General features: G+C 39.4%; 79 protein-coding genes and 2 tRNA genes (1 of these 81 running past the window's edge). 39 read left to right on the top strand and 42 right to left on the bottom strand.

What is annotated here, in order from left to right:
- The 17 genes from DZC72_RS09275 to DZC72_RS09355 form a co-directional block, all read left to right on the top strand.
- On the top strand, positions 1–3,007 hold a 3,007-nt coding region (locus DZC72_RS09275), incomplete at its 5' end, for a T9SS type A sorting domain-containing protein (RefSeq protein WP_125222664.1).
- Positions 3,008–3,349: 342 nt separating this feature from the next.
- The gene (locus DZC72_RS09280) at positions 3,350–3,841 is read left to right on the top strand and encodes a peptidase associated/transthyretin-like domain-containing protein (RefSeq protein WP_125222665.1); all 492 of its coding nucleotides are present in this window, start codon (positions 3,350–3,352) and stop codon (positions 3,839–3,841) included.
- A gap of 11 nt (positions 3,842–3,852) precedes the next feature.
- On the top strand, positions 3,853–4,365 hold the full coding sequence (locus tag DZC72_RS09285; protein WP_125222666.1) for a phage tail protein: 513 nt from the start codon (positions 3,853–3,855) through the stop codon (positions 4,363–4,365).
- Between the two features lie 36 nt (positions 4,366–4,401).
- Positions 4,402–9,378 (top strand): HYR domain-containing protein, encoded by a 4,977-nt coding sequence (locus DZC72_RS09290; RefSeq protein ID WP_125222667.1) that lies wholly within the window; start codon positions 4,402–4,404, stop codon positions 9,376–9,378.
- Positions 9,379–9,870: 492 nt separating this feature from the next.
- Positions 9,871–11,223 (top strand): MraY family glycosyltransferase, encoded by a 1,353-nt coding sequence (locus DZC72_RS09295; RefSeq protein WP_165869303.1) that lies wholly within the window; start codon positions 9,871–9,873, stop codon positions 11,221–11,223.
- A gap of 81 nt (positions 11,224–11,304) precedes the next feature.
- Positions 11,305–12,816, top strand: coding sequence for an O-antigen translocase (locus tag DZC72_RS09300; RefSeq protein WP_207891740.1), 1,512 nt, complete (start codon positions 11,305–11,307; stop codon positions 12,814–12,816).
- Positions 12,817–12,843: 27 nt separating this feature from the next.
- The gene (locus DZC72_RS09305) at positions 12,844–14,085 is read left to right on the top strand and encodes an O-antigen ligase family protein (protein ID WP_125222669.1); all 1,242 of its coding nucleotides are present in this window, start codon (positions 12,844–12,846) and stop codon (positions 14,083–14,085) included.
- A 26-nt stretch (positions 14,086–14,111) separates the two neighbouring features.
- Positions 14,112–15,182, top strand: a complete 1,071-nt coding sequence (locus tag DZC72_RS09310; protein WP_125222670.1) for a glycosyltransferase family 4 protein — start codon at positions 14,112–14,114, stop codon at positions 15,180–15,182.
- Between the two features lie 15 nt (positions 15,183–15,197).
- Positions 15,198–16,379, top strand: coding sequence for a hypothetical protein (locus DZC72_RS09315; RefSeq protein WP_125222671.1), 1,182 nt, complete (start codon positions 15,198–15,200; stop codon positions 16,377–16,379).
- Positions 16,380–16,584: 205 nt separating this feature from the next.
- Positions 16,585–18,429: an asparagine synthase (glutamine-hydrolyzing) gene (gene asnB / locus DZC72_RS09320; RefSeq protein WP_125222672.1), complete on the top strand. Its 1,845-nt coding sequence runs from the start codon at positions 16,585–16,587 to the stop codon at positions 18,427–18,429.
- The gene (locus DZC72_RS09325; protein ID WP_243641708.1) at positions 18,416–19,138 is read left to right on the top strand and encodes a WecB/TagA/CpsF family glycosyltransferase; all 723 of its coding nucleotides are present in this window, start codon (positions 18,416–18,418) and stop codon (positions 19,136–19,138) included. Before asnB ends, DZC72_RS09325 begins: the two co-directional genes overlap by 14 nt.
- Complete coding sequence (locus tag DZC72_RS09330; protein ID WP_125222673.1) at positions 19,135–20,112, top strand: GNAT family N-acetyltransferase; 978 nt, start codon at positions 19,135–19,137, stop codon at positions 20,110–20,112. Before DZC72_RS09325 ends, DZC72_RS09330 begins: the two co-directional genes overlap by 4 nt.
- A gap of 26 nt (positions 20,113–20,138) precedes the next feature.
- Entirely contained in the window at positions 20,139–21,146 is a 1,008-nt protein-coding gene (locus DZC72_RS09335; protein WP_125222674.1) for a GNAT family N-acetyltransferase, read from the top strand.
- Positions 21,147–22,049 carry a polysaccharide deacetylase family protein gene (locus DZC72_RS09340; RefSeq protein WP_243641709.1) on the top strand — a complete coding sequence of 301 codons (903 nt, stop codon included), beginning with the start codon at positions 21,147–21,149 and terminating at the stop codon, positions 22,047–22,049. It begins immediately after the preceding gene.
- A 32-nt stretch (positions 22,050–22,081) separates the two neighbouring features.
- Positions 22,082–23,179 (top strand): non-hydrolyzing UDP-N-acetylglucosamine 2-epimerase, encoded by a 1,098-nt coding sequence (gene wecB, locus DZC72_RS09345; RefSeq protein ID WP_125222675.1) that lies wholly within the window; start codon positions 22,082–22,084, stop codon positions 23,177–23,179.
- A 173-nt stretch (positions 23,180–23,352) separates the two neighbouring features.
- On the top strand, positions 23,353–25,668 hold the full coding sequence (locus tag DZC72_RS09350) for a GumC family protein (protein WP_125222676.1): 2,316 nt from the start codon (positions 23,353–23,355) through the stop codon (positions 25,666–25,668).
- Between the two features lie 79 nt (positions 25,669–25,747).
- Positions 25,748–27,370 carry a glucosamine inositolphosphorylceramide transferase family protein gene (locus DZC72_RS09355; protein WP_125222677.1) on the top strand — a complete coding sequence of 541 codons (1,623 nt, stop codon included), beginning with the start codon at positions 25,748–25,750 and terminating at the stop codon, positions 27,368–27,370.
- A 7-nt stretch (positions 27,371–27,377) separates the two neighbouring features.
- Here DZC72_RS09355 and DZC72_RS09360 read toward each other — a convergent pair whose 3' ends face one another.
- From DZC72_RS09360 to gcvT, 7 genes are all read right to left on the bottom strand, one after another.
- Positions 27,378–28,235, bottom strand: a complete 858-nt coding sequence (locus DZC72_RS09360) for a hypothetical protein (RefSeq protein ID WP_125222678.1) — start codon at positions 28,233–28,235, stop codon at positions 27,378–27,380.
- Positions 28,236–28,388: 153 nt separating this feature from the next.
- Complete coding sequence (locus DZC72_RS09365; protein ID WP_125222679.1) at positions 28,389–29,291, bottom strand: hypothetical protein; 903 nt, start codon at positions 29,289–29,291, stop codon at positions 28,389–28,391.
- A gap of 44 nt (positions 29,292–29,335) precedes the next feature.
- The gene (locus tag DZC72_RS09370; protein WP_125222680.1) at positions 29,336–30,046 is read right to left on the bottom strand and encodes a YebC/PmpR family DNA-binding transcriptional regulator; all 711 of its coding nucleotides are present in this window, start codon (positions 30,044–30,046) and stop codon (positions 29,336–29,338) included.
- Between the two features lie 80 nt (positions 30,047–30,126).
- The gene (locus DZC72_RS09375) at positions 30,127–30,414 is read right to left on the bottom strand and encodes a 4a-hydroxytetrahydrobiopterin dehydratase (protein WP_125222681.1); all 288 of its coding nucleotides are present in this window, start codon (positions 30,412–30,414) and stop codon (positions 30,127–30,129) included.
- Positions 30,415–30,420: 6 nt separating this feature from the next.
- A complete protein-coding gene (locus tag DZC72_RS09380; protein WP_125222682.1) occupies positions 30,421–31,242 on the bottom strand; it encodes a sugar nucleotide-binding protein in 822 nt (273 codons plus the stop codon).
- A gap of 1 nt (position 31,243) precedes the next feature.
- Complete coding sequence (locus DZC72_RS09385; protein WP_125222683.1) at positions 31,244–32,158, bottom strand: glutaminase; 915 nt, start codon at positions 32,156–32,158, stop codon at positions 31,244–31,246.
- Positions 32,159–33,244 carry a glycine cleavage system aminomethyltransferase GcvT gene (gene gcvT, locus DZC72_RS09390; RefSeq protein WP_125222684.1) on the bottom strand — a complete coding sequence of 362 codons (1,086 nt, stop codon included), beginning with the start codon at positions 33,242–33,244 and terminating at the stop codon, positions 32,159–32,161. It lies immediately after the preceding gene.
- 118 nt (positions 33,245–33,362) lie between these two features.
- On the opposite strand from gcvT, the gene DZC72_RS09395 reads away from it, so the two are divergent.
- Positions 33,363–34,979, top strand: coding sequence for an aminopeptidase P family protein (locus tag DZC72_RS09395; protein WP_394340637.1), 1,617 nt, complete (start codon positions 33,363–33,365; stop codon positions 34,977–34,979).
- Here the strand turns inward: DZC72_RS09395 and thrC are convergent.
- Genes thrC through thrA form a run of 3 tightly spaced genes read right to left on the bottom strand, consistent with a single transcriptional unit; the run spans position 34,976 to position 39,667 of the window.
- The gene (gene thrC / locus DZC72_RS09400) at positions 34,976–36,271 is read right to left on the bottom strand and encodes a threonine synthase (RefSeq protein WP_125222686.1); all 1,296 of its coding nucleotides are present in this window, start codon (positions 36,269–36,271) and stop codon (positions 34,976–34,978) included. The two genes, DZC72_RS09395 and thrC, sit on opposite strands and share 4 nt — an antisense overlap.
- 31 nt (positions 36,272–36,302) lie before the next feature.
- Complete coding sequence (locus DZC72_RS09405; protein WP_125222687.1) at positions 36,303–37,223, bottom strand: homoserine kinase; 921 nt, start codon at positions 37,221–37,223, stop codon at positions 36,303–36,305.
- A 2-nt stretch (positions 37,224–37,225) separates the two neighbouring features.
- Positions 37,226–39,667, bottom strand: a complete 2,442-nt coding sequence (gene thrA / locus DZC72_RS09410) for a bifunctional aspartate kinase/homoserine dehydrogenase I (RefSeq protein WP_125222688.1) — start codon at positions 39,665–39,667, stop codon at positions 37,226–37,228.
- A 265-nt stretch (positions 39,668–39,932) separates the two neighbouring features.
- On the opposite strand from thrA, the gene DZC72_RS09415 reads away from it, so the two are divergent.
- Positions 39,933–41,477, top strand: coding sequence for an NAD(P)H-hydrate dehydratase (locus DZC72_RS09415; RefSeq protein ID WP_125222689.1), 1,545 nt, complete (start codon positions 39,933–39,935; stop codon positions 41,475–41,477).
- Between the two features lie 4 nt (positions 41,478–41,481).
- Here DZC72_RS09415 and DZC72_RS09420 read toward each other — a convergent pair whose 3' ends face one another.
- Both DZC72_RS09420 and DZC72_RS09425 read right to left on the bottom strand, forming a co-directional pair.
- The gene (locus tag DZC72_RS09420; protein ID WP_125222690.1) at positions 41,482–41,883 is read right to left on the bottom strand and encodes an STAS/SEC14 domain-containing protein; all 402 of its coding nucleotides are present in this window, start codon (positions 41,881–41,883) and stop codon (positions 41,482–41,484) included.
- 208 nt (positions 41,884–42,091) lie between these two features.
- Positions 42,092–44,644 carry an ATP-dependent Clp protease ATP-binding subunit gene (locus DZC72_RS09425; protein WP_125222691.1) on the bottom strand — a complete coding sequence of 851 codons (2,553 nt, stop codon included), beginning with the start codon at positions 44,642–44,644 and terminating at the stop codon, positions 42,092–42,094.
- Positions 44,645–44,902: 258 nt separating this feature from the next.
- Between DZC72_RS09425 and gyrA the strand changes: the two genes are divergently transcribed.
- Entirely contained in the window at positions 44,903–47,392 is a 2,490-nt protein-coding gene (gyrA, locus tag DZC72_RS09430) for a DNA gyrase subunit A (RefSeq protein ID WP_125222692.1), read from the top strand.
- 73 nt (positions 47,393–47,465) lie between these two features.
- Complete coding sequence (locus DZC72_RS09435) at positions 47,466–48,728, top strand: tetratricopeptide repeat protein (protein ID WP_125222693.1); 1,263 nt, start codon at positions 47,466–47,468, stop codon at positions 48,726–48,728.
- A 47-nt stretch (positions 48,729–48,775) separates the two neighbouring features.
- Here DZC72_RS09435 and DZC72_RS09440 read toward each other — a convergent pair whose 3' ends face one another.
- Together DZC72_RS09440 and DZC72_RS09445 are read right to left on the bottom strand one after the other, a co-directional pair.
- Positions 48,776–49,525 carry a C40 family peptidase gene (locus DZC72_RS09440; RefSeq protein WP_125222694.1) on the bottom strand — a complete coding sequence of 250 codons (750 nt, stop codon included), beginning with the start codon at positions 49,523–49,525 and terminating at the stop codon, positions 48,776–48,778.
- A gap of 18 nt (positions 49,526–49,543) precedes the next feature.
- Entirely contained in the window at positions 49,544–50,719 is a 1,176-nt protein-coding gene (locus DZC72_RS09445; RefSeq protein ID WP_125222695.1) for an acetyl-CoA C-acyltransferase, read from the bottom strand.
- 126 nt (positions 50,720–50,845) lie between these two features.
- Between DZC72_RS09445 and DZC72_RS09450 the strand changes: the two genes are divergently transcribed.
- The 3 genes from DZC72_RS09450 to DZC72_RS09460 all read left to right on the top strand — a co-directional run bounded on the left by DZC72_RS09450 (position 50,846) and on the right by DZC72_RS09460 (position 53,179).
- On the top strand, positions 50,846–52,882 hold the full coding sequence (locus tag DZC72_RS09450) for an HD family phosphohydrolase (RefSeq protein ID WP_125222696.1): 2,037 nt from the start codon (positions 50,846–50,848) through the stop codon (positions 52,880–52,882).
- A gap of 112 nt (positions 52,883–52,994) precedes the next feature.
- Positions 52,995–53,078 (top strand) — tRNA-Ser (locus DZC72_RS09455).
- Between the two features lie 26 nt (positions 53,079–53,104).
- Positions 53,105–53,179: transfer RNA gene (locus DZC72_RS09460), tRNA-Pro, on the top strand.
- A 444-nt stretch (positions 53,180–53,623) separates the two neighbouring features.
- Here the strand turns inward: DZC72_RS09460 and DZC72_RS09465 are convergent.
- Positions 53,624–55,675: a helix-turn-helix domain-containing protein gene (locus tag DZC72_RS09465; RefSeq protein WP_125222697.1), complete on the bottom strand. Its 2,052-nt coding sequence runs from the start codon at positions 55,673–55,675 to the stop codon at positions 53,624–53,626.
- A 911-nt stretch (positions 55,676–56,586) separates the two neighbouring features.
- Between DZC72_RS09465 and DZC72_RS09470 the strand changes: the two genes are divergently transcribed.
- The 8 genes from DZC72_RS09470 (at position 56,587) to DZC72_RS09505 (ending at position 62,767) form a co-directional block, all read left to right on the top strand.
- Complete coding sequence (locus DZC72_RS09470; protein ID WP_243641710.1) at positions 56,587–57,231, top strand: hypothetical protein; 645 nt, start codon at positions 56,587–56,589, stop codon at positions 57,229–57,231.
- A gap of 136 nt (positions 57,232–57,367) precedes the next feature.
- Positions 57,368–57,922: an ankyrin repeat domain-containing protein gene (locus DZC72_RS09475; RefSeq protein ID WP_125222698.1), complete on the top strand. Its 555-nt coding sequence runs from the start codon at positions 57,368–57,370 to the stop codon at positions 57,920–57,922.
- Between the two features lie 22 nt (positions 57,923–57,944).
- Positions 57,945–59,006 carry an acyltransferase family protein gene (locus tag DZC72_RS09480; RefSeq protein WP_125222699.1) on the top strand — a complete coding sequence of 354 codons (1,062 nt, stop codon included), beginning with the start codon at positions 57,945–57,947 and terminating at the stop codon, positions 59,004–59,006.
- A gap of 156 nt (positions 59,007–59,162) precedes the next feature.
- Positions 59,163–59,756, top strand: coding sequence for a hypothetical protein (locus tag DZC72_RS09485; RefSeq protein WP_125222700.1), 594 nt, complete (start codon positions 59,163–59,165; stop codon positions 59,754–59,756).
- 87 nt (positions 59,757–59,843) lie between these two features.
- Entirely contained in the window at positions 59,844–60,608 is a 765-nt protein-coding gene (locus DZC72_RS09490) for a DUF6090 family protein (protein WP_125222701.1), read from the top strand.
- Between the two features lie 39 nt (positions 60,609–60,647).
- On the top strand, positions 60,648–61,685 hold the full coding sequence (locus tag DZC72_RS09495; protein WP_125222702.1) for a serine hydrolase domain-containing protein: 1,038 nt from the start codon (positions 60,648–60,650) through the stop codon (positions 61,683–61,685).
- A 181-nt stretch (positions 61,686–61,866) separates the two neighbouring features.
- The gene (locus DZC72_RS09500) at positions 61,867–62,559 is read left to right on the top strand and encodes a DUF4386 domain-containing protein (protein WP_125222703.1); all 693 of its coding nucleotides are present in this window, start codon (positions 61,867–61,869) and stop codon (positions 62,557–62,559) included.
- Complete coding sequence (locus tag DZC72_RS09505) at positions 62,546–62,767, top strand: hypothetical protein (RefSeq protein ID WP_125222704.1); 222 nt, start codon at positions 62,546–62,548, stop codon at positions 62,765–62,767. The genes DZC72_RS09500 and DZC72_RS09505 overlap by 14 nt, the downstream gene beginning before the upstream one ends.
- Before the next feature lie 99 nt (positions 62,768–62,866).
- Here DZC72_RS09505 and DZC72_RS09510 read toward each other — a convergent pair whose 3' ends face one another.
- Positions 62,867–63,304, bottom strand: coding sequence for a hypothetical protein (locus DZC72_RS09510; protein ID WP_125222705.1), 438 nt, complete (start codon positions 63,302–63,304; stop codon positions 62,867–62,869).
- A 1,105-nt stretch (positions 63,305–64,409) separates the two neighbouring features.
- On the opposite strand from DZC72_RS09510, the gene DZC72_RS09515 reads away from it, so the two are divergent.
- From DZC72_RS09515 to DZC72_RS09525, 3 genes are all read left to right on the top strand, one after another.
- Positions 64,410–65,873 carry a vanadium-dependent haloperoxidase gene (locus tag DZC72_RS09515; RefSeq protein ID WP_125222706.1) on the top strand — a complete coding sequence of 488 codons (1,464 nt, stop codon included), beginning with the start codon at positions 64,410–64,412 and terminating at the stop codon, positions 65,871–65,873.
- Between the two features lie 90 nt (positions 65,874–65,963).
- Positions 65,964–68,129 carry a thioredoxin domain-containing protein gene (locus DZC72_RS09520; RefSeq protein WP_125222707.1) on the top strand — a complete coding sequence of 722 codons (2,166 nt, stop codon included), beginning with the start codon at positions 65,964–65,966 and terminating at the stop codon, positions 68,127–68,129.
- Between the two features lie 205 nt (positions 68,130–68,334).
- Positions 68,335–71,502, top strand: coding sequence for a glycoside hydrolase family 2 TIM barrel-domain containing protein (locus tag DZC72_RS09525; RefSeq protein WP_125222708.1), 3,168 nt, complete (start codon positions 68,335–68,337; stop codon positions 71,500–71,502).
- A 309-nt stretch (positions 71,503–71,811) separates the two neighbouring features.
- Here DZC72_RS09525 and DZC72_RS09530 read toward each other — a convergent pair whose 3' ends face one another.
- From DZC72_RS09530 to DZC72_RS09555, 6 genes are read right to left on the bottom strand one after another with little or no spacing between them, the layout of a single operon-like run.
- Positions 71,812–72,885 (bottom strand): SMP-30/gluconolactonase/LRE family protein, encoded by a 1,074-nt coding sequence (locus DZC72_RS09530; RefSeq protein WP_125222709.1) that lies wholly within the window; start codon positions 72,883–72,885, stop codon positions 71,812–71,814.
- Positions 72,886–72,888: 3 nt separating this feature from the next.
- Positions 72,889–74,211 (bottom strand): GntP family permease, encoded by a 1,323-nt coding sequence (locus DZC72_RS09535; RefSeq protein WP_125222710.1) that lies wholly within the window; start codon positions 74,209–74,211, stop codon positions 72,889–72,891.
- Between the two features lie 43 nt (positions 74,212–74,254).
- Positions 74,255–75,412, bottom strand: coding sequence for a galactonate dehydratase (dgoD, locus tag DZC72_RS09540; RefSeq protein ID WP_125222711.1), 1,158 nt, complete (start codon positions 75,410–75,412; stop codon positions 74,255–74,257).
- Positions 75,413–75,414: 2 nt separating this feature from the next.
- The gene (locus tag DZC72_RS09545; protein ID WP_125222712.1) at positions 75,415–76,050 is read right to left on the bottom strand and encodes a bifunctional 4-hydroxy-2-oxoglutarate aldolase/2-dehydro-3-deoxy-phosphogluconate aldolase; all 636 of its coding nucleotides are present in this window, start codon (positions 76,048–76,050) and stop codon (positions 75,415–75,417) included.
- Positions 76,047–77,054: a sugar kinase gene (locus tag DZC72_RS09550; protein WP_125222713.1), complete on the bottom strand. Its 1,008-nt coding sequence runs from the start codon at positions 77,052–77,054 to the stop codon at positions 76,047–76,049. The genes DZC72_RS09545 and DZC72_RS09550 overlap by 4 nt, the downstream gene beginning before the upstream one ends.
- Positions 77,051–77,779 (bottom strand): FadR/GntR family transcriptional regulator, encoded by a 729-nt coding sequence (locus DZC72_RS09555; protein WP_125222714.1) that lies wholly within the window; start codon positions 77,777–77,779, stop codon positions 77,051–77,053. The genes DZC72_RS09550 and DZC72_RS09555 overlap by 4 nt, the downstream gene beginning before the upstream one ends.
- A 353-nt stretch (positions 77,780–78,132) precedes the next feature.
- Here DZC72_RS09555 and DZC72_RS09560 point away from each other — a divergent pair, with 353 nt between their 5' ends.
- Genes DZC72_RS09560 through DZC72_RS09575 form a run of 4 tightly spaced genes read left to right on the top strand, consistent with a single transcriptional unit; the run spans position 78,133 to position 85,402 of the window.
- Positions 78,133–81,363, top strand: a complete 3,231-nt coding sequence (locus tag DZC72_RS09560; protein WP_125222715.1) for a DUF1553 domain-containing protein — start codon at positions 78,133–78,135, stop codon at positions 81,361–81,363.
- Between the two features lie 4 nt (positions 81,364–81,367).
- The gene (locus DZC72_RS09565; protein WP_125222716.1) at positions 81,368–82,879 is read left to right on the top strand and encodes a DUF1501 domain-containing protein; all 1,512 of its coding nucleotides are present in this window, start codon (positions 81,368–81,370) and stop codon (positions 82,877–82,879) included.
- Positions 82,880–82,889: 10 nt separating this feature from the next.
- Positions 82,890–83,996, top strand: a complete 1,107-nt coding sequence (locus DZC72_RS09570) for a twin-arginine translocation signal domain-containing protein (RefSeq protein ID WP_125222717.1) — start codon at positions 82,890–82,892, stop codon at positions 83,994–83,996.
- Positions 83,997–84,007: 11 nt separating this feature from the next.
- On the top strand, positions 84,008–85,402 hold the full coding sequence (locus DZC72_RS09575; protein ID WP_125222718.1) for a c-type cytochrome domain-containing protein: 1,395 nt from the start codon (positions 84,008–84,010) through the stop codon (positions 85,400–85,402).
- A 120-nt stretch (positions 85,403–85,522) separates the two neighbouring features.
- Here the strand turns inward: DZC72_RS09575 and DZC72_RS09580 are convergent, their stop codons facing one another.
- The 20 genes from DZC72_RS09580 to DZC72_RS09675 form a co-directional block, all read right to left on the bottom strand.
- Positions 85,523–86,341, bottom strand: a complete 819-nt coding sequence (locus DZC72_RS09580) for a phosphoenolpyruvate hydrolase family protein (RefSeq protein ID WP_125222719.1) — start codon at positions 86,339–86,341, stop codon at positions 85,523–85,525.
- 39 nt (positions 86,342–86,380) lie between these two features.
- On the bottom strand, positions 86,381–86,794 hold the full coding sequence (locus tag DZC72_RS09585; protein WP_125222720.1) for a cupin domain-containing protein: 414 nt from the start codon (positions 86,792–86,794) through the stop codon (positions 86,381–86,383).
- Between the two features lie 12 nt (positions 86,795–86,806).
- Positions 86,807–88,006, bottom strand: coding sequence for a Tm-1-like ATP-binding domain-containing protein (locus tag DZC72_RS09590; RefSeq protein WP_125222721.1), 1,200 nt, complete (start codon positions 88,004–88,006; stop codon positions 86,807–86,809).
- Between the two features lie 74 nt (positions 88,007–88,080).
- Complete coding sequence (locus DZC72_RS09595) at positions 88,081–89,229, bottom strand: alpha-hydroxy acid oxidase (RefSeq protein WP_125222722.1); 1,149 nt, start codon at positions 89,227–89,229, stop codon at positions 88,081–88,083.
- 3 nt (positions 89,230–89,232) lie between these two features.
- Positions 89,233–89,568: an L-rhamnose mutarotase gene (locus DZC72_RS09600; RefSeq protein WP_125222723.1), complete on the bottom strand. Its 336-nt coding sequence runs from the start codon at positions 89,566–89,568 to the stop codon at positions 89,233–89,235.
- Positions 89,565–90,881, bottom strand: coding sequence for an L-fucose:H+ symporter permease (gene fucP / locus DZC72_RS09605; protein WP_125222724.1), 1,317 nt, complete (start codon positions 90,879–90,881; stop codon positions 89,565–89,567). Before fucP ends, DZC72_RS09600 begins: the two co-directional genes overlap by 4 nt.
- Positions 90,882–90,896: 15 nt before the next feature.
- Entirely contained in the window at positions 90,897–91,676 is a 780-nt protein-coding gene (locus tag DZC72_RS09610; protein ID WP_125222725.1) for an L-fucose dehydrogenase, read from the bottom strand.
- Positions 91,677–91,745: 69 nt separating this feature from the next.
- Complete coding sequence (locus tag DZC72_RS09615; RefSeq protein ID WP_125222726.1) at positions 91,746–92,573, bottom strand: amidohydrolase family protein; 828 nt, start codon at positions 92,571–92,573, stop codon at positions 91,746–91,748.
- Positions 92,573–93,424, bottom strand: coding sequence for a fumarylacetoacetate hydrolase family protein (locus tag DZC72_RS09620; RefSeq protein ID WP_125222727.1), 852 nt, complete (start codon positions 93,422–93,424; stop codon positions 92,573–92,575). Before DZC72_RS09620 ends, DZC72_RS09615 begins: the two co-directional genes overlap by 1 nt.
- Positions 93,425–93,440: 16 nt before the next feature.
- Entirely contained in the window at positions 93,441–94,217 is a 777-nt protein-coding gene (locus DZC72_RS09625; protein WP_125222728.1) for an SDR family NAD(P)-dependent oxidoreductase, read from the bottom strand.
- A 1-nt stretch (position 94,218) separates the two neighbouring features.
- A complete protein-coding gene (locus DZC72_RS09630) occupies positions 94,219–95,565 on the bottom strand; it encodes an alpha-L-fucosidase (RefSeq protein WP_125222729.1) in 1,347 nt (448 codons plus the stop codon).
- The gene (locus DZC72_RS09635; RefSeq protein ID WP_125222730.1) at positions 95,562–96,881 is read right to left on the bottom strand and encodes an L-fuconate dehydratase; all 1,320 of its coding nucleotides are present in this window, start codon (positions 96,879–96,881) and stop codon (positions 95,562–95,564) included. The genes DZC72_RS09630 and DZC72_RS09635 overlap by 4 nt, the downstream gene beginning before the upstream one ends.
- An 88-nt stretch (positions 96,882–96,969) precedes the next feature.
- The gene (locus DZC72_RS09640; RefSeq protein WP_125222731.1) at positions 96,970–97,848 is read right to left on the bottom strand and encodes an AraC family transcriptional regulator; all 879 of its coding nucleotides are present in this window, start codon (positions 97,846–97,848) and stop codon (positions 96,970–96,972) included.
- 73 nt (positions 97,849–97,921) lie between these two features.
- A complete protein-coding gene (locus DZC72_RS09645) occupies positions 97,922–101,248 on the bottom strand; it encodes a VCBS repeat-containing protein (RefSeq protein ID WP_125222732.1) in 3,327 nt (1,108 codons plus the stop codon).
- A 1-nt stretch (position 101,249) separates the two neighbouring features.
- On the bottom strand, positions 101,250–104,675 hold the full coding sequence (locus DZC72_RS09650; protein ID WP_165869304.1) for a VCBS repeat-containing protein: 3,426 nt from the start codon (positions 104,673–104,675) through the stop codon (positions 101,250–101,252).
- A gap of 163 nt (positions 104,676–104,838) precedes the next feature.
- The gene (locus tag DZC72_RS09655; protein ID WP_125222734.1) at positions 104,839–106,332 is read right to left on the bottom strand and encodes a RagB/SusD family nutrient uptake outer membrane protein; all 1,494 of its coding nucleotides are present in this window, start codon (positions 106,330–106,332) and stop codon (positions 104,839–104,841) included.
- 23 nt (positions 106,333–106,355) lie between these two features.
- Positions 106,356–109,505: a SusC/RagA family TonB-linked outer membrane protein gene (locus DZC72_RS09660; RefSeq protein ID WP_125222735.1), complete on the bottom strand. Its 3,150-nt coding sequence runs from the start codon at positions 109,503–109,505 to the stop codon at positions 106,356–106,358.
- A 539-nt stretch (positions 109,506–110,044) separates the two neighbouring features.
- Positions 110,045–112,435 (bottom strand): glycoside hydrolase family 95 protein, encoded by a 2,391-nt coding sequence (locus tag DZC72_RS09665; RefSeq protein ID WP_125222736.1) that lies wholly within the window; start codon positions 112,433–112,435, stop codon positions 110,045–110,047.
- 86 nt (positions 112,436–112,521) lie between these two features.
- Positions 112,522–112,836, bottom strand: coding sequence for a cupin domain-containing protein (locus DZC72_RS09670; protein WP_125222737.1), 315 nt, complete (start codon positions 112,834–112,836; stop codon positions 112,522–112,524).
- 639 nt (positions 112,837–113,475) lie between these two features.
- A protein-coding gene (locus tag DZC72_RS09675) for a tetratricopeptide repeat-containing sensor histidine kinase (RefSeq protein ID WP_125222738.1) crosses the window boundary here: on the bottom strand, positions 113,476–115,343 show its 3' portion. The gene runs 64 nt beyond the window's last position; 1,868 of the gene's 1,932 nt are visible here — the last part of the coding sequence; its start codon lies beyond the right edge, outside the window; the stop codon is at positions 113,476–113,478.

Here is a 115,343-nt window from a genome sequence, read left to right on the forward strand (position 1 = left end):
TACCGTTCGCGACACGGACGACACGACCTGTTCCAGCGAGACGGGCACCATAACGATAGACCCCGTACCGAACGCGCCTGAAAACCCTGTGGTATATATCGAAAACTCAACATGTGAAATGATGGGTTCTGCGAGCATAACGAACTACGACGACACGCTGACCTATACGTTCTCCCCTGCGGGGCCTACGGTAGGAGCCGGCGGTGTGATCTCCGGCTTCCTATTAGATACTGCCTATTCGGTCACTGTAAAGGATTTAAAAAGTGGATGTGAGTCGGGTGAGTCAATATTCAGTGTAGGTTCATGGCAGGAAATGAGCTGTAGTATCGTACAAGATCAGCTTACCACGGATCATCTAACAATGGATGGGGTGGCAACGGCAACACCTTTTGGGGGTATGGCACCGTTCACCTATTTATGGGACAACGGGGAGACCACTCAAACGGCCACCAAATTGACCTATGGGATGCATTCCGTTACCATTACAGATGCCAACGGTTGCGAAACGATGTGTCAAATAGATATTGCCAAGGAACTCTATTGTTGGATAAACCTGATACAGCATGTAACAGAGTATGGCGGTAAAGACGGTGCCGCACGTGTAAGCGGTAACGGAGGATACAGGCCCTTTACCTTCCGGTGGGATGACGGGTCTACGGAAGCGACCAACCGCTCGTTAACGGCAGGTATACATACTGTGACCATTACCGATGCCACGGGGGCGACTTCCGAATGTACTATTACTATAATGGAGCCTACCGGAAGTGCATGTGATAAATTTACAAGTGAGGTGGAACAAGATAAGCTTACTACTGACCATTTGACAAAGGACGGGGGGGCAACGGTAACGCCTTATGGCGGTACTGCGCCCTATACCTACTATTGGGACAATGGTGAGACCACCCAAACGGCCACCACTTTGACCTATGGCATGCATTGGGTGAAGGTTACGGACGCCAATGGTTGTGAATCCGTGTCGTATATAGATATAGCCAAGGAACTTTATTGTTGGGTGAACCTGATACAAAATGTTACAGAGTATGGCGGTAAAGACGGTGCCGCACGTGTAAGCGGTAACGGAGGATACAGGCCCTTTACATTTAAATGGGATGACGGATCTACGGAAGCGACCAACCGCTCGTTAACGGCCGGGATACATTATGTGACAATCACGGATGCCACGGGGGCGACCTCGCAATGCAGTATTACCATAACCCAACCGGGACCAGAGGTTTGTGATGGTGTAGATAATGATGGAGATGGAAAAGTGGACGAAGGGTTCGATTCCGATATGGACGGAATCGCCGATTGTTTCGATGAGTGCGATAATAGATTGGACTCTGACCAAGACGGTGTACCCGATTGTTTAGATATATGTCCAAATGGAGATGATTCCAAGGATTCCGATGGTGATGGAGTGCCCGATACCTGTGATGTGGAAGAGTGCGATGGTCTCGATAATGATGGCGATGGTAAAGTAGATGAAGGATTCGATGCCGATATGGACGGGATTGCCGACTGTTTTGATGAGTGCGATAATAATTTAGATACTGATCAGGATGGTGTGCCGGATTGTTTGGACAAATGTCCAGGATTGGATGATAACTTGGATACAGATGGAGACGGTACCCCCGATTGTATGGACGATTGTGACGATACCGTTGACACAGACGGTGACGGTATTGTCGATTGTCAGGATGACGAAATCAATTCGCCCTGTCCAGATAGCGTAGATGCCAACGGCGTCTCTTTGGATACGGATGGAGATGGCGTAGTGGATTGTTTGGATGTATGTCTAGGTTTTGATGATAGCTTGGATACCGATGGAGACGGAACTCCGGATGGATGCGATGTTGAAGAATGCGACGGTGTCGACAATGACGGTGATGGTGACATCGATGAAGACGTATTATTGCCAACGGTTGAGTTTGTTTCCTTTGACGAAGTAAGTATAGATGAAGGAATTCAGTATAACCTTTCTGGAGGCAGCCCTGAAGGGGGTGTATATAGTGGACCTGGAGTAACGGATAACGAAGACGGCACTTACAATTTTGACCCATCGTTAGCCGGCATAGGGGAACATACGCTAACCTATACCTATGTTAGCGAGAATGGTTGTTCCAATTCCGCAACGGATGTAGTTAAGGTATTAGAAGCTGTTTCTTTCACCGTACTTATCAATGAATTCCAGCCAAATCCACCTGGTACGGATCCATCTGAACAGTCTATTGAACTCAAAGGTCCTGCTGGTCAATCCTTTACTGGATGGATAGTAATTTTGGATTCTGATTCGGCCAATTCTGGCCAGGTTAATGATGTGGAGCAAGTTACAGGCACTTTTGACGCAAATGGACTTTTAACAGTTTCAATTCCGGATATAGAGAACCCGAGCTTTACCATAATGATTACGGATAACTATCAAGATGGTATCAACGATTTTGATAGTAATGATGATGGTGTTTTGGATACCGGCATTTCCAATCTCGGCAATATCATGGATGCCATTGGTATTCCTGATGAATCAAGTGATGAGAACTTCTTGTTTGGTACTCAATTGGGAGGTGCTGACTTTAAATTTACAGGGGATGAACCGGTTCTGGTATTTAGGGATAGCAATACGGATGCCTGGTATGCAATAAATGATCATACAATAGAAATCGCTTATGATATAGATGCAAATCCTTATGCGTTTAGTTCATTTAGTGGAAATTTGCAAGCACCTACTTTTGGAATGGCAAATCCATACCTTGTTACAACGGCACGTACCTTTCAAATGGAAGTATGGCCAAATCCTACGGTTGAAATTTTAAACTTGGAAGTTCCTAAGAACTCTGGAATAGTAAGATTTGATCTTTATGATATTTCTGGAAAATTGGTGAAGAGTGTTCCCGGGACTTCTTGGAACCTTATGCAAATAGATGTAAGAAATTTAGAAACGGGTGTTTATATCATTAGAGCAAATGGTGGCAACTCCGGCGCTATGATTAAAAAATTCATTAAAAGATAGATACTTACATTAATCAAGTAAAAGGCCCTAAAGCAATCATCTTTAGGGCTTTTTTGCTATTGTATTTTTTCCATATCCGTAACAGTTCCATGCTTTCAATGTTACAATTTTAACATTTTATTACCATTCATCCGATAAATCATACAGTTCATAAGCTGGAAACGTGTAAATACCTTATTAACCAGTACCTTACATAGGTATAGAATTCAGTTGGAACATTAACTGGTTTTTGTAACCCCACAATACAAAGAACCAAACTACTTCCTATGGTCATTGTAACCAATCACCAAAGGAAAAATGAAAAACCACCAAAAAAGAAGGAACTTTCTTAAAGGTTCCATCATGGCATCAACTGGTGCCGTGCTTTTGCATACGACCGATTTATTCGCAAAGGAACCATTTTCTTCCCCTTCAATTTCTAAGACAGATATACGTACCAAGCTCTTTGGTAAGCAAGTGGAAATTTCCGGGCGGGTTTTCGATGGTTCGGGAAAGAATCCCCTTCAAAATGTGAAGATTGAATTCTGGCACCTTTCCCCCAATTCGGAAAAAATAGGGCACAAGGGCTCATTGTTAACGGATACTCAGGGAAGGTATATTTTAAAGTCCGATTATCCATCCAAAGAAATGGGTAAGCATACTACCATCCACTTTAGGGTCTCAAGGGAAAATAAGGAATTGGTCACGGAACTAAAATTTTCAGATTTTGGGGCGTACATCACCGATAAACATTGGGAGTCCCATCAAAATTTGGAAGACAATCTACTTTTTCCACAACTGGAAAAATCACTGTATAAAACAAAAATCAATTTCAATATTTCAATCAACCAATAAATTAAATAATTATGGAAGGATATTTAGCACAAATAATTTTATTCGCCGGTAATTTTGCACCTAGAAACTGGGCTTTTTGTAACGGACAATTGTTGCCCATTTCAAGCAATCAAGCACTTTTTTCTCTTATAGGGACTTTCTATGGAGGTGACGGTAGAACCACTTTTGCATTACCTGATTTAAGAGGGCGGGTGCCTGTTTCTTCAGGAACGGGACCAGGTCTCTCCAATTATAATTTAGGTGACAAACAAGGTTCAGAGACTAATACATTAAATATTAACCAGTTACCGTCGCATAATCACGGAGTAAAATTACCGGCTAAATCTGAGGCGGACACTGATAATCCTGTAGGTAATTTTATTGCAGGGGCTGGATTTAATGGATTTGGTACCTCTTCGGATGTCGAGATGGCTGCGCTTCCCCAAAATAATGTAGGGGGTAATCAATCGGTAAACAATATTCAACCGACTTTGGCTTTGAATTATATAATTTGCTTGCAAGGTATATTTCCTTCTAGGTCTTAAGACAGTTCAAAACCAACCAATCACAAACCTGTTATTATGAAAAAAATTCTACTCTATTACCTTTTTAGTCTTACGTTTTTCTGGTCTTTTGGACAAACCGCTCTAGGACCAGGTGACATAGCATTTGTTGGTGTAAACACGGATGGTGCTAATAATACGGAGGATAGTTTTGCCTTTATATTATTAAAGGATATCGATGCCGCCACCCAAATTATTTTTACGGACCGTGGCTGGAATGATGGTGCAGGTTTCTTCGATGCGATTGGTGACGGTGAATTTACGTGGACTTCTGGGTCTGCCCGAAGTGCAGGAGAGGTCATCACCTTGAATTTTTCGAATCTTACTCCTATTGCCGCGGCGTTTACCTATTTAGGAGATCAGTTATTCGCCATACAAGGAAGTATTTCAACGCCCACTTTTATTGCGGGAATGCAACTGAACGATACCCCAACAAGCAATGATGCAAATTGGGACGGTGCGGCAACGGATAACCAGACCTCGGCCTTACCAGATGCCCTGACTACGGGTGATACTGCCGTGAGGTTCACTCCTGAAGCTGATAATTGGCAGTTTAGTTGTAGCATAGCGGGTTGCCCCTTGTCCGGTACCCCTGAACAGATTAGGGCCATAGTGCATAACCTGGCCAATTGGATAAGTAATGATAATACAGTGTATCCCGGTACGGTGGATGCTAGTTTGGGTACGCCAACAATAGGAACAATTGATAATATGCCACCGGTGATAACGTGCCCTGCCGACCAAACATTGATGGTGGATGCCAATTGCAATACTCTCGTGCCAGATTACACAAGCATGGTCACGGCAACCGATGATGTTACGGCATCACCTACCATTACGCAAAGCCCTCCTGCGGGATCTACATTCAACGGAACGGGCAACACCGTAATTACCTTTACCGCAACCGATGAAGCAGGTAATTCGTCTACTTGTAACATGCGTCTTTCCCTTGAGGACAATAAAGCTCCCTCTCCTATATGTATCAATGGTCTAAAGGTGGAATTGGATGCTACAACAGGACTTGGGACAATTTTCGCTTCGGATTTTATTGCGTCACCAACAGTTGATGCTTGTGGTCCCGTAACCTATTCAATATCTCGTGGCGGTTCAGACATAAAGTCACCAAGCCTGACCCTAAATTGTGATGATGAAGAATCGATTCTAGTAAGGGTATGGGCAGAAGATGTAAATGGTAATAGCGATTATTGTGAGACATATATTCAAGTTGACAAAAGCCAGTTTAATTGTCCGGATGTAAGCCCCCCAGTCATTACATGTCCGCCAGATGTTACTGTTGAATATGGTGCTTCCACTAGTTTTGTCGACACCGGAAGTGCAACCGCCAACGATGATACGGACGCTAATCCTATTGTCACGTTTTCAGATTCTTTTATTGCAGCTTGTGGTTCAACAGGTACCATTACTAGAACTTGGACTGCAACAGATGAATCTGGAAAAAGTAGTAACTGTAAACAGACCATTACTATAGTAGATAAGATGCCTCCAGGTACGACCACTCCGCCAGCTGATGTAATAGTACAATGCGAAAAGGATATTCCGCTATCGGCAGAATTATATGTTCTGGATACCAGTGGTCATAATCCAAATGGCCCTGTCTCTTGTAATTATTCTTTTCCTTTGGTAGTGCAGGGCATAAAGATTGCAGATGTATGTGTTAGTTATATAACATATAATGGTGGGGGATTTAGGTTAGATATAAAATATTTTGATGAGAGTTTGATTCCATCAAATGATGCCACTGATGTTTTGGCCAAGTTGATAAGAGACAATGTTACCGCAATGGGCCTATCGAACGGAGGTTACGGTTGGGGACCTGAGGTTGTAGAGGTAAACGGTAGTGATGGTTGGTTTGAAGATGCTTTTGTGCAATCAGCGGCGAATAAATGTGGTATAGTAGGGAATGCAGATATTGAGGCCGATCTCCTTTCAGGTGCTCAAAGCTGTATCCTTGCTAATTTATTTTCACCTGATTATTTTGATTCATTTGCAGGTGTAGATGCTCTTAATATTTATGATTTAAATGGAATAATACCAGGTATTTCAATAGTTGGAATACCAAATGACAAATTTTTGGAAGGAGAAACCCCTGATACTTACAAAATTTTGAGAACATGGACTTTTACAGATGCTTGCGGTAACGATAGTTCTGTTTCCCAGACTATTACGGTAAATTCACCCCCAACCGTAGAGATTATCGGAAACGATAGCTATTGCCACGATGGTAACGGCGTGGTGCTGGATGCCGGGGCGGGCTTTGCCAGCTATCTTTGGTCACCAGGCGGGCAGACCACGCAGACCATTACGGCTCTTGAGGGAAGCTATACGGTAACGGTGACCAACCAAGAAGGTTGTTCAACGACCTCAGAGGTATTTGTGGTTACCCAGAGTGAGCTTTTGACCTGTAGCATTGTCCAAGATGAGCTAACTACAGACCACCTTACCAAGGACGGTGTGGCAACTGTAACGCCTTATGGCGGTATGGCACCATTCACCTATTTATGGGACAATGGTGAGACGACGCAAACGGCGACCATGTTAACCTATGGCATGCACAGTGTAACGGTGACGGACTCCAACGGATGCGAGACCAGTTGCCAGATAGATATAGCCAAGGAGCTCTACTGTTGGATCAACCTGGTCCAGAACGTGAGCGTGCGTGGCGGCAACGATGGCGCTGCCCGTGTAAATGGCAACGGAGGCTTTAGGCCCTTCACCTATTTATGGGACGATGGTTCTACAGCACAATTGAATAGTAAGCTGGGCGCAGGCATCCATTATGTGACCATTACGGATGCCATTGGGGCCACCTCACGGTGTAGCATTACCATCTCGGAACCTACGGGCGGGGATTGCGATTCCTTCTTAAGCTCTGTAGAACAGGACAAGCTTACAACGGACCACCTTACCCAAGACGGTGTGGCAACAGTGTATCCCAAAGGGGGAACGGCACCGTTCACCTATCTATGGGAAAATGGAGAGACCACGCAGACTGCGACGAGGTTGACCTATGGGCTCCGCACCGTTACGGTGACGGATGTGAACGGCTGTGAGACCGTTAACCAGATAGACATCGCCAAGGAACTGTACTGCTGGATCAACCGCAACGGGAACGTTAGCGTACACGGTGGCAATGATGGTTCGGCCACGGTACATGGCAATGGTGGTTATAGACCGTTTACCTTCAGGTGGGACGATGGTACTACCAGTCAGTTGAATACTAACTTAAATGCTGGCACGCACTACGTAACCATCACGGACGCCAAGGGGGCGACCTCCCGATGCAGTATCACCGTTACGGAACCCGGTCAAGAAATATGCGACGGAGTGGACAATGACGGTGATGGTGAGATAGACGAGGGCTTCGATGAAGATGGCGATGGTATTGCAGATTGTTATGATAAATGCCCGAACGGCGATGATACCGTGGACCAGGATGGTGATGGCATACCTGATGCATGTGATGATGAAGTATGTATTAAATCAGAAATGCCTCAGACAGCCTGTTACGAAACCGCTATCTGGAATACAGACAATTGCCGCTGGGATATTATAGGGAAGCAACCTGAAAAGCCCAAAACGGAGTGTTTTGAAACGGCTAGTTGGAACCCGAATACCTGTAGTTGGGATATTACAGGCGAACAGCCGGAAATGCCTCCAGTTTCTTGTTATGAGACGGCAAATTGGAATCCTAACAGTTGTACTTGGGATATTACGGGCGAACGACCTGAAATGCCCAAAACCGAATGTGATGAAACGGCTGTATGGGATTTTAACTCTTGTAGTTGGGTTATTGTGAACGAAAGACCCAAGATGCCCGAAACTGCCTGTTATGAGAATGCTGTTTGGAATGCGGATACCTGTAGCTGGGATATTGAAGGCGAACAGCCCGAACAGCCTCAGACGGCCTGTTACGAAACTGCTACTTGGAACCCAGATACCTGTAGTTGGGATGTTGAAGGTGAGCAGCCTTTAGAACCTCAGACAGAATGTTATGAAACGGCAACATGGAATCCGAACACTTGCACTTGGGATGTTGAAGGTAGTCAACCGGAAGAACCACAGATGGAATGTTACGAGACTGCCACATGGAACTCTGACACTTGTAGCTGGGATATAGAAGGCGAACAACCAGGAATGCCGGAAACCCTGTGCTATGAAACCGCAATATGGAACCAGGATACCTGTGAATGGGACATTGTTCAAGATGATGATAAAAGTTGCGCTGGAGGTTCTATTGATGAATGCGAAACCGCATTTGCCAGGTCCTCGGATGAAAACGTACGAACTTGTTTCTTGGATATACCCAATATCAATGGTAATAGATGGGGGTGGACCAATGAGTTCCCGTCGATAGATGGCGTCTATGAAATGGACCTGTACGCAGCTGCCGGGCAATGCGATATCAGTAAGGGAGCCCTTGTCGGAAGTGTTCAAGTGGTCTATTCCGGTGGTAGCGTAAGCGTTACCGTATCCACATTGGGCGGTTATAAGATGACGGAGGCCCAGCTGTATGTGGGCAGCAACGCAATACCTGCCAAACCGAACAACGGTAATTTAACGGTGGCACCAGGGGATTATCCATATGAGGACAATATCAGCGGAGACTTTGTAACCCATACCTTTTCAGACGTAAGTGCGGGGGATATGGACAGCTTCCACGTAATACTTCACGCCGAGGTATGTCCTGTGGAGGATGTGTCCAAATATCAGGCACCAACCTTGGAACTATCCGGATATCCAATTCCATTTAAGGAGGATTTTACCCTTGTGGTGATTTCCCCTAGGGAAATGAAAAGCGAGTTGTCCCTTTATGATGGAATTGGGAAAAGGGTACAGACTTTTGGAAATTATTATCTGAAGAAAGGAAGAAATGAGATTGGACTGAAAACAAACGAATTGCCTGCTGGAATGTATTATATATATGTTACTACCGGTAGCGGCAATCAAATCTTAAAGGTGCTTCGAAAGCCCTAAGGTATTTTGTAAATGGATAAAAGGCCACCTTACTTAAGGTGGCTTTTTGTTTTGAATATTTTTTTCCAAATGGTACAAATTATGTGTAAACCTATAAGGATTTAAAAATGTTCATATGTAACGCATTCAAATCATGAATGTTAAAATTCAAATTTTGGGTTAATAGTTCTATTCACAATAATTCTGTAAGATGAATATTACATTCCCTTTCATCGACCATCCCTTTATTTATGGGCTCTAAGCGGGTTACCGATGAACAAGGTATAATAACGATTATTGTTCGAAGGGATATTCTTTCCCGTTACTTTTATCTCACAAATTAACTATAAAACCAAACTAACCCAATTTCTTTCCTTGTTGAATGCCTATAATCTTACCTCAGAATTTGGGGTATTTTTTACAACAGTAATCCCTTTTTTTGAGAATAATAAAGCTGATGAGAAAATGGTGCTCATCATTTAAAAAGAATAATAGAAAGGAATGCCCAATAGTATGATAGACTTTTTAACCAATTACTTTTACCTGTCCCTGATTGCTGGTTTGGCAGCCTTCTTTTTGTCTTCCAGCATTTATCTATACCCTGTTATCATAAATGTATCCAAATTAAAGGGTTTGATGGATGATCCCGATCATCGGAAAATGCATGCCACCAAAACCCCAAACTTAGGTGGATTGGGAATATTCTTGGCTTTTTCGTTATCCATTATTGTGTTTGGTATTTTGACAGATTTGGTACCCACGGATTTATCCAAACTGCTCGCCATTATGGGTTCATCGATAATCTTGGTCTTTTTGGGCATTAAGGACGATTTGACCGGTATGGCTCCTAAAAAGAAATTGATTGGCCAGTTGATTGCCGTGTTGAACGTGGTTGTACTTACAGATATTAGAATTTTACATTTTGGGGGAATTTTCGGTTTAAACGAGTTACCTTATTTCGCATCCGTCCTATTTTCCATTTTTGTATTCATGTTGGTCATCAATGCATTTAACCTAGTGGACGGTATAGATGGGCTTGCAGGTTCGCTTTCCATATTGGGAAGCATCACCTTTGGTGTGCTTTTTTCCTTAAAGGGCAATTTTTTGATGACTTTGGTAGCTACAATATTTGTGGGCTCCGTTCTTGGTTTTTTAAAATATAACTTATCCAGGGACAAGAAGATCTTTATGGGGGATTGCGGGTCATTGTTAACGGGCTTTCTTTTGGCTTATCAAGGCATTTATTTTCTAAACTTGAATACAGAAATAGGAACAACAAATAACTATATGAACTCGCCTGTTATTTTGTTGGCCATTCTTTCATATCCATTATTCGATTTATTGCGTGTATTTTCTATTCGGATTCGGGAGGGGAGAAGTCCCTTTAGTGCTGATTCCAATCATATTCATCACCGGCTTTTACGTTTAGGGATGTCTCATAAAATGGCAACTTTTACCTTGGTAATGGCTAATTCCTTGGTCATTGCTTTTGCCTTTTTAACGATGCATTTAAATATCCATATACACTTGGTTGTTTCGGTTTTGTTCGGTGCAGCTATTTATTTACTGCCATTTTTAAAAGTTTTTAAAATCAAAACGAAAGTACAATCTGCTTCCCTTAACCATGAGGTGGCATCCGTATATGGCAACAATACCATGGATGTTTTCAAAATGAAAGATTCGGCCAAAGCCGACCAAAATAAAGGCTTCAAGTCGGCTTTATTTGAGAATGACACTAGTCTAGCTACTAAAACCAATGGAAATGGGAAAGAATTCCTAAAAGACAGAACCAAGAACTTTAATGTTATAAAGGGAAAACTAAAGTATAAGAAGGACAAGGCTTTAGACAAGGACGGTGTCCTGTAAGAATAGGTTGTACCGAGGCAAGATCATCTTAAATAACCGCTAAGAATTGTATCATATAAGGTCAATTTTAAAATTCAGGAGTTGGAAAAATCCATAGAACTTACCAAAGTAGACAATCAAAAAGGAAGCAGCTATAGACAGATAATGAAAGCGACTTCTATCTTTGGGGGTGTCCAGGTCTTCAATATTATCATTTCCATATTACGGTCCAAGATTATGGCAGTCCTTTTAGGTCCTGCGGGTGTGGGTATACTGGGTTTACTCAATACTACGATTCTATTGATCAGTTCATTGACGAATTTTGGTTTAGGAATAAGCGGCGTAAAGGACATAGCCACGGCAAAGGATTCCAATGATGGTTCTCGCTTGGCAAAAACAATGGCGGTACTTAACCGACTAATTTGGATTACAGGTGTTTTAGGTTCATTGATTACCTTGTTTGGGGCAAAGTGGCTTAGCGAGGTGGCTTTTGGAAATTCTGAATATACCCTTGCCTTTGTTTGGCTATCAATTACGGTCCTACTAAAGCAATTGGCCAGTGGGCATTTTGTATTGCTTCAAGGGCTGAGAAGACTCAAGGATTTGGCAAAGGCCAATATGGTAGGTTCCGGCATAGGGCTTTTATTGTCCATACCTTTTTATTACTACTTGGGATTGGAGGGTATAGTTCCTGGATTGGTCATTACGGCTTTGGCAACTTTCCTTGTAGCCCTTTATTTTGGGAATAAGATTAAAAAACAATCCGTACCTCTAAGTATCAGGGAATTGAAATGGGAAGGAAAAGGTATGATGACCATGGGTTTCATGCTCAGTCTCAGTGGTATAATGGTTTTGGGGGAATCATATGCTTTAAGGGTTTTTATTAATTATTCAGGAGGGGTAGAGCAGGTGGGGCTTTATAATGCGGGAATTGCCTTGATTACCACCTATGTTGGTTTGCTTTTTACGGCGATGGAGACCGACTACTATCCTAGGCTAGCTTCAGTTGCATCAAATAATATCAAAGCGAATGAGCTTATAAACCAACAGACCGAAATAGCATTGTTAATATTGGCACCCGTTTTGGTTGGATTAATGGTCTTTATTGATTGGGTCATTATTATCCTGTATTCCTCAGAATTCTTGGCAGTCAACGTTATGATTTACTGGGCATTTTTGGGTCTCTTTTTCAAAGTTCCTGCGTGGGTGGTTGGGTTTATATTTATAGCTAAAGGTAAGGGTAGACTTTTCTTTTGGAACGAGCTTATTTCAAATTTATACCTGTTGCTATTTAATATCATTGGCTACTACTATTGGGGCCTAACTGGTTTAGGTATTTCTTTTCTGGTATCCTATGTCGTATATCTGGGGCAGGTCTTTTTTATAGCTAGGACCAAATATCAGTTTTCCTTCCAAAAGGGGTTCTCCAAGATTTTTGGTTTGCAATTCGTCTTTGGTCTATTGTGTTTGGTCGGGATAAAGATCCTTGATACTCCATGGATGTATATCTTAGGCAGTGTTCTAATCCTTTTGTCCGGTTATTTTTCATTTGTAGAATTGGATAAACGATTGGGTTTGAAGGAACTCATATTGGGTTTTTTTGGTAAGAAGTAAAAATCGGTACGATAAATTAAGATCGGAATGAACAATTTTAAAAAGCTGGCAATCTTTGGGGTTTTGTTCATACTTATCTATTTGGGCCCTGTCCCCGTAGGTCCAACCACTTTTTCCCAATTTTGGAAGATTCCCCTTTTTCTCTTTTTGATATGGCAGGTATTGATCATTCGCAATCGAAGGAAGCCTAATTTTATAAAATGGTCCTATGCCCGGGCTGGAAAAAACCTGGTGACGGCAAATTTCTCCGTTAGCTATTTTGCGAGCATTATCGATTTTGTGCGCTACATGATGTTTCCACTCATGTTCGAATATGCGCTCATCAAAATCAAGGATTTGAGAAATTTGGACAAAATACTTTTAGGTTTTGCCCAGTTTGTGGTTTTATCGGGCATTCCCTTTATTCTGGGTATTTTAGAAACCAAGGCAAAGGATACGGTAGACTATGAAAGCTTCGGGACCTTTTCAGGAATGTTTCAAAATTCACATGGGGCTGCCATTACCACCACTACCGCGGTTTTGATATTGATCGCTTTTTTGAAGGCAAAATCCAGCATCATTAAGTATACAAAACTGAACTACGCCATAACCATATTCGGCATCTATCTTATTTATTTGACTTTTGTAAGAACAGGATACGCCATGCTGGCCATTGGTCTTCTGTTCCTGTTTTTGCCCAAGAAATTTTCCATCAAACAGATTGCAACTGCCACGTTAACAATTGCCATACTGGCCATTGGGTTTTTCTATCTTTTGGAAACCAACGAGACTTTTTACAACCGTATTTTTGATATCCGGAACGGTAAACAGACCGCTGCAGGGTCTGGCCGACTCATTTTTTGGCAAACTGCAGTAGAATTATGGTACAGCGGTAACCTTTTTGAAATGCTCTTTGGTTTTGGTTTCGACGCCTTGGTTGACAAGATAAAGGAAGCTACTGGCATCAGGGTATATGCCCATAACGAGATATTCACCCAATTAGGTCAGAATGGGATTCTGGGTATCGTCTTTTTTCTTGGATATCTTGTTTCCCTCTTTAAATTTATTTGGAAAAGAAAAAATAGACCCTCATATCGGTTGGCGCTGTCCGTATATTTTTTGTATTTATCCTTGATGCTGACTCAAGGGGGAATGTGGTTTGAGCTCGATGTCTTCATGGTACTGGTTTATGTAAAATTGGAGTTTGAGGACATGATGTTCAAAAAAGTGAATGTCCTTAGGAAAAAAAGAAACATTGAAGAAGCACTTACCTTGGCCGATGCCCGTTGAAAACCTTTAGAATTTATTGACCGCTCATGGCAAAAATCCTTGTAACGTTACCGCATTTAAGTTCCCCGGGAGGAGTCAGTTCCTTTTGGAATGCCCTTTTGCCCGAGTTTGGAGGAAGAAAGGAATTTGAAATAATTCCCTTGGAAATAGGAGGGCACGGCAAAAACCCGTTTGGTCCGCTAGTGGATCAATGGAAGCTTTTGAAATCGGTTAATAAGGTTGATTTGTGCGTACTAAACCCTTCCTTAGGCGCACGCAGTTTTTTTAGGGATGGATTGTTCGCAAAACAGTTGGCCTTAAGGAAAAGGAAGTTTGCCATCTTTTTTCATGGATGGGATGAGGATTTTGAACAAATGGTAACGAAGCGTTATATCCCATTATTTAAGGGAACCTTTGCAAAGGCCGAACAGATTTTTGTGCTTTCAAAGGACTTTGAATCCAAACTCCGGGAATGGGGTTATACAGGTGTGGTCACTGTTGCCACCACAACCATTGAAGGTAGTCTCATCCAAGATTTTTCTATTTCGGAAAAAATGAACAATTTAAGAAGTACGGATAAAATGAGACTGCTTTTTATGTCGAGACTGGTAAGGGAGAAAGGTATTTACGAAACTATAGATGCTTTTAGAAAACTAAAAAAGTCGGTCCCAAATTTGGAACTTCTGATTGCAGGTGACGGTAAAGAAATGGATAGGGTGGTCAATGAAACCCAGAACGATGCTGATATTGAAATTCTAGGACATCTAACGGGAAGTAGAAAAAGGGAAGTATTCATAAATTCACATGTGTATTGTTTGCCTAGCTATACGGAAGGTCTCCCTACATCCATATTGGAAGCCATGGCTTTTGGAATGCCCGTTATTACGACACCCGTGGGCGGGTTAAAATATTTTTTCAAGGATAAGGAGATGGGATATTTTGTAGATCTGAAAGAAGAGGAAGATATGGCCGCTCGGTTAAAGGATTTGATTTTGGATAGGGAAAAGATGGTCCATATGGGCAATTATAATCACGACTTTGCCCTAAGTAACTTAACGGCTAACAAAGTTGCGGAGCGTTTGGCAAATTCCTTTGCCAGTATGATAGCGCGTTCTTAATTCCATCATATACCAATGAAAGAAAATAGGAATTTGGATAATATTAAAGCGGTTTGCATTTCGGATGATTTGGCAGGTTATGACCCCTACGATATATGGATGACCGGTATTGGTATTCAAATCAAGTCCTTGTTCAATAAAAACAAGTACGTTGGGTTGCTACCAGCAGCGGCTTTAACACTCTATGATCATTTCATAAACAACAATGCCCGTCTGTTTTACAAAAAAAGGGAATACCCCACGGCAAGGGCTATGGCGGCACTTACCCTGTTCAACATTTACAAAATTGAGAAAAAGGATGAATACCTAGAGTTTGGGAAACGGCATGTAGATTGGCTTATTGAACATAGCTGCAAGGGTTACGCCGGACTTTGTTGGGGTTTGGGCTTTAAGTGGGCCGTGGGGGAAGGGTTGGACTACAACGAGAATACCCCTTTCAGTACACATACACCCTACGCCTTGGAAGCAATACACGCCTATATTCAAATAACCAATGATTCAGAATACATTCAGCATATTGAAAGCATATTTACTTTTTATGAAAACGATATAAAGGTTCTTTTTGAGGATTCGGATGAAATGGCTACCTCCTATGGCCCTGCAAAGGACAGACTTGTCACCAATGCGGTTTCCTATACTATGTATGCCTATGCGATTTTTTTGGGCTATTTTCCTGATAAAAAAGAAATTATAAAGAAAAGAATAGGCAAGTTGTACAATTTTATTAAAAACAGTCAGCGAAACGATGGTTCTTGGCTGTATTCCCCTGAAGATAAAAATTCCTTTATTGATTGTTTCCACAGCTGTTTCGTACTAAAGAATATCTACAAGACCCATAAAATTCTACCCTTAAAAGACGCCCAGAAAACCATGGCGATGGGCTATGATTATTTAAAACTAAATTTTTACGATTCCAAGGACGGGCTTTTCAAAAGATTCAGCCTGAGCAATAAGCCCTCCATTATAAAATACGATTTATACGATAATGCGGAGTTCTTACATTTCGCGGTTCTTTTTGGAGACCACGATTTTGCCAAAAAATTGGCAACTTCAATAGGCGTGAAATTTCGGAAAGGGGATGATATTTATTCGGTCATTGACACGTTCAATTTCCGTAAAAACAAAAACACCTTACGGTGGGCAAAAATGCCCTATTTATATGCACTTTCGGCACTTGAGCTAGATTATCATGGATAGGATTGGGCGTCGATTTACCTCATTTGGTAGAATATATAGGCCGTTCATCTATCGGGATGCATTTCTGTGTGACCTTCAATTTTTATCCACCATCAGTTTGTCCATGGCTTAAGGTGTTTAATCGTGTTTTTATGTTAGTGCCAATGCGAAGGACTTACTTTGTCAATGGTAAAATTTTCAACAGAAAGAATAATAAACTAGCCATATGTGCGGAATTTTAGGATCGGTAAACATACCATTCTCGGAGGATATCCTTGATTTGATAGCACATAGGGGCCCCGACGATTTTGGTATCGAAAGGTTCGATGTTGGCGAGCATAGTGTACATTTTGGACATCGCAGGCTCTCCATAGTCGATTTGAGCCCCGCAGGTCACCAACCTATGGTTTCCCCTTGCGGAAATTATGTACTGGTTTTTAACGGTGAAATCTACAATCATCAAGAATTAAGACAACGATTACCCAAGGATTTGGAATTTAAGGGGCATTCGGATAGCGAAACCCTGTTGTATTATCTCATTCATTTTGGACAACAAGGCATTGCAGACCTTAATGGGATTTTTGGCTTTGCCTTTGCGGATAAGGTCAAAAAGCAAATAATTTTAGCTCGGGATCCTTTTGGTGTAAAGCCTCTGTATTATTCTCAGAGTGACAAAGGACTTGTTTTTTCATCCGAAATTAGACCAATACGCGCCCTTCACAATGATGGTAAACTTGATGGACAGGCACTGGCCAGTCTATTGAGATTAAGATATAATGCGGCACCTCGAACACTTTTTACGAATATTCAAAAAGTTCCTGCAGGGCATTTCATTACTTGGGATGTTTCCAATACCGATATTGCACATGAATCACGTTTTTATGCCTTCCAATTGCCAAAAACTAGTAAGGGCAGTAAAAGGGAATTGATTGATAATTATGGAGCAAACCTTGAGGCGGCCGTAAAAAGACAATTGCTATCCGATGTTGAAGTAGGGGTATTGCTAAGCGGGGGCATAGATAGTGCCTTGATCGCGGCCCTGGCAAAAAAGCATTATCAGGGCACCTTAAAGGCCTTTACCATTGGTTTTGAAGGAGAATTTGATGAGGACGAAATAGCGGACGCCAAGGAAACTGCAGATCTTCTTGGCCTGGAACATCATGTTGAAAAAATATCATTCCACGATTTTCTAGGATTGATAAAGGAGTGCTCCCGCATCGTGGAGGAACCCTTGGCAACCACTTCCATGATTCCTATGTACTATTTGGCCAAATTGGCCTCCTCACATGTAAAGGTCGTATTGACCGGGCAAGGTGCCGATGAGCCTTTGGGAGGCTATACCCGGTATCGCTCTGAAATCATTAGAGAACATTTGCCTTCCCCGATAAGGTCTGTGTTGAAACCTACATTTCAATTCTTGGGAACCAAGAACGATCAATGGATCAGAGGCGCAAAAACTATGGAAATTTCGATTGAAATGGAACGGTTTTTATCAGTCTATGAGATTTTCGACAAGGAAGAAATAGCACGATTGATAGGTGAGGATGATCATCTCAGTGAAGGTTTGATAGGTCATTTTTATGATAAGTTGGACTGTAAATCCCGTATACATCCTGCTGAAAAATTGATGGCTTTGGACACCCGACTCAACCTGTCCGACGACCTATTGAACTATACGGATAAAATAACGATGAATTTTGCGTTGGAATGCAGGGTTCCCATGTTGGATTTAGAATTGGTTCGCTTCATGGAGTCACTTCCATTGGAACGGAAAGTCAACTACAGGGAGGGAAAACTGATCCATAAGGCATTTGCGGAAAAATTGTTGCCCAAAAAGATTATAAATAGGAAGAAAAAAGGTTTCCAGTCACCAACCAATACATGGTTTAGGGAAGAAATGGACATCTTGAAAGGGCTGTTGCTGGATCCAACATCTTCGTTCGCAAAGGTTTTTAATTTAAAATATGTAGACCAAATTTTAAATGCTCATGCCTCTGGTTACAACAAAGAGAAACAGATTTTTCTTTTGTTGGGCATTTATTATTGGTTTGATTCTAATGACACTAACTGAAAAAAATATGGTTTGGGAAATGTTGAACGGGGTCAAGACCGCTGTTCCCAATTCACGCGAAGAACTACTGGAATATGTTTTTGAAAACAAAAATATCCTGGTTGCCGTAAATGCCGAAAAAATCCATCATGCCACGGACCTTTCAAAGGAAATTATCAACAGGAATGTGGGGTATCCTGATGGCGTAGGTGCTGTTTGGGCCCTCAATAGAAAGGGACATAAAAATGTCCAGAAAATTCCGGGATGTGAGCTCTGGTTGGATATTGTTGCAAAATATCATGACACCAAATCTTTTTTCCTTATGGGAGGTGAAGATGCTGTTATCAATAAAACGGTAGAACTTTTAAAGTTGCAATTTCCAAACATAAATCTAGTTGGATATCGCAATGGTTTTCTGAAGGACCAAAAAGATAAGGAAGACCTATTGGAAGAGATTGCATTAAAACGCCCCGATGTGGTTTTTGTGGCCATGGGCAGTCCAAGGCAGGAACTATTGATGGAAGAAATGGCAAAACTACATCCTGCCGTATATCAGGGTTTGGGAGGTAGTTTTGATGTTTTTACGGGTAAGGTAAATAGAGCACCACAATGGTGGATTAAAAATGGTCTTGAAGGCGTTTACAGGACCATGAAAGAACCCAAGAAGCGCGTCATGAGAGATATAAGGGTATTGCCATTTTTTATGAAATTGATATTGAACCAGTTATGATACATCTTGCAAAAGCATCCGATTTTAAGACTTGGAACAGTTTCCTAGAAGATGAGAAGGAGCACCAGCTTGTTACCATTGCACACAATCCTTCCTTGGGACGCATTTTAGCCAAGACCTTTGGTTATAAGGACGAGAATATGTTTATCATGAAGGATGAACAAATTATTGGTGTCCTGCCCGCAATGAAGGTTGGTAAGAAACTAGTATCCATGCCCCATTTTTCCTATGGTGGTCCTATTATTTGCTCTAAGACAAAAGAAAACTTGGAAGTTTCACAACTTTTTAATGAGACTAGTTTTGAAGTAAGGGGGCTACATAAGGTAACGGATAATTTTTATGCAAATAAGATACTGTCCAAAGTAAAACTGAAGAATTGCCCAGAGGAACAGTTCATGACCATATCATCATCGGCAAGAAGAAAGATAAGACAGGCAAGAAAAAGAAACTTTCGGGTAGTTCACGGAGGTGCGGAGCTAGTGGATGATTTCTATAAAGTATATTCCAAAAGAATGTTCCAAAAAGGGTCGCCCCCCTTGGGAAAGGATTTTTTCAAAAACCTTTTGGAGGATTATGAACATGGTAAAGCCCAGATATCGGCGATTTATGCAAATGAAAATGTTGCTGCTGCCGGTTTCACCCTTTGTTATAAGGATTTTAACGAGCTATGTTGGGTAAGTTCAGATAAGAAATATGACAGGTACAACGTGAACTCCCTCTTATACTGGAATATTATCAAGGATTCCATTGAGAATGGCTATTGTTATTTTTCCATGGGAAGGTCTACGTTGAACAGTACCAATCATAGATTTAAAAAACAATGGAACCCTATAGAACTTCCACTATTTTTTAATCATTCCCATTCCGTTGGCAAATCGATTAAGGAATTTAAAATTTTAACGAAACTCTGGAAGTTACAACCATTTAAAACCTCCATTCTTTTCGGAAAATATATCTCTAAATATGTGTACTAAAGGCGATTGGAAACGAAAAACGTAAAATGATAAATTACCATAAAAATAATATTGATCACAGTGCTGTTTTGGAGGTTTGTTTGGATTCTAATATTTGGAACTCCTTTCTTGAACGCGAAATGGGGCATCAAATGGTTACGATTGCTCACAATCCATGCCTGGGAAAGATATTGGAGAAGACCTTTGGATATACAGCCCTTAATTACGCCATAAAAGAGAATGAACAGATAATCGGGCTTTTTCCAACTGTGAAAATAGGAGGGAAAGTAGTCTCCATGCCGCATTTTTCGTATGGCGGCCCTTTAGTAAAGCATTCCCTAAATAGAGAGATTTTTATTGAAAATATAGTACCTCAAGGAAAGTTTGAGATTCGGTCATTTGAAAGACTGACCCAACATGTGTACGATAAAAAAATAAGTTGTGTTCTTAAGCTCTACCCAACCGCCGAAGAACAGATAATGTCCTTCAAGTCAAAATTACGGCAAAAGCTTAGAAAATCGGCCAATAAAGGATTTACAAGTAGGGTAGGAGGTCTGGATCTATTGGATGACTTTTATGATCTGTATAGTAATAAGATGTTGAAATTTGGGTCCCCACCTATTGGGAAAGTGTTCTACAGGAACCTTCTGGAACTTTATGAATACGGTAAGGCGGAAATCACCGTTTTGTACGATGGTGTTAAGGTTATCGCAGCGGGTTTTTCCCTGTCCTATTTAAATTTCAACGAAATCTGTTGGTCTGCCACGGATTGTGCCTATGACAAACACAATCTACATGCCCTTATTTGTTGGGAAATGATGAAAGACTCAATAGGGAAGTATGATTACTTTTCCTTTGGTAGGTCAACTAAAGAAAGTAACAACCACAGGTTTAAATTACAATGGAATCCTATAGAGCTCCCTATTTACTATAATTTCTCCGAACCCATTGGAACTTCCATTAAGGACTTAACATTTTTAACCAAAATCTGGAAATTACAGCCTCTAAGAACGTCAGTCTTTTTTGGCCACTACATTTCAAAATACGTTTACTAGATGAAGGAATTGAATATTTTGACATTTGACATAGAAGAATGGTATCATATTTTGGACAACCCCTATACCAAGACGCCTAAGGAATGGGCCAATTTTGAAACGCGCATACATCAAAATATGGAAACTATCCATGAAATCTTGAGTAAAGGAAATTTGAGTGCGACCTTTTTTGTGGTAGGTTGGATTGCGGAAAAATTTCCCGAGGTTGTCCGTGAAATTGCATCCAAGGGATATGAAATTGGAAGCCATACCCATTTACATCAGTTGGCTTATGAACAAAACAGGAAGACTTTCACCAAGGATGTAGAAAAATCCATTAAGACTTTGGAGGATTGTACCGGTAAAAAGGTTCGGTCCTTCAGGGCTCCGGGATTTTCCATTACGGAAAGCAATAAATGGGCCTTTGAAGTACTCTATGAATTGGGTATCACGGTCGATTCTTCCGTATTTGCCGCCAAAAGGGGGCACGGGGGACTATCGGAATATGGAACAAGCAAACCTTCCCTTTTACGGTACAACGGGGCGGAGTTAAAGGAGTTTCCCATAAACACCCATCCTTTTCTTGGTCGACAACTTATTTTTTCCGGTGGTGGATATTTTCGGTTGTTTCCTTACCGATTCATTAAACACTTTAGTAAGAAATCGGATTACGTAATGACATATTTCCATCCCAGGGACTTTGATTATGGACAACCTATGCTGCAGGGTCTTTCGTCTTTCAGAAAATTTAAGTCGTATGTCGGCCTTAAAAATTGCAAGTCAAAATTGGAGCGATGGATTCAAGACTTTGAATTCGTGGATTTGGATACGGCTATTAAACAAATCGATTGGGCGGAGGTTGACGCTGTGGAATTGGAAGCAGCGGAACACAAGTGCGTTTCCCTTTTGTCCACAAGAACCTAAAATAACTACATCCATCCTGAAGAAATTTGAAAATGAAAAAGATTACCATAATTGCAGGTGCAAGACCCAATTTTATGAAAATTGCACCTATCATACATGCCATAAGGGAAGCCCAGGACCAAGGAGCGAAAATCGACTATAGGCTGGTACATACCGGCCAACACTACGATGAAAAAATGTCCGGTAGTTTTTTTGAGCAACTTCAAATTCCTAAACCCCATGTAAACCTAGCCGCTGGTGGAGGTACACAAGCGGAACAGACCGCAGCAATCATGCTTAAGTTCGAAAAGGAACTCATGGCAAATCCGGCAAATTTGGTTTTAGTAGTGGGTGATGTAACCTCCACCATGGCCTGTGCTATTGTGGCACAGAAACTTCATACAAAAGTAGCCCATGTAGAAGCTGGGATAAGGTCTCACGATTGGAGCATGCCAGAGGAAATAAATAGGCTGGTTACGGATGCCATAACCAATTTCTTTTTCACTACATCTGAATTGGCAAACCAAAACCTTTTGGCGAACGGTGTAAAGCCCCAAAATATATTTTATGTGGGCAACACTATGATTGATACCTTATTGAAACAACGTCCACGTTTTAGAAGACCTGCTTTCTGGGAAAACTTGGGTTTAAAGGAGCAAAGTTATATGGTCATGACCTTACATAGGCCGGGCAATGTTGATGAGGAGGAGAACCTTAAAATACTTATCAATGAGATCATTCTCCATTCTGCTCCCTATGACTTGGTCTTTCCTGTCCATCCCAGAACTGCAAAGGTGCTGGAGAGGCTCAATATTGGCGACAAACGACTTCATTTTGTAGAGCCACTGGGGTATCTGGAATTCAACTACCTAGTGGAACGCGCCAAGGCAGTTATTACGGACTCCGGCGGGATTACGGAAGAGACCACGGTCATGGGCATACCATGCATGACACTTAGGGATAATACGGAACGACCGGAAACGATTACCATGGGTACCAATGAACTTTTGGGAACAGATCCAAAGGCCATTCGCCCGGCCATGGAAAAGTTACTTTCCGGAAATTGGAAATCTGGTGGTATTCCACCTCTTTGGGATGGTGCCACTTCCCCCCGTATTATCGAGAAAATATTGGGATTGAACGAATTATAAATACAGGGCCGACAATTATCCTTAGCTTCGATCTTTACAGAAGTTGGCGAAATCTTTTGTTGAATTCTGAATTTAAATTCTTTTGAACGGTGTCTTTAAATAAACAGTGTTTAAAATTTTGAAAGAATCCTGTTCTTTCATTAGGTGTATCTAAAAGGATACACGTGAAAATTATGAGTGAAAAGCCATATATCTTAGATTTCAAGGATGAGGACGAGACCGTTTCCATCAAAGACATACTATTAAAATATGCCCGGTATTGGCCTTGGTTCGTTGCCAGCTGTGCCATTTTTTTAGTGTTGGGACATTTTTACAGTCAATATGCGCCAAAAACCTTTTATACAGAAGCTAAGATCAAAATTTTGGACGATGCCAAGGAACCAAAAATCATTCCCAACGATAGGGTCATGAACAACCCTAACCTAGGGCTGAACCTTGAAAACCATATTGAAGTAATCAGATCGTACAGATTGTTGGGGGAAGTGGTGGACGAATTGGGACTTAATGTGGATTACTACCAGTCTAACAATTTGGTATATTCCCAAATTTGGGCAGTTCCCTTTGTTTTGCAAACTATAATCGACGATACGGAAATAATAAATCCAATGGTCTATGAAATTGAAATGGCATCGGCCGGATTCAATATTATGGATGGCGAAGGAAATTTTTATTTAGTTTCCTATGAGGAAGACCGTGATAGGGACTTTAAACTGCCCTTCAGGATTATTTTGGGGGATATCGACCATATCAACAACTACAAGGGTATCACTTATAGGGTCGTATTAAGGTCAAAAAAGCAAGCCACTAGTTTACTTTCGGAAGCATTGCAAATTGGTACTTCAGAAAAACAAAGCGATGTCATTACCCTATCCATGAAAGGGCATAGCACGCAAAGGACCGAGGCCATTCTGGATGCCATTGTATACAAATTCGATAACAACAGTTTGGAGGACAAGCAGCTTGTCGCCCAACACACATTATCCCTTATTGATCAACGATTCAAGGATTTATCCATGGAATTGGACTCCATCGAGTTGAGCAAAAAGGACTATAAAAAATTGGAGGACCTCTCGTACATACAGTCGGATGCCAACGCCAGCCTAAGTAAAAAGACCATAAGTGAGAGTGAGGTTTTGCGATTGGAAACCCAAATTTCGTTGTTGGGCATTCTAAAGAAATCCCTGTATTCCAATGATGCCTACGGTCTGTTGGCGGCGGATATTGGTCTCGCCAACCAGGCCTTGAATACGATGGTCCAAGATTATAACGAGTTGGCAAGGGAACGACAAAAACTTATGCTCTCCGTGGGAAAGGACCATCCGAATCTTAAAAATCTGTCGGAACGGTTGAATTTTGCCAGGGAAAACATTCTTAAGACAGTAGGGGTTTACGAGGCACAGATGAAAACCTCTTTGCGCACTTACAATGAGGAAAGAAACCGCGCCGGTTCTGATTTTTCCCAAATACCGGAACAGGAGCGAATTCTAAGGTCTATTGAACGACAGCAGAACATAAAGGAAAACCTGTATCTTTTACTTTTGCGCAAGCGCGAAGAAGCGGCCATAGAATATGCGGCACCGGCTTCTTCCATAAAAGTTATAGACTATAGTGTAAGCGGTCTCAAACCCGTTTGGCCCAAAAAGGTCTTAGTGTATCCTGTTTCATTGATGTTGGGATTTATTTTGCCTTTGACATTTATATTTTTCCGTTCTTCCATGGATACCAAAGTCCAAGGTCGGGAGGAAATTGAAAAAATCAATCCGGAAATACCTACACTGATAGAGATTCCATTTTTTAAGTACAAGAAAAATATGCAAGGTTTCCAGGAAGGATCTGCATTGGCGGAATCGTTCCGAATTTTGAGTACCAATACGGATTACCTTGTTCCAAAAAAAGAAGGTGGCAAGGTTGTGTTCGTCACTTCTGCGATCAAGGAAGAAGGCAAGACCATGACGGCATTAAACCTATCCTTGGCTTACGCCAGTTTAGGGAAAAGGGTGCTTTTAGTGGGAGCAGATCTTAGGAATCCACAATTGCATAGTTATATGGATTTGGAAAAAAATTCGCCGGGCCTTTCAGACTTTCTAAAGAACGATTGGTTTGATTTTCAAGATGGAATACAATTCGGTTTTAAGAAAAACTTCAATCATCATGTTTATTTAAGTGGGGCCATTCCAGAAAGTGCGCCAGTATTACTCTCAAATAAACGTTTTGGTAAATTTCTTGATGAGGCCAAAAGAAGCTACGATTACATAGTTGTCGATACAGCCCCAACCATGTTGGTTACGGATACTTTCTTGATTTCAGATTATGCGGATGTTACCTTATTTGTGCTTCGTTCAGGTATGACGGATATAAATCTGCTTCACTTTTCAAAAGAATTGCACAAAAACAAGAAATTGAAGAATATGGCATACGTGGTAAATGCCGTGGGCAATCTAAAACAAAGGAAATATAATTATGGCTACGCCTACGGTTACAATAGTTAAGGAAGGTAGGAATATTCAATTGGCCATTCACCGAATTTTTATCTATAGCTGTTTTCGTTCTAACTTTAAATAAAAACCTTTGGTAAAAAGAGTTGGAATATTGATTTCTGTTGATGCCCCAATTCAACATTGGCAGCAGCGAATTATCAAGTGGTCAGTGGAAAACCAAAGCTTTGAAACGGTTTTTCTTTCCATGGAAAAGGCTCCTACTCGAGATATCACATCATATACTACCGGATTTTCTGTTTCAGCAAAGCTTTTGAATCTTCAGGCGGCTTTAGAGAGAAAGTTGTTGAACATCCCAAAACCTGATGTTAACATATCAGACTTTATCCGTGATAATTATCCGAAGGCTTTCTGCATCGATGTACCTGATTTGAAGATTAAATCGCACGATGATCAGGGCTTTGAGGTCATTCTCAACCTGTCCGATATTTTTTTATCGGATGACCCTATCTATAAATCCCGAAATGGTATTTGGAACATTTTATTTTCCGATCTTGATCAAAGAAAACACGGTCCCATAGGTTTTTGGGAGATTCTGGATGCCCAAGAAGGTATTGGGGCTTCGCTAATCAAGGCAAACAAGGGTAACTATGACCATTGTGAACTGTTAAGTGCTTGTTTTTTTAATAGGGCTTGGTCAATGACCGAAACAGCTAAAATTGTTACGGAGGGTGCTGTATCCATGGTTCTCAAGGAATTGGGCGCCTTATTCAAAAGAAGTCAATCTAAATACCCAAAAACCGCGTATAATCTTCCTACAAAGGAATACCCGGGGTTTAGGAACGTGTTGAGGTATTTGCGTAGGTTTTATTTTCGACTTGGGGCAAAGACTTTGGAGAAATTAGGGGATAAATTTTTGGGCATACGACCGGAGAAATGGTCGCTTTTTCTGGGTACGGGCGAATTTGAAACATCTTCCTTGGAAAAAATTAGACCTATCCCAATGCCCAAGGATGAGTTTTGGGCAGATCCTTTTCTATTTGAACACCATGGAACCGACTATGTTTTTTTTGAAAACTATTCGTATCGGACAAAAAAAGGGAAAATTTCCTGTGCACGAATAGAAGGGACTACATTGGTAGATATCAAGGATGTCTTGGTAACGGACTACCATCTTTCCTTTCCCTTCATTTTTAGGGATGGTAAGGACATCTACTTAATGCCGGAAACTTCTGGAAACAAAAGACTCGAGCTGTATAGGGCGGTCCATTTTCCTGTTTATTGGGAACTTTACAGTACCGCCTTTGAAGGAGAACTTGTAGCTGATCCCTTTTTTTACACCGATGAAGAAAATCAAAGATGGCTTTTCCTCAACAAACAAATGGATGCGTCCGCTCCTATGAACAGTGAGCTTCATATCTATAAAGTGGACTCCTTGAAATTGGAAACATTGGTGCCCCATCAAAATAACCCCGTACTAATAGACGCTCGCGTAGCCCGAAACGGAGGTGGTGTTTTTACAAAGGGAGGGATTTCCTATAGACCTTCACAAAGAAACGTGGATGGAATTTATGGCAGGGCGTTAAATATCAATCAAATAAAAAAACTAAGCCTGGAGGAATATGAGGAAGAGGTGAAGACAGTTTATTATCCAACTTTTGCTAAGCATCTTATGGCCATACACCACCTGCACCAAACAGAAAAGGCCTTTGTTTTTGACGCGGCCTACCTAAATTCACTTAATCTAAAAACGTAAGGAGTCATTACTCAGGTAATCCACTCCAAATCTCAATGTTGTCGATCCACTGATGCATGGGATGGGTGTTACCGTATACTTGGGTAAGGATGATAAAATCCAAATTGTCGCCATCATTGGTGGTAGCCCCGTAATGCTCCGCGACCAGGTTGCCATTAACCCGCATGGATGCATAACCCTCAGGCTTATCGCTCCATTTTAGAAAGTACTCCACTTTAAACCATTCCTCCCTAGGTATGGGTACTTGATAGTTCCTAACTTGCCAGATAGGTTCCGTTGGATTTATATCACCTTGAAGAAGCCAGTGGGGTGTTCCATTGTCGTCCGTTGCTATGAAGGCAATCATACGAAATCCATCGGTTCTGCTGATATTGTATTTTTTTGTCTTGTATTCCCAAATGGCACGCCAATTATCGGGCCCATTTAGGGAGGTATCGTCTATCTTCATCCAATAACTAATGTACAGCTCGCTTGGATTTTCTTGTACACTGTTGATTTGATAGGGTGTTTGTGTTACCCCTATGTCATAATTTACGCGCTGAAAAAGGGCTGCTGTCTCCGTACCATTTACGCCTTCTATGCTTTCAATATAGTTTTCTATAGCGGATCCACCATCATCCTCAATTCTATGGATGCCAGCAAAATTTGACCCCAGAATTTTTATAGGCCATGTAAACCCCGTGGTACCATCCGTACCGCGTATGACCTGATAATTGTCCCTTACTTGGTCCACATACGTGGCATCTTCAAAACCCGAACTGAATAACATCTGAGGCGTTGTTTTTTGGCTATCTGTTTCTCCGTCATTATTGCACGAAGCAAACAGTAGCGTTACGGCCAAAATATAAGGCAACACTGATCTCATAAGTGACTACAGGATATGCCGACTTTACAGAAATCGGAACTAAACAATTTTTTTCAAATATACCTATTCTAGGCATTGAAAAATCAATCCTTCTTTTGAATACTTTTATTTCCGATATATGGACGGATTTTTGAACAATGGTGATGATATTAATCAAGGAGTTGGGTTTCCATCCCAAATTTCAAGGTCGTCCACCCACTGGTACAGAGGGTGGGAATTGCCATATACTTGGGTAAGCATCATAAAATCCATAGGGTCTGAATTGTTGGTCGTTGGGCCATGATGTTCCCCAATAAGCTGGTCATTTACCTTCATGGATGCGTACCCATTGGAATCATCACTCCAACGCAAGAAAAACTCGAGCTTAAACCATTCGCCCCTTATCAAAGGAATCTTATAGTTTTCTACCTGCCAAACAGGCATTTGAGGATTTTTGTCCCCTTGGAATAGCCAAAACGGTTTACCCTGATTGTCCTTTGCCATATAGGCAATCATCCTAAAACCTCTATTTTCAGCATATTCTTTTGTTTTGTACTCCCAAATGGCACGCCATTCATCTGTGCCCAAAAGCGATACCGTATCCGTCTTCATCCAATAGCGTACATACAATTCACCGGGGTTTTGTTTGATGTTGTTGATTTGATACGGTGTTTGTGTCACTTGTACGTCGTACGTTACTTCTTGATAAAGTGTGTTGGTTATATTGCCTTTTGGGCCCTGCACTTTTTCCAATTTATTTTTTATGGCCTTGCCATTATCGTCATTGACCCGATGAATGCCACTAAAGTCAGAACCTAGAATATATATGGGCCATGAAAAATTGGTTATCGCATCTTGTCCTGTAATATATTGATAACCATCTTTAGGGTTACTTATAGAAACACCTTCAAAACCGGATTTGAAGAGTAGGGTTGGAGGGGTTTCCCGACTTTGGTCCAAAGTGGTTTCCTCAGATAACAGTTTTTTGGAATCCCCGACTTTTTTATCTTTTGAAATGAAAAGGAAACCGCCACATCCCATGACTATCGACACAAGTACCAAGAATGGCTTTATCATTCTCATTTTTCAATAAACTTTAAATTGGCTAGAAGTTCAAAAAATTACTCTTCCATGGTATGATAGACGTTCTGAACGTCATCATCTTCCTCGATTTTCTCTAGTAATTTTTCAACGTCGGCGGCCTCTTCCTCACTCAAGGGCTTGGTGACCTGGGGTATGCGCTCAAAACCGGAGGATAGGATTTCGATTCCCCTATTTTCCAATTCTTTTTGTATCGCACCAAAGCTTTCAAAGGGAGCATAGATTAAAATGCCGTCATCATCTACAAAGACTTCTTCGGCCCCAAAATCTATCATTTCCAATTCCAGCTCCTCTGGGTCAATGCCGTCTGCCGGAATCCTAAAATTACAGGTATGGTCAAACATAAATTCCACGGAGCCGGAGGTTCCTAAACTACCGTTGCATTTGTTAAAATAGCTTCTAATGTTGGCAACGGTTCTGGTATTATTGTCCGTTGCGGTTTCAATAAGAATAGCGATTCCATGGGGTGCATAGCCTTCAAACAATACCTCTTTATAATCTCCAAGACTTTTATCACTTGCTCTTTTGATGGCACGCTCCACATTGTCCTTGGGCATGTTTACCGCTTTGGCATTTTGAATCACGGCCCTAAGTCTAGAGTTGGAGTCCGGATCTGGTCCTCCCTCTTTTACTGCCATTACAATATCCTTGCCTATTCGTGTAAAGGCTTTGGACATTGCCGACCATCGCTTCATTTTACGTGCTTTCCTAAATTCAAAAGCTCTTCCCATATTCTAATATTATTGATGCTGGCAAATTTAACAAAATTCCCAAAGGTTAAAACCTAAAACCAATCTTTAAAGATAGGTCGTTAATCACTTTCAATTATGTCCTCGATGCTTCTTGCCAGTACAAAGTCTTTTTCCGTAACGCCATTGGCTTCGTGGGTGCTTAAACGAATGTTTACCGTTTTATATACATTGCTCCAATCAGGGTGATGGCCTTGCGCCTCACATTCAAAAGCTATTCGTGTCATGACCGAAAATGCTTCCTTAAAATCCTTGAACTCAAAAGTGGTCTCGATTGCTCCATCCACGTATTCCCAGCCATCCAGTTGGCTGAGGTAGTCATAAATCTGTTTGTCCGTAAATTTTTCCATGTGTTATTATTTTATAATATGATGGTCAATTATTTCCTGGTATGTGAATCTCAAATTCTTGGGAAGTAGGTTGGATTTTGGAAGCACTGCCAGATACCTGTCTTCATTGGTGGTATAAACTCTTTTAATAATAGGGTTGAATTTACCCACACGTTCCAAGACCTCTTTTACAAAATCTTCATGATGTACCAAGTCCGTACTCCCAAGGTGAAAAATTCCTGTTTTATTTCTATTGATAAGATAATGAATTTGCTGGGTTAGCTTGTCATCATTGGTCACATTTAATATCAAATTAGGGAAAACCTCTATCGGCTCGTTGTTTAAAATAAGATTTTTCATCTCACGTACCCTGGGCGAGTGATTGCCAAATACCATGGGTATCCTTAGAATTCCCGTTTTATCTTTTGGCAAGCGCATCAGCATATTTTCTATCTTGATCTTTAACCTGCCATAAATGCTTTCAGAAAGTGTTTTGTCGTTTTCGTAGGATGGATACTTACTATAAGCATCAAAAACATTTGCCGAAGAAAGGAAATAAAGTTTGCAATTTCTTTGGCCAATATATTCCACTAGGTGTTGGTGCGTGACGATTTGGGCCGCAAAATTACCTCTTAAAGCAGAGATGACTATCTGTGGCTTTACGCTTTCCAGAACATCATAAATATCATCTTCTTCATGATTGAACCTAAAAAATTGTTGGTTGTTTTCAAAAGACCTTCTAGCGTTGAAATACGTTCCATAGGTATCAAAATAGTTGCAGAGTTCCTTATATATGGCGTTACCAAGGAAACCGCTTCCCCCTAATATTAAGACCTTCTTTTTTTCCAAACTAAAAAATTGATAAATCCGATAATGTGGTCAGTCGCTCCAATGCGGCCATGCCCCTAGAGGAGTTTCCTTTTGGATTCAGGCCTGGAGACCAGACGGTCACGCAGAATCTTTTTGGCAACAATGCCACGATACCACCGCCTACACCACTTTTTCCCGGAAGCCCCACTTCAAAGGCAAATTCACCCGCCTCATCATAAAAGCCACACGTAAGCATTAAAGCGTTGATTCGTTTTACTTGGCTAACGGTCAAAAAATCAAAATTTTGCATACACCTTCCTCTATTGATGAATAGGTAAAAAGTATGGCAAAGCTGGGTACAGGACATGGATAGGGAACACTGGCAAAAGTAGAAATCCAGCACCTCGATGACATCATTTTTAAGATTGCCATAGGACTTTAGCAAATTGGCTGCAGCATAATTCTTGAACCCGGTTGCCTTTTCTGATTGGGCCACTTTCTCATCATACCTAATGGTGGTGTCACCACTAATTTTATGTACAAAATCCAAAAATTCCTTTTTGGGGTTCTTGAGTTCACTCACCAAAATATCCGCTACTACAATTGCCCCGGCATTTATCAAAGGATTTCTTGGTATGCCATTTTCTTGCTCCAGAAGGGAAAGATGGTTGAATGGATCTCCAGAAGGTTCAACGTCCACACGGTCCCATATTTTCTCACCAATGAGACCCATGACCATGGCCAATGTGAGTACCTTGGAGATACTTTGCACGGAAAAACGCTCGTCAAAATCTCCGATTTGATATGATTCTTTTTCTATGTCCAGCAGGCAAATCCCAAATTTATTCGGACTGATGGAGGCCAATTCGGGAATATAGGTGGCAACCCTTCCAGTATCGGACAACTGCTTTGTCTCTTCGTAAATGGTATGTAATATATTTTTGAAATCTGGCATTTAACCCTTGTAAAAAGGAAGTTTCACTACTGTGGCTGGCACCGAATTTTTTCGAATCTGTATATGGATTTTACCTCCGATTGCTGAAAACTCGGTCGGGACGTACCCCAATCCGATACCTTTTCCTAAAGAAGGTGACATGGTTCCAGAGGTTACGATGCCTATTTTGTTTCCATCGGCATCCACAATGTCATAGTCATGCCTTGGTATTCCCCGTTCGTCCAACTCAAAACCAATAAGCTTTCTTTCGGGCCCTTTTTCTTTTTCCTTTTCCAGAGCTTCGCTATTGACAAAATCCTTGGTGAACTTGGTTATCCATCCCAAGCCTGCTTCAATTGGGGAAGTTTCATCGTTTATATCGTTTCCATACAAACAGTAGCCCATTTCCAATCGTAAGGTGTCCCTAGCTGCCAAACCGATCGGTTTGATACCAAAATCTACACCGGCCTCAAAAACCTTGTCCCAAACTTGTTGCACCTCACTGTTCTTGCAATAGATCTCAAAACCACCGGAACCCGTATACCCCGTTGCTGAGATGATTACATATTCTATACCGGCAAAATCGGCCACTTCAAAATGGTAGAACTTGATTTGTGACAAGTCAACGGAAGTCAAAGATTGCATGGCTTCCACTGCTTTTGGACCTTGTATGGCCAGCAGCGAATAATCATCGGATAGATTTCGCATGTCAGCCTTGAAATCGGTATTATACTTCGAAATATGTGCCCAATCCTTATCTATATTGGAAGCATTGACCACCAAAAGATATTGTTCTTCCTTGATCTTGTAAACAATCAAATCGTCCACAATACCCCCGGTTTCATTGGGCAAACAACTGTATTGGGCCCTGCCTATTGTCAATTTGGAAGCATCGTTGGAGGTCACCTTTTGTATCAAGTCCAGTGCGCCGGGACCGCTGATCAAAAATTCACCCATGTGCGAAACATCAAAGACACCAACACCGTTTCTAACCGTTTCATGTTCCACATTTACGCCCTCGTATGAAACTGGCATGTTATATCCTGCAAATGGTACCATCTTGGCACCTAATTGCTCATGGGTTTTTGTTAATGCTGTATTTTTCATAGTATCGAATTATGCAAGGCAAATTTAAGGGAATTAAATAGGATAGCATTCTAAGGGCATCGTATGTTTTCCCCAAATTTTATAGTAACTTGTCCTTTCCTATTTGCAATAATAAAGAATGACTATGAAATTATCTATGCTGTGGATTGCCATCCTTTCTATAGTAACGGTAACCGCTCAAAACCTTCCGCAAGACTATTTGTCATCAGAATTTCATAAAGATAGAAGGGAGAAAGTCCGTGAATTAATGTCCCGAAACAGTGTTCTGGTCTTTTTTGCCAATGCGGAACGCAACAGGGCCAATGACGTGGATTATATCTACCATCAAGATCCTAATTTTTATTATCTCACCGGATATAAGGAACCCAATGCCGTGCTGCTTATTTTCTCCGATATGCAAACCGATGCCGCTGGACATGAATATAATGAAATGATCTATGTACAGGAGCGAAATGCCAAGGAAGAGCAATGGACCGGAAAGCGTTTGGGAGTGGAAGGGGTACGGGAGCAACTTGGCTTTGATAAGGTTTTTAATGGCAGTGATTTCGCCAATGTTCCCATCGATTTCAAATCCTTTAATACCGTTTCCTTTTTTGATTTTGAGAATGATTACAGGGACAAAAGGGGAGAGGCCGATTTGTTCGATCTTATCAAAACGTTTAAACTAAAGGCCAATTATCCATCGGACTATGACCCCATGAAGCAGAATCTGTATGCCATGATTCAATCTGTCACACCTGAGAATGCTGAAAATGTGGTAAAGAGTGTACGGCGATATCTCGATTTTTATGAAAATCTCAAAGGGGATGAATTCTTGACGGACTTTGTGAATGCCACCGATGAATCAAAGAGGCTGGAAGTAAAGGAAAAGGTAAATTTAGTGTTGGCTTCCAACAATTTGGACTCCAGAATGATTTCAGAAATAATGGCCACGCTCAGGGAAACGAAGACCCCGGAGGAGATGAAATTGTTGAAAAAGGCCATTGAAATCTCCGCAGTGGGTCAAATAGAAGTGATGAAAGCGATGCATCCCAACATGTCCGAAACGGAGATACAAGGTGTCCATGAATACGTTTATAAAAAATATGGGGCGGAATATGAGGGTTATCCATCCATAGTAGGGGGTGGCAATAACGGATGTATTTTACACTATATTGAAAATAATAAAATGGAGGTGGGCAATGATCTGATCCTAATGGATTTGGGAGCGGAATATCATGGCTATACGGCCGATGTTACCCGTACCATTCCCGCCAATGGAAAATTCACTCTTGAGCAAAAGACCATTTACGATATTGTATATGAGGCCCAGGAGGCAGGGATAAAGGCCAGTGTGGTGGGCGCCGAATTCCAGGCTCCCGGAAAAGCAGCCTTAAAGGTCGTGGAGGATGGATTGATTACCTTGGGGATTATCGAGGAAGCAAGTGAGGCGAGGACCTATTTTCCGCATGGTACATCCCACTATTTAGGTTTGGATGTGCATGACCAAGGTACTTACCGTCCGTTTCAAGCCAATACAGTCATTACTGTGGAGCCCGGTATTTATATCCCAGAGGGCAGCGATTGCGATGAAAAGTGGTGGGGGATTGCTGTACGTATCGAGGACGACATCCTTATTACCGATGAGGGTCCCATAAACCTATCGGCTATGGCACCCCGGACGACGGAAGCCATCGAGGGAATGATGAAACAGCCCAGTCCGTTGGATGATTTTCAACTGCCAAAGCTGGATTAATGGTTCAATAGGAATTCACTTAATTCCGAGTAGGTTTTAATTTTTATGGATTTTTTGTCCTTGCCCATGACCTTTTGAATTTGAGGAGGCAAAGGAAGTTTTTCCCCGATGGTTTCTTCCACCACATCCAAAAATTTTACAGGGTGGGCGGTTTCCAAGAAGATGCCATAGGTATCTGGATATTTTTCCTGATACTTTTTTAATCCCAAATAGCCCACGGCCCCATGTGGGTCGGCAATATATCCACTAGATTTATAGATATCCAAAAGTGCTTTTTTGGTTTGAGTATCCGTAAAGGAGTAGGAGGAAAGATTGGATTTTATGGTTTCAAAGTCATCATGGAACAAATGTCGTATCCGCACAAAATTGCTAGGGTCGCCCACATCCATCGCATTTGAGATGGTCGCCGTAGATGGTTTAGGGTCATAGCTTTGCGTTTTCATGAACTGAGGAACGGTATCATTCACGTTGGTTGAAGCAATAAAATGTTTCACCGGCATTCCCAATTTTTGGGCTACCAAACCGGCACATAAATTCCCAAAATTCCCGGAAGGTACTGAAAATACAATTTCCCTTCCCTTGCTTTTTGTTTGTTTAGAGGCGAACAGAAAGTAAAATAACTGTGGAAGCCATCGGGCTACATTGATCGAGTTGGCCGAGGTCAGTTTCATGTTACTTAAAAGTGCCTCATCTAGAAACGCCGTTTTGACCATCGCCTGACAATCGTCAAAAGTACCTTCCACTTCCAAGGCCGTAATGTTCTGCCCCAAGGTGGTCAATTGACGTTCCTGGATATCACTCACCTTTCCGCTTGGATAAAGGATCACCACCTTTACACCATCCACCCCTAAAAATCCATTGGCTACGGCACCTCCCGTATCTCCAGAGGTGGCCACCAAAACGGTGACCTCATTATTTTCGTCTTTAGAAAAGTAGCCCAAACATTGCGCCATGAAGCGTGCACCTACATCCTTGAAGGCCATGGTGGGCCCATGAAAAAGTTCCAAGGTAGCGATGTTCTTATCGATTTCAACGACGGGAAACTCAAAATCCAACGTATTCTTTAGAATCTCACGGAGGACATCGTTCGGGATTTCATCACTAACGAATTGATGGATGGCATTAAATGCGATTTCCTGATTGGACAAGTCCTCGATAGTTTCAAATAAGCTTATGGGCAGGGGTTCAATACTTTCAGGAAAGTAAAGTCCTTTGTCTGGAGCTATGCCATTTATTACAGCATCCTTAAAGGAAACATCCGGTGCTTTTTTATGTAGACTATAAAATTTCAACGTATTAATTTTAGTTTTGATGGTATAGAATTTAAATTATCCGAACACCTTCATGATTTATTTTGGAAACATGGACATCATGTTCCACTCCTATGGTCTCATAAACCTTTTTCATAGCGCGGGCTACCTTTTCTGCATTTTGTCTTCCCCGGCTCAAAGCGAAAATGGATGGTCCCGACCCCGAAATGCCCGCTCCTAGTGCCCCTGCATCCAAGGAAGCTTTTTTGACCCTATCAAAACCGGGAATAAGGATAGAACGGATGGGCTCAACGATATGGTCTTCCAAGGAACGACCTATCAACTCGTAGTCATTTTGAAGAAGCCCAGCAATCAATCCCCCCAAATTCCCCCATTGTTTGATAGCGGTTTGCATGGTTAAGGTTGTCTTTAGGATTCTTCGCGAGTCGGATGTTTTTATTTCGATTTGGGGATGGATTACCGTAGCAAATAATTCCTCGGGTGCTTTAATGGGTACGATATCCAAAGGCGTATAACTTCGTACTAGTGTAAAATTCCCAAATAGGGCAGGGGCCACATTGTCCGCATGGGCAACGTCACTTGCCAAGCGCTCCCCTTCCATGGCAAAGGTGACCAAATCCGTTTTTGAAAAAGGGTTTCCCAATAAATGGTTCATGGCCCAAACCGCTCCCGTGGAGCTCGCCGCACTACTACCTATGCCGCTTCCAGGTTTTATTTTTTTATTTATTTCGATTTCAAAACCTCCTTTGTAATCGGCTTTTTCCAATAATGCAAATCCCGCAACGCCAGCAACATTTTTTTCTGCTTCTAGGGGTAAATTCTGTCCCTCTATCTTGGTGATGAAAACACCTTTTTTAGGGATCTTTCGTACTACCATTTCGTCCCCCACCGAATCCAAGGCAACGCCAAGAACATCGAATCCGCAGGAAACATTAGCGATTGTCGCCGGGCAGAACACCTTTACTTCGTCCATAATTAAAAGTTACCTATTCTAATAATATCCGCAAAAATACCCGACGCCGTTACATCGGAACCTGCACCTGCTCCCTTAATAATCAATGGAAGGTTCCTGTATCTTTCGGTGAAAAACAATACGATATTATCACTTCCCTCCAGATTATAAAAATCATGACCTTCTGGAATTTCCTGAAGTCCTACGCTAGCTTTGCCATTTTCAAACTGAGCCACATATTTGAGCTTACAGTTTTTCGCTTTGGCATCGGCATATATTTTCTGAAAATCCGACTCATATTTGACCAAGGATGTAAAGAAATCATCGTTGTTCGTGGTATCCAAACTTTCTTTGGGCAGAAAGGAATTGTTCTTGATATCGTCTATTTCCAAAACATAGCCGCTCTCCCTTGCCAAAATGAGGATTTTCCGCATTACATCAATTCCACTTAGGTCTATCTTTGGGTCTGGCTCCGTATACCCTTCCTCTTGAGCCTTTTTTACGATATCGTGAAACGTGTTTGTATCATTGAAATTATTAAAGACAAAGTTTAAGCTTCCAGACAGAACCGCCTGTATCTTAAGAATTTTGTCTCCGGAAGCAATCAAGTTTTTCAAAGTGTCCAAGATAGGTAATCCAGCACCCACATTGGTTTCGAACAAAAACGGCGCATTGTATTCCCTGGCGAGGGATTTTAGGCGTGCATAATTAGTAAACTCTGAGGAACAGGCAATTTTGTTACACGTAACTACGGATATGCTGTTACTCAAAAAATCAGGGTAAGTGCCCGCTATTTCCGCACTTGCGGTATTGTCCACAAATATGCTATTTCGCAAATTAAGGTCCCTCACCTTATCGATGAAAAGTTTCTTATCGGCTTTTTGTCCACCGGACAAAGTATCTTGCCAAGTATCCAATTGTATTCCCTTTTCATCAAAATGCATGGTCCTGGAGTTGGAAATGCCAACCACCCGAACATTCAGCTTTAAATTCTTTTTTAGGTATTTTTCCTGTGATTTAATTTGGTTTAGGAATTTGGCACCAACATTCCCAACACCCATTACAAACAGATTGAGTTGCTTAACGTTTTCTTCAAAGAACTCTTCGTGGAGTGCATTAAGGGCCTTTTTCACATCCTTTTCGTTGATAACACAGGATATGTTGCGTTCTGATGCCCCTTGGGCAATCACCCTAATATTCACATTGTTCTTGCCAAGCGTGCTGAACATTTTTCCACTGAGTCCTTGGTGGCTTTTCATATTATCGCCTACTAGTGCTACAATGGCCAGTCCCTTCTCCGGTATAACTTCCTGGATTTTCCCCCTTTCAATTTCATAGGCAAAAGCTTCGTTTACCACTTCAACGGATTTTTCAATGTCATCTGCGGATACCCCAACACATATTGAGTGTTCAGAGGAGGCTTGTGTAATAAGGACGACACTTATATTTGCTTGTGACAGTACCTCGAAAAAGCGTTTGGAAATACCTGGAATCCCAACCATTCCGGGTCCTTCTAAAGAGAGTAGGGCCATATTGGCAATATGGCTTATACCACGAACCGTTTTTCCTCCTTCGTTCTTTGATTTCGTTATAAGGGTGCCAGCCTCATCAGGTTTAAAGGTATTTTTTATCAAGATGGAAATTCCCTTGGACAACACAGGCTGTATCGTTGGAGGGTATAGTACTTTTGCCCCAAAATGGGAAAGTTCCATCGCTTCCTCATAGGAAATATGGGTAATGGGCTTGGCTTGTTTTACCATTTTGGGATTGGCTGTGTACATGCCACTAACATCGGTCCAAATCTCCAAAATGTCAGCTTCCAAGGCGGCTGCGTAAATAGCCGCAGTGTAATCCGATCCGCCCCTGCCCAAGGTGGTGATGTCATTATTTTTTGAGGTGGCGATGAATCCCGGACAAACGGTTATAGAAGCCGAACTGTTTTTGAAATATTCCTTGCAATTAGCATCGGTCAACGTAAAGTCCACCACATTTTTGCCGGCAAGCTTAAAGGTTTTGATCAGTTCCCGACTGTCCTTGTAAACGGCATCTAGACCCTCCGAAGCCAAATACTCGCTTATGATATACGATGATAACAGTTCCCCAAAGCTTACGATTTTATCGGAAAGCTTTGGTGTAATCTCACCAATAAAATAGGCGCCTTCCAATAAGGTTTCCAGTATGTTCAATTCAGACTTTACCTTGCTAAGCACCTTGCTTTGGGCGGTTATGGGAATCAGTTCCTTTACGGTATCCAAATGTCTGGCCTCGATTTCACTCAGTATATCTTTATAACCAGTCTGTTCCTTGGCCGCCAACTCACCTGCTTGAAGTAGTTGGTCCGTCACTCCGCCAAAGGCGGATACCACAACAATTATATTCCCTTTATAGGATAAAAGGATGTTTTTGATTTTTATAATGTTTTCTGGGTTGGCAACCGAAGTGCCACCAAATTTTAAGACTTTCATGTTAGGGTGAAATAAGAATTAACTCTATGGGAATCGTGTTGAAAAACACAGTGGCGGAAGTATATAGTTCTTACCCCATAGGGGTTGAAAACACGTTACGTGTGTTAAAATAGTTTATAGTTGTATTGGATACAAACATAGTGTCCATTTAGGTACGATTCCTTTTTAATAGGATGAGGCCCAAAAGTAGTACATTTGACCAGCTATTCAAACGTTTCCACAATTTTTTATGGAATCGTTACTTTTTAATTCAATCTACCAAAAAATGAAGGTTTTTACTGCAGAACAAATTTATAAAGCCGATAAAGTAACCCTTGAGAAACAACAGATATCAAGTGATGCATTAATGGAAAGGGCGGCCCTACAAATCTTTCAATGGATGCATTTGAGAATGCAGGGGGCACCGGTAAAAATCCATCTATTCTGTGGTATAGGAAATAACGGTGGCGATGGTATTGCGCTGGCCAGGCATTTGTTCGAGCATGGTTATGAAATTGCTGTGTACGTGGTTAAGTATAGCGATAAACGATCCAAGGATTTCATGATCAATTTGGATCGATTGAAAGATCGTAAAATCTGGCCTGTTTACATGGATGCCGATACTGATATGCCAGAAATTCATCCAAACGATATTATCGTGGATGCCATTTTTGGGATAGGGTTGAACAGAACGCCCGATGCTTGGGTGGCCCAAATAATCAAGCATTTGAATACTTCCAAGGCGTTTATCCTTTCGGTGGATATTCCATCAGGGTTGTTTACGGACAGCGTTCCGGAGGACAAAGAAGCAGTAATTAAGGCCAATTATGTGTTAAGTTTTCAGGTGCCAAAGTTGGTTTTCTTTCTTCCCCAAACCGGAATTTATGTAGATCACTGGGAGGTGTTGGATATTGGACTTGATACCGATTTTTTGATGAACGCAAAAACGGACTACGAGCTGATATCTAAAAATGAGGTGCTTCAATTTTATCGCCCAAGAGAAAAATATTCGCACAAAGGCACCTACGGACATGCCCTTATAATTGGTGGGAGCTATGGAAAAATTGGTGCAGTAACCCTAGCTAGTAGTGCGGCATTGAAGGTAGGAAGTGGGTTGGTGACTGCCTATGTCCCGGAGTGTGGTTATGAAATTTTGCAGACTGCGATACCTGAGGTGATGGTAATATCCAATGGTAAATCCAATATAGAAGATATTGAGTTTGACCTGGAGCCCACTGCGGTTGGTATTGGAATAGGCATGGGGACAACGGACACATCTGTGAAGGCGCTTGAGAATTTTTTAAACCGAAATAAATTGCCTCTTGTCATAGATGCGGATGCACTGAACATTCTTTCCCAAAACCAAGAGCTTTTGGACCTCATCCCGGAAAAATCCATTTTAACACCGCACCCCAAGGAATTGGAGCGACTTGTAGGCAAATGGAAGGACGATTTTGAAAAGTTGGAAAAGGTGAAGCGCTTTTCCAAAGAGCGCAAGCTAGTCGTTGTTATCAAGGGAGCCCACACCATAACCCTATTTGATGGGAGGGGATATATAAACACTACGGGTAATCCAGGGATGGCCACAGCGGGCAGCGGCGATACCCTGACCGGTATCATAACGGGCTTAATGGCACAGGGATACCCAAGTCTACAGGCTGCCATTTTTGGGGTCTATATCCACGGAAGGTCTGGGGACATTGCCATAGAGGAAACAGGGTATCAGGCTTTGATCGCTTCGGATATTACTAAAAGTATCGGTAGTGCGTTTTTGGATTTGTTCAAGGTATCGGAGCATGAGCGTTCGGATACCTCTGAAAAGGAAAGCTAGTCCTTTACTTGGCGCTGATTCTTCTTTTGACCCATTTAAGGGCATTTTCATATTCAATGAAAAACTTCATCGGTTTTTTATAGAAGAGTTTTTCTATCTTGAAATTGTGCATATCTATTTCCTTAACGGAAACGATAGCAAATGCCTTTAGGTTCTCTAGCTCTTTTAAATAGCTGTATATAGTGGGGTCTATAGCATAGGAGTTTTTTCTAAGACTTATAAATCCGAAATTTTTGTCCCTGAAATGAATTTCAGAAATCCCTATTATTTGATACGCCCTTTCTAAAGTTAACGTGGCACCCTCATCAAAAATGGAAACCATATAATCGTCAAAAACCTGAATTTTTCCAACCTCCAGGTTGTACTCACGCACGATGATCTTTTTATTCACAGATCCTACCTTCATTTTATATTCATTATAGTGTCTGTAACGAAAATATACCGATTATCCCTCACCGTATAAATTATTAGATTAAAAGCGTAAATATCTCACGTAATACGATGGGGTCGATCACTTTGTGTTTCAATTCTTACGAGCGCCGATGAATTCCATTAAATAAAAAAAGGACATCTTACCTAGATGCCCTTCCTTTATTTTTTATATTCTCATTTAATTATTCAGATTTTGGAGACTCTTGTGGTTTGTCAATCTTAATGGTAAGTTCTTCCTTTTTCTCGTCCAAATCCATAGAAATGGTATCTCCTTCAGCCAACTTGGAATTTACGATCTCTCCTGCCAAAACATCCTCAATGTATTTCTGAATAGCTCTTTTTAGGGGTCTGGCACCGTATTGTTTATCAAAACCTTTTTCCGCTATATAGTCCTTTGCAGCTTCGGAAAGTTTTAATTCATAACCAATTCCCTTGATTCGTTTGTACAATTTGGAAAGTTCAATATCAATAATTTGATGGATATGTTCCCTTTCCAAAGGATTAAAGACGATGACATCGTCAATCCTATTTAGGAATTCTGGAGCAAACGCCTTTTTCAAAGCATTTTCAATGACCCCTTTTTGATGTGTGTCCGCCTGTTCCTTTTTAGCGGCGGTTCCAAAGCCCACGCCTTGTCCAAAATCCTTTAATTGACGGGCTCCAATATTGGAGGTCATAATGATAATGGTATTCCTAAAGTCTATTTTTCTTCCCAGACTATCCGTTAGATACCCATCGTCCAATACCTGTAGTAACATATTGAATACATCCGGATGCGCTTTTTCAACCTCGTCCAATAAAATAACTGAATAAGGTTTTCTCCTTACTTTTTCGGTCAATTGGCCACCTTCCTCATATCCAACATATCCTGGAGGTGCACCTACCAATCTAGATATAGCAAATTTTTCCATGTATTCGCTCATATCGATCCGGATTAAGGCGTCTTCCGAATCAAAAAGCTCCTTTGCCATAACCTTGGCCAATTGGGTTTTTCCTACTCCTGTCTGTCCTAAAAATATAAAGGAACCTATAGGTTTGTTGGGGTCCTTCAAACCCGCCCTGTTTCTTTGTATGGCCTTGGAAACCTTGGCTACCGCCTCATCTTGACCGATCACGTTCGCTTTGATAAGTTTTGGTAGCCCCGCCAATTTATTACTTTCGGTTTGGGCAATCCTATTAACTGGGATTCCACTCATCATCGAAACCACGTCTGCAACGTTGTCCTCCGTAACAGTCTCTTTGTGAAGCTTACTTTCATCCTCCCATTTTTCTTGGGCAATAGCCAAATCCTTTTCAAGTCTTTTTTCGTCGTCCCTCAGTTTTGCGGCCTCTTCATACTTTTGTTTTTTAACAACTGAATTTTTGAGTTCGCGTACATCTTCCAATTGCTTCTCCAATTCAAGAATTTGTTTAGGGACATCCATATTAACTATGTGTACCCTTGAACCGGCTTCATCCAATGCATCAATGGCCTTGTCTGGAAGGAACCTGTCCGTCATGTACCTATTGGTTAGTTTTACGCATGCCTCAATTGCTTCATCCGTGTAACTGACATTGTGATGGTCCTCATACTTTCCTTTTATATTGTGCAATATCTCTATGGTCTCGTCCACACTTGTAGGTTCAACGATCACTTTTTGGAACCTTCTTTCCAAGGCACCGTCCTTCTCGATATATTGCCTATACTCGTCCAAAGTGGTAGCCCCTATACATTGGATTTCCCCTCTGGCAAGTGCCGGTTTGAACATATTGGAAGCGTCCAAGCTACCGGTAGCGCCACCGGCGCCTACAATGGTATGAATTTCGTCTATGAACAATATGACATCATCGTTTTTCTCAAGCTCGTTCATTACGGCCTTCATACGCTCTTCGAATTGGCCCCTATATTTTGTACCGGCTACAAGCGAAGCCAAATCCAAAGTGACCACCCTTTTATTATAAAGAATGCGTGAAACCTTTTTATTGATGATTCTTAGGGCCAAACCTTCAGCTATGGCACTTTTTCCCACACCAGGTTCGCCTATTAATAACGGGTTGTTCTTTTTCCTTCTGCTCAATATTTGTGAAACACGTTCTATTTCCTTCTCCCTTCCTACAACAGGGTCTAGCTTGTTTTCTTCGGCCATAAGGGTAAGGTCCCTTCCGAAATTATCCAATACCGGGGTTTTGGATTTTTTGGAACTTTTATTTCCAGGGTTGGTTCCAAAGTTACTCTCCTTTCCTTCATTGGATTCATCTGAGTCACTAGGAAACGACTCGGAAGTAGGCGAATCTACAATTTCGTCATCGCTGGTTATCATAAACTTGAACTGTTCCTTGACCCCGTCATAGTCCACTTTCAACTTGTGAAGGAGTTTTGTGGTGGGGTCATTTTCGTTCCGTAGGATACATAAAAGCAAATGTGCCGTATTTATGGAACTACTTTGGAAAAGTTTGGCCTCTAAAAATGTGGTTTTCAAAGCTCTTTCCGCTTGGCGCGTCAAATGAAGGTTTTTCTTGTCTTTTTGAACGCTCCCCGCGTTTGGGTTGGAAGGACTAAGTATTTCGACCTTTCTTCGCAAATGTTCTAAATCTACGTCCAAGGCATCCAAGATACTTATTGCTTTTCCACTACCATCCCTCAAAAGGCCCAACATTAAATGCTCTGTACCTATAAAATCATGACCAAGACGTAAAGCTTCCTCTTTGCTGTATGCAATTACATCTTTTACTCTAGGTGAAAAATTATCGTCCATATATCGAATTATCAACTATAAAATTACTAAATATCAATGAATCCTAGGCAAATACCGTACCTATATTCGTTAAAGTTGTTCTAAATGACGAAAAAAGTTCAGCAAATCAAAGTACCTCCACGTTTAATTATTAACGAACGCACCCATGTTTTATGTTAATAAAATATTGAATAAATACCTTTTGAAGTTCTTCAAACCCCTCTATTTTCCGTATATTGGCATGCTTTTTTACGAATAAAAAACAATTAAAGATTTACGATGGCTGAAGGAGAAAAATTGATTCCTATCAACATAGAAGAGGAAATGAAATCTGCCTACATTGATTATTCAATGTCGGTCATAGTGTCACGAGCACTGCCAGATGTGCGAGATGGTCTGAAACCCGTACACAGGAGGGTGCTTTTTGGTATGCACGAACTAGGTGTACGGAGTAACAGTGCTCACAAGAAATCGGCGCGTATTGTAGGTGAGGTATTGGGTAAATACCATCCTCACGGAGATACTTCGGTTTATGATACCATGGTCAGGATGGCCCAGGAATGGAGTCTGCGTTATATGTTGATCGATGGTCAAGGTAACTTTGGTTCTGTGGATGGCGATAGTCCGGCGGCAATGCGTTATACGGAGGCCCGTATGCGAAAAATTGCAGATGAAATGTTGGCCGATATCGATAAGGATACCGTAGATCATCAATTGAATTTTGACGATTCATTACAGGAGCCTACTGTTTTACCAACTCGAATACCAAATCTATTGGTGAATGGTGCTTCAGGCATTGCTGTTGGTATGGCGACGAACATGCCCCCACATAACCTTTCCGAGGTTATAGATGGGACCGTAGCCTACATTGACAACAATGACATTGAAATAGATGAGTTGATCACCCATATTAAGGCTCCTGATTTTCCTACGGGAGGGATTATCTATGGTTATGACGGGGTCAGGGAGGCCTTCCATACAGGTCGCGGTAGAATAGTTATGAGGGCCAAGGCCCATTTTGAAGAAGTGCAGGGGCGCGAATGTATCATTGTGACCGAGATCCCTTATCAGGTGAACAAGGCGGATATGATTAAAAAGACGGCCGACCTTATCAACGATAAAAAGATAGAGGGAATATCAAACATAAGGGACGAATCTGACCGAAAGGGGATGCGCGTTGTTTATATGTTAAAAAGGGATGCGATACCCAATATTGTCCTTAATACGTTATTTAAATATACTGCTCTACAAACATCTTTCAGCGTAAACAACATTGCGTTGGTAAAAGGAAGACCACAGTTGCTGAATGTCAAGGAAATGATACATCATTTCGTAGAGCACAGGCACGAAGTGGTGGTTAGGCGTTCAGAGTTTGAGCTTAAAAAGGCGGAAGATAGGGCCCATATACTTGAAGGTCTCATCATTGCATCGGATAATATCGATGAGGTTATCGCCATTATTAGAGCTTCTTCCAATGCAGACGAGGCCAGGGAAAACTTGATGGAGCGATTCAAGCTTACCGAAATCCAAGCCAAGGCGATCGTTGAAATGAGGCTGCGTCAGTTGACAGGTCTGGAACAGGACAAACTGCGCTCTGAATACGATGAAATTATTAAGACCATAGCCGATTTGAAAGATATTCTTGCCAGAAAAGAGCGTAGAATGCAGATTATCAAGGAGGAACTTCTTGAAGTGAAGGAAAAGTATGGCGACGAACGACGTTCAGAGATAAATATTGCAGGTGGCGACTTGAGTATGGAAGATATGATTCCCAACGAACAAGTTGTAATTACTATATCTAGGGCCGGGTATATAAAAAGAACCCCACTTACGGAATATAAAACACAAAATAGGGGCGGGGTGGGCCAAAAAGCTTCCTCTACCAGAAACGAGGACTTTTTGGAATACCTTTTTGTAGGTACCAACCACCAATATATGTTGTTCTTCACGCAGAAAGGAAAATGCTTCTGGATGCGCGTATTCGAAATACCGGAAGGAAGCAGGACTTCTAAGGGAAGGGCCATACAGAACCTTATCAATATAGAGCAGGATGATACGGTCAAGGCCTTTATTTGTACCCAGGATTTAAAGGACGAGGATTATGTGAACAGTCACTATGTGATTATGGCTACCAAAAAAGGTACAGTTAAAAAGACCTTATTGGAACAATATTCCAGACCAAGACAAAACGGTATCAATGCCATTACAATTCGCGAGGACGATGAATTATTGGAAGCCAAATTGACCACAGGAACGAGTCAGATTTTCCTTGGATTGAAGTCTGGTAAGGCCATTAGGTTCGAGGAAAGTAAGACGAGACCTATGGGTAGAAGTGCATCTGGGGTTCGAGGGATCACTTTGGCCAATGATGATGATGAGGTGATAGGCATGGTTTCCGTACACAATTTTGAGGATGAACTTTTAGTAGTCTCGGAAAACGGATACGGAAAAAGATCTAGTATTGAGGATTATAGAATTACCAATAGGGGAGGTAAGGGTGTTAAAACCATCAGTATTACCGAAAAGACCGGGAATTTGGTCGCCATCAAGAACGTAACGGATTCAGATGATTTGATGATTATCAATAAATCAGGTATTGCCATAAGGATGAGCGTAGAAGACCTTAGGGTTATGGGAAGGGCGACCCAAGGTGTGAGATTAATTAATATTAGGGATAACGATTCCATTGCGGCCGTAGCCAAGGTTATGAAGGATGAAGATGACCTGGATGAAACCAATATTAAGGACATAGAAGTCAACCCTGAGTAAAACTTGGCACGGGAATTGATTAAATTTGCACCGAATGAAAATTAACACTAATTAATATTTAATAACTTCAAAAATGAAAACTAAGATTTCAATAATAGCGGCGATGTCCTTTGCAGTAATTGGATTAGCTCAAAAAAACGAGATAAAAGATGCTGAGAAGGCATTGAAGGATGGGGACGCTTCGGCGGCAAAGACCAGTATTGAATCGGCCATGGGCAGTATAGCGAGTGCTGATGAAAAAATGCAGGCTCAATATTATCACACAAGAGGTAAGATTTATGCTGATTTGGCAAAAAAAGGAGATGATTCGGCATTTGAAACGGCAGCAAATTCCTTTAAAAAGGTTTTGGAAATCGAGGAGAAATCCGGTAAGAGCAAATACACTAGCGAAGCCAACCAGTATATGGCCAGTATTGCAGCTGATTTGGTGAATTCAGCTGTATCCGATAACGAGCAAAAGAAGTTCGATTCCGCAGCAGAAAAGCTTTATATGAGCTATAAATTAAGTCCTAAAGACACTTCTTACCTCTATTATGCCGCAAGTAGTGCCGTAAATGGTGGGCATTATGAAAAGGCTTTGGATTACTACAATGAACTTCAAGAAATTGGTTATGACGGTAGTGGTGTCGTATATAAAGCTACCAACACAGCGACCGGTGAAGAGGAAATTATGGATAAAGTTCAGCGAGATTTAATGGTTAAATCAGGAACATATAAAGATCCAGTGGACGAAAAAACGCCTTCCAAAAAGGCTGAAATCGTAAAAAATACAGCACTGATATATACTCAGTTGGGACAGGACGATAAGGCTTTGGAAGCATACAAGGCAGCAAGAGCAAATGACCCTGAGGATGTGAATCTAATTCTTAACGAGGCTAATTTATATTTCAAATTAGGTGATAAGGACAAATTCAAGGAATTGATGGCTGAGGCCATTTCTTTGGCACCGGATAATGCAGATTTGCATTATAATGTAGGTGTAATCAATATGGAGCAAGGCAATTATGAGGAAGCAAGGGAGTCTTACAAGAATGCAATTGAAATCAATCCTGGATATACCAATGCCTATTTGAACCTTTCTACTACCTATGTAAATGAGGGTAACGGATTGATCGATGAAATGAATTCTTTGGGAAGTTCCCGTGCAGATATTGCCCGCTATGATGAACTTAAGGAAAAGAAGGATAATTTTTTCACGCAAGGCGCTAATATTTTGGAAGAAGCCTTAAAAACTAATCCAGATAATCAAGGTGTTTTGACCCAATTGAAAAATATCTATGGTGCCATGGGCGATAACGAAAACTTCATGAGAATAAAAAAGTTGTTGGAAGAGTAATTATAATCTTCCCTACAAATTAAAAGGCCCTTAACATAGGGCCTTTTTTATATTATTTTTTTTATTACGCGGAGTTTATGGGAATAATTTCTCAGTTCGTTATTAAATATTCCTGTGTGGTCTATTCGGTCTATTCTGACCAACCCGTTCACATGGATGATATAATTGTTCTCCATGATAATCCCAACATGGTTTATCATTCCGCTGGCATCATCAAAAAACGCTAGGTCTCCTGGCTCGCTTTCTTCAACAAAACTCAAAGCTTCCCCTTGTTTGGCCTGCTCTTGGGCCGTGCGTAATAAATGATAGCCGTTTATTTTATAGACCATCTGTGCAAATCCAGAGGCATCTATGCCAAATGGGGACTTACCTCCCTTTAGTTCAGGTGAGTTAAGATATAACAAGGCAATGTTTATTAGGTTTTCCTTTACCTGTTTTCCAGTGATTTTATTTCCGTCTACGGTAACCGGTAGGCACTTTGTAAAGGGAATGGATGAGCCTAAGAGAATTGCGGTGAGCATACCGTTTGGCCGTTCAGCAAAGCCAATCAGGTCGGAGGATAGGACACTTGTTTTTTCCTCGATTGCCTCAAATTCTTCTTTCGTAATGAATTGTAATTGATTGTTTGGTATCCATCCTTCACATCTATCCGTGGGAACCCTAATCTTTGACCAGTGTTTTCTGGACTCCAACACCTTGAAATGTTCGCCGAACAATAGTTGGCTCGTCATTTCAGAGGTTTCATCGGGCGATTGTCTTAAAGGAACCAGACTTAAAGGGCAAATTCCGTATTGCATCTAATTAAAAAAGGATTTTCAGGCTCTTTTCAAAACCATTGAAGAAGCCCCGCCGCCTCCATTACAAATGGCCGCCGCACCTATTTTTCCATTTTGTTGATCCAGAACATGTAATAAAGTCACAAGAATCCTAGCTCCGGAACAACCTAAGGGGTGTCCCAATGAAACCGCTCCACCGTTCACATTCACCTTGTCATTGGAAATTCCCAGCAGTTTCATATTGGCCAGGCCAACTACCGAAAAAGCCTCGTTAAATTCAAAAAAGTCAATATCTTTCAAGGATACCCCGGCTTTTTGTAAGGCCTTTGGTAATGCTTTGGCCGGTGCGGTCGTGAACCATTTGGGTTCCTGTGCGGCATCGGCATAACCTATAATTTTTGCCAAAGGTTTTAGCTGTAGCTCTTTTGCTTTTTCAGCACTCATCAAAACAAGGGCGGCGGCACCGTCATTAATGGTGGATGCATTTGCGGCGGTTACCGTACCATCCTTGGAGAAGGCAGGTCTTAAATTAGGTATCTTATCCAAAATCACATTCTTATACTCTTCATCTTCGGATACAACCACGGGTTCACCACGTCTCTGCGGTACGGATACCGGGATGACTTCATTTTTGAACAGACCCTTTTTCCAGGCGTTCGCTGATCGAGTATAGGATTGAACTGCAAATTTGTCCTGGTCCTCCCTGGAGAAGTCGTATTTGGTAGCACAGGCATCTGCACAGACCCCCATGGCATTTTGGTCATAAGCATCCACCAGGCCATCTTTTTGCAGACCATCGATCATAGAGGATGGTCCAAATTTTACCGGAGTTCTTAAGTAAGCATAATGTGGAATCAAGCTCATATTCTCCATACCTCCAGCAACGATGATCGAGGCATCTCCCAAAGCTATTGCTTGGGCGGCCTGCATGACGGCCTTCATTCCCGAAGAGCAAACTTTATTGATTGTGGTACAAGGTACCGTATCGGGTATACCCGCATAAAGAGCCGCCTGTCTCGCAGGAGCTTGCCCTGTTCCGGCTTGTACCACATTTCCCATCAAAACCTCCTCAACCATGTCAGGCTTCAAATCTATTTTTTCTAGAGCTCCCTTTATAGCTTCAGCACCAAGTTTTGGTGCTGGAACCGAAGATAATGCCCCCATAAAACTTCCAATTGGAGTTCGTACTGCAGATACTATAACTACCTCTTTCATATAAATTGTCATCTTTGTATTGGCGAAATTACTAAATTCTATATCAACCATGCCCCACTGCCACCAATTCGTCACCGTAAGTTTATATTTTCTATTTTTGAATACGGGTACACTAAAATCGTAGTCTTGGATAACCTTTACAAAAAACAATCCCTTATTTTCAAATATGTCCTATATGTTGTGGCTATAGGATTTATCGTGTTCTTTTTCCCCAAGGGAGGTAAGTTCAAGTACGAGTTCCAAAAGGGAAAGCCCTGGCAGTTTGAGACTCTGTACGCACCTTTTGATTTCTCCATAAAAAAGACCGATGCTGAAATAGCTGAAGAAAAGCAGAACATTGATGAAACCAGTGGCCAGTATTTCAGATATGACCAACGGAAGGTGAACAACGTTTATGAAGGATACAATGATTCTTTCGAAGAAGTATTCGGTAGTTCCAACTATACCGATTCACAGAGGCGATTTTTAAAAAGTATTGGTGAAACGCTATTGGATTCCATATACAAAAACGGTATCCTGGATAGTAGTGCAGGGCAAGTCAAAGCCAATGCTATTTTCCTGCTTAGGAACAACGAGGCCACAAGCAAGCAGATTTCTTCCTTTTATAGGGTTGCCGATGTTGGAACTTTGGTACAAAAGAAACTTGAAGATGAAAATATTCCACATCTAACACAGGAATTCCAAGATATCTTTTTTGATCTTATTGTCCCTAATGTTAGTTATGATGCCAATCTGACCCAGAAGAGTAGGGAGGATGCCCTGTCTAAAATTAGTTATACCAGAGGTACTGTAGATGAGGGTAAATTGATCATAGCCAAAGGAGAGGTGGTCGAGGGCGAAAACTTAAAAATATTGGAGTCGTTGAAGTCCGAGTATGAATCTGAATTATGGACCGCCAATAACTATTATATAATTCTGATAGGGTACACTGTGCTAGTGGCCTTGGTATTGTTAATGCTCTTCCTTTTTTTAAAGAAATACAGGCCTTCCATTTATGCTAACAACACAAAGGTAACCTTCATTTTTTTCAATATACTATTGATGGTTTTCATTACCACTATGGTAGTAAAATATAACGATTCATTGGTATTTGTTGTACCTCTCTGCATACTTCCCCTAATTCTAAAGACTTTCTTTGATGCTAGATTAGGTCTTTTTGCGCATGTATTGACCGTATTGATTCTGGGCTTCGTTGTGCCCAACAGTTTTGAATATATCTTTTTGCAAATAATTACGGGAATCGTTACTATTTTGACCGTTTCCGAGTTGTACAAACGAGCCAATCTTTTTATCTCCATCGGTCAAATAATATCCATTTATATTGTGGGTTATTTGGCCTTTCATATTATCCATGAAGGCAATCTCAACAATATATCATGGTACACCTTGGGACTCTTTTTGCTCAATGGAATGATTACCCTCTTCGTACAGCCCTTGATTTATATTTATGAAAAGGTCTTTGGTCTTGTCTCCGATGTATCCTTATTGGAACTATCCGATACCAATTCAAAACTTTTAAAGGAACTATCCAATAAGGCACCTGGAACTTTCAATCATTCCCTGCAAGTGGCGAATTTGGCGGAATCAGCAGCCAATGAGATTGGGGCGAACGCCATGTTGGTCAGGGTTGGCGCCTTGTACCACGATATTGGTAAAATGAACAATCCTACTTATTTTACTGAAAATCAAATAACCAATGTAAATCCACACGACGAGATTACGCCAAGGGAAAGTGCAAAAATTATTATTGACCATGTCATTAAGGGAATTGAACTGGCGAGAAAGAATAAATTGCCGGACAGAATTATCGATTTTATAAGGTCTCACCATGGAACCACCTTTGTATATTATTTTTATAAGAAGCAAAAGGAATTGGAGGCGGAGATAAGCGAAGAAGAATTTAGATACCCTGGTCCGCTTCCTTTTTCCAAGGAAACGGCCATTTTGATGATGGCAGATTCCGTAGAAGCAGCCTCTAAAAGCCTGAAAGATCCTACCTATACGATGATCGACGAATTTGTTGATAAAATAATCGCAGGACAAATGAAAGCGAATCAATTTCTAAATGCCGATATAACTTTTAAGGAAATCGAAACCATCAAGAAGATTTTCAAGCAGAAGTTGACCAACATTTATCATTTGCGCGTGGAGTATCCTGAATAATAGATAGTTGTTTTATTTTTTCAAAAAACCTAGTAAAATAGTTGCGTGCTTCTATGGTAAAAATTACATTTGCATCCGCAATTTGAGCTAACGTTCTTAAAAATAAATTATTGGAGAGGTGCCGGAGTGGTAACGGAGCAGATTGCTAATCTGTCGACGCGTAAGTGTCGCATGGGTTCGAGTCCCATTCTCTCCGCAATTTCTTTTAATTTAAGATAGCTTCGGGGTGTAGCGTAGCCCGGTTATCGCGCCTGCTTTGGGAGCAGGAGGTCGCAGGTTCGAATCCTGCCACCCCGACGAATGAAATTAAAGCCTTGAAAATCAAGGCTTTAATTTTTTTAAAACCTCCAAAATCGCCTAAAAACCAGTATCAGCGATACCTATTCGATTATTTGTTTTACCCTTCACTTTGGCAAGACCCAGTCTTTATTTACACATTTCTTCTGGGTTCTGGGGGAAATCGTATTTAAACAAAAAAAGAAATCGAAAAGTTAAACCATAAACTTAATTTCTGAACGTACTGCATGGCCCTTTAATTCTCTAAAGGAGCCCCATAAAAGGATAATTAGGTATAATATTTAAAGAGACGAAGAATTGGACAGCCTACCAAAAAGTTATCCGTTTTATTGAAACTATTCCTTAAAACCTCCGTTTTTATGGGACCATTATTAGAAAACAATCCTATTCTTGTAATATAGTTTTTTGACTATTAAACATTGCAAAAAAGAAGGGATTAATAAATTAAATAAGTTCACTGTTCTCTAGATTATTTTTGAGTTTAGCATGATTTTCCCAGAAGCGGTCTTTGATTTTTTGAATGATGCCATCAAACTCGGGATGACTTTTTAAGGGTTTAATAAGTGGTTCATCTTCAATTAATAAAAACCAATAGAGATAATTCTCTGCTTTGGAAAATATTCTAAGCTCTTCAACTGCCTCATTAATCTTCCCTTCATACGCGTATTTCCAAACGAGATTCACACTTTTATAATTCGATTGATCACCTTTGCAGTATTCAGAGAAATCATTAAACAATTCGTCAGCTTTTTTATCCAAGCCCATCTCTTTGTAGACCTGTGCAATTTTGACGTTTTCCTGTATATAAATATCCAGTCCATTTACTTCCCTGGCTTTCACAAATTTTTTAAAATAGGAATAGGCACTGTCATACTTTTCCTCAATGTAGTACAACTTCCCTATGTCCTGTAAAATATCAAGCCGAGTAGTATCCTTCTTCCATTCGTTTAAAAGTAAATTCCTTGTACGCTTAATATTACCATCCTTGGCGAAGAGAATAAATGCCTTTAAGTGCGGAGCAAAATAGTTTTCAGCATTATAATCCAAAGACTTGTTGATATATTTCAAGGCTTCATCTGCAAATCCTGAGGATACAAGGGCATTGCTTAGCTGTAAATATGTGTAGCTCTGGGTAATGGAATCACTCGCAACGGTAAGCTGAACCCCTTTTAAGGCATACTCTAGGTATTTATTGGTATTGGGAAGCATATGTGAGTAAAATTCCGCCAGCATTTGTACCGCCAGCGATGAATTAGGATTATACTCCAATGCCTTATCAAGATGTGGCAAGGCCAAATTGTATTCCTTTGTTTGTATATAGTAAAAGGCCTTGGCGACCAAGCTTTCGGCAGATTTTGAATCATAGAGCAGGGCCTTGTCCGCAAAGCTGTTAATCTTTTCGGTGTATTGCTTTTCGAGTTGGGACATTTCGAGCAGATAGTATGAAATGGCGATGTTGGCATAGGCGAGGGCAAATTCCGAATCTTGTTCTATGGCCTTTTCAAACAATGCAATGGCCTTTTCTAAGCCTTCTTCTGTGCGTGAATAATAAGGATCCAATGCTTGTAGGTAGTAATCATAGGCCAACAGGTTTTCAGTTGGTTTTTTTTCAATCTGCTCCAATTCGGCCGGTGTCACGACAGCTGCAATGGCATCTGCGATTTTCTTGGCCACATCGTTTTGCAGCTCAAAAATGTCCTCAACTTCCCTATTGTACTGTTCCACCCAAATAGGGGTATCTGTTGAAGCGTTAATCAATTGTACGTTGAGTAAAACTTGATTGCCGACGCGTTGGCCACTACCTTCTACCAAATAGTTCACATCCAATTCTTCGGCAATCTCTGGAATGCCCTTATCGGTTTTTCTATATTTCTCTACCGAGGTTCTACTGATGACCCGTAAATCCTCAATCTTCTGAAGGTTGTTCAATGCGGATTCCATCAACCCATTTACAAAATACAAATTGGTAGAATCGCTGCTCTCATTTTTAAAGGGCAATACCGCAATTGATTTTTCAGTTTTCGGTTCATTTTTAGCATCTTTTTTATTGAACAGTACTATGCCAATTATTATCACCGCTAAGGATGTTGCTGCAATTAGCGGCCAGCGATATCTCTTCAAAATGTTGGTTTGGACCTTTTCTGGTTCGACCACCACAGTATTTTTTCCAACCTCCCCGGGGGAATATCCGTACTGTTCCCGAAAGCATTTAATGAAATAGGAAGTGCTTCCAAAACCTACTTGATACGAAATTTCGGAAACCGTCGAAGAATTATCCTTGAGTAGCTCCATGGCTTCTTTAAGACGGACTTGACGAATAAATTGACTTGCCGAAAGTTGTGTTAGTTTTTTGATTTTCCGGAGCAGGTTGGACCGGCTCATGCTCATAGCATCCGCCAATTCCGAAACCCCAAATTGCTCGTTGGCCAGGTTTTCCACAATTATGGCCTCTGCTTGGGTTAAAAAAGTTGATTTGATGGGAGATTCGTTGGACATATCGTTTACTACTGGCTCTAAATTAGGTAAAATCTAGAGAATTAAGCGTTTTCTCGAAGGCCACCTAATTATCAGAAAAGTATCTTTTGCGTCATAATTTACATCCTTGCGCCATAGTTTTTATAGCCTCCTAAAACTTTACATAGTTCTCCGCATAGCTCATATGGGTTGCTTCAAGTTCGATAGCATCTTTGTACCAACAAAAATCATAACGAACAATTTAAAACAATAATTATGAAAGCATCAATCACAAGAACGGTAACCGAATCAAGAACAGGACAGTACTTCTCAACGTTCAGCAATAGCAAGAGAACCCAATGGGCGCAGTATAGGAACTTCAATAGATAATAAACCTTAAAAAAACATCATCATGGAAAATTCACCTTTATATCCATTCCGTCAGAGAAAATTTTTTGGAATTGGATTCGGTTGGAGCACCGACAGGCTGTTTGACCGAAGAGTTAACAATAGAAAAAAGATACAAAATTGAAATAATGAAAGCATCAATCATAAGAACGATAACGGAATCAAGAACAGGACAATACTTCTCATATTTCAGCAACAGCATGAGAACACAATGGACACAGTACAGGAACTTTAACCGGTAATCATGGTCCGAAAGAAAACATCAAAAAACAACACAGTCATGAAAACGAAGATTCACGAATACTTATTAAAATCAAATAACTAAGCCATGTGTAAAACAATCATCAATCAATCACCAAGGGAATCTAGAAGGTTCACTTTCCTTTCCCAATTAAAGGATAGTAAGCGGATCCGTTGGGCTGAATCGAGATACTACCTTCACCAAATACACTAACTCATTGGATTAGAAAAGGGGTAGACCCCTCATCAAAGTCCATCACTTATCACAAAACGAAAATTATAACAAACTATTAAAAAATTTAATTATGAAATCAAAGATTCACGAATACCTGTTAAAATTAAATAAGAAAGGCGTGAGTAAAACAATCAAAAATCAAATTACGTGTATTGCCTTTGTTTTAATATCTGCAATGACATTTGCTCAAAACAATAAGAACGCCCAAAACGATTTTAGCCGAGAAGGGTTTATGTTCGAATTTGTGCTAGGTGGAGGTATAATAAGCATAGAAGATAGTGCTGGAATTCAAAATTTTGATAAATCTCAAGAAACGTTCATTTTTCCAGATTTCAAGATCGGCTACATGCTAAATAATCGTTTAGCCGTTAACGTTTCTGCACCGGGAATGATCTACGCGGTTAATAATAACGACAGACACTTTGGAGCTATTATACCAGCTGTTCAGTACTGGGTAAAAGACAAGTGGTGGATACATGGAGGTGCTGGTTTAGCTATAGACTCTCCTGCATTATATGATATTAAGGATAACCTAAATGACGATTGGAATACTGGAATCGCAGTTTTGGTGAGTACGGGTTATGAGGTTTACAGAAAAAACAAATTTGCCTTAAACCTTCAATCTAAATTACTCATGGGTGGAGTAAAGCTAAATAATAACATTGACAGAGATGCGGTACAGTTAAGTTTAGGAATTGGCTTTAGCTGGTTTTAATTATCAAAGAAAAATAATACCAATAATCATAAAAAATGCAATCATGAAATCAAATATTCACGAATACCAATTAAAATTAAATAACATAGTAATGAGTAAAAGATTTAAAATCAATTCTTTAAGAACCTTAATATACATGTCATTAGTTCTTCTTTTACTTACTTCAGCTTGCGGTCAGTCCGGCAACAAAACAAAAGCTGAGGCAAACGATAACACTGAAGCCCCTGCAGTTGCAAAACCGGAAATAGATATTCAAGCAGCAATACTATCGGACAATCTTGAAGCCGTTAAACAGCATATTTCGGCAGGAACAGATTTGAACAAAAAAGACCCCATGACCGGGGCCACTCCGTTAATCACTGCGGCAAGTTTTGGAAAAAACAAGATTGCCCAAGTCCTTATTGATGCCGGGGCGGATTTAACAATCAAAAATAACGATGGGGCGACAGCTTTGCATACGGCCGCATTCTTTTGTAGGGTCGAAGTCGTACAGTCCCTTATTGACGCCAAAGCCGATAAGACAGCCAAGAACAACTTTGGTATGACGCCAAGGGAAAGTGTTATGGGGCCTTTTGCTGAAATAAAGCCCATTTACGAAATGCTTCAGCAACAATTAGGACCGATAGGTTTACAAATTGATTTGACGGAAATCGAAAAAACCCGTCCGGTCATTGCAATGATGTTGCAGTAATCAATCCCAAATTGATATTCAAATGACAACTGAAAGAAGATACGATATCGATTGGCTACGGGTTGTAGCTATAGGCTTGCTACTCATCTATCATATAGCCATTATATTTCAACCCTGGGCCATGTTAATAGGCTTTATAAAGAGTGATGAATCCCTAGAGGGTTTATGGAAACCGATGACCATGCTTAACGTCTGGCGAATCCCATTGCTATTTTACGTATCGGGAATGGGACTTTACTTTGCCATGCGTAAACGAAATTGGAGACAATTGATTTTGGAGCGCACAAAGCGGATTCTCTTGCCCTACCTATTTGGTATTGTTGCCATTACCACCATGCACATGTTCATTTTTCAGCTATACTATAATATGCCATTAGGTTATTTTCCCCATCAAGGCCATTTATGGTTCTTGGGGAATATCTTTTTGTACGTACTTATACTCTTACCGTTTTTTTACTACCTGAAAAAGGATGGAAACGGTAAAATAAAAAGGATGTTATCGTCTCTCATGGGCCATCCCGGTGGCCCTTTGTTGATATCCCTATTTTTTGTCCTAGAAGTTGTGTTGGTAAAACCCCAGCTATTTGCTTTATATGCCCAGACATGGCACGGCTTTTTTAATGGGCTTCTTGCCTTTTTATTCGGCTATCTTTTTGTGTACAGTGGTAATATATTCTGGCAGACCGTTTTAAAATGGAGATGGTTATATATTGGTTTGGCCGCTGTTTTGTTCGGCATCCGATATTTTATATATGCTACGGAAGCGCCAGGTTATCTGACGGCCATGGAATCTAATTGTTGGATTTTCGGGGTTTTCGGTCTCGGGTACAAATATTTGAACCGGCCAAGTAAAACACTAAGTTACTTGAGCCAGGCAGCATACCCTGTATATATCATTCACATGTTTGCTTTATATGCAGGAGCACTGCTCATATTACCATTGGAGATACCAACCTTATTGAAATTCATAGCTATTGTAGCTTTTACTGGTGTAGGTTGCTTTATCGTTTATGAGTTTGTTCTTAGAAGGATTGTTTTTTTAAGGCCTTTTTTCGGATTGAAATGGACCTACAAAAAAAATTAAAAAGTAAAAACTTCAACCTGGAACCTGAATTGATAATACAGTGAATCGAAATTCTTGACTTTGGTTAAAATTAGAGTTAGAATTTATTAATGAACTGCCTGAATTAGCTGAAAAAAGGCATTAAAGTGAAGTAAGCACATTTAAATATATTTTAAGATGAAAAGTCAAATAGTACTAATTTTCTCAATAGTAATGCTCAGTGCTTGTAAAAGCTCTGATAAATTTGGTATAGCCCAACAACCAACCTTACCTGATTATCAAGTTGGTGAAAAATGGGTATGGAAATATAAAGGTGTAACTACTGAAGGAGAAGTACGTTCCGATGGAACAGATACAAGAGAAATAGTCAATATTAATGGAGTTTTAGGTATGACTATCGGTAAGGATACTATTCCTGTTAGCGATATTGTTAAACCAGAAGTTAGCGAAACACCCAAGTATGACTGGCCTCTTGAAGTGGGTAAAAAATGGAAATATGAAAACAATTGGACAAGCCAAGATGGAACTACTGGAAACCAAAGTCACAATGCCGAGATTTTATCATACCAAGAAGAAACAGTAGAAGCTGGCACATTCATGGCATACACCATTAAATACACAGGGAAAACCACGAATTCCAGAGGATATAGCGCAAATGAAGAGGAGGTTTGGTTGTATGCGCCTGCTGTAAAAAACTTCATAAAACTCACCCAGAATCAAGGTGATTTTTTATACGTAGAGGAATTAATCGAATATTCAAAACCTAAATAAGTCTCTATAAAAGAAGTAAACATCGTTATTGAAATATCACAACAAAACGAAAACTATTTTTTATACGTGACCAAACCATAGCTAATTATGAAAATCTTTAGAAAGATTCGTAAAAAATTCCTTTCAGATAATAACTTCAGTAAATATTTCATTTACGCCATTGGCGAAATTGTTCTGGTCGTCATAGGTATATTGATTGCCTTACAAATCAATAATTGGAACCAAGCTAAAAAGGATAACAATGCTTTAAAAGAGTATTTGGTTAAAATCAAGTCACATACCATAGAAGACCTTTATAAACTGGACTCGGTAACAAGGGGTAGAACACAAATTGCCCAGCTTTGTATAAAGGCCCGTAGAAGCATCTTGGATAAGACAGAAGACGAAAACCTTATTCTTTTTATGTCCAGTGGGTTCGCCTTTGCAGATATAAATTTTAAACCGAATACGGGAGGGTATGAGGCATTAAAAAATTCCATCTATTTTGGTAAAATCAACAATACGCCATTGGATTCACTCTTGACCAGATATCACAGTTTAATTGAGGAAATTGCAGCAAGCGAAAAGAGTTATAATGACTATGCAAAAAGTCAGCAGGCGTATCTTTCCACTCAGTTCGATAGGTCTTTGATGCTCGCTTATGCCTTTGTACCTCCAGATTCCCTAAAACTAAGAGCGACAACGCAAGCGGAGTATTTTGAGGATTTTGACGCATATACATCGGCTGCCCCCTATCGAAACGTCATTAGTTTAGCAGCCTGGCAGTTTGATACCATGGTTGCTTTGTATGGTCAATTAAAGGATTTAGGCGAAAACGTCATCGAAGAAATAAATACAATTACTAATGATTAATTACTCGACACTAATTTGCCAAACACTAGCAATGAAAAAATGAAAAAGCGAAAAACAAAACAAATACTCAGAATCCTATTCATTTTGGTAAGCATTGGCTCTTTGTACTTTGTGCCATGGATATTGGTAAAGGCGTGGATTTTACCCTTGCCCGATAACGTCCAAGAACAAGTGGACGAAGCCATCGGCCACGGATTTGATGGTATGATCGTTTATGTGGATAAAGCAGGAGAACCTCCAGCATTTTATGCGGGCGGCTGGAAAGACCGCGAAAACAAAATACCTGCCGACCCAAAAGCTCTATTCAAAATTGCCAGTATCAGCAAATTGTATGTTGCGGTTGCCATCACCAAGTTGGCCCATAATAAACAACTATCCTTAGAGGATACGCTTGCCGATTACTTTCCTGAACTTGTGGGGAGAATTGAAAACGCGGAAAAGATAACCCTTCGATCAATGGTACAACATCGAAGTGGTATTCCCAATTTTACCGACAATCCTACATATTGGGAAAACGAACAGGAAAATGGTAAAAAGGCACTAGAATTCGCTCTTGATTTACCTGCCAATTTTGAACCCGACGAAGACTATGGCTATTCAAACACGAATTATTTATTGCTACGTCAAATCATCGAAAAAGTGATAGGGTATAGTCATGAAGAGTATATCAAGGAGAAAATCCTGATTCCCCTTGGACTAAAAAAAACATTCTTTTCACTTAAAGAAGTGAATTTGAATGATGTGATGAGCGGCTATTATGTAGGCATTGACAAAGATTTTAAGACCAATGAAAACGGAATGTTGGCTACGGCCGAAGACGTTGGCATCTTTCTTAGGGCATTGAACGATGGTTCTGTATTTGAAGAAGGCGAACAGGAGATTTATTCCACCATTTATGAGTATGAACATGGGGGTCTGGTAGTAGGTTATCAGAGTCTCGCAGAATACCATGAAGACATCGATACCGTGGTCGTTCAATTCATTAATACAACCGATTTTGAGGGCTACGAATGGAATTTATCGGAAATCGTGATCAATCGTATTGTAAAAATATTGAGGCGTAAAGAAAACCCATGAAAAAGGTAAGATGGGTAGTAGTTGCATTTGTAGGCTTCCCTTTATTTGCTTGGTTTCCGGAAGTTTCGAAGTCTTTATTGAGTTTATGCGCATACTCTTGTCATATGCCGTTAATGCAAAACGGTAACAATAACTTTATTACATCGTCAGAATTAGTATAAATATTAAAATCAAATTATTTATGATTGTAACTACAGAACAAAAACAACTGATTAAAACTGCACGAATCACTGGCGTGTGGTATTTAATGATGGCTATTTCAGGAATTTTAGGGTTTATGGTCTTTCATTCTCAAATATTTGTGTCTGGAAACCCCGAACAGACGCTAGCGAATTTAGTAGAATTAGAATCTACAGCAAGAATTAGGTTGCTATTAGAGTTCACTATCGTAATATCCCAGGCCCTTACTGCAGTTTGGTTTTTCAAATTATTTAAAGGTGATTATGAATGGGAAGCTTGGACTCTGGGTATTTGGGGAATTGTAAACGCTTTAGCCATTATGATAAGCGCAATTTCAATCGCCTCCGCAATAGGTATTGCCAATTCTGATATAAGTGTTATGCAAGATAAAATTGTACTTATTGAGGTTTTACAAAATATAATTTCAAATGCTTGGGGTATTGGTGGTCTATTCTTTGGGCTTTGGCTGTTTCCCATGGGATATATAATCATCAAATCCAAAAGAATGCCTGCCTGGTTGGGAAGAGTTATTATTTTAGGAGGACTAGGCTATCTAGTTTCTACTGTTATACACTACGCCGGTATTGATTTTAGCTTCAATAGATTTCTCACGCTACCCGCAACCATTGGAGAATTTTGGATGATCGGCTATCTACTAATATTTGGGATTAGACCTAGTAATGAGCAAAATTAGATTAAAACGGAATACAGCAAGTAACCAATTCATCGGATGGGCTGCATTTCGCCCAGACGGGCTAATCGATGAGGACGAAGTATCGGATTATGAAACACATCCTTCCCCTACAAGTGGCGCAATTTTCAATGCAGGTAAAGTCAGTCGCATCAATGTAGTCCACTTCCTGGACCAAATAATCATTGATGACGAATTATGGAATACCTAGAAAGGACAGTTGTCCGTTATTTACAGTCCAATGGTAACTTAGTGAGGGGTTTTAAACGCTGAACACTTTATGAATAGTCAACCTTATACAGAAGTTTTTTTAAAAATAGCTAAAGTAAAACTCAATGGCATTACCAAGAATAAAACTTATTATTGCCCATAAAAGGGTAATCCTTCCCAGATTAAATGCATTCGAAAAGGCTATCCACAGCGAAACTATTGCACAGAGAAAAAACAGAACCATAGCAAAAGTAGGTACTCCGCTTATAAAGATGCCCGCTAGATTGAAAAAAATATCCGCCAAAGCGGTAAAAGCAAATAAGGCCAAGGCAAAATTCGATTTTTTATGTCCCACAAAAAGATAAATCGCTGCAAGTAATAACTCTAGACAAATGGCCAAAGGCCCAAATTGGCCGTAATATGATTTCTTGAAATACCCTACAAAGTTTTCCGGATAGTCAATTTTCAAATAGAAGATTACCCCGAGTACCAATGCAATAATTGTAAAAATTAAGCCAATACCCTTTCTTTTTTCCATTTTTTGAAGGCTTTTTACTAGAGTAAGATAAAATTTTCTGAAGTCAGGAAAAAATCATCGGTAAATTTTCCAGCTATAAATCAAGGTATACCTGTAAAATTTCGGCGGAGCGAAATATTTGATTTACAGTTCTGTCAGTTCGTATCTAAAGTGGACAAATTATCTTTCATATGAACTGAAATTAGGCTAGAACTAGAGTCCCTAAAAGGAACGATTTATGATACTTTGAATAGCACATTGTTTAAGTCATATTTAGTTTAGTCTTACTGCTTATGAGTAGAGTTTAATTTTATATAAGAATGTCTTTCGTGGAAAAATTAAATTAAATTCAAATCGATTCATACTATTTTGGTACACTTATGTTACTTTTATTATTCGAAAGCGTCAAAGTGCATTTCAGGTAGACCTATCCGGATACCAATTTTGAAAATATAATTATAACTATTTGGTTATTAAAGGAGTAGGTCAGGGGTTCTAGCGCTGCCATCCTGGCAAATTGAATATAAAACCATGAATTTCAGGATTTTGTATTTTAAAAAAAATTCAAAATCCTATAAAAATCAGGCTTCATCGATACCTATTCGGTTACTTGTTTTACCCTTCACTTAGCGAAACCCCCATCTTTATTTATATTACTGTTCTATGTTCTTGGGGAACACTGATTGGAACCATAAATTTCAATGTTTTAGTGAATCTAATAGTTTTTTGGTTTTCAATCTAAGAGGCTTATTATCTATAAAAATGGACATTATAGGTAAATCAAATCAAATCAAATAACAATAGAGACCACAGTTGATACATTATCCACCTATGTTACTCACTTTTATAAAGATCAAATAAAATGGATTTGATTTTTTAATTAGCCTTATTGTTTTGGAGCCTACCTCAACCTACAATTTCTAATCTATTGAACATCCTTTAAAATGTATCCATCTAATATCAATTCAAATTATTATAGCTATAATTGTGAAAATAATATTCGTAACAATTTTTTCCGAACCTTCTGAAATTGGATTAACTTATTACTTACGGTCATGAATATTATTACTTTTAAGATGACGAAAATTTTGGGTATGGAATTCTCAAAATCTCAATGATAATGTAAATGAAAAAATTAGTCCTGTTCATTTGTGGTACCCTTATCATTATGGGTTGTAGGGAGTATAAAAAGGATATGGTTATATCATATGACCAACAACCTGTGGGGGTACAAAATATCGCCTATAAATGGGGTGAAATGGCACTTATCGCTACGGCTCGTGATACCGAAAAATTTAAACCAAGGCCAACAATTACCTCAAGGTACCTGGGCCTGATTTTTGTCTCTGTCTTTGATGCTTGGTCTCGCTATGATGAAAAAGCAATTCCCGTTTATCTCACGGGAGTTGATCGCAGGCCCATAGAAGAACAAAATCTTAAGAATAAGGAAATAGCTATAAGTTATGCGGCGTACAGAACTATGAACGAGTATTACTATTCGGATACAGTGCTATTGAAAAATTTTATGAAAAAGCTTGGGTTAGACCCGTCAAATGAGACTTTGGACCCAAATACCCCTGAAGGTATTGGGAATTTAGCGGCCAAGGCTATAATAGAGGCTAGGAAAGGAGATGGTTCCAACCAATATGGAGAAGAGCCTGGCTCTAATGGTGAGCCCTATTTTAATTATGTTGGTTACGAACCTGTAAATTCAGCAGATGAAAATGTTGATCCCAATAGATGGCAACCCAAATATTTCTCGGATGGAAATGGAGGTAGATACGCCCCTGGATGTTTAACGCCCTTCTGGGATAAAGTAAGTCCGATCGCCATAAAATCTGCAGATCAATTTCGTCCTGGTCCACCGCCCTTAATGGGCTCTGAGCAATTGGAAAATGAATTAAAGGAGGTTGTTGAGATGCAAGCTAATTTGACTGATTATCAGAAGGCCTTGGTGGAATTTATGAGGGATGGGCCACAATCTGTTCAGCAAGCTGGACATTGGCTTAGTTTTGCCCAAGAAATATCCAAGAGAGATAGTCATACCCTTGATGATGATGTGAAAATGTATTTTTATAACCAAGTTGTCGCTATGGATGCGTTCATTGCCTCTTGGGACGCGAAGATGTTTTATGATTTTGCCAGACCTTACGCCTTGGTACATAAATATTATGGAAATCAAAAAATAACAGCATGGGGAGGAGAAGGAAAAGGCATGATAGAGATGAAAGGAAATGCATGGAGGCCTTATTCCCCAGAAGTATTTTTATGCCCTCCTTTTCCCAGTTATGTATCCGGCCACAGTACCATTAGTGGAGGTTGTGCGGAAGCATTGAAAATCTGGACCGGAAGTGATGAATTTGGGGCAACGGCCACGCTTGTTTCAGGGGCAATGACAGAGCCTAATAATTTAGGAGATACTGTAACCCTACATTTCCCAACATTTACAGAAGCTGCTGAAATGGCCGGCCTTTCAAGGGTTTTGGGTGGATATCATATCCAGGCCGATAATGTTGCTGGTTTGGAATTAGGTAGAAATGTTGCCAGAGAGGCTTGGAGTTTTTATGAGGAACATATTGGTAATCATTAGTAATGACTAGCCACAATTTTTAAAGGAATGCTAAATTAGGGTATGCTCCACCATAGCTACTATATGAAATAGTTAAAAACAGATCTTAGAATGAAAAGTACTTCAAGGTTTCTGATGTTGGTATGTTTGTTCTCGTTTTTATCATGCAAAAATAGTAGGCCAGAAAAGGAAATTAAAAAGGAAGACAATGAACTTCTGAGCAATGATTTCGAATACACCAATGAACTTATTGCAGAGACAAGTCCTTATTTATTACAACACGCCCATAATCCGGTAAATTGGAAACCTTGGAGCGACAAAGCTTTTACACTTGCCAAGGAGAAAAATTCCCTCATCCTTTTAAGTATTGGTTATTCAACATGCCATTGGTGCCATGTTATGGAAGAAGAGTCATTCGAAGATATAGAAGTGGCTCAAATGATGAACGATAATTTTATAAGTATTAAGGTAGATAGGGAAGAAAGACCGGATGTGGATATTGTTTATCAAACGGCCTTGGAACTGGTGCAAGAATCGGGAGGTTGGCCACTTAATGCTATCTTATTGCCAAATGGAAAGCCAGTTTACTTGGGCACATATCATGACAAGGAAACCTGGAAATCTATTATCTCCAAATTTAGTTTAGAGTATAAGAACAATCCAGAAAAAATGGAGGAATATGCCAAGCTTCTTACTTCTGGGATTCAGGATGTTTATAGTGGTAGTGTGGGCAGCAATGAAGCTTTCACAGATACAAACACCATCCATGAAGGGATTTCAAAATGGTCTAAGCAATGGGATTCTGATTGGGGGGGAGATGTAGGGGGTCAAAAATTCATAAATCCTTCAAAGCTAAATTTTCTTTTGAATTATGCCTTTTTGAGTAAGGATATGAAGGCCAAGGATCACCTTAGAAAGACATTAGATGCTATTTTGTTAGGAGGTATTCACGATCACTTGGGAGGTGGTTTTTTCAGGTATAGTACAGATGGGCAGTGGAAAATTCCCCATTTTGAAAAAATGCTTTACGATAACGCCCAAATTTTAAGTTTGTACGCTAAGGCGTATAGGGCGTTCAAAGACCCAAAGTATCTTAAAGCACTAGAAACTACACTTAATTTCATTGAGCGCGATATGAAGGGAGACCAAGGAGGATATATTAGTGCCTTGGATGCCGATACCAATGGAGTAGAAGGTGCTTTTTACGTTTGGGAAGAGGAGGAGCTGAGATTTCAATTAGGGGATGATTTTGACCTATTTTCTAGATTTTATTCCATTCAGAAGGAAGAGGAATGGGAAAACGGAAAATATATTCTGGTAAAACGATCGGCGGACAAGGAATTTTCCAATGCCCATTCAATTTCAGAAAGTGAACTTATGGAGTATTCCGAAAAGTGGAAAGAGATTCTTTTGAAGGCCCGTCAAACAAGAGTTGAACCTAAAAAGGATGATAAAATAATTACGTCATGGAATGCCATATTAATAGATGGTTTTATCGAAGCTTACAAGGCTACTTCCAAGGAAACATATTTAACCAAGGCTAGAAGCACCTTTCAATTTCTATTAAATCATAATTACAAAAATGAACAGTTGGTGCACTCCTATAAGGAAGGCAGTAAGCAGAAAGAAGTTTTTCTCGAAGATTATGCTTTTATGGCCAAAACGGCCTTAAACCTTTATGAGAGTACCTTTGAACTGGATTATCTTGAATTGGCCAAAAAATTCAACAACACTGCACTTGAGAAATTTTCTGATGAGTCCGGGTTTTTTAGCTTCAATGAAAAAAATGAACTTATTGCCAAAATAATTAGTACTGCAGACGGCGTTTTGCCTTCCGCAAATGCAATTATGGCACATAACCTATTAAAACTTGGTCATTTAGATTACAACCAGCAATTTTTGAATAGTTCAAGAAAAATGATTTCTTCCATGATTACTTCAATTGTAGAAGAGGTTCAGAACTATGGGCAATGGGGTAGCTTGATGCTCACTGAAACCTATCCTTATTTTGAGATTGTAGTTGTAGGACCCAATGCCAGAAAAATTAGTGTTGAACTCAATACTTATTTTATTCCCAACGCTTTGATTGTTGGGTCCGAAGTTCCAAATGAGTCCCCCTTATTTCAAGGTAGATTTTTAAACAACGAAACTTATATTTATATCTGTCAAAACAGAACCTGTAAACTGCCTGTACAGACCATAGAAGAAGCTTTGGTTCAATTATCAGAGTTGGGCTCGTATGGATGGACCCAAAAAAGAGGATTACTACCTTTTTGATTTTTTGATATAATATCTTCACATTTTATTTTGAAAACCAGGCGCAATGGTATAATAAGTACCACTAAAAGCAATATTTGTGGTGGATGTGCTTTTGGTGAATGGATAAATTTATAAGTTTTAAATATTCTCTGAAGGGCCCGATTTTAAGATTATGACTTTGCTGAATCGAGTCTTTTCAAGCAACTTGCTTTAAAAAGTCTTTATGAAAACATGGAATTTAATTTATATAACAACATTGGTCCTTGTTTCAAATGTTGGTGCTCAAGAAATCCCTGATTGGGAAAACCCGGAAGTCAATGCTATTAATAGGTTAGAAGCTAGAGCGACATTTTGGCACTTTAATGAAGCTATGTTAGACCAGAAGATTACCGCACTAGAAAACTATATCGATTTAAATGGGATATGGAAATTCAATTGGGTAACAAAACCGGCAGATAGACCAAGAGAGTTCTATAAACAAAGTTATGATGTAAGCAATTGGAACGACATACCTGTACCATCAGATTGGCAAATGCAAGGATATGGCTATCCTATTTATACCAATATTAACTATCCGTTTCCAAAGAATGCCCCATTTATTCCTCATGATAATAATCCTGTTGGTAGTTATAAACGCAAGTTCAACATAGATAAAACTTGGGAAGACCATAAAGTATTTATTCATTTTGGAGGCGTAAATTCGGCGTTTTATTTATGGGTCAATGGTCAAAAAGTAGGCTACAGCGAAGGCTCTAAGACTCCAGCGGAATTCGACATTAGCAATTACGTAAAAACTGGTGAAAATGACTTGGCGGTTGAGGTATATCGTTGGTGCGATGGGTCTTATTTAGAAGACCAGGATTTTTGGAGATTGAGTGGTATTGAACGTGATGTATATATATATGCCACAAAAAAAATAAGTTTTAAGGATATAAATAGTAAAGCGTCTCTTCACAGTAATTACAAGGATGGCAAACTTGAAGTTTTGGTTGAGGTTTCAAACCATACCGAAAAATCTCAAAATCAAACCATAGATATTAAACTATTGGATGGGAATGAAATCATTTTTGAAGGCTCAAAAAAGATTAAGATTGAAGGCAAAAGAAACCTAGCTACAACCTTTGTAAAGGATTTTTTGAAGGTACAGTCTTGGTCCGCGGAAATTCCCAAACTATATGATTTGCAATTAGTACTGACCGGTAACAATGGCAAACAATTGGACGCTACAAAGATTAAAATTGGATTTAGAAGTACTGAAATTAAAAATGGGCAATTATTGGTTAATGGAAAACCAATTCTTTTAAAGGGTGTAAACCGCCATGAGCATGATCCTTTAAATGGCCATGTGATCAGTAAGGAAAGTATGCTGGCGGATATTATGGATTTCAAGAAATATAATATAAATGCTGTACGAACAGCCCATTACCCCAACCATCCATTATGGTATCAGCTATGTGATCAGTATGGAATATATGTGGTTGATGAAGCTAATATAGAATCTCATGGTTATGGCTTTGAAAATGGTGTAACACTTGCCCAAGATGATATGTTTGCGGCAATGCATATGGATCGGGTTCAGCGAATGGTGAAACGGGATGTAAACCACCCTTCGATAATTTATTGGTCTTTGGGAAATGAGGGGGGCAATGGTCCAAACTTTCTGCAAGCATATGAGTGGATAAAGAATTTTGACCCTACGCGCCCGGTACATTATGAACCATCCGGAAGACCAGATCCAGAAGCCTACCAACCAAGAAATACGGATATTATAGGTTGGATGTACGAACAAATACCCGTAATAGAAAATGATTTTTTAAAATTGGATGCCGAACTTCCTTCAGCGCAAAAAAGACCTTTTATTTGGTGCGAATACAGTCATGCCATGGGAAATAGCAATGGAAATTTCGCTGATAATTGGGAATGGATTCGTTCAACGCCACAAGCGCAAGGCGGTTTTATTTGGGATTGGATGGACCAAGGATTACAGAAAATTTCAGAAGATGGCTTGCCATATTATGCCTATGGTGGTGATTTTGAACCTGAAGGTGTATATAACGATAATCATTATTGTGCAAATGGCATAATAGGTTCGGATAGGGAACCTCACCCCGCCGTATGGGAAATAAAAAAAGCCTATCAACCTGTACGCTTTGGACAAAAGAGCACAACAGAATATCAAGTTTTTAACGAAAATTTTTTCGTTACAACCTCAAATTACACGTTTGATTGGGTCCTTTTGGAAGATGGTCTAGTGGTTAAGAAAGAACAGCTTTCACTTGATGTTTTGGAGCCTCAAGATACCACAATATTGAATATTGATTTTAATTATGAATTTGATCGAACCAAGGAATATTTTATCAACTTCCATGTGCGCACTAGTACTGATCAATCTTTATTAGAAAAGGATTTCATTGTGGCTCAAGATCAATTCTTAGTGCAAAAGGCCAAAAATCGTCCCGTGATTTCTACTAAAAAGAAACAGCATGTGAAAAAGCTCAAAAATGAGGAATACATTGTGTCAGGTGAGGGCTATGAATATAGATTCTCTCAAGAGGGTTACGGATTAAAGTCCATATTGTGGAGGAATCAGGAACTATTGGCAGAGCCCTTGGAAATGAGTTTTTGGCGTGCCCCAACAGATAACGACTTAGGTGCATGGAATGTATTGGTGAACCCAAAGGATTCCATATATTATAATTGGAGAAATGCCGGTCGCATCTATGAATTAAAGGACATGAAGGTTGAAAAAGGCAGTAATAAGATGAATGGGAAACAGGTAGCCTTTACATACTTCTTTTTACACCCAACTATTAACACTAAGAATAAGATAAGCTATACGGTACAAAATAACGGAACGCTGGTGATTGAATCTGAATTACTTCCAGGGGATGATTCATCTTTAACCAATATGCCTAGATATGGTATTAGGTTTGCCATACCGGGAGATTATGAAAATGTATCCTACTATGGCCGCGGTCCACACGAAAACTACAGTGATAGGAATACAGCTGCCCATTTAGGTATGTATACCTCCAAAGTTAAGGAGTTTTATGTACCATATATTAGGCCCCAGGAAAACGGTTATAGAACTGATGTTAGGTTTCTATCATTCACGAACGCTGGTAACTCTGGACTGAGAATTGAAGCGGAGGATGTCCTATCATTTTCTTCCCATCATAATCCATTGGAGGATTTTGATTATGGTAATACAAAAGGCCAACAACACACGATAGACATAGTGCCCAAGGATAAGGTATGGTTACATGTAGATTATAAACAGGTAGGAGTAGGAGGAGATGATAGTTGGAGTAAAAATGCCTTGGCCAAAGATAAATACCAGATTAATCCTAGTTTAACCAAAATGAGTTTTTCAATGTCTCCAATGAAGTAATTTTAAGATGTTTTGAAGGTTTTTTTGTATGCTTTCAAGAAAATTGATATGCCCTAATTATAAGCTTCTTAATAATTTGGGATGAACTGGTTAGATTAGGACTATAGGTTGATTTAGCTTCGCGAGAATTTACTTCAACTTTTATTTTCTTTGTTAATCTCTCACGATATATTGAATTCAACATGGGTTTTCCGATTTTTAAATTTATGATAAAAGTTTTGGGTTGTCAGATTTCGCTAATGAATAACTCCTATATGATCGAGAAAGGATTACGGTATTTGAGTTAAAAGGAAAATCTCATCTAGAATTTTATAATAAATCAACGGCTAAAATATAATCATCAGCAGTAATAAACAGTCTTTTACCGTTCTTGCCAAAGGCACAATTTGAGGTTAACTGTCCGGTGTAAATCCGTGCGATGGCTTTTGCAGAACTATTGAAAATCCATATACCACCTGGCCCTGTAGCAAAAATATATCCTTCGCTATTTATTTTTAAACCGTCTGGCAATCCTTGTTGGCCTTCCTTGCCAATTAATGGGGTGACATCATAAAATATTCTCTTATTGGTAACCTCTCCCGGTTTTACCAAATCATACTGATACCAGACAGCGTGTTGCGGATCAGAAACAGCTACATATAAGGTAGTTCCATCAGGTGATTCCCCAATTCCATTGGGTTTTGTGAGTTTGTCAAGCAAGATTACTTCACCAGAATTCAACAAACAATATACCCCTTGAAAATCTAACTCTTTGTTGGGGTCATCTTGCTTTAATGGGAGTCCATAGGGTGGGTCGGTAAAATACAGATTACCTTCTTGGTCAAGAAAACCATCATTGGGACTATTCAATTTCTGTCCCTCGTAATTATCAGCAAGCGTTATGAATTCTGATTTTGGGTTGTCTAAAGAAGCATTCATTTTTACCACTTTACGGTCGCCATGTTGAAGCAAAATCAATTCACCTTTTTTGTTTAAAATTAGACCGTTTGATCCTGGTTCATCGCCATAGGTGCCTTCGCCAGTGTATCCTGAAGGTTCTAGAAAAGTAGAAACCTCTTGGTAACTATCCAGTTTAAATACTTTATTGTTTGGAATGTCAGAGAACAATAAATAGTTGTCATCCTCAATCCAAAGTGGCCCTTCGGTCCATGTAAATCCACTTGCAAGAACTTCTATGGTGGCTTCGGGATCAATGACGTTGCGTGCTTCATCATCTAAAATTTCGATTTTGAAGGCAGAAGAAATACTGTCAAGATTTTTAGATGAAACAGATTTTGATGTAACTTCCTCAGGACTACCATTTACCTTTTCACGTTTTTGATTTTCTTTACAAGAGCTAAAAAGTAAAATTGCCAAGACGATTGTGATACTACTATTTTTCATGTTCTAGTGAATTATTTTTGTAATTATATATATGATAATCATTGCCGTTGTTCCAAAAATAAACGTACCTGCCGTCTGTACTTGATACCCTTGCTTAACATTCATTCCCGTCAATTGTGTCAACACCCAAAAGAAACTATCATTAACATGAGACGCCACAGATGAACCTGCTCCTATGGCCAAAACGGTCATGGCTAGAAGAAACGGTTCGTTAAGACCCAATGAGGTCATAAGCGGAGCAATAATGGAAGCAGTGGTTACCAAGGCAACTGTGGAAGATCCTTGGGTTGTCTTTAAACTTGCTGCCAAGAAAAAAGGAAAAAATAGGCCTATTTCCAATCCTGTAAATCCCTCCGTGATAATATCGGCAATACCAGAATTCTGTAACATTTGCCCAAAAATACCGCCGGAGCCCGTAATCAAAATAATAGGGGCCGCTACTTTTAAGGATTCACCGATCCAACCGGTGGAAGAGAAAATCTTTTCATCCAGTTTTTCGGGAAGCACCAATGCCAATAATACTCCAATTAGAAGTGAGATTACAGGCGTTCCTAAAAAGGATATTGCACTTTTAAATACGGAAGATGGGATATTCAGTTCAGGATAGTCCATAACCGATTTCAATAGTATGAATACCAGTGGCACTACAATGGCCAACAATGATTTCCATAAAGCAGGTTTTTTGTCAGGATTTGCAATTGGTTCAATTACAATAGGGATATTAATTTTTGAAGCTATTTCTTTAGCATATATATAACAGGGAATCAAGGAAAGACTACTAACTAAAAGTCCCCATAGTATTACATCTCCCAAATTGGCCCCTAATATACCTGCCGCTGCAATTGGTCCAGGGGTAGGAGGTACCATTACATGGGCTGCCGTTAAACCCATTGCCAATGCAGCGGTGGTACCTGCATAAGAAATACCTGCTTTTTTGGATAATACCTTGTTCAAAGGGTTCATCATGAGCAGGGCACTGTCTGCGAATATGGGTATGGATAATATATAACCGGTTAGCATCATCGCTAGGTGAATGGATTTTTGTCCGATCAAGTTCAATATGCGAGTAGCGATTACCATAGCTCCTCCGGATTTTTCTAAGATGGTTCCTATGGTTACGCCAAAAAGAATAATTAAACCAATCTTTCCCAAAATACCTCCAAAACCCGAGTTAATGGAATCGACAATAAGTTCGGTATCCATTCCCGTAATAAATCCATAAACGATTGCGGCTAGTAGTAACGCAAAAAATGGATGAATTTTAAATTTTACAATTCCAATAATCAAAAATGTCAAGGAAAAAAATAAAGCTAGTATATAAATCATGGTGCGTATGGTTTGGCATGGTGTTTAATATTCTGATTTTAAATTACCATTCGGCAAAATTACCATCTGTAGTTCTCCATATCGGGTTTGCCCAGTTGTGCCCTATTTTTTGACCTTCTTTTAATCGTTCCTCATTCATTTCTATACCAAGGCCTGGTTTAGTAAGTAATTCTATATATCCTTCTTTAACTTGCAGAACTTCAGGATTTAGCACATAGTCCAAAATATCATATCCTTTGTTATAATGAATACCCAAACTGCTTTCTTGTATGATCGCATTTGCTGAAACAAAATCGAGATGCAATGCCGATGCCAATGATATGGGCCCCAACGGACAATGCGGTGCAATGGCAATATCATAAGCTTCTGCCATTGTAGCAATTCTTCTTACTTCTGAAATTCCCCCTGCATGACTGAGGTCTGGTTGAATAATGTCAACAACACCCTGATGAAGAATATTTTTAAAATCCCATCTAGAGAACATACGTTCTCCAGTTGCGATAGGAATACTGGTGTATGCATAGATATGTTTTAGGGCATCATTGTTTTCACTTAAAACAGGTTCTTCTATAAACATAGGTTCATGGGGTTCTAGCTCATCGATAAGCTTCCTTACCATGGGTTTGTGAACCCTACCGTGAAAATCTAGACCAACGTCCAAATCGTATCCAAATTCCTCTCTTAATAGTTTAATGTTATTCGCTACTTTTTTAACATCCTTTAACGATGACACCCATTCCATTGCGCCTGTAGCATTCATCTTAACTGCTTTGTAACCTTGTTTTACTTTTGAATGGGCTTGTTCTAAAACAACATCAGGATTATCACCACCGATCCAACAATACATTTTCATTTTTTGTCGAACGGCCCCGCCCAATAATTCATATACAGGCACATTTAAAAACTTCCCTTTAATATCCCATAAGGCTTGATCTATACCGGAAATTGCACTCATTAAAATAGGGCCACCTCTATAAAACCCTCCTCTATAAAGTACTTGCCAAATGTCTTCGATGTTATTTGCTGCGCGACCAACTAAATATTGTTCTAGTTCCTTAATACACGCAGCAACGGTATCGGCTTTTCCTTCAACCACGGGTTCTCCCCAACCTACAATACCACATTGTGTAGTAATTTTTACGAACAACCATCTTGGCGGAACTTTGAACAATTCAATTTTTTCAATTTTCAGCTCGTCCATGATTAACTCTTTATAACTTGAATGAATTTTTTTACAATACGTTCTATAGGTTCTAATACACTTTCCCCTTTGATAGTCTGTGTCAAAACACTCCCCAATCCAGCTCCCGCAGCGCCTGCTTCCATCCAATCTTTTATATTGGAAAGGTTAATACCGCCAACAACAAAAAAGTCTACTTTATCCAATGGAGCTTTTATCGCCTTGAAGTAGTTTATTCCGAGGCTACCAGCAGGGAACAGTTTTATAATATCGGCCCCATTCTCAACCGCAACACAAACTTCAGTGGGTGTAACTGCGCCCATCAATACCGGGATATCGTGCGCATGGGCAACTTTGATGACCTCTATATTTGTGTTAGGAGTTACCAAGAACTGTGCTCCCGCCTTTATAGCTTCATTTGCAATATCAACACTGGTTACGGTACCTTCCCCAATGAGCACATCCAAATGCGTATATCGATTTCTGGCATTGGAGATTTCTTCAGTAAATCCAGGGGTGTTAGAAGTTATTTCAAGTGCTTTTATGCCTCCTTTTATTAGACTATTTATGAAAGCGGGTACTTCTAATTGTTCTTTCATTCGAACAATAGCCACTATTTTCTCTCTCTTCAGTATCTTAACTATTTCCACTCTTTTCATCTTAATACGTGCCCACTTGTGTTGCCTTCCATTATTGAAAGAATTTCTTTTTCACTACTCGTATGCTGATCTCCCTGAATGGTGTGCTTTAATGCGAAAGCAGCGGTAGCAAAGTCAATTGTTTTTTTATTGTCCCAATCCTTGTTTAGGGCATGCAATATTGCAGCGGCAAATGCGTCGCCCGTACCAAAACGATCAGTAATGGAGATATTAATAGCTTCTGAAATATGATGTTTACTTTTGTTTAGATAAACTGCAGAAACCATATTTTCACTAGCCGAACTATGTTCGCGCACCGTAAAAGCTAATTGTTCAATCCCAAATTTTTTAGCTGCCATAGTTGTCGCTTCAATTGTTTTGTCTACAACAGAATTGCCGGTAGGTATTACCTCATAAACATCTTTTAAAACCCCTTCATTACCGAATAGTAAATCGGTATGCTCTAATATCTGGTCAAAAATTTTACGGGCATCGGCTGGGTCTTTCCAAAGTGATCGGCGGTAATTCATATCAAAACAGACTTTGACTCCTTTTTGCTGAGCTACCTTGGCAGCTTTTATAGTTTCATTAGCACATTGTTTGGAGAGTACGGGAGTTATGCCAGAAAGGAATAGCCATTTTTTGTTTTCCAATATTTCTTCCCAATCAAACTCGTTTGCTTCAATTTCACTGATGGCCGAGTTTGCACGATCATATACAACGCTAGAAGGACGTATGGAAGAGCCTATTTCTATAAAATAGGTACCAATTCTATTCCCTCCTCGAGTTATATGTTTGGTGTCAATCCCATACGATCGTAAGGAATCAATTGCCGCATCTCCGAGTTGATTGTTGGGGAACTTTGTTATATGGCTCACCTCATTGCCCAATACGCCTAAAGAACTGGCAACATTTGATTCTGAACCCGCATAATCGACTCGGAATGCGCGAGACGATTTTAGTTTATCGGTATTATTGTTAGGCGTTAACCTGAGCATGGTCTCTCCAAAAGTTATAAAGCTCATTTATTCTTTATTGATGATTTATAATTGGTTTGCGTTTCAATAATGTGGATTTTCATTGCTTCTCTTGCTTTTTGTTCATCCTGTTCTATTATCGCATTAAGTATATTCTCATGATGATTTAACATTATATTCTTATGCGTCTGTAGATTTCCATCAGTTGGTTTAGCGTAGACGATGGACTTGAATTTTGGCATTAAATTGAAAATAGGATTTAGTAGTAATTCCAACACGCTATTATCCGCAATTGAAAGTAATGTTCTATGAAAATCGTTGTCCAATTCCGTTTCCTTTTTTTTATCCTTAAGATCGCACTTGTACATGGCGGCCATATTGTCTTTTAAAATTACAAGCTGATTTTCAGTACGAGACTTAGCCGCTTGTGCCGCTAATGTGGGTTCAAGAATTAGTCTGGCATTAATTGTTTGAAGAATAATATCTTCATCAGAAGAAAGTTCAAAAAACATATTCAAATTTTCAGATGCACTGTTGATACTTATCTCGGATACATATACACCACTACCTCTCTTTACTTCGACAATACCCTTGGCACTCATTTTTTTTACCGCCTCCCGTACAGATGTTCTACTTACATTGAATAATTGACATAGCTCATTCTCAGTGGGCAATTTATGACCTGGGAGATATGAACCAGTTCGTATGGCTTTCGTTAATTCAAATTCAATTTGTTGGGTAATTGATTTTTCTTGTCCTATTGAGGTAAACATGAAACAGGTCGTTTATTGTGCTAATTTATAATACATCATACAAATTAAGAATTTTTATGTTATTAGTATCGAGGAAAGAGTTAAAAATCATTTCCTATAGTTTACATGTAAGTTTGAAGTATATGATTGACTATGATTCGAAATAATAGTTTTATTTAACATTTGGTTGTAATTATAACCTAGTAAGGTCAAAAAAGTATCATATGTGGCAATCCCATTGGTAGATGTGAACTACGTAAAATTTTATCTTTAAATTTTAATAATTTAAAATTAAATCCCTTAATCATTACTAATTTCTTAGTACTTTAATTAGATAGGAAATTTGGAATCCCTTGATATCATTAACATAATTCATGTATAAATTTTTGCTGGCCAGTGTATTGGCAATCATATGTATTTCTTGTGGCGGTCCGGAACTACCGGAGACCATTGCTTTGGCTTATGAGAGTTTACCGAAGGAAATTGATTTTAATCAAGATATAAAACCTATTTTATCCGATAAATGTTATCTCTGTCATGGTCCGGATAAGGCTAAAATTTCTGCGGGTCTGCAGTTGCATCAATCCGAATCTGCTTATGCGGAATTGCCAGAATCGCCCGGTAAGTATGCTTTGGTTCCTGGAAACCTAAAAAAAAGCGAGACTTATTATCGAATTCTTTCCGAAGACCCTAGTTATGTGATGCCAACCCCTGAATCCCATCTATCCTTAACCGCAAGGGAAAAGGCTTTATTGATTAAATGGATTGAGGAAGGCGCAACTTACCAAGAACATTGGGCATTCATACCACCAAAAAAATCAGGACCTCCAAAGGTTGCCAATGAAAATTTAATTGCCAATGAAATCGACAACTTTATAGTTGCACGATTAGAACAAAAAAATCTGGTGCCATCAAAAAAGGCGGACCGCGAAACACTGTTGCGGAGGCTTTCATTTGATTTAACAGGTTTACCACCCACTGTTGAGGAGATCAATGCATTTATTGCCGATACCGCCATCAATGCCTATGAAAAACAAGTTGACCGATTACTTGCGTCACCTCATTATGGGGAACATATGGCATTGGATTGGATGGACCTTTCCAGGTATGCGGATACCCACGGTTATACTGTAGATCAGTATCGAGATGTTTCTGCCTGGAGAGACTGGGTCATTAAATCCTTTAATGAAAATAAAAGGTACGATGAGTTCATACAGTGGCAATTGGCCGGTGATATGTTGCCCAACCCTACGAAAGAACAAATTTTAGCCACCACATTCAATAGATTACATCCCCAAAATATGGAAGGTGGTATTGTAGAGGAGGAATTCAGGTCAGAATATGTTGCAGATCGAACCAATGTGATGGGCGAGGGCCTTTTGGGACTCACGGTGGCATGTGCCAAATGCCATGACCACAAGTATGATCCTATTTCCCAAAAGAACTATTACGAAATGTATAGTTTTTTTAATAACATAAATGAATCGGGTCAAATATCATGGGATTTTTCAATGCCAGTGCCAACCTTATTATTGCCAACAAAAGAACAGGAAGAGTTTTTGGCCTATGTAGATACTTTAATAGCGGAGAAAGAGGCTGAAAAAACTCAGATAGTTGCGAAGGAAATAGACTCCTTTGAGGAATGGTTGCGTAGCGAGAATTATAATAACGAAAATGTAAATAGGTTGCCTACTGCACTATCGGTGAAAATGAATTTTGATGGTGGTAGTTTGTATAATACGGCACCCAATGGCAATAAGGCCAAAATGCGTACCCAGTTCACTGAAAATGAAAAGGCTAAATTTTCCCAAGGGCATACTGGTCAAGGGCTAGAACTGGATGGGGACGTTTGGATGGATTTGGAAACAAAGGGAATTTTTCATCGCTACCAACCTTTTAGCATCGGCCTAAGGATTTTTGTTCCAAAAGACTTGGAAAATGGTGTCATCTTACATAAAATGATAGGTACTCGCCTTTTTAGTTATAGGGGCTATCACTTAAATATTAAGGATAACAAGTTGGAATTGCTTATGGCGCACGTCTATCCAGATAACGCAATAGTAGAAAGAACTTTGGAGGATGTTCCCAAAGAGCAATGGGTGCAATTGACAATGACCTATGATGGATCTAGTAAAGCCCTGGGTTTTAAGATTTTTGTGGACGGTACCGAAATGAAAACGAAAGTGGTAAATGACAATCTTACCAAGGATATCGTCTATGACCATGAAAAAAACCCAAGACGAAACAAAGAACCTGGAATACAGGTGGGGGCTAGATGGAGAGGAAAAGGTATTGGTGGAGCCATCGTAGATGACCTTCTGGTTTTTGATAAGGAACTATCACATTTGGAAGTGTTGAAAATAGCGGATACCGATCGCTTTAAAGAAATAATTGGCAAAACCTATTCTAGTCTTTCAGCTGCAGATAAAAAACTGCTGAAGGACTATTATCAAGCCACGAAATCTAGCAGCTACAAAGCTAAATTAGCAGAACTGCAAGAAACAAGAAAACTCTATAACGATAGTATAGAAGCCATACCGGAAATTATGGTCATGAAAGAGATGGATGCCCCTAGACCGACCTATATTTTGGAAAGAGGCCAATATGATGCATACGGGGCACAGGTATTTCCAAATACCCCTGAAAAAATATTTCCTTTCTCGGACAGTCTTCCAAATAACAGATTGGGACTTTCAGAATGGATAATTGCTGAGGATAACCCTTTGACGGCCCGGGTGGCAGTGAACAGGTATTGGAAAAATATTTTTGGTACCGGCCTGGTAAAAACCGTAGAGGATTTTGGAAATCAGGGGGAGATGCCCTCACACCCCAAATTACTGGACTGGTTGGCCATACGTTTTATGGAATCGGGTTGGAATGTAAAGGCATTGCACAAATTCATGGTGATGTCCAATACTTACCAACAATCTTCAATAGCAACACCGGAGCATATGGAAATTGATGTTGAGAATAGGTTGTTGGCGCGTGGTCCGGTAAAAAGATTAACAGGTGAAATGTTGCGGGACAATGCATTGGCTGCATCCGGATTATTGAATCGAAAAATAGGAGGTCCCAGTGTACGTCCTTACCAACCTGAAGGTTTATGGAAAATCAATAATGCCGAATATACCGAGGATACAGGTGACAAATTATATCGCCGTAGCTTGTACACCATTTGGAAGCGTTCCGTACCCCACCCAACTATTGCCACTTTTGATGCGCCTGATAGGTCTTTCTGTACCGTGAGAAGACAAAAGACCAATACCCCATTGCAGGCATTAGTGCTTTTAAATGACCCTACATACATAGAGGCCGCTAGGGTTTTGGGCAAGAATATGATGGAGTTTGCAAGTATCTCAGAAGGTATTTCCTATACGTTCAAACAACTCTCCGGAAGGTCTATAACAAAAGATGAATTAAGTTTATTGTTGTCGCTTAGAAATGAGGAGTACGAAAATTTTGAACAAAATCCGGAAAAGGCAAAAGGTTGGCTAAATACTGGAGAATTTGAAATTGACGGCGGTATTGATACTAATATATTGGCAGCAAATGCAGTGGTAGCCAGTACCATTATGAATTTGGATGCCACCATAACCAAAAGATAAAATAATGTGCGACGGTCATGATACGTTACGGTCTAACAATAAGGACCTCCAACAAGTAGAGAAACAATGGGATAGGCGTAATTTCTTAACCAAGACTTCCCTAGGTTTAGGTGCCCTGGCACTGGGTTCGCTTATGAATCCAGAAAGAACTTTTGCATCCCTGGCTGGCGGCGGTTCAGAAAATGATGCGGTAAATTCTATTCTAAAGAATAAATTAGGACTACCTCACCATGTACCCAAAGCAAAACGAATTGTGTATTTGTTTCAGAGTGGTGGTCCGTCACAATTGGACATGTTTGATTACAAACCCAAGATCAAGGATATGTTCGGAAAAGATTTACCTGCGTCGATTAGAAAAGGACAAAGATTAACAGGTATGAGTGCCGACCAGTCAATTTTTCCTATTGCCCCATCCATAATGGATTTTAAGCAATATGGGGAATCACGCGCCTGGGTCAGTGAATTGATGCCGCATCTTGCTGAGGTGGTCGATGATCTCTGTTTTGTGAAATCTATGCAAACAGATGCTATAAATCACGATCCGGCCATCACCTTTATGCAGACTGGCAACCAATTACCAGGTAGGCCTTCTATCGGGTCTTGGTTAAGTTACGGGTTAGGGTCGGATAATGAAAACCTGCCAACTTTCATAACCTTGATAAGCAAGAATATGGCCGGTCAGCCATTATATTCCAGATTATGGGGCAATGGTTTTTTGCCAACGGAACACCAAGGGGTTCAATTTCGTTCAGGAAAGGACCCCGTACTGTTCTTGAGCGACCCGGAAAATTATGATGGACATGACAGACGCAAAATGTTGGATTATTTGGGAAAACTCAACGATCTACAACACGATGCCTACGGCGACCCCGAAATACAGGCGAGAATGGCGCAGTATGAAATGGCATTCAGAATGCAAACTTCCGTTCCAGAAGTGACCGATATGTCAGATGAGCCGGACTATATTTTTGATCTTTATGGTAAGGACAGTAGAGACCCTGGTACTTATGCAGCCAACTGTTTAATGGCACGGAAGCTTCTGGAGAAAGACGTCAAATTTGTGCAATTGTACCATCAAGGGTGGGATCAACATATTGGTTGCCCGGAAGGGGTACGAGCACAGTGTAAACGTACAGATCAAGCCAACGCGGCATTGATAAAAGATTTGAAACAACGTGGTATGTTGGAAGATACTTTGGTGATTTGGGGCGGTGAATTCGGGCGTACCGTATACTCTCAAGGGCAACTGACCAAAACCGACTATGGCAGGGATCATCACCCTAAAGCATTTACCATGTGGATGGCCGGGGCAGGGGTAAAGCCAGGGTTTACTTATGGAGAGACAGATGATTTTAGTTATAATGTAGTTGAGAATCCGGTGCATATTCATGATTTTCATGCTACTCTATTGCATTTGTTTGGCATTGATCACGAACAACTTACCTTTAAACATCAGGGAAGACGTTTTAGATTGACGGATGTACATGGTAAGGTGGTAAAAGATATTTTGACATAATTTGATGGGAATGAACAAAAGAAGAGATTTTTTAAAGAAAACTACCCTTGCTGGTGCTGCACTTACCACTATACCATGTTTTGGGTTTCACATTTTAAAAAAACCTGCTTTAAAAGGGGAAATTATCGGGCATGGGGATTATAAGTATAAGGTCAATGAAAATTGGGCCCAGATTGGTCTTTCGAAACCACTTCTAAATTGTCACGAAATGGTGATGGACAGTAAAGGAAGGTTGATCATGATCGGTGACCATACGGCCAATAACATTCTCATTTTCGATAAATCAGGAAAAATTTTGGATTATTGGGGAAGTGCCTACCCTGGAGGTCACGGACTTTCCATAACCAATGAGGGCGGTGAGGATTTTTTATATCTCACCGATTCCGGTTGGTACCAAGATAATGCGGGCAAATGGAACCGACAAAGCGGACGCGTAAGTAAAACAACAACAGATGGTAAAGTATTGTTCGATATTGGTCACCCGCAAACCATAGGCATATATAAGCCAGGAGACTATTTTCAACCAACTGAAACCGCCATTGGACCCAATGGAGATATTTATGTTGCCGATGGTTATGGAATGGATTATATTATTCAATACAGCGCTAAAGGAGAGTATATCAGACATTGGGGCGGTCATGATAATACCGATGAAAATTATAATCTCTCCAATGCACACGGTGTTGCCATAGACTATAGAGATGCTAAAAACCCAATGGTAGTTTGTACATCTAGAAATGATAAAGCCTTTAAGTTTTTTACCTTGGATGGGGTTTATGTAAAGACCCTCACGCTACCAAATATGCAAGTGTGCAGACCTGTTTTTGATGATAAAAACCTCTATGCAGGGGTATGCTGGTCAGAACCAAAGGATAAAAGTATTAATGCAAATGAAGGGCATACAGGTTTCATGACCATTTTGGAGGGTGATACCGTGGTATCCAATCCCGGCGGCACGGAACCAATCTATATAAGTGGTAAACTACAGGACTCTTATCAAATAGCCACCAAGCCAATTTTACATGGTCACGATGTTTGTATTGATGAGGATAAGAACGTATACGTCTGTCAATGGAACGCCAATAGGACTCCACCTATAAAATTGGAACGAGTTTAATGTAATATCCTATGCAGGAAACTCCCGATTTTGTTTTGTTCCTTGGAAGGTTTCACCCGCTGGTGGTGCATTTACCTATTGGAATTTTGATATTCGCCTTTTTTCTGGAACTCCTAAGTAAATTTCAAAAGCAATCCAATTTTGATGCTGTTATTAAGATTGCTCTCTTATTAGGGACTATCAGCGCATTTTTCGCTTCCGTTTTGGGTTATATGTTATCACAAAGTGGAGATTATGAGGAAGGCATGTTAAACAGCCATTTTTGGTTGGGGGTTGCCACTACCGCAGTGACTTTTCTGGCTTGGGTATTAAAAACTGATTTTTTTCCATTGCCGGCATCTTTTAAGGTTGTTCGTTCAAATATTGCCATTCTTACCCTTATTGTGGTTTTGATCAGTATTACCGGTCATTATGGGGGTAATCTAACACATGGGTCCGATTACCTTACCAAATACGCGCCATTTAATGATGACAAGAAAGTTGAGCTTCCCGCATTGGCAAGTTTAGATGAGGTAGTCGTTTACCCGTATTTAGTTGAACCAGTCTTAGAAGCAAAATGTTATAGCTGCCATAACGAATCCAAACAAAAAGGAAACTTGGCTATGTACACTCCAGAGCTTTTAATGGTGGGCGGAAAGCACGGGCCTATATTGATTGCGGGAGATGCGGAAGCATCAGAAATGTACAAAAGGGTTACCTTACCGGAATCTGATGACGAGTTTATGCCACCCGAAGGCAAAACACCGCTTACCGAAGAAGAAATTGCGATATTAAAGTTTTGGATAGATAGTGTAAATGTTGATTTCAATAAAACTTTTGCGCAATTGAAGGTACCCGAAGAGATTCAACAGATTGCAGCGAATAGATTAGATCTTACGTATTCGGGTAAATTAGCCTCCGATGCCATGCCTAAAGTTAATATTTTGGATGTTAAAACTATTGACGCCCTAATTTCTGAGGGTTTTCAAGTTCGGGAATTGGTACTTGGATCTTCTTTATTGGATATTACCTTGCCAGATAAAACTGTGAATATGAAAGATGGATCAGTTTTAGATAAAAAAATAGCTTTGTTGGTAGGTATAAAAGACAATGTCATCAGATTGGACATGGGAGGTAATGGAGTTACAGATGAGCATTTAAAGTCTATAGGTAAATTAAGTAATTTGCAACAATTAAAATTACCCGATAATCCTATTTCCGATAAAGGAATTTCGTATTTGAAAGAGCTTTCCGAATTAAGAAGTGTCAATCTGTATAAGACAGGTATCAGCAAGGCAAGTTTGTCTCAATTTTCAGAAATGACCAATCTAAGAAAGGTTTATGCTTGGCAAACTTCTATAAAGTCAGACGATGTTGTTTCTTATAATTCTAACGAAATAGGTCCTGAAATTATCTTAGGCCTTTAAGTGCAATTTTAATCTTATTTAAGAAAGAAGCATAGATGCTACGAACTATAAAAAGACTTTTGTAAATTTTTATACCAAGAAGGCTTACAAAGGTCTTTACTATTAAGGTATTTCTAAATCTTAAAATGTAATTTTCTTGAACGCTTCTATTTGATTCTTAATAGCGATTTCCGTTGGCAACCTTTCCATGCTGCTAGCACCATAAAAACCATTGATGTTTTTACACTTTTTCAATATGTAGCTGGCATCCTCCGGCATTGCAATAGGACCGCCATGGCAAAGCACTATTATGTCCTTGTTTATGTTTCTGGCGGCTTCTGCCCAGGTATCAATCAGCTCTACACATTCATCCAAAGTCTTGGAAGTTTGTGCACCTATGGATCCAGAAGTGGTTAATCCCATATGGCAAACAATCACATCGGCACCAGCTTTGGTCATGGCAATGGCTTCTTCCGTACTAAAAACATAGGGCGTGGTAAGTAAACCATGCTTGTTGGCAAGTGCTATCATTTCCACTTCCTTGTCAAAACCCATGCCCGTTTCTTCCAGGTTTTGTCTAAAGACGCCATCGATTAATCCTACGGTTGGAAAATTCTGTACGCCTACAAAGCCAAGGTCTATCAATTCCTTAAAAAGTAAATTAAAATTTACAAAGGGGTCCGTGCCGTTGACACCAGCTAAAACCGGTACATTTTTTACAACAGGAATGACTTCCTTAGCCATTTCCTTTACTATGTCATTGGCGTTACCATAGGCTAGCAAGCCAGATAAGGATCCTCTACCGGCCATTCTATAGCGTCCGGAATTATAAATTACAATCAAATCGATTCCTCCATTTTCCTCACATTTTGCAGATAGGCCAGTACCAGCTCCGCCACCTATTATTGGAATGTTCTGGTCAATAAGATGGTTTAGTTTCTTTAATATTTCTTCTTTCATTTCATTTCTTTTAAATAGTAGTACTTTACTATATTGGGCTTAGTCACGAAGTGTGTTATATGGACTTTCTATAGACATATCTTGAATATCATATCCAACTTCATTATCTGAACATGGACCCAAAGTGGCCAATAATTTAGCTTCTTTATCCCCAATTTGGAAAGAAGCATGTACGGTATTAGCAGGAATAAATACCGAGTCACCCGGATTTAGGATATGTTTCTCTTTCCCAATCCATTGTTCAATTGATCCTTCAATTACGAAAATAACCTCTTCTTGTGTGGGATGTAAGTGAAAGTTATGCCCTTGGTCTTTTGGTAGGTGTACTACCAATGATGTAATCTGTTTAGCGCCCTGTACCGTTGGGTTTGATACCCAACGTAAGGTTCCCCAATCGTGCTTTTCCATTGTGGCTTCAGCCTCAAGAATAAAGTTTTTTATAGCTTCTCCCATGATATATAAATTTTAATTGTTTTTAATTTCTTCAAAGTTTTTGATTACCGAAGCACTAAATTCTGAATCGTTAATTGCATAAGGCAATCGTATAAGTTTACGCTTACTGGTCTGTTTGACTTCCTTTTCCAAGGACTCGAAGAGTGCCCTGTCCGCTTCTGGGTCATAGAAGGCTTGACCTTCAACAGCTATGGCTGATACTCCTTTTTCAGGAAGTAGAAAGCGTACTTCGCCTTCCATTTTATTTAATTTATCGGCTATCCATTTACCCATTAATCTATTTTCCTCTGGGCTGGTTCGCATAAGGGTTACTTGCTCATTATGGACATACAGATTTCTGTCCTTATACTTTTCGGGTACCGTGCTTAATTCGCCAAAGTTTACCATATCCAAGGCCCCAACAGATCCTACATAGGGAATTTTTGTCCTGATTATAGCACCCATTCTATCCTCGCCAGCACTTAAAACGCCCCCCATTAGATGATCGGCTATTTCAGTAGTGGTGATATCCAGCACATATTTTATGTATCCAGAATCTATTAATTTTTCCATACTCTGCCCACCAACTCCAGTAGCATGAAAAACAAGGCAATCATAATCATTTTCCAGTTTGTCTACCAATTGGTTGGCGCAGGGTGTGGTTACCCCGAACATAGTAATGCCCAAACTATCTAAATCACTTTTAAATACTGGTGGATGATTTAATAGCATACCGGATAGGGCATGGGCTGCATTACTCAAAATAGTGTTTGATATGGCGTTGATGCCTTTTATATCTGTAATTGAGTAAACCATATAAATATCACTGGCACCCACGTAAGGGCGTATGTCACCGGATGCCATTGTAGATACTATAACCTTTGGTAAGCCTACAGGAAGTGCCTTCATGGCATTGGAAACCAGACTTGTACCACCGGAACCACCAACGGCAATGACCCCTCCTATATCGTCTTGGGCAAGCAAATATTTTTTCAAGGCCTTGCCCATTTGTGAAATAGCGTCTCCACGAGATGAGAAAGTGGTATTGTATACATTTGGGAATAGTGTTTCTGAAGTAACATCTATGCCTTGGTTGTTTTCCGTTGTACTTTTTGTACTCACATCGACACAAACGGTGCTGACACCTGTATTTTCAAGACAGGTTTTTATAAAATTAAGTTCACCTCCTTTAGTATCGAACGTGCCTATAATGTATGCTTTACCAGTTTTCATAGCTTATTATTTTTAGTTATCGCAAACAATTTTAAAACTTGTTCAATTAGGTAATTAGGAAGGATAGACGGCCCTTAATGAACTAAATGTCTGGGTAGTTTTCTTACATCTTCGCAACCTACCTGTTCCATGACCTGTTTCAGTTCCGTTTTTATTAACGAAATAGTATGATTTCCACCTTCTTTACCTAGTGCTGAAACGCCGTACATAAAAGATCTGCCTAAAAATGTGAATTCGGCTCCAGACGCTATAGTACGGGCCACATCGGGTCCTGAACGTAAACCACTATCCATCATTACCTTAATTTTGTCGCCGTATTTAGCGGCAATACCAACTAGGGGTTTGATACTGGACTGTCCGGCATCCAATTGTCTGCCGCCATGATTGGAAACGATAATACCGTCTAGTCCTAGTTTAATTGCTGTTTCTGCATCTTGTTCAGTTGCCACACCTTTTAGAACCAATTTACCCTTCCACATATCCCGGATAGGTTTAATTTTCTCTTCATTCAACCTACCGGAAAACGTCTGATCCATAAACTTACCTAACTGACTTAAGTTCAGTCCTTTTGGCATATAGGGTTTCAAGGTTTCAAAGCCTGGCTGTCCATATTTTAAAGTATTAAAAGCCCAAGCTGGTCTCTGTAATACTTGAAGTACATTGGACACTGACATTTTTGGGGGCATTGCCAGTCCGTTTCTAACGTCACGGGGTCTATATCCAAAGGTGGGTACGTCACATAAAATGACCAATACAGGACATTCAGCGGCCGCCGCACGTTTTAGAATGTCATCTCTTAATTTATCTTCGGTAGGGTGGTACAACTGAAACCAAGCCTTTCCTTCTGTAAGTTCCGAAATTCGCTCTATGCTACTGGTAGTAACGGTACTCAGTATAAAAGGAATGTTATGGTTAAAGGCCGCCCTTGCCAATATTTCAGGGGAATTAGGCCACATAAGACCTTGTAGGCCAATGGGTGAAATTCCAAAAGGAGCATCATAGATATGTCCAAATAATTCGGTTTTAAGAGATGGTTCTTTGTAAGCGTCCAGATAATATGGACTTAATTCAACCTCCCTTATTTCGGCAGTATTTTTAATAAGGTTTACATCTTGGTTGCAACCACCATCCAGATATTCAAAAGCAAATTTTGGAATACGTTTTTTGGCCTTATTTCTTAGGTCATCTATTGAGGGATATTTAGAATTTACCTTTAATTCCATTTTTTATAATTTAAATATTCTAGTCATTTGAACCCATTTTTCCCCTTTTGGGGTTCCGGGTAGTTTTTGTTGGAACGTATCCATCAAGTTTTCCCATTCTTGCACCTTGGTATTGTTTCTATCCTTTTCTCCTTTTGTTTTTAAAGAAAATTCATTGGTCACCTCCATAACCATAAAGAGCCTATTTGATACATTATATATCTCCATGTTTATAATTCCAGCGTCTTTAATACTATCTAATATTTCGGGCCAAACTTTTTGGTGGTGTTCAATGTACCCTTGAATGAGTTTTGGATCATTCTTGAGGTCCAGGGCGAAACAAAGTCTTTTTGTAATCATTGGATAAAAGCTCGTTTTTGCTTGTTTACCTTAAAGCCATAAAAAGCAATAAACAGAAAACATAATAGTGGAAGGATAAAAGAGAAATTCACCTCACTAACGCCCATAATCTGAATGTCGTTCACCCCATAACCGCCTAAGTCTATTAACATACCCTGAAATTTGGGCATCAAAGCACCACCCACGATTGCCATTACCAGACCGGCAGCACCAATTTTTGATTCTTCCTCGCCCATTCCTTCCAAGGCTATTCCATAAATGGTTGGGAACATAATGGACATGAAAAGTGTTATAGATACTAGACAATATAATCCAACCGGACCCTCAATAAAAATGGTCCCAATACTGGCCAAAATTGCTAAAGCGGCATAAATCATCAAAAGCTTGCCCGAAGCAATGAATCTTAACAAATAGGTGCCAATTGCCCTACCTACAAAAAATAGGATGAATGCAATGAATTGATAATTGGCAGCGATATCGCTCGACATTCCTATTGCCTCAGCATATTGATATATAAATGTCCAGCACATAATTTGTGCGCCTACGTACAATACTTGAGAAAAAACGCCCAAGATATAGTTAAGGTTTTTGCTGAGCCCTTTGAATGTGTCCGACAAGCTTTCAGTAATTCCATCGCCTTTTTTTTGAGGCATTTTACTCAGTAATATCAGCACAAATACCACGAGTATCACCAACCCTAAAATCACATAAGGGTTTCTGATGACCATTAGGTCCGCCGTGCGGATCATGACTTTTTTGGCCTCTTCTAGTGCAGCATAATTTTCAATATCGTCTGATTGCAATCTTTGAAGCACAAATTGTTGCGCAACCAACAGGCCTAAAATTAATCCAACTGGGTTAAAGGCTTGTGCTAGGTTTAAACGTTGAGTGGCAGTTCTAGGATCTCCCATTGCCAAAATATATGGGTTGGCGGTAGTTTCTAAAAACGCCAGACCAAATGTTAATACATATAAACCTAAACAGAAGAACCAAAATTGTTCAGTGATAGCGGCAGGATAAAAAAGTAAGGCCCCACCGGCATAGAGAGCCAAACCAATAAGTACACCTACTTTGTAGCTATATTTTCTAACAAATAAAGCAGCCGGTAATGCCATACAAAAATACCCTCCGTAAAATGCCATTTGCACCCAAGCCGCTTGGGAATTGGATAGTTCCAATACCTTTTTAAAAGCTTGTACCATTGGGTCTGTAACCGCATTTGCAAAGCCCCACAGACCAAATAAGGAAGTAATAAGTATAAAGGGAATGATTACTTTTTTTGATACTACGGGTATTTTTTCTTTCTGGGTCATGATTGATGGTTTTGGTTATAACGAACGATCTAAATGGGTGTAACCGCCATCTACAAAAAGTAATTGACCGGTGGTATGACTTGAACGGGACGACAACAAAAACAAGACGGTATCCGCAATTTCCTCTTTCGTGGTCATTCTATTTTCCAACGGAATGTTTTTGGTGATATCCGCAAGTTTTTCTTCAGGGCTATCAAATGTTTTTATCCACTTATCATATAATGGCGTATAACATTCAGCTACAATAATTGCATTCACCCTAATAGAGTAGGGCAGAAGCTCAACGGCCCACTCCCTGGTCAAAGCATTACGGCCACCATTTGCCGCAGCATACCCAGAAGTGCCTCCTTGACCTGTCATTGAGGTTTTGGAACCAATATTGACGATGGCTCCTTTATTTTTTTTCAATTGGGGTAGAACCAATTTCGCCATAGTGTAATAATGCGTCAAATTTTTATGTATAGATTTCACAAAATCGTCTACCGAACCATGCTCTAAACCAATTGAATCATTTACACCGGCATTGTTTACCAAACCATCTATACGACCAAATTGTTCCAAGGCAGTACTTACGGCAATTTCGCATTCATTTACATTGGTAAGTTCCGCATACGCTTTCCCTACTATACCGCCCAGGTTTTCAATTTCTTTTGCACAGGCATCCACTTTCTCTTTTGTTCTGCCTATTATGAACGGAATAGCACCTTCCTTTGCCAACGCAAGACTGATGCCTCTACCTATGCCTGCAGAGCCACCAGTAACTATGATTACCTTATCCTTTAAATAGAGATTCATTTGATCTTATTTTACATGATTTTACTTTCTTGTTTTAGATGGGAGGTTAAATCAAGTACTTTTAGTTTTCTAGTTAAGATTGTAAAATCTTGATGCATTACCACCTAAGATGGCTTGCTTTTCATCTATATTAAGTTCGTTGATATACCGCTTTACTATATTAAGAACTTTATGATACTCTGCAGCCAACAAACATACCGGCCAATCTGAACCAAATAGAATTCTGTAGATGCCAAAGGCTTCAAATATCACATCGAAATAGGGCTTAAAATCCTCATAGTTCCATGTTGAGAAGTCGGCCTCGGTAACAAAACCGGAAAGCTTACAGTACACATTTGGATTTTGAGCCATAAGTTTAATATCCCTTTTCCATTGATAAATTTCGCCGGATTTAATATAAGGTTTCGCCATATGATCCAGAACGAATTTGTTTTGGGGAAACTTGGATACAAGTATACCTGCATTTTTTAAGTGGGTAGGGTACACCAAAATATCGTACGTTAGGTTTAGGGTACCTAATTGGGAAATACCAAATTGAAATTTAGGATTAAGCATAAAGTCTTCATTTTCGGCTTGTAAAATATGCCGCACTCCTTTAAAACATGGATTTTTAGCAAAATATGACAATCGATCACCTACATTGGGATTTTGTAAATCTACCCATCCTACGACCCCTTTTATCCATGTATGTTTTTGTGCTAACGCCAATAGGAATTCCGTTTCGTCTTCAGATTGATCTGCTTGTACGGCAACGCAACCCCCAACGTTCAGGGAATTGTAAATAGGGGCTAAATGCTCTGGAAGAAAATCTTGTTTAATTCGCTTCATATCATCAGTTATCCAGGCATCCTTAACAGGATGGTATTTCCAGAAATGCTGATGACTATCTATAATCATTATAGAGCTTTTGCGACTTGTTTTGAAGTTCCTAAACCTTCAATACCAAGCTCTACTACATCACCGGCTTTTAGGTATTTTGGAGGATTGAATCCCAAGCCAACTCCAAAAGGCGTTCCTGTAGAGATAATATCCCCGGGTAACAAGGTCATAAACTGGCTTATATAACTCACCAAATATGGTACATTAAAAACTAAATCCGAGGTATTGCTTTTCTGCATGGTTTCACCGTTCACGGTTAGCCATAGATCTAAATTATGCGGATCTTTAATTTCGTCCTTGGTGGCAATAAAAGGTCCTATAGGGGCAAAGGTGTCACAACTCTTTCCTTTTACCCACTGTCCATCCCTTTCTAGTTGAAATTCACGTTCACTATAGTCATTATGCAATACATAGCCTGCTACATGCTTCATGGCATCTTCTTTGGAAACGTAACTAGCCTTTTTACCGATTACCACGCCCAATTCCACTTCCCAATCAGTTTTAGTACTTCCTTTAGGGATTATTAAATCGTCGTTGGGTCCAACGATCGCCGAGGTGGCCTTAAAGAACAATACAGGTTCCTTAGGTAGTTTCATACCGCTTTCCTCAGCATGCTTTGCATAATTTAAGCCAACACAAACAATTTTGGAAGGCCTTTTCAATGGAGCGGCAATTCTTGAGTTTTTTTTGAATTTAGGTAGTGTGGATTTATGCTCATTTACCCACTTTTGAAGTTCAAGAATCCCATTTCCTCCAAAAAAATCTTCATCATAATCCATTCCAAAATCTGAAACATCCACCCAATCTCCATTGTCTAGTTCTACTCCAGGTTTTTCATGATCAATAGTTCCTATTCTGATAAGTTTCATTGTTACTTAATTGCTATTAGTTGTTTAATTTAATGAATCCACCGTCAATAGGGAAATCTGTTCCGGTAATAAATGCGGCTTCATCTGAACACAAGAAAAGGGCCAATGCTGCTATTTCCTCAGGTTGTCCCATTCTACCTATTGGTTGCGATTTTGAGAGCTTATCAAACATCTCATCTTCTTTTCCGGAATAGTTCGTTTTTATAAAATTATCTACGAACGGAGTATGCACCCTTGCCGGAGAAATACTGTTGCAACGTATATTATGTGCAATATAATCCTTGGCGACGGAATAGGTCATCGTCAATACGGCACCTTTGGTCATGGAATAGGCAAAACGATCAGCTATGCCCACTGTAGAAGCTACCGAAGCCATATTTAATATAATGCCTCCATGTTCTTTCATAGCAGGTATAGTAGCATAAATACAGTTGTAAACCCCTTTAATGTTTACACTGTACAACCTGTCCATATCTTCCTCGGAAGTTTGTTCAATGTTTCCAACATGGGCAATGCCCGCATTATTGATGAGTATATCTATGGTGGTGTTGGCCGCAATACTATTAATAATTTTCACTACTTCCTTTTGATTTGATACGTCACATGAATATGCTTGAGCTTTATGACCATTGGAGGTAATTTCTTCTACAATCTTTTGGGCCATTTCAAGATTATAATCCAGAATCTGTACATCAGCACCGTTGTTGGCAAAGGCTTTGGAGAGTGCTTCTCCAATTCCGCTGCCACCACCGGTAACTACCACTGTTTTATTATTATAATTATATGAGGACATATTATTTTAAAGTTATTTCAACGATAGTATCTATTGGGTCTATCTGATTTTCTGGAATTTGAATTAACAATCCAAATCTGTTATCATCATACACCAATTGTTTGCTTTCTTTGAATAGGGATATACTTTTTATCCTTCCCTCAAAACCCTTTATAAATACCGTGTTATTTTGATCTAGTACATGTACATATATTTTTTTGTCCTTTTGGGTGATAGCTAAAGCTTCGGTTGGAGAAATAGGCCCGGCCGAGGTGCCATATATGGTCTCACCATTTTTTTGTAACCATTCTCCTATTTTTTTTAATGACTGTACATGCTCATTTTGAATTTTACCATTTGGCATGGGACCTACGTTCAACAATAGATTGCTTCCATACCCCGCAGCTTTAACTACATAATGAATAAGTTCTTTTTCAGATTTATGTTTTTTATCCTGTAGGTTAAATCCCCAAGATCCATTGATGGTTTCGCAAACCTCGAAAGGTAACTGGCCAATATCCGATGCAGCTGTACCAAAGCCAGTAGTGTTATTTCCTGGTAAGTCTTTCTCGAACATCTGAAAGTCTTCTCCTTCAATAGGGGCTATATGGTGGTTATTGCCAATTAGGCATTGTGGTTGAAGGTTATGTATTAAGGAGTAAATTTCATCAAGGTGCCAATCTATTTGTAGCTTTCCTGACTTTTCTTGATTGGGAACTGATAAAATTGTTTGGTCCCAATAACCATCAAACCAAATACCGGCAATTTCGCCATAGTTGGTTAACAGCTCGGTTAATTGAAGCTTCATGAATTTAATGTACTCATCCCAATCTCCTTGATTTCTGCCGGGTATTTCCTTACCGGTTCTACCTCTTGGATAATAATCATCTCGGTTCCAGTCCAGTAAGGAATAATAAAAAAATAGTTTAATATCAGCCTTTTTGCAGGCTTCTGCCAATTCCTTCAATATATCACGACCAAAGGGAGTACTTTCAACTATGTTGTAATGGCTTGCCTTCGTGTCGAACATTGAAAATCCATCGTGATGTCTACTGGTTATGGTTATATATTTCATTCCTGCCTCTTTTGCCATATTAACCCATTCATCAGCATTGAATTCAATAGGGTTGAAAAAACTTGGTAGTTTTTCATAGGCGTCAACGGCTATATTTTGGTTGTTCATCACCCACTCGCCATCACCTAATATGCTGTAAACACCCCAATGAACAAATAAACCGAACCTAGCCTCCTTAAACCATTCCCTGGCTTCTAAGTTTTCCTTTGTGGGCTCATAATTTTTTTGTCCTTGACCATAGGTGAGGGTACTGATTAAAAGTACAACTATATAATAAATAAGTTTAGATTTCATACTAAAACGGGTTGTTTCTTCCATTCCTTTCCATTTGGGAAACTAAAATCCCTAAGTGATTCTTTCTTCATTGTTATGCTATATCCAGGTTCCAATGGTGGCATATAGGCCCCATTTTTAATGATAACCGGATCATGAAAATGTTCATGAAGATGGTCTACATATTCTATTATTCTATTTTCCATAGTACCACTAATGGCAATGTAGTCAATCATTGAAAGGTGTTGAACATATTCACAAAGACCAACACCTCCGGCGTGGGGGCAAACGGGAATATTAAATTTAGCTGCCATTAACATAATGGCCAATATTTCATTTACGCCACCAACACGGCAACTATCTATTTGACAGATTCCCAGTCCACCCGATTGCATTAGTTGTTTGAACATGACCCTATTTTGGCAATGTTCGCCCGTTGCCACCAAAATTGGGCTTATTGCTTTAGCAATTTTCGCATGGCCCAATATGTCATCCGGGCTTGTAGGTTCTTCTATCCACCAGGGGTTGAATTTTTTTAGCGACTCCATATTGGTAATCGCCTCGTCTACATCCCATTTCTGATTGGCATCCATCATTAATTTAAGGTCATCACCTATTTCTTCACGAATTATGGCGGCCCTTCGCATATCGTCTTTTAAGTCTGCACCTACCTTAATTTTCATGTGTTTGAATCCACTGGCCTTGGCCTCTTGGCATAGATAGCGCATCTTTTCGTCTGAATAACCCAACCAACCTGCCGAGGTGGTATAGGCAGGGTAACCTGATTTCAACAAAGCCTCTATACGTTCTTGTTTACCAGATTCTTTCTCCTTAAGCATTGTAAGTGCTTCGTCTGGAGTAATAACATCAGTTATATAGGTAAAATCAATACAGGAAACCAATTGCTCCGGAGTCATATCGGCCAATAACCGCCATAAGGGTTTGCCTTCTGTTTTCGCATAAAGATCCCATACGGCATTTACGACGGCTCCCGTAGCTAAATGGATGACCCCTTTTTCTGGACCTAACCATCTTAATTGACTGTCTCCAGTTATCATTTTCCAGAATGCGGCCATGTTCTTGGTAAAGCTATCTAAACTTTTACCAATTATCAACGGCGACAATGCTTTTACCGCCGCCACACATATTTCATTTCCCCTACCTATTGTGAATGTTAATCCATGGCCTTCCAAATTTGGCAAATTCGTTTTTAGAATGACATAGGTAGCGGAATAATCCGGGTCAGGGTTCATAGCATCTGAACCATCTAAGGATTTACTTGTGGGAAATCTAATATCTTTAATAGAAATTCCAGAAATAATAATTTTTTCTTTCATTTATTATGAGGTTGTTAACAAAACTATTTATTGTTTGCAATAGTATCCACCCTTACTATTGCATAATGCTATACTTTTTTTGCCCTCTTTATATCAATTCGGATTCATTATTATAAATTTTAGCAAATTCATTTGGTGTTATCCCCCTAATTAATTTGAATTGTCTATTAAAATTGGACACGTTTCTAAAACCTGACTCATAACAAATTGAAATGATTTTTTGCTCTCCTTCAATCAACATTTTACAGGCATATCCTATACGTATTTCATTAAGATAACGTGTAAAGGACTTCCTATGGATTTTAGTAAAAAACCTACTAAAGGCAGATGAATTCATATTGGCAATTTCTGCTACTTTTCTTGAGCTAATAGGTTTATTGAAATTTTTATAGATGTATTCATAAATTTTTTCAAGGTCTTGGGAAGCGTCTTGATTGAAAGGCTTTATAAACCCGTTGCTAGAGAGAATTCGTGCTTGTGTATCTTCAGCCAATTCCTGAAGAATCTGTAATAATGTTATCACCTTTTCAAAGTCCCTTAGGTTCACCAAACTTTTTATCTTGGCTCTTAGATCATTGTCTACATTGGTAAAGACCATGCCTAGAGATGCTTTATGAATCAAGTTGGTGATTTTTAACATTTCGGGTACTTCAAAAAAGGTGTCCCCTAAAAATTCCTTCTTAAAGTGTACAGCGATCGCCTCTGCTATCATATCTGTATTACCAGTATAATAATCAGGGTCATTAATCCACATATGAGGCAGATTTTTACCTAAAAGAACCACTTCCCCTTCATTGAATTTTTCTATACTATCGCCAACAAAACGGGTTCCAGTACTTTTTATAATCATGACCAATTCCAACTCAGGGTGAAAATGCCAAAGTTTTAAAAAATGGGGATAAGAGTTTCGCGTTACACTTAAGGAGTTAGTAACCGAACTTTTACGATCTATGAAATGGAGTTTCATTAGCCTTTCTTCTTTATATTGCTTTAATCAAAAGCATATTCTGTATTTTCAAGCCTTTCCTTTAATTCTAATCTTATAATTTTTTGATTACCAAAAGAGGCAAATTATTTCTTGCTACCAAATAGGCTTCTGAATCGTCAATGCCTTTGAATTCTTCAATCTTTTTAACTTCTCCTAATATGTTAATTCCGCTTTCGGACGCCGAAAGGGCATTGAATTCGCCTTTCCCTATGCCCTTTAAAAGAAGCCCAAAATTAGCATCGTTTCTAGGTGTTTCTACTTCAGAACCATATAGATTGCCAGCAATGAGCAAATCTAAATAACCATCCTTATCAAAGTCTTTTACAACGAAGTCGTTTATGGATGAGGTCTGTGCACGTCTCGGCAAGACCTTTTGGGTAAATTTACCAGATTCGTTTAGGAACACAGAATTGGCGAACGTGCTTGCAGAATAGGTTAGTGCCTCATTGAGTTTAGCTGGCGTATATACCTCCGTTAAGCTTGCTTTTGAAAAGGAGCTATAATCAGGGAACTTTTTCTTTATGGAAGGTATTTGTTGTGATGAGCATTGACGGCCTCTTAAAGGATATAGTTCGCCTTCACTATAATAACCAAGTACGATATCCAACTTACCATTATCATCAAAATCTTCTGCATATATTTTGAAGGGTTCTTGCTTTGATGCCTTGTATTTGTAATTAAGACCAAGATTACCTGCTATTATATCCAAATCACCATCATTGTCCAAATCGGAAAGTTTTACGGTATTCCACCATCCAACGTAATCGCTAAGGCCAAAGTTTTCTGTATAATCTGTGAACTGATCATTTTCTTGTAGATAAACCTTTGGAGTCATCCATTCGCCCACCAATATGAGATCCAATAAATCATCGTTGTTCAAATCTGCCCATACGGCATCGGTAACCATTCCTAATGTTTGAAATTCGGGAGCCAATTCCTTACTTACGTCGGTGAATTTCACAGTAGATCCCTCAGTGTCATTTCTCAATAAATAACTATTTACCGGTAAAGGGTATTTGCCAGGGGTTTGCCGGCCACCTAAAAATAAATCCAAATCACCGTCCTTATCAAAATCCGCAACTCTAACCGGTCCTGTGCTAATGTATAATTTTGGAAGACCTTCCAAACTTTTCTTGAAGTTCCCTTTACCATCATTTAAATAAAGTCGGTCTTTGTAAAAACGATTACCTTCTGCTTCTTCGTTACCGCCACTGGCCACATATAGGTCTTGATCACCATCATTGTCAACATCAAAAAATGTTGCAGAAACATCTTCATAACCCTGATCTGTTTTCCAGATATTTTCCGAATGAGTGTTGAAATTACCTTGGGCGTTTTGTAAGTACAAATGACCTGATAGGTTTTTTGCCCCACCTATGTAAAAATCATCTAGCCCATCATTGTTTACATCGGCTACAGCCAATGCAGGACCTTGTTGCGACATTTTATGTGGTAGGAGTACTTCTCGGTCGAAATCATTAAAATTATTTTCACGATGCGTAAATTGTGGGTCAAGATTTGGTTGGGTACTGGTAAACATTGCTCTTGGTACGCTACTTTTATTTACGTTCGGTCTGGGTTGGATTTCTTGCTCAACCTCCAAAACCTGATTGGCCCTAATATCTCGTAAAGTTTGTACTCCTCCTTTAGGCCAATATATCTCTATGGAATCTAACACCTTGATCGAACCTATTCCAAAATGTATTGTAGGATCAACTGATGATTCGTATCCTCTTGTGGTCTGAAGCTCCACCATTTGTTGTTCAGTATTGTAATAGGCAATTACCTTTGCGCCAATACCGAACTTATTATCTTCTTTACCATTAAGTTTTAGGCGAAGGAAATTGGAACCGATTTTATTTTGTACTCGATTCTCAAAAATTTGAGAGGTCATATCCAAATGGTTTACAACCAAATCCAAATCACCATCTAGATCTAGATCTGCATAAGAGGCGCCATTGGAAAATCCTTCCGCACTTAATCCATAGTCAGATTTTTTCTTTTCAAACGAAAGGTCTCCATTATTGGAAAATGCAAAATTTGGGACTGGGGTAGAAGGCATACGTTTTACCCACTCTACATATTCTTCAGGCTTGACTTTGCCATACGCCTTTTGAATTCTAAATAGAGCGTTGTAATCATTGTTATTTACATCACGCCGCATCCCATTAGTTACGAAAAGATCCTTATGGCCGTTGTTCTGCATATCGAATAGTAAGGGACACCAACTCCAATCGGTATAACTAATGCCTGCAAGCTCTCCAACTTCGATGAAATTATAGACTCCCGTATTCACCTGAAGCGTATTCTTCATGTATTGATGATGAAGCCCTTTTTCTACAAGGTCATAGAACAACTCGGTATTCATGGCGCTCATATTGGCTTTTTGATCCTCATTGTTGCTTCCCATCATATCCAATTGAACTAGGTCAGGAAGACCATCATTATTAATATCCGCAGCGTCCGTACCCATTCCAAAATTGGAAGTATGCATGGTATATTTCTGTAATTCATTTTCATACGTTCCGTCTCCTTGGTTGATATACAAATAGTCACTTGAGTTAAAATCATTTGAGACATAGATGTCCATTTGGCCATCATTATTAAAATCCGAAATACTTATACCCAAGGTTAATCCATAATTTAAAACCCCTGCTTGTTCAGTAATATCAACAAATTTTCCCTCATCATTTCTATATAATTTGTCAGACGTTTCCAAACTGGGGTTTTTCATACGTTGCTCAAAAAAAGCATTGTTTTGACTGAAACCATCTGGGGGATAATTCCCAACATATAGATCCAGGTCGCCATCGTTGTCATAATCAAAGAAAGCGGATTGAATCGAATGGCCTTCATCCGCAATACCATAAGCTTGCGCCTGTTCAGTAAACGTATTGTTCTTATTGTTAATATATAAAAGGTTTTTTCGAAGATCACCGGGTCCTGCAACACTTACATAAATATCAAGAAAACCGTCGTTGTTGACATCTGCCATGGTCGTGCCCGTGGTCCAATGATTGAACAAACCCTCTACACCTGCTGAAACGGTTATATCCTGAAAGGACAAATTTCCTTTGTTTAGGTAAAGCTTGTTTTTACCCATTTGACCAGTAAAGTAGATGTCAGGAAGACCGTCATTGTTGATGTCGCCGGTTGATACTCCTCCACCAAAATAAATGAAAGGGTAAATTAGGTAATTGAAATTTTGCGACTCTTGAGTCTTGTTCAAAAACTTAATGCCAGAACTATCTGCAGGAATAGCCCTATATGACTGAATAATTTTTATAGGTTGCTCGTTTTGGGCTGTACTTACAGCGGTATCTTTACAAGAAACAATGATTATCGACAAAATTGCGAAAAGGATAACATGTAGTTTCATATTACAATATTGTGCGGGTAGTTCCATTAAAATCATAGATAATAACCTCTTTCATGGGTGTTGTAATTTCAAATTTTCTTGATGACTGGGATAAGTAGCTATTCCCATAATAAAATTCCATTTTGGTCCTATTACCGTTTTCATAGGTGATAAAGGCTCCCGCATCAGTGGCTTTTAATGAAATTAGCTTATTTGAGGATGAGGAGTTTTTTTTGAATTTATATGCTTTTAGTGGTCCTTGATTTGCTCCTGCCAAAATGATGGGCTCCTCATTGGTATAAAAAGACACAATACTTTTTTGATCCTCATTTAAATACAGACCAGAGTTTAAGGTAGGTATAGGTTTAAAATTTCCATTTCCATTCCCCATCAAAAGAATCCCATTTGATGCATCGTAGTTACCGAACAATGGATCGGCTGAATTTTGATTACCACTTAAAAGTGCGTCCAGATTGCCATCTTCGTCAAAATCTTTGATTAAAATACCATATACCGGTGCTACTTGGCTCTCTATGGGCAGTTCGTGGATTTTAAATCCTTTTTTCCCTAAATTTTCTATGTATTTGCTAGTTAGTATTTTGGCATCTAGGACTAAATCGTTTTTACGATCGTTTTTGCGAAGAACATCGTCAAAATCAGCTTCGGAAAATGATTTGTAATCCTTAAAACGTTTTTTATATGCTACTATCTGTGAAATTAGGGCGTCTCTGGTGTGTAGGGTGAACTCTTGTAATTTACCTTGATCATTCTTTTCAAAATATGAAAAAATAGGATCTATTTTACCATTGGCATCATAATCAGCAGCATAAACCCGTACAGGATGTTCGCTATCCGCCTTGATATAGGTATTTAAGCCAAAATTGCCTAATATATAGTCGGTATCGCCATCATTGTCAAAATCACCCCCAGCAATACTGTTCCACCAACCGGATGAATTCTCCAATCCTTTTGCGTTAAAAGGCGCTAGGGTCCCTTGTTCATTTTTGAAAAGCTGAATTTTTGTCCATTCTCCAACAACCATAAGGTCTATCCATCCATCGTTGTTAAAATCCGTCCAAAGGGCATCGTTGACCATACCTATCTCCTTTAAGATAGATGGTGTTACATCATTCAAAATACCGTTTTCATTCTTTAGCAGACTACTTATGGGGGAGGTGGGATAACTGCCTGGGCTTATTTTTCCGCCTACAAAAAGGTCTATATCACCATCACGGTCATAATCTGCCCCTTTGACAGGACCGCTACTGGAAGTATTTAACGTTCCAGCGTTTTGTTTTGTAAACGTTCCATTTTCATTTATGTAAAATCGGTCTTGGTAGGCTTTTTTTCCTACAACAAAATCACTGCCTCCGCTTGCGACATAAAGGTCATTGTCCCCATCATTGTCAGCATCAAATAGTAATATGCCCATGTCCTCATAAACCGCATCTTCCAATAAGATTGAATCTTTTTTAAAAGTTCCGTTTTCTTGCGAAAACATAGTTAATGGACTTTTTGAAGAACCTCCAATTAATATATCGTCCAAGCCATCATTATTTATATCGCTAACTGAAATACTTGGTCCTTCTCGGGAATACATTTTATAGAAAAGCGGATCATTTTTGAAATCGATATAACTATTTTCTTTTTGTTCAAACTCTAATAGTAAAGTATCTGTAACCTTTTTGAAAAGTGTATTTGGAATTATAAGGGGTCCTTTTTCACGATTGGGTTTATAGTCAATTGTTAAGCTAGTGTTGAGTGTAATCTCATCTACCGTTTGATACTTTCCATCCGGCCAACGAACGGTTATGCTATCCAGTTCTTGGTTTTGGCCTAAACCAAAATGAATATTGTCTCCCATACTTGAGAGATAGCCTCTTACATTTGAGTGGTAATAGCTTTGCTTTAATTTTCCATTGGAAAAAAGCTCCAAACGAGCACCAAAGGCATTTTGGTTTTTGCCGGTTCCATGAAGTTTTATGGAAAGAAAATTTCCATGCCTTTCATTCCTTTCAATATTGTTTTCAATTGTATTATTCCGGTAAAAGAAGGCCGTATGCCCTAAATTGTTAACTGTAAGGTCCAAGTCACCATCGTTGTCAAAATCTGCAAATGCGGCACCATGTGAAAATGATGTTTCTGCTAGTCCCCATTGTTCAGTTACGTTTTTAAATTGTAAACTTCCTTGGTTTGAATACATGAAGTTGGACTTTTTTATGGGATTTAATTTCTCCAAGGTTTCTTGTTGATATTTTATACTGTACTCGTTAGAGCCAAACCGCAGTTTTTCTTTTAGACCAAGGGAAAAGTCCATGTCGGTCAAATCCTTATAATAGCCATTGGTGATAAAAAGATCAAGGGTTCCGCTATTATCAAAATCTGCCCATAATGGGGCCCAGCTCCAATCAGTAGAATATATGCCTGTCAATGTGCCCAGTTCACTAAATTGAAAACTACCATCCTCATCAGTGCCTTGATTTATTTGTAATGTGTTTTTAACGTGTTGTTTGGCGTACCCCAAATCAGTTCTATAATTGAAAAGGTCATAGTTTACAGGGGCCATCATAAGCTTTCTACGACGGTTCGATTCTGGTAACATGTCCATAACCGTTATATCCATATAGCCGTCATTGTTAACGTCTGCGATGTCTACGCCCATACCATTGTAACTTGTATGTCTTAGAAAATCATTTGCCTTTTCGTCAAAACCACCTTGTTTGTCATTGATATAAAGTAAATCATTTGTAATAAAGTCATTGGCCACATAAATATCTGGCCAACCATCGTTGTTGATATCATTTATGGCAAGACCTAGTGAATATCCTTCATTGATAATACCTGCTTCTTGGGAGATATCTGTAAATGTCTCGTCGCCATTGTTTCTATAAAGAATATCAACCGTATAGGAATTGCTGTTGGTATTTCTAGGTTTTGTTTGGTTACGATCATTCATTAACTGCGAGTTCACAATAACAAATAAATCCAGGTCATTATCTTGGTCATAATCAAAAAAAGCGGCTTGGGTGCATATCCTTATGTCATTGACTCCAAATCTTGCAGCTTCTTCCTTAAATATTGGAACCCCATTAATATCGTTACCCTGATTGATGTATAGCAGATTGGGTTCATTTTGTCCAACGGTACAAACAAAGATATCTTGCTTGCCATCCCCATTAACATCTGCATAGGTGGAACCACTACTCCAAAAATTATTTTCAAGTTTGGATGTACTGGTTACATCTTTGAAATTCAGATTTCCTTTGTTGAGATAAAGCTTAGAACTGGTATGGTTTCCAGAATAATATATGTCTTGAAGTCCGTCATTGTTAAAATCCGCTACTGAAATGCCAGCCCCATTGTAAAAATAATAGTTGTTGGCAAGACTTATTGAATCTGATTCGAATACTTGATTTGTAAAATCGAGGTGCGTTTCTTCAGCTTTCAATTTAGTGAAGATTTCCTTTTTTTTAAAGGAACAAGACATTGTATGCCCCAGTAAAATAATAAGTATACTATATTTTAGTGTTTTGAGCATATATTATAGTAAAGTAGAAAAAGGTAGTTTGATAACTTGTACCAAACTACCTTAATAAACTAACTTAAAACAACTAATTTTGAGGCCATCCTGTTTGAGCAATTTCAGAAGGAGGTATTGGAAATATTTCATCTCCGGGTTGATAACCTCTTGCTCCAAGGAACTCCGTTCCTCTACCTCGATATACTACATCATAAAAACGTAGTCCTTCCATGGCCAATTCACTTCTGCGTTCATCTAGAATAATATCACGAAGTTGATCTTGTGAAAGACCGGGGTTATTGGTTTCATTAACAGGCGGTAATCCTGCACGTGACCTAATTCTATTCAAAGGATTTAGCGCATCTGCACTTACACCGTTTAGTTCATTTTCAGCTTCGGCTTTCAACAAAAGTATGTCTGCAAAACGAATGATTTTATAATTATAATTGAATCCGTTCCCAGCAGAATTGTTGAAATCCAGGCCGGTTAACTTTTTATGTCCAAAAAGACCGGCATTTTCGAAATGTGATCCATCGAATGGGTCAAAGGTACCATCCCCGTTAGGATTTGGATACGGGTCTCCTGGCTGATAAACGGTTTCTCCCAACCGGATATCACCTGCTTCAAAATCGTCTACCAATTCCTGTGTTGGTGACATGGTTGCCCAACCAGCATTACCTACTTGTGGGGCGGAATACTTGGCTATAAAGTTGGAATTCCAATCACCTGCTGAACTCCAAATATCCAAGGATGTATTGGACAACGTATATTGAATCTCAAAAATGGACTCAACATTGTTATTCCCCCTTTCGTCAAAATTTTCTGCGAAGGTGGGCGCCAAATCATATCCTGCGGGACTTTCAATAACCAAGTCGGCATGAGTCTTTACTTGTGTCCATTCACCTCTCAAGGAGTGCACGCGGGCGAGCATCGCGTTAGCGGCGCCTCTTGTAGCCCTACCAACGTTTTCCGCATCATAAGTATCAGGTAGCATATCTGCGGCATCGTTAAAATCCTGGATTATAAAAGCCCAAGTTTCTTCAGCTGTTGCCCTTGGCAGTACTTCGTCATCGATAGCGGGAACAGATGTATAAATAGGCATACCCCCAAACCCTAAAACTAAATTCATGTAGTGCAGGGCTCTCAAAAAAGTTGCTTCGCCCAAAAGCCTAGTTTTGAGTTCTTCAGTGAAATCACCTCCAACTTCCATTTGTGAAACATTGTCCAAAACTTGGTTGGCACGGTTCACACCGCCCCAGGCCATGGCATAGAATTCACCAATTCTAAGATTGTTATCCGTAATGTTGAATGTTTCAAATTCTAAATATGCCGGTCTGTCACCTGCTCCAAATCCTCCTTTTACGGCATCACCTCCTGCAATATTCAAAATGTCAGGGTAGTTAAACCCGTAATAGTTCAAGTGTTGAAAACCATCATAAGCTGCGTTCGTCGCCGATATTGCATCTGCAGCAGTCTTATAGAAAGCGGTGGTAGTCAATTGATCCTGTGGCTCTAGGTCAATAAAATCTTCACAGCCGAGCAGTATCACTACCGAAAAAAGACTAAGAAAAATATACTTTTTCATTTTTTAATTTTTATTAATTTTTATTAAAATCCTACGTTTACACCAAGAGAGAATGTTCTAGGAATTGGATAACGACCACGGTCTACCCCGTTTTCCAAGGCATTTCCCGCATTTGCACCAATCTCAGGGTCGAGTCCATATTCGTAATTATCAAAAGTCAACAAGTTTTGACCACCTACATAAATTCTAAAGTTACTAATTTGCATGGTTTCTAAAAGATCACTTGGAAGAGAATACCCTATTTGTAAGGAACGCAATCTTAGAAAGGAACCATCATGTATATAGTAATCGGAGTTTCTATAGTTGCCATTACCACTTCCTATGGCAGGAACGGTATTACTGGTTCCTTCACCTCGCCATGCATTTTCATATAAGGTGGTAAATTTGTTGTCTGGTTTTGTAAAATCACCAGCTTGTTGAAAAATATTGGCGAATATCTCATTCCCCTGTACACCTTGCCATGACATGGAAAAGTCAAGGTTTTTATAGTTTATGTTTGCGGATAAGCCATACGTAAAATCAGGTATTCCACTTCCTAACTCGGTTTGGTCTTGAGAATCAACGATACCATCTCCATTTAAATCCTTAAACTTGAAATCTCCTGGACTAGTGGTGGAAGCTTGATAGTAAACACCGTTTGCTGGATCTGGGTTTAAGGCATCTATTTCAGCTTGGTTTTGAAAAACCCCATCTACTTTATAACCATAGAATGTTCCTATGGGCAGACCTTCCTGAAAACGGATGGACAGTGATTCCCCATCTCTGATAATTGGACTGCCATTATCATTTTCCACATTGTTGTTCAAAGTAGCCAAGTTGGCGTTTATAGACCAACTAAAGTCTTCTTTATAACCCTTAATGCCTAAATCAAATTCGAGTCCTGTATTTCTAACAATACCCGCATTCACTGTTGGAAATTGGGGAACACCATTGACTATGAAACCATATGCAAAGGGTAATGTACCTGGCAACAATATGTCAATCTGTTGCTTGTCAAAATAATCAAAACTAAAGGTTATTTTTTTGTTCAAAAGACTTAAGTCAAATCCAATGTCTGTTTGCTCCGCTGTCTCCCATGTAATATTTGGATTGGCTGGCTGTGCAGAGAAATTGCCGGTATTGACGTTGCCTCCAAAGCCATAGCCTGCATTTGGAAAAAGTAAGGCAAGGTAATTGAAATCTCCAATTTCCTGGTTACCCAACTGACCCCAACTAGCTCTTAATTTTAGTTCGTCAATAAAATCTATCTTAAAAAATTCTTCATCGGCTATTTGCCATCCCGCTGAAAATGCCGGGAAAACACCCCACTTATTGCCTGGACCAAATTTTGAAGACCCATCTCGTCTTACAGATGCGGAGATAAAATATTTACCTTTAAAATTATAGTTGACCCTACCTAGATAGGACATTAAAGACCAATCTACCAAATTTCCAGTTCCAATCCTTTCGGCCGCGGTACCAACTGCAATCAAATCATTGGATACAAAGTCTGTAGCAGAGGTACTTTGTGATGAAAAACTTGATTTTTGCTGTGTAAAACCTACAAGTACATCAAGATTATGTTTCTCGTTGAACGACTTATTGTAGTTCAAGGTATGTTCTGCCAACCAAATCCATTCCTTACTATCGAATCGAGTACCGGTAGAAATAATATCGGGACTTCCATTGCCCGCTAGGGAGGGGGAAAATAGATTGGACCCACTTGATAGATAATCACCTCCCAAGTTTAATCTATACGTAAGATCTTCGAAAATATCATATTCGGCAAAAACATTACCTAGAAATCTAAATTGTTCAGCTTCATAAAACCTTTCGTCAGTAATATAAAGAGGTCCGCCTGATCTAATAAAACTTGTACCAACATCACCCGGTTGTCCTATACTACCATCCGGATTCCTTGCTGGAATAACGGGTGGTTGAATAACGGCTCGGCCAATTGCGGCATTAAAAACATCACTTTCGTTAGTTTGATTGTTTATGGATCTTGAAACCGTAAAATTATTACCAATCCTAAAACGTTTGCTTATATCATGTGATGTATTCACGCGCAAGGATAGCCGATCAAATGCGGTACCTCTAATAATACCACCCTGATCTAAATAGCCCAGTGAAAGTGCATATTTGGATACTTCATTTCCACCACTTACATTTAAATTCATATTTTGAATTATGGCGGACTGAAATATTTCATCAATAAAATTTGTATTGGCAGGATTCGTATAATTTGGTGCAGCCCCTGAAAATTCAGTGATGTACTGTTGATAGGTTGGTCCATCCAAAATATCAAGGTCTTTCTCTTTGCTTTGAATACCAATTGAATAGTCCAAATTTAATTTAGGTACACCCGCTTTACCCTTTTTAGTGGTGATGATTACAACACCGTTAGCAGCTCTTGACCCATAGATGGCACCTGAAGCTGCATCCTTTAAGATTTCTATAGACTCAATATCATTTGGGTTAATGGTATTAAGGGCACTTGGTGGCGTTCCACCACCACCTCCAGCGTTATTGTTGAATACGGGAATCCCATCTATAACATATAATGGCTCACTGTTCCCCGGGGTTCCAATTCCTCTTACTCTTATGGATGTAGATCCACCTGGAGCACCCGAATTTTGAGAGACTTGTACACCGGCAACCCTACCAGCCAAAGCTTGGTCAAAGCCTGTAACAGTTTGTTGGGTAATGGCATCTGCAGAGATAGAGCTTATAGCACCGGTTACCTCCCTTTTCTTTTGGGTACCGTACCCAACCACGACAACCTCTTCTAATGCCGCAGCACTAGGGTTCATTGAAATGTTGTACGTTGATTGTCCACTAGTGATGGATATCTCCTGGGTTTCATAACCGATATAAGAAATTAAAATCGTGCTACTACTGCCAGAAAGTTCCAATGAAAAATTTCCATCAAAATCTGTTTGTGTACCATTGGTAGTACCTTTTTCCACAACACTGGCACCAGGTAAGGGAACTCCAGATTCATCAGTGATTGTCCCTGAAATAGTGCTTTGCTGTGGTGTAAATAATGTACTCATGGTTTTCGCGGCATGTACTTCCTTAAGAGGCGCCAGGGCAACAAATAAAAAAATCAATAGCGAAGCGTGTACCCAAAAATTACCTCTACGACGGTAGAAGCGTATTTTAGGATTTGGTGGTAATTGGATTTCTTTCATGTAGCTGTTAGTTAAGTGAAATTGTTAATTTAAATGTTCGAGTATACTTATCAGTTTATTAATTCTGAATTTTATGAGAAATCATAGAATTAATAATATTTTAAAAATAATGTTCAATTATTATGTTTTCGATAAAATATGTCCTATAAAATCATAATATAATAATTCAAAAATATCTGAATGATTCTACACAATCTACCATTCCTATTGCTATAAATGATACTTTTTTTGCTGTGTTTGTGAATAAAGATGTAAAATTGATGTTTTTGAACATCAAATATTTACATACTGTAAAAATTATCTTCTCATGAATGACAATTCTACAAAAGAGTATCATTAAAAAATCCGTAACTGCTATTTTTAATCGTATTAGCTAATCTTTTTAGCTTGCATTGAGTATCTGGCATAATTTGCCGTGTGTATTTACGCTTTTGTATTTGGGTTGTTCGGTTATTAAATGGCAAAGGCACCAAACAATTAAATTAGAATATGAATACAATTACCAAGGACGGTATTACAGAATACACGGTCTATTTTTGTTACCAAAAAAGTATCGAGTTAGCTCCCTTTTTTAGTTGAATCTCTTTTTCTTTTGATCCAAATTTTAATAATACCGTATTTTCACGAGGTGAATGAATATTTAGATTCACAGGTTGTTTGTTGACCCAATCCAAATCAATTTCAAAACCACCTCTGGCCCTTATACCCTTTACACTGCCTTGGTCCCATGCATCGGGCAATGCTGGCAATATCCTAATTTCGTTCTCATTAGATTGCATAAGCATCTCAATGATGGCTGCGGCACCTCCAAAATTACCATCTATTTGAAATGGAGGATGTGCGTCCAAAAGATTAGGGTAAGTACCGCCTCCACCGGTATAGTTGAAGGTAAGGCCACTCGGTTTTACAGGTTTTAAAAGTTCTCTATACATTTTATAAGCCCTGTTGCCATCCCATAACCGGGTCCATAAATTAATACGCCATCCTTTGGACCAGCCTGTGGTCTCATCTCCCTTAATCTCTAGAGCTCTTTCAACTGCTTTGGCAAGCTCGGGAGTTTTATCCGGTGTGATATGGTGGCCAGGGTGTAAGCCAATTAAATGTGATTGATGCCTATGTTTAGGGTCTGCATCTTCCCAATCATAATACCATTCTTGTAAACTACCGTCCTTACCAATTTTATATGGATATAACTTTTCCCTAACCGTCCTTAGCTGGTTTCTAAATGCTGAATCTATATTCAGTATTTCTGACGCTTTGATGGTTTGGTCAAACAATTCCCTAATAATTGCAAGGTCTGAGGTGGCCCCATATAAAGTTGCACCTATATATCCTTCTGGCGTTTTAAACAGATTTTCCGGTGAAGTTGAGGGTGAAGTAATATAATATCCATCCTTATCTTGTACGAGCCACTCCAGACAAAACTCTGCAGCACCTTTCATTAAAGGATAGCCTTTTTCCCTTAAAAAGACTTCATCCATTGTATAGATATAATGTTCGTAAAGATGGGTACTCAACCATGCTCCTGCCATATTCCAATTGGCCCAAACGGGATCTCCTTTTCCGAAGCCCCCAACTGGGTTGGTCATGGCCCATATATCTGAATTGTGGCTTGCTGTCCAACCGTTGATTCCATAAAAAGTTTTCGCAGTTATCTTACCTGTTTTGGATAGATTTTCGATAAAACCCATAAGCGGCATGTGCAATTCGGATAGATTAGCACTTTCGGCCAGCCAATAGTTCTCTTCTGTATTTATATTTATCGTGTAATTACTGCTCCAAGGTGGCCTAACGTGCTGGTTCCAGATGCCTTGTAAGTTTGCAGGTACTTCCTTTGTTCTTGAACTCGATATTAATAAATACCTTCCAAATTGAAAATAAAGTATTTCCAAATTTTTATCCTCGGCGCCCTTGGCATATCGATAGAGTCGTTCATCCGTGGGAATATCTGGTGCAGAAGTATCACCTAGGGATAAGCTAACTCTATTAAAAAAGGACTGATAGTCCGTAATATGGGCTTCTTTTAACGTTTCAAAGGATTTGCTGGATGCCAACTCTAATTGTTGGGCGGCCAAGCTAGCATTGTCTTTTCCTTCCGTCGCAGGGTTTTTATCGAATCCGTTAAAACTGGTTTCAATGCTCATGAGGACAGTGGCGTGACTTGCATTTGAAAGGCTTAATGCATTTTTACTGATTTTTATCCTACCATCGGTTTCGGTAATTTGAAGTCGTACCGTAAACCTTGTACCTCTATTTGCATCAAATTGCACGGGATCAGGAACATCATTATATATGGGTTCCGCATGATAGGGAGCATACCCATTTACGGCAAGGGTCTGGCCGTCTTGAGAAATCTCATATTTCATTTCACTTTCAAATGCAATTTCAAAATTTAGTTTTTCCTCGCCCGCGGTACTATAATGCATTGCCATTACTTTATCCGGATGAGAAACAAAATATTCACGTTCAAAATCTGTACCTGCTATGTTGTAATTAGTTCTGGCCGTTGCGTTACTAATATCTAAGGACCGTTTATAATTTTGTGCTTTTTTGGAATGTTTAAAATTTATAAACAGGGTTCCTATGGGGGCATAGGACTCGGAAAAGGAGCCTTGTACTTTTTTGTACAATTCATTGGCCAACTTATAATCTTCATTGTTTAAAGCCTCCCTAACCAGAGGAATATTTTTATAGGCCTCCGGATTCATCATTGCATTGACGGGTTCACCAGACCAAAAAGTGGCATCATTTAGAAAAATTTTGTCTGTTTTTATACCACTAAAAACAGAAGCACCCATTTTACCGTTTCCAAGAACCAAGCTTTGTTCAAAATATTCTGCTGGTTCATCGAACCATAGAATATGATCTGATTGCGAAATAGCTGGAACTTTGATTAATAATGCAATTAAAAGGTAAACATACTTGGCCATTTTGCTTCTATTTTGGAATAGGTTTTACTATTTCGATTATTATTTTCAGATGACTAATTTAATTTTTCACATGCGGTCATTCTTCTTTATTCTACGAGATATCTTTCTTCCATACCTTTTTCATGGACTCTAAATATCAATAGTTTGGCACTGTCCTCTTTTGTAAATGGTGCATGTATTTTCCTGTAAGGTACAATGAAAGTATCTCCTTTGATATAGGTCATTTCAATTGATTCTTCTTGCCAAAGACATAATGTACCTTCAAGCACATGTACAAATTCTTCGCCAGGATGCCAATGCTTTGGTAAAGCTGTGTTTGGGGGAAATTCCACGCTACTTAAAATGACTTCTTTTCCATGGACACCCTCCAGTGAAGTAGATAGTAGATTATCGAAAATCATAGACTATATTTTTAATAAACTGTAAAAAAATGAAATAAAAAATATCAAATTCGCAGTAAAACTAATTTTATTACTACATAATATCCACAGTATTTATTGCTATCAATGATACTTTTTTTGCATTTAGTAGGCTTAATTCATTTGATTAGTATCATTTGGGGTGCTATAATTTTAAAACTTCTGGCTTTCGACTATTGCTTTTAAACAAACGTTTTATGCATCCAACTCCTTTTCGACCGGTGATAGATTTAAGTATATTCTTTAATACCTAAAAGAATTAGAAAAATGTGAATAATCCTAGTTATTAGTGAGTATGAAATTATGTATATAATTGATTAGAACCGTAATGATTTTATATTGATTTCAAATACAAAATTTGATCTTATTGCAAGATTAAAAAATAGAAATTCTAACTTTTGGAGGAATTGGATTCTTTAATGCAATAGTAATCCTATTTAAACGCTTTCAGTTCATTTAAAATTAAGAAGGTTACGCAAGTGTCAAGAAGGTGGAAAATAAGCTATTTGAATTTTCAAAATTGATGATATAGGGCAGGGGTTAAACCTTAGATATACCAATAGTAAATACTGTCACTAGTTTCTTAAGAACAGTTTTTTTTAAATGTGGCATTATTTATTTTCATGCTACATTTTGGTTATTAGAAAAAGTAACAGTAATTGTGGTCCCTTGTTCTTCAATGCTGTCTACGTGGATTTCACCCTGATTTCTTTTGATGAATTCAGAGCTAAGGACAAGTCCAAGTCCACTTCCTTTTTCACCGTTCGTACCATTGCTCCCTTTTGGTTTTTGGACTGAAAACAACTGTTTTCTAAATTCAGGGGCTATGCCCACACCTGTATCGGAGACTACTATTTTAATGTCTTTTGTAGATTGGGTAACGGATACATTGACAATTCCATCTTTATGGGTGAATTTTATGGCATTGTTTATCAAATTTCGAACGACAAACTCAATTTGATTCTTATCTCCCATAAATTGCGGATTGCCCATTACAGATGTTTGAAGGACAACCCCTTTATTAGTGGCTATGACCTTAAAGATTTTGGTTACTTCCTCTATGATTTCCTTTACCGAAATTAATTCTCTACGGTCCTCTATCACGTTCATTTGACATTTGGCCCAGACAATTAGATTATCTGCCATTTTTAGGGTATTATCAACCGATGAACTTAGCTGTTTACCCATATTTAAGATTTCATCCTTACTCAATAGTTCTATATGATCAACCAAAACAGAACTAAACGATTTGAGAGAAGTTAGTGGGCTTCTTAAATCATGAGCTACGATACTAAAGAATTTATTTTTAGTAGCGTTGAGGTCCTTTAATTCTTCTTTTTGCTTATGAATGGTCTCATTTTGCTCCGTTAGCTCTTTGTTGATGTTTTTCAATTTTTTTAAAACAATAAACAATCCCATTAGGAAAAATAGAATTACCAATAAACTTATGTTTCGATACAGAATCATTGCTGCCTGTGCAGCATTTTCCTTTTCTAAAGCTTGGGTTGTCATATTTAGTCTATGAATAGAGGCCATACTTTGTGTTAACCTATTTCTATCTTCAAGTTGAATTCTTTGAATTGATCTTGAGAGCTCATTATAGGCATTGATATAGTATTTAACCTTTTCCAGGTTGTTTTGGTCCAAATAAAAAGTCTGTAGGTTTTGATAAACCCTTAAAAGGGATTGGTTCAAATTAAAACTATCACAAAAGGCCTCCGTCTTTTCCAAAAAATTGAACTGAAGGTAGGAATCTCCTTCACTTTTGGCGATTTCTGCAAGTTGCATCATGGCCTCGAATGTGGCAACCTTTTGGGAGTTTTTGCCTAGCTGCTCTGAAATTTTAAGAACATTTTCAAAATAGTATTTGGCAGAATCAATTTGTCCTTCTTTTTCCATTATAAGCCCCATTACTTTATAACAACTTGACAGGACGGGTTTGTTACTTATGGAATCGTTAATTTTTATCGCATACTGGGTTAATTTTTTGGATTTAGTGAACTCACTATTATTGAAATAACTTTCCCCTAGGTTATGGGCGGCCACACCTATTCTTTCCATAATGCCCAGATTATTGAATATATCGAAGGATTTCTTGTGATAATTAATTTCTTGTCCACGATTGTGAAGACTACGATAAATATGTCCCATAGAGATATAGCAGTTGGCCATACCTTCCATATTGGAAAGTTTCTCAAAAATATCAAGCGCCTTATGTATATATTCCATGCTTATGAAGTAACTATCATTTATGGCATATATACTCGATAATATCCTATAGCTGTATGCTATTCCAATTTCATCTTTTAATTCAGTGGATAATTGTAAGGCTTCTTCAGCATATTTTAGTGATTTTAAATTGTCCACATAGGTTAATTCCCTACTTAGAGTATAAAGAATCTCAGTTTTTTCTTTGGAAGTGAGCTCTGGTTGGGTCAGTAAATATTCAAGTTCCTTTACGGATTGCGAGCGTACAATTGATCCTATTA

Source organism: Maribacter algicola (genome assembly GCF_003933245.1).
Lineage (GTDB): Bacteria > Bacteroidota > Bacteroidia > Flavobacteriales > Flavobacteriaceae > Maribacter > Maribacter algicola.

What these genes read in the sequence shown, in the direction of transcription:
- DZC72_RS09280 (WP_125222665.1), top strand. Translation starts at nt 3,350, where the DNA reads ATGGCATCAACTGGTGCCGTGCTTTTGCATACGACCGATTTATTCGCA.
- DZC72_RS09285 (WP_125222666.1), top strand. Translation starts at nt 3,853, where the DNA reads ATGGAAGGATATTTAGCACAAATAATTTTATTCGCCGGTAATTTTGCA.
- DZC72_RS09290 (WP_125222667.1), top strand. Translation starts at nt 4,402, where the DNA reads ATGAAAAAAATTCTACTCTATTACCTTTTTAGTCTTACGTTTTTCTGG.
- DZC72_RS09295 (WP_165869303.1), top strand. Translation starts at nt 9,871, where the DNA reads ATGATAGACTTTTTAACCAATTACTTTTACCTGTCCCTGATTGCTGGT.
- DZC72_RS09305 (WP_125222669.1), top strand. Translation starts at nt 12,844, where the DNA reads ATGAACAATTTTAAAAAGCTGGCAATCTTTGGGGTTTTGTTCATACTT.
- DZC72_RS09310 (WP_125222670.1), top strand. Translation starts at nt 14,112, where the DNA reads ATGGCAAAAATCCTTGTAACGTTACCGCATTTAAGTTCCCCGGGAGGA.
- DZC72_RS09315 (WP_125222671.1), top strand. Translation starts at nt 15,198, where the DNA reads ATGAAAGAAAATAGGAATTTGGATAATATTAAAGCGGTTTGCATTTCG.
- asnB (WP_125222672.1), top strand. Translation starts at nt 16,585, where the DNA reads ATGTGCGGAATTTTAGGATCGGTAAACATACCATTCTCGGAGGATATC.
- DZC72_RS09325 (WP_243641708.1), top strand. Translation starts at nt 18,416, where the DNA reads ATGACACTAACTGAAAAAAATATGGTTTGGGAAATGTTGAACGGGGTC.
- DZC72_RS09330 (WP_125222673.1), top strand. Translation starts at nt 19,135, where the DNA reads ATGATACATCTTGCAAAAGCATCCGATTTTAAGACTTGGAACAGTTTC.
- DZC72_RS09335 (WP_125222674.1), top strand. Translation starts at nt 20,139, where the DNA reads ATGATAAATTACCATAAAAATAATATTGATCACAGTGCTGTTTTGGAG.
- DZC72_RS09340 (WP_243641709.1), top strand. Translation starts at nt 21,147, where the DNA reads ATGAAGGAATTGAATATTTTGACATTTGACATAGAAGAATGGTATCAT.
- wecB (WP_125222675.1), top strand. Translation starts at nt 22,082, where the DNA reads ATGAAAAAGATTACCATAATTGCAGGTGCAAGACCCAATTTTATGAAA.
- DZC72_RS09350 (WP_125222676.1), top strand. Translation starts at nt 23,353, where the DNA reads ATGAGTGAAAAGCCATATATCTTAGATTTCAAGGATGAGGACGAGACC.
- DZC72_RS09360 (WP_125222678.1), bottom strand. Translation starts at nt 28,235, where the DNA reads ATGAGATCAGTGTTGCCTTATATTTTGGCCGTAACGCTACTGTTTGCT.
- DZC72_RS09365 (WP_125222679.1), bottom strand. Translation starts at nt 29,291, where the DNA reads ATGATAAAGCCATTCTTGGTACTTGTGTCGATAGTCATGGGATGTGGC.
- DZC72_RS09370 (WP_125222680.1), bottom strand. Translation starts at nt 30,046, where the DNA reads ATGGGAAGAGCTTTTGAATTTAGGAAAGCACGTAAAATGAAGCGATGG.
- DZC72_RS09375 (WP_125222681.1), bottom strand. Translation starts at nt 30,414, where the DNA reads ATGGAAAAATTTACGGACAAACAGATTTATGACTACCTCAGCCAACTG.
- DZC72_RS09385 (WP_125222683.1), bottom strand. Translation starts at nt 32,158, where the DNA reads ATGCCAGATTTCAAAAATATATTACATACCATTTACGAAGAGACAAAG.
- gcvT (WP_125222684.1), bottom strand. Translation starts at nt 33,244, where the DNA reads ATGAAAAATACAGCATTAACAAAAACCCATGAGCAATTAGGTGCCAAG.
- DZC72_RS09395 (WP_394340637.1), top strand. Translation starts at nt 33,363, where the DNA reads ATGACTATGAAATTATCTATGCTGTGGATTGCCATCCTTTCTATAGTA.
- DZC72_RS09405 (WP_125222687.1), bottom strand. Translation starts at nt 37,223, where the DNA reads ATGGACGAAGTAAAGGTGTTCTGCCCGGCGACAATCGCTAATGTTTCC.
- thrA (WP_125222688.1), bottom strand. Translation starts at nt 39,667, where the DNA reads ATGAAAGTCTTAAAATTTGGTGGCACTTCGGTTGCCAACCCAGAAAAC.
- DZC72_RS09415 (WP_125222689.1), top strand. Translation starts at nt 39,933, where the DNA reads ATGAAGGTTTTTACTGCAGAACAAATTTATAAAGCCGATAAAGTAACC.
- DZC72_RS09420 (WP_125222690.1), bottom strand. Translation starts at nt 41,883, where the DNA reads ATGAAGGTAGGATCTGTGAATAAAAAGATCATCGTGCGTGAGTACAAC.
- DZC72_RS09425 (WP_125222691.1), bottom strand. Translation starts at nt 44,644, where the DNA reads ATGGACGATAATTTTTCACCTAGAGTAAAAGATGTAATTGCATACAGC.
- gyrA (WP_125222692.1), top strand. Translation starts at nt 44,903, where the DNA reads ATGGCTGAAGGAGAAAAATTGATTCCTATCAACATAGAAGAGGAAATG.
- DZC72_RS09435 (WP_125222693.1), top strand. Translation starts at nt 47,466, where the DNA reads ATGAAAACTAAGATTTCAATAATAGCGGCGATGTCCTTTGCAGTAATT.
- DZC72_RS09440 (WP_125222694.1), bottom strand. Translation starts at nt 49,525, where the DNA reads ATGCAATACGGAATTTGCCCTTTAAGTCTGGTTCCTTTAAGACAATCG.
- DZC72_RS09445 (WP_125222695.1), bottom strand. Translation starts at nt 50,719, where the DNA reads ATGAAAGAGGTAGTTATAGTATCTGCAGTACGAACTCCAATTGGAAGT.
- DZC72_RS09465 (WP_125222697.1), bottom strand. Translation starts at nt 55,675, where the DNA reads ATGTCCAACGAATCTCCCATCAAATCAACTTTTTTAACCCAAGCAGAG.
- DZC72_RS09470 (WP_243641710.1), top strand. Translation starts at nt 56,587, where the DNA reads ATGAAATCAAAGATTCACGAATACCTGTTAAAATTAAATAAGAAAGGC.
- DZC72_RS09475 (WP_125222698.1), top strand. Translation starts at nt 57,368, where the DNA reads ATGTCATTAGTTCTTCTTTTACTTACTTCAGCTTGCGGTCAGTCCGGC.
- DZC72_RS09480 (WP_125222699.1), top strand. Translation starts at nt 57,945, where the DNA reads ATGACAACTGAAAGAAGATACGATATCGATTGGCTACGGGTTGTAGCT.
- DZC72_RS09485 (WP_125222700.1), top strand. Translation starts at nt 59,163, where the DNA reads ATGAAAAGTCAAATAGTACTAATTTTCTCAATAGTAATGCTCAGTGCT.
- DZC72_RS09490 (WP_125222701.1), top strand. Translation starts at nt 59,844, where the DNA reads ATGAAAATCTTTAGAAAGATTCGTAAAAAATTCCTTTCAGATAATAAC.
- DZC72_RS09495 (WP_125222702.1), top strand. Translation starts at nt 60,648, where the DNA reads ATGAAAAAGCGAAAAACAAAACAAATACTCAGAATCCTATTCATTTTG.
- DZC72_RS09500 (WP_125222703.1), top strand. Translation starts at nt 61,867, where the DNA reads ATGATTGTAACTACAGAACAAAAACAACTGATTAAAACTGCACGAATC.
- DZC72_RS09505 (WP_125222704.1), top strand. Translation starts at nt 62,546, where the DNA reads ATGAGCAAAATTAGATTAAAACGGAATACAGCAAGTAACCAATTCATC.
- DZC72_RS09510 (WP_125222705.1), bottom strand. Translation starts at nt 63,304, where the DNA reads ATGGAAAAAAGAAAGGGTATTGGCTTAATTTTTACAATTATTGCATTG.
- DZC72_RS09515 (WP_125222706.1), top strand. Translation starts at nt 64,410, where the DNA reads ATGAAAAAATTAGTCCTGTTCATTTGTGGTACCCTTATCATTATGGGT.
- DZC72_RS09520 (WP_125222707.1), top strand. Translation starts at nt 65,964, where the DNA reads ATGAAAAGTACTTCAAGGTTTCTGATGTTGGTATGTTTGTTCTCGTTT.
- DZC72_RS09525 (WP_125222708.1), top strand. Translation starts at nt 68,335, where the DNA reads ATGAAAACATGGAATTTAATTTATATAACAACATTGGTCCTTGTTTCA.
- DZC72_RS09530 (WP_125222709.1), bottom strand. Translation starts at nt 72,885, where the DNA reads ATGAAAAATAGTAGTATCACAATCGTCTTGGCAATTTTACTTTTTAGC.
- DZC72_RS09535 (WP_125222710.1), bottom strand. Translation starts at nt 74,211, where the DNA reads ATGATTTATATACTAGCTTTATTTTTTTCCTTGACATTTTTGATTATT.
- dgoD (WP_125222711.1), bottom strand. Translation starts at nt 75,412, where the DNA reads ATGGACGAGCTGAAAATTGAAAAAATTGAATTGTTCAAAGTTCCGCCA.
- DZC72_RS09545 (WP_125222712.1), bottom strand. Translation starts at nt 76,050, where the DNA reads ATGAAAAGAGTGGAAATAGTTAAGATACTGAAGAGAGAGAAAATAGTG.
- DZC72_RS09550 (WP_125222713.1), bottom strand. Translation starts at nt 77,054, where the DNA reads ATGAGCTTTATAACTTTTGGAGAGACCATGCTCAGGTTAACGCCTAAC.
- DZC72_RS09555 (WP_125222714.1), bottom strand. Translation starts at nt 77,779, where the DNA reads ATGTTTACCTCAATAGGACAAGAAAAATCAATTACCCAACAAATTGAA.
- DZC72_RS09560 (WP_125222715.1), top strand. Translation starts at nt 78,133, where the DNA reads ATGTATAAATTTTTGCTGGCCAGTGTATTGGCAATCATATGTATTTCT.
- DZC72_RS09565 (WP_125222716.1), top strand. Translation starts at nt 81,368, where the DNA reads ATGTGCGACGGTCATGATACGTTACGGTCTAACAATAAGGACCTCCAA.
- DZC72_RS09570 (WP_125222717.1), top strand. Translation starts at nt 82,890, where the DNA reads ATGAACAAAAGAAGAGATTTTTTAAAGAAAACTACCCTTGCTGGTGCT.
- DZC72_RS09575 (WP_125222718.1), top strand. Translation starts at nt 84,008, where the DNA reads ATGCAGGAAACTCCCGATTTTGTTTTGTTCCTTGGAAGGTTTCACCCG.
- DZC72_RS09580 (WP_125222719.1), bottom strand. Translation starts at nt 86,341, where the DNA reads ATGAAAGAAGAAATATTAAAGAAACTAAACCATCTTATTGACCAGAAC.
- DZC72_RS09585 (WP_125222720.1), bottom strand. Translation starts at nt 86,794, where the DNA reads ATGGGAGAAGCTATAAAAAACTTTATTCTTGAGGCTGAAGCCACAATG.
- DZC72_RS09590 (WP_125222721.1), bottom strand. Translation starts at nt 88,006, where the DNA reads ATGAAAACTGGTAAAGCATACATTATAGGCACGTTCGATACTAAAGGA.
- DZC72_RS09595 (WP_125222722.1), bottom strand. Translation starts at nt 89,229, where the DNA reads ATGGAATTAAAGGTAAATTCTAAATATCCCTCAATAGATGACCTAAGA.
- DZC72_RS09600 (WP_125222723.1), bottom strand. Translation starts at nt 89,568, where the DNA reads ATGATTACAAAAAGACTTTGTTTCGCCCTGGACCTCAAGAATGATCCA.
- fucP (WP_125222724.1), bottom strand. Translation starts at nt 90,881, where the DNA reads ATGACCCAGAAAGAAAAAATACCCGTAGTATCAAAAAAAGTAATCATT.
- DZC72_RS09610 (WP_125222725.1), bottom strand. Translation starts at nt 91,676, where the DNA reads ATGAATCTCTATTTAAAGGATAAGGTAATCATAGTTACTGGTGGCTCT.
- DZC72_RS09615 (WP_125222726.1), bottom strand. Translation starts at nt 92,573, where the DNA reads ATGATTATAGATAGTCATCAGCATTTCTGGAAATACCATCCTGTTAAG.
- DZC72_RS09620 (WP_125222727.1), bottom strand. Translation starts at nt 93,424, where the DNA reads ATGAAACTTATCAGAATAGGAACTATTGATCATGAAAAACCTGGAGTA.
- DZC72_RS09625 (WP_125222728.1), bottom strand. Translation starts at nt 94,217, where the DNA reads ATGTCCTCATATAATTATAATAATAAAACAGTGGTAGTTACCGGTGGT.
- DZC72_RS09630 (WP_125222729.1), bottom strand. Translation starts at nt 95,565, where the DNA reads ATGAAATCTAAACTTATTTATTATATAGTTGTACTTTTAATCAGTACC.
- DZC72_RS09635 (WP_125222730.1), bottom strand. Translation starts at nt 96,881, where the DNA reads ATGAAAGAAAAAATTATTATTTCTGGAATTTCTATTAAAGATATTAGA.
- DZC72_RS09640 (WP_125222731.1), bottom strand. Translation starts at nt 97,848, where the DNA reads ATGAAACTCCATTTCATAGATCGTAAAAGTTCGGTTACTAACTCCTTA.
- DZC72_RS09645 (WP_125222732.1), bottom strand. Translation starts at nt 101,248, where the DNA reads ATGAAACTACATGTTATCCTTTTCGCAATTTTGTCGATAATCATTGTT.
- DZC72_RS09655 (WP_125222734.1), bottom strand. Translation starts at nt 106,332, where the DNA reads ATGAAAAAGTATATTTTTCTTAGTCTTTTTTCGGTAGTGATACTGCTC.
- DZC72_RS09660 (WP_125222735.1), bottom strand. Translation starts at nt 109,505, where the DNA reads ATGAAAGAAATCCAATTACCACCAAATCCTAAAATACGCTTCTACCGT.
- DZC72_RS09665 (WP_125222736.1), bottom strand. Translation starts at nt 112,435, where the DNA reads ATGGCCAAGTATGTTTACCTTTTAATTGCATTATTAATCAAAGTTCCA.
- DZC72_RS09670 (WP_125222737.1), bottom strand. Translation starts at nt 112,836, where the DNA reads ATGATTTTCGATAATCTACTATCTACTTCACTGGAGGGTGTCCATGGA.